This window comes from Natronolimnohabitans innermongolicus JCM 12255 (assembly GCF_000337215.1).
GTDB classification, from domain to species: domain Archaea; phylum Halobacteriota; class Halobacteria; order Halobacteriales; family Natrialbaceae; genus Natronolimnohabitans; species Natronolimnohabitans innermongolicus.
Map to the genome: position 1 here is coordinate 1 of NZ_AOHZ01000015.1, position 88,948 is coordinate 88,948.

General features: G+C 62.4%; 88 protein-coding genes, 1 tRNA gene and 6 pseudogenes. 38 read left to right on the top strand and 57 right to left on the bottom strand.

Annotated elements, in window-relative coordinates:
* From C493_RS02940 to C493_RS02955, 4 genes and pseudogenes are all read right to left on the bottom strand, one after another.
* Positions 1–1,233 (bottom strand): annotated as a pseudogene (locus tag C493_RS02940) (transcriptional regulator); the annotation flags it as partial.
* 108 nt (positions 1,234–1,341) lie between these two features.
* The gene (locus tag C493_RS02945) at positions 1,342–1,620 is read right to left on the bottom strand and encodes a UPF0058 family protein (RefSeq protein ID WP_007257910.1); all 279 of its coding nucleotides are present in this window, start codon (positions 1,618–1,620) and stop codon (positions 1,342–1,344) included.
* A gap of 165 nt (positions 1,621–1,785) precedes the next feature.
* Positions 1,786–2,940, bottom strand: a complete 1,155-nt coding sequence (locus C493_RS02950) for an ABC transporter ATP-binding protein (RefSeq protein ID WP_007257911.1) — start codon at positions 2,938–2,940, stop codon at positions 1,786–1,788.
* Between the two features lie 115 nt (positions 2,941–3,055).
* The gene (locus tag C493_RS02955; RefSeq protein ID WP_007257912.1) at positions 3,056–3,526 is read right to left on the bottom strand and encodes a DUF5793 family protein; all 471 of its coding nucleotides are present in this window, start codon (positions 3,524–3,526) and stop codon (positions 3,056–3,058) included.
* A 172-nt stretch (positions 3,527–3,698) separates the two neighbouring features.
* On the opposite strand from C493_RS02955, the gene C493_RS02960 reads away from it, so the two are divergent.
* From C493_RS02960 to C493_RS02995, 10 genes and pseudogenes are all read left to right on the top strand, one after another.
* On the top strand, positions 3,699–5,534 hold the full coding sequence (locus C493_RS02960; RefSeq protein WP_007257913.1) for a type II/IV secretion system ATPase subunit: 1,836 nt from the start codon (positions 3,699–3,701) through the stop codon (positions 5,532–5,534).
* On the top strand, positions 5,531–7,672 hold the full coding sequence (locus C493_RS02965; RefSeq protein ID WP_007257914.1) for a type II secretion system F family protein: 2,142 nt from the start codon (positions 5,531–5,533) through the stop codon (positions 7,670–7,672). Before C493_RS02960 ends, C493_RS02965 begins: the two co-directional genes overlap by 4 nt.
* Positions 7,673–7,799: 127 nt before the next feature.
* Positions 7,800–8,522 carry a class I SAM-dependent methyltransferase gene (locus tag C493_RS02970; RefSeq protein ID WP_007257915.1) on the top strand — a complete coding sequence of 241 codons (723 nt, stop codon included), beginning with the start codon at positions 7,800–7,802 and terminating at the stop codon, positions 8,520–8,522.
* Positions 8,523–8,602: 80 nt separating this feature from the next.
* Positions 8,603–8,673, top strand: a tRNA-Gly gene (locus C493_RS02975).
* 425 nt (positions 8,674–9,098) lie between these two features.
* A pseudogene (locus C493_RS22010) lies at positions 9,099–9,431 on the top strand (zinc ribbon domain-containing protein); the annotation flags it as partial.
* A 228-nt stretch (positions 9,432–9,659) separates the two neighbouring features.
* Positions 9,660–10,238, top strand: a complete 579-nt coding sequence (locus C493_RS02980) for a DUF7342 family protein (RefSeq protein WP_007257916.1) — start codon at positions 9,660–9,662, stop codon at positions 10,236–10,238.
* Positions 10,239–10,745: a hypothetical protein gene (locus tag C493_RS02985; protein ID WP_007257917.1), complete on the top strand. Its 507-nt coding sequence runs from the start codon at positions 10,239–10,241 to the stop codon at positions 10,743–10,745.
* An 836-nt stretch (positions 10,746–11,581) separates the two neighbouring features.
* Entirely contained in the window at positions 11,582–11,956 is a 375-nt protein-coding gene (locus C493_RS22015) for a DUF7344 domain-containing protein (RefSeq protein WP_083912359.1), read from the top strand.
* Positions 11,957–12,310: 354 nt separating this feature from the next.
* On the top strand, positions 12,311–12,859 hold the full coding sequence (locus tag C493_RS23715) for a rubrerythrin-like domain-containing protein (protein WP_007257919.1): 549 nt from the start codon (positions 12,311–12,313) through the stop codon (positions 12,857–12,859).
* A 157-nt stretch (positions 12,860–13,016) separates the two neighbouring features.
* Positions 13,017–13,508, top strand: a complete 492-nt coding sequence (locus C493_RS02995; RefSeq protein ID WP_007257920.1) for a hypothetical protein — start codon at positions 13,017–13,019, stop codon at positions 13,506–13,508.
* 3 nt (positions 13,509–13,511) lie between these two features.
* On the opposite strand, the gene C493_RS03000 is transcribed toward C493_RS02995, so the two are convergent.
* Positions 13,512–14,072: a hypothetical protein gene (locus C493_RS03000; protein ID WP_007257921.1), complete on the bottom strand. Its 561-nt coding sequence runs from the start codon at positions 14,070–14,072 to the stop codon at positions 13,512–13,514.
* A gap of 277 nt (positions 14,073–14,349) precedes the next feature.
* On the opposite strand from C493_RS03000, the gene C493_RS22455 reads away from it, so the two are divergent.
* Together C493_RS22455 and fen are read left to right on the top strand one after the other, a co-directional pair.
* Positions 14,350–15,048 carry a GNAT family N-acetyltransferase gene (locus C493_RS22455; RefSeq protein WP_007257922.1) on the top strand — a complete coding sequence of 233 codons (699 nt, stop codon included), beginning with the start codon at positions 14,350–14,352 and terminating at the stop codon, positions 15,046–15,048.
* Between the two features lie 611 nt (positions 15,049–15,659).
* Complete coding sequence (gene fen / locus C493_RS03010; protein ID WP_007257923.1) at positions 15,660–16,637, top strand: flap endonuclease-1; 978 nt, start codon at positions 15,660–15,662, stop codon at positions 16,635–16,637.
* A gap of 211 nt (positions 16,638–16,848) precedes the next feature.
* On the opposite strand, the gene C493_RS03015 is transcribed toward fen, so the two are convergent.
* The 3 genes from C493_RS03015 to C493_RS03025 form a co-directional block, all read right to left on the bottom strand.
* Positions 16,849–17,997, bottom strand: a complete 1,149-nt coding sequence (locus C493_RS03015; RefSeq protein WP_007257924.1) for an NAD(P)/FAD-dependent oxidoreductase — start codon at positions 17,995–17,997, stop codon at positions 16,849–16,851.
* A gap of 93 nt (positions 17,998–18,090) precedes the next feature.
* Positions 18,091–19,068: a phosphomevalonate decarboxylase MvaD gene (gene mvaD / locus C493_RS03020; protein WP_007257925.1), complete on the bottom strand. Its 978-nt coding sequence runs from the start codon at positions 19,066–19,068 to the stop codon at positions 18,091–18,093.
* A gap of 162 nt (positions 19,069–19,230) precedes the next feature.
* A complete protein-coding gene (locus C493_RS03025; RefSeq protein WP_007257926.1) occupies positions 19,231–20,010 on the bottom strand; it encodes a hypothetical protein in 780 nt (259 codons plus the stop codon).
* Between the two features lie 289 nt (positions 20,011–20,299).
* Here C493_RS03025 and nth point away from each other — a divergent pair, with 289 nt between their 5' ends.
* Together nth and C493_RS03035 are read left to right on the top strand one after the other, a co-directional pair.
* Positions 20,300–20,983, top strand: a complete 684-nt coding sequence (nth, locus tag C493_RS03030; RefSeq protein ID WP_007257927.1) for an endonuclease III — start codon at positions 20,300–20,302, stop codon at positions 20,981–20,983.
* A 124-nt stretch (positions 20,984–21,107) separates the two neighbouring features.
* The gene (locus C493_RS03035; protein ID WP_007257928.1) at positions 21,108–21,353 is read left to right on the top strand and encodes a hypothetical protein; all 246 of its coding nucleotides are present in this window, start codon (positions 21,108–21,110) and stop codon (positions 21,351–21,353) included.
* A gap of 178 nt (positions 21,354–21,531) precedes the next feature.
* Here the strand turns inward: C493_RS03035 and C493_RS03040 are convergent, their stop codons facing one another.
* On the bottom strand, positions 21,532–22,371 hold the full coding sequence (locus C493_RS03040) for an NAD(+)/NADH kinase (RefSeq protein ID WP_007257929.1): 840 nt from the start codon (positions 22,369–22,371) through the stop codon (positions 21,532–21,534).
* Between the two features lie 77 nt (positions 22,372–22,448).
* The gene (locus tag C493_RS03045; RefSeq protein ID WP_007257930.1) at positions 22,449–23,810 is read right to left on the bottom strand and encodes a M28 family peptidase; all 1,362 of its coding nucleotides are present in this window, start codon (positions 23,808–23,810) and stop codon (positions 22,449–22,451) included.
* Positions 23,811–23,955: 145 nt separating this feature from the next.
* On the opposite strand from C493_RS03045, the gene C493_RS03050 reads away from it, so the two are divergent.
* Entirely contained in the window at positions 23,956–25,020 is a 1,065-nt protein-coding gene (locus C493_RS03050; RefSeq protein ID WP_007257931.1) for a polyprenyl synthetase family protein, read from the top strand.
* Between the two features lie 428 nt (positions 25,021–25,448).
* Entirely contained in the window at positions 25,449–25,730 is a 282-nt protein-coding gene (locus tag C493_RS03055) for a DUF7520 family protein (RefSeq protein WP_007257932.1), read from the top strand.
* Between the two features lie 51 nt (positions 25,731–25,781).
* On the opposite strand, the gene C493_RS03060 is transcribed toward C493_RS03055, so the two are convergent.
* Complete coding sequence (locus tag C493_RS03060) at positions 25,782–28,043, bottom strand: acetate--CoA ligase (protein ID WP_007257933.1); 2,262 nt, start codon at positions 28,041–28,043, stop codon at positions 25,782–25,784.
* A 167-nt stretch (positions 28,044–28,210) separates the two neighbouring features.
* Here C493_RS03060 and C493_RS03065 point away from each other — a divergent pair, with 167 nt between their 5' ends.
* Together C493_RS03065 and C493_RS03070 are read left to right on the top strand one after the other, a co-directional pair.
* The gene (locus C493_RS03065) at positions 28,211–28,996 is read left to right on the top strand and encodes a hypothetical protein (protein WP_007257934.1); all 786 of its coding nucleotides are present in this window, start codon (positions 28,211–28,213) and stop codon (positions 28,994–28,996) included.
* A 108-nt stretch (positions 28,997–29,104) separates the two neighbouring features.
* Positions 29,105–30,301 carry an MFS transporter gene (locus tag C493_RS03070; RefSeq protein ID WP_007257935.1) on the top strand — a complete coding sequence of 399 codons (1,197 nt, stop codon included), beginning with the start codon at positions 29,105–29,107 and terminating at the stop codon, positions 30,299–30,301.
* 104 nt (positions 30,302–30,405) lie between these two features.
* Here the strand turns inward: C493_RS03070 and C493_RS03075 are convergent, their stop codons facing one another.
* On the bottom strand, positions 30,406–31,527 hold the full coding sequence (locus tag C493_RS03075; RefSeq protein WP_007257936.1) for a glycosyltransferase family protein: 1,122 nt from the start codon (positions 31,525–31,527) through the stop codon (positions 30,406–30,408).
* Positions 31,528–31,683: 156 nt separating this feature from the next.
* On the opposite strand from C493_RS03075, the gene C493_RS23330 reads away from it, so the two are divergent.
* Positions 31,684–31,854 carry an HVO_0758 family zinc finger protein gene (locus C493_RS23330; protein ID WP_007257937.1) on the top strand — a complete coding sequence of 57 codons (171 nt, stop codon included), beginning with the start codon at positions 31,684–31,686 and terminating at the stop codon, positions 31,852–31,854.
* A 14-nt stretch (positions 31,855–31,868) separates the two neighbouring features.
* On the opposite strand, the gene C493_RS03080 is transcribed toward C493_RS23330, so the two are convergent.
* On the bottom strand, positions 31,869–32,429 hold the full coding sequence (locus C493_RS03080) for a metal-dependent hydrolase (RefSeq protein WP_007257938.1): 561 nt from the start codon (positions 32,427–32,429) through the stop codon (positions 31,869–31,871).
* A 489-nt stretch (positions 32,430–32,918) separates the two neighbouring features.
* Here C493_RS03080 and aglF point away from each other — a divergent pair, with 489 nt between their 5' ends.
* Entirely contained in the window at positions 32,919–33,665 is a 747-nt protein-coding gene (aglF, locus tag C493_RS03085; protein ID WP_007257939.1) for a UTP--glucose-1-phosphate uridylyltransferase AglF, read from the top strand.
* Positions 33,666–33,835: 170 nt separating this feature from the next.
* Positions 33,836–34,822 carry an SDR family oxidoreductase gene (locus C493_RS03090; RefSeq protein ID WP_007257940.1) on the top strand — a complete coding sequence of 329 codons (987 nt, stop codon included), beginning with the start codon at positions 33,836–33,838 and terminating at the stop codon, positions 34,820–34,822.
* Positions 34,823–34,846: 24 nt separating this feature from the next.
* On the opposite strand, the gene C493_RS03095 is transcribed toward C493_RS03090, so the two are convergent.
* Entirely contained in the window at positions 34,847–35,383 is a 537-nt protein-coding gene (locus C493_RS03095) for a metal-dependent hydrolase (RefSeq protein ID WP_007257941.1), read from the bottom strand.
* A gap of 33 nt (positions 35,384–35,416) precedes the next feature.
* Entirely contained in the window at positions 35,417–35,893 is a 477-nt protein-coding gene (locus tag C493_RS03100; RefSeq protein WP_007257942.1) for a hypothetical protein, read from the bottom strand.
* Between the two features lie 359 nt (positions 35,894–36,252).
* On the opposite strand from C493_RS03100, the gene C493_RS03105 reads away from it, so the two are divergent.
* Entirely contained in the window at positions 36,253–36,993 is a 741-nt protein-coding gene (locus C493_RS03105) for a phosphatase PAP2 family protein (RefSeq protein ID WP_007257943.1), read from the top strand.
* Positions 36,994–37,132: 139 nt separating this feature from the next.
* Here the strand turns inward: C493_RS03105 and C493_RS03110 are convergent, their stop codons facing one another.
* From C493_RS03110 to C493_RS03120, 3 genes are all read right to left on the bottom strand, one after another.
* Entirely contained in the window at positions 37,133–38,308 is a 1,176-nt protein-coding gene (locus tag C493_RS03110) for a winged helix-turn-helix domain-containing protein (protein ID WP_007257944.1), read from the bottom strand.
* Between the two features lie 304 nt (positions 38,309–38,612).
* Entirely contained in the window at positions 38,613–39,464 is an 852-nt protein-coding gene (locus C493_RS03115) for a hypothetical protein (RefSeq protein ID WP_007257945.1), read from the bottom strand.
* Positions 39,465–39,554: 90 nt separating this feature from the next.
* A complete protein-coding gene (locus C493_RS03120) occupies positions 39,555–39,908 on the bottom strand; it encodes a VanZ family protein (protein ID WP_152421082.1) in 354 nt (117 codons plus the stop codon).
* A 292-nt stretch (positions 39,909–40,200) separates the two neighbouring features.
* Here C493_RS03120 and C493_RS24020 point away from each other — a divergent pair, with 292 nt between their 5' ends.
* The gene (locus tag C493_RS24020; RefSeq protein ID WP_275039827.1) at positions 40,201–40,335 is read left to right on the top strand and encodes a hypothetical protein; all 135 of its coding nucleotides are present in this window, start codon (positions 40,201–40,203) and stop codon (positions 40,333–40,335) included.
* Between the two features lie 11 nt (positions 40,336–40,346).
* Here the strand turns inward: C493_RS24020 and C493_RS23335 are convergent, their stop codons facing one another.
* Positions 40,347–40,499: a DUF7563 family protein gene (locus C493_RS23335; protein WP_162832287.1), complete on the bottom strand. Its 153-nt coding sequence runs from the start codon at positions 40,497–40,499 to the stop codon at positions 40,347–40,349.
* 331 nt (positions 40,500–40,830) lie between these two features.
* Between C493_RS23335 and C493_RS03130 the strand changes: the two genes are divergently transcribed.
* The 4 genes from C493_RS03130 to C493_RS03145 all read left to right on the top strand — a co-directional run bounded on the left by C493_RS03130 (position 40,831) and on the right by C493_RS03145 (position 44,410).
* Complete coding sequence (locus C493_RS03130) at positions 40,831–41,415, top strand: FxLYD domain-containing protein (RefSeq protein ID WP_086009949.1); 585 nt, start codon at positions 40,831–40,833, stop codon at positions 41,413–41,415.
* Positions 41,416–41,853: 438 nt separating this feature from the next.
* Positions 41,854–42,183: a DUF5789 family protein gene (locus tag C493_RS03135; RefSeq protein WP_007257949.1), complete on the top strand. Its 330-nt coding sequence runs from the start codon at positions 41,854–41,856 to the stop codon at positions 42,181–42,183.
* A 483-nt stretch (positions 42,184–42,666) separates the two neighbouring features.
* The gene (locus C493_RS03140; protein WP_083912360.1) at positions 42,667–43,917 is read left to right on the top strand and encodes an RNA-guided endonuclease InsQ/TnpB family protein; all 1,251 of its coding nucleotides are present in this window, start codon (positions 42,667–42,669) and stop codon (positions 43,915–43,917) included.
* A 127-nt stretch (positions 43,918–44,044) separates the two neighbouring features.
* Entirely contained in the window at positions 44,045–44,410 is a 366-nt protein-coding gene (locus C493_RS03145; RefSeq protein WP_007257951.1) for a hypothetical protein, read from the top strand.
* 186 nt (positions 44,411–44,596) lie between these two features.
* On the opposite strand, the gene C493_RS03150 is transcribed toward C493_RS03145, so the two are convergent.
* The 3 genes from C493_RS03150 to C493_RS22025 all read right to left on the bottom strand — a co-directional run bounded on the left by C493_RS03150 (position 44,597) and on the right by C493_RS22025 (position 46,928).
* Positions 44,597–45,772, bottom strand: a complete 1,176-nt coding sequence (locus tag C493_RS03150; protein ID WP_007257952.1) for an MFS transporter — start codon at positions 45,770–45,772, stop codon at positions 44,597–44,599.
* A gap of 14 nt (positions 45,773–45,786) precedes the next feature.
* Positions 45,787–45,960, bottom strand: coding sequence for a hypothetical protein (locus C493_RS22955; protein WP_161606877.1), 174 nt, complete (start codon positions 45,958–45,960; stop codon positions 45,787–45,789).
* 548 nt (positions 45,961–46,508) lie between these two features.
* Positions 46,509–46,928, bottom strand: a complete 420-nt coding sequence (locus C493_RS22025) for a universal stress protein (protein ID WP_007257954.1) — start codon at positions 46,926–46,928, stop codon at positions 46,509–46,511.
* A gap of 265 nt (positions 46,929–47,193) precedes the next feature.
* Here C493_RS22025 and C493_RS03165 point away from each other — a divergent pair, with 265 nt between their 5' ends.
* The 3 genes from C493_RS03165 (at position 47,194) to C493_RS03175 (ending at position 50,205) form a co-directional block, all read left to right on the top strand.
* Positions 47,194–48,306, top strand: a complete 1,113-nt coding sequence (locus tag C493_RS03165) for an SPFH domain-containing protein (protein ID WP_007257955.1) — start codon at positions 47,194–47,196, stop codon at positions 48,304–48,306.
* A gap of 459 nt (positions 48,307–48,765) precedes the next feature.
* The gene (locus tag C493_RS03170) at positions 48,766–49,176 is read left to right on the top strand and encodes an ester cyclase (protein WP_083912361.1); all 411 of its coding nucleotides are present in this window, start codon (positions 48,766–48,768) and stop codon (positions 49,174–49,176) included.
* Positions 49,177–49,302: 126 nt separating this feature from the next.
* A complete protein-coding gene (locus C493_RS03175; protein ID WP_007257957.1) occupies positions 49,303–50,205 on the top strand; it encodes an oxygenase MpaB family protein in 903 nt (300 codons plus the stop codon).
* A gap of 214 nt (positions 50,206–50,419) precedes the next feature.
* Here the strand turns inward: C493_RS03175 and C493_RS03180 are convergent, their stop codons facing one another.
* The 15 genes and pseudogenes from C493_RS03180 to C493_RS22035 form a co-directional block, all read right to left on the bottom strand.
* Entirely contained in the window at positions 50,420–50,932 is a 513-nt protein-coding gene (locus tag C493_RS03180; protein ID WP_049889102.1) for a metal-dependent hydrolase, read from the bottom strand.
* Positions 50,925–51,500: a hypothetical protein gene (locus tag C493_RS03185; protein ID WP_007257959.1), complete on the bottom strand. Its 576-nt coding sequence runs from the start codon at positions 51,498–51,500 to the stop codon at positions 50,925–50,927. The genes C493_RS03180 and C493_RS03185 overlap by 8 nt, the downstream gene beginning before the upstream one ends.
* A 542-nt stretch (positions 51,501–52,042) precedes the next feature.
* Positions 52,043–52,276, bottom strand: coding sequence for an antitoxin VapB family protein (locus tag C493_RS03190; protein ID WP_007257960.1), 234 nt, complete (start codon positions 52,274–52,276; stop codon positions 52,043–52,045).
* A 650-nt stretch (positions 52,277–52,926) separates the two neighbouring features.
* Positions 52,927–53,358 (bottom strand): type II toxin-antitoxin system VapC family toxin, encoded by a 432-nt coding sequence (locus C493_RS03195; RefSeq protein ID WP_007257961.1) that lies wholly within the window; start codon positions 53,356–53,358, stop codon positions 52,927–52,929.
* Positions 53,355–53,630, bottom strand: a complete 276-nt coding sequence (locus tag C493_RS03200; RefSeq protein WP_007257962.1) for a hypothetical protein — start codon at positions 53,628–53,630, stop codon at positions 53,355–53,357. Before C493_RS03200 ends, C493_RS03195 begins: the two co-directional genes overlap by 4 nt.
* 35 nt (positions 53,631–53,665) lie before the next feature.
* A complete protein-coding gene (locus C493_RS22960) occupies positions 53,666–53,812 on the bottom strand; it encodes a hypothetical protein (protein WP_161606878.1) in 147 nt (48 codons plus the stop codon).
* Between the two features lie 353 nt (positions 53,813–54,165).
* Positions 54,166–54,351, bottom strand: coding sequence for a hypothetical protein (locus C493_RS03205; RefSeq protein WP_007257963.1), 186 nt, complete (start codon positions 54,349–54,351; stop codon positions 54,166–54,168).
* A gap of 17 nt (positions 54,352–54,368) precedes the next feature.
* The gene (locus C493_RS03210) at positions 54,369–54,620 is read right to left on the bottom strand and encodes a UPF0175 family protein (RefSeq protein WP_007257964.1); all 252 of its coding nucleotides are present in this window, start codon (positions 54,618–54,620) and stop codon (positions 54,369–54,371) included.
* A 286-nt stretch (positions 54,621–54,906) separates the two neighbouring features.
* A pseudogene (locus C493_RS23725) lies at positions 54,907–55,493 on the bottom strand (hypothetical protein); the annotation flags it as partial.
* A gap of 225 nt (positions 55,494–55,718) precedes the next feature.
* The gene (gene hepT, locus C493_RS03220; protein ID WP_007257966.1) at positions 55,719–56,141 is read right to left on the bottom strand and encodes a type VII toxin-antitoxin system HepT family RNase toxin; all 423 of its coding nucleotides are present in this window, start codon (positions 56,139–56,141) and stop codon (positions 55,719–55,721) included.
* Positions 56,141–56,587, bottom strand: a complete 447-nt coding sequence (mntA, locus tag C493_RS03225; protein ID WP_007257967.1) for a type VII toxin-antitoxin system MntA family adenylyltransferase antitoxin — start codon at positions 56,585–56,587, stop codon at positions 56,141–56,143. The genes hepT and mntA overlap by 1 nt, the downstream gene beginning before the upstream one ends.
* Positions 56,588–56,710: 123 nt before the next feature.
* Entirely contained in the window at positions 56,711–56,920 is a 210-nt protein-coding gene (locus tag C493_RS03230; RefSeq protein WP_007257968.1) for a UPF0175 family protein, read from the bottom strand.
* A 432-nt stretch (positions 56,921–57,352) separates the two neighbouring features.
* Positions 57,353–57,733 carry a putative toxin-antitoxin system toxin component, PIN family gene (locus C493_RS03235; RefSeq protein ID WP_007257969.1) on the bottom strand — a complete coding sequence of 127 codons (381 nt, stop codon included), beginning with the start codon at positions 57,731–57,733 and terminating at the stop codon, positions 57,353–57,355.
* A gap of 14 nt (positions 57,734–57,747) precedes the next feature.
* Positions 57,748–58,011, bottom strand: a complete 264-nt coding sequence (locus C493_RS03240) for a hypothetical protein (protein ID WP_007257970.1) — start codon at positions 58,009–58,011, stop codon at positions 57,748–57,750.
* Between the two features lie 271 nt (positions 58,012–58,282).
* Positions 58,283–59,080, bottom strand: a pseudogene (locus C493_RS22035) (hypothetical protein); the annotation flags it as partial.
* Between the two features lie 71 nt (positions 59,081–59,151).
* On the opposite strand from C493_RS22035, the gene C493_RS03255 reads away from it, so the two are divergent.
* A complete protein-coding gene (locus C493_RS03255; RefSeq protein ID WP_007257973.1) occupies positions 59,152–60,078 on the top strand; it encodes a MarR family transcriptional regulator in 927 nt (308 codons plus the stop codon).
* Positions 60,075–60,878: a DUF6036 family nucleotidyltransferase gene (locus tag C493_RS03260; protein ID WP_007257974.1), complete on the top strand. Its 804-nt coding sequence runs from the start codon at positions 60,075–60,077 to the stop codon at positions 60,876–60,878. The genes C493_RS03255 and C493_RS03260 overlap by 4 nt, the downstream gene beginning before the upstream one ends.
* A 23-nt stretch (positions 60,879–60,901) precedes the next feature.
* On the opposite strand, the pseudogene C493_RS22040 reads toward C493_RS03260, so the two are convergent.
* The 3 genes and pseudogenes from C493_RS22040 to C493_RS23595 all read right to left on the bottom strand — a co-directional run.
* Positions 60,902–61,108: pseudogene (locus tag C493_RS22040) on the bottom strand (hypothetical protein); the annotation flags it as partial.
* 231 nt (positions 61,109–61,339) lie between these two features.
* Positions 61,340–62,506, bottom strand: a complete 1,167-nt coding sequence (locus C493_RS03265) for a coiled-coil domain-containing protein (RefSeq protein ID WP_007257975.1) — start codon at positions 62,504–62,506, stop codon at positions 61,340–61,342.
* A complete protein-coding gene (locus C493_RS23595) occupies positions 62,499–63,050 on the bottom strand; it encodes a hypothetical protein (protein WP_007257976.1) in 552 nt (183 codons plus the stop codon). Before C493_RS23595 ends, C493_RS03265 begins: the two co-directional genes overlap by 8 nt.
* A gap of 233 nt (positions 63,051–63,283) precedes the next feature.
* Here C493_RS23595 and C493_RS03275 point away from each other — a divergent pair, with 233 nt between their 5' ends.
* The 3 genes from C493_RS03275 to C493_RS22050 all read left to right on the top strand — a co-directional run bounded on the left by C493_RS03275 (position 63,284) and on the right by C493_RS22050 (position 67,098).
* Entirely contained in the window at positions 63,284–63,544 is a 261-nt protein-coding gene (locus tag C493_RS03275; protein WP_007257977.1) for a MarR family transcriptional regulator, read from the top strand.
* A gap of 208 nt (positions 63,545–63,752) precedes the next feature.
* Entirely contained in the window at positions 63,753–65,657 is a 1,905-nt protein-coding gene (locus C493_RS22045) for an asparagine synthase-related protein (protein ID WP_083912363.1), read from the top strand.
* A gap of 4 nt (positions 65,658–65,661) precedes the next feature.
* Positions 65,662–67,098: an oligosaccharide flippase family protein gene (locus C493_RS22050; protein WP_083912364.1), complete on the top strand. Its 1,437-nt coding sequence runs from the start codon at positions 65,662–65,664 to the stop codon at positions 67,096–67,098.
* A gap of 66 nt (positions 67,099–67,164) precedes the next feature.
* Here C493_RS22050 and C493_RS22510 read toward each other — a convergent pair whose 3' ends face one another.
* The 11 genes from C493_RS22510 to C493_RS03320 all read right to left on the bottom strand — a co-directional run bounded on the left by C493_RS22510 (position 67,165) and on the right by C493_RS03320 (position 79,259).
* Complete coding sequence (locus C493_RS22510) at positions 67,165–67,560, bottom strand: hypothetical protein (RefSeq protein ID WP_152421084.1); 396 nt, start codon at positions 67,558–67,560, stop codon at positions 67,165–67,167.
* Between the two features lie 64 nt (positions 67,561–67,624).
* Positions 67,625–69,160 carry an O-antigen polymerase gene (locus tag C493_RS22055; RefSeq protein WP_083912365.1) on the bottom strand — a complete coding sequence of 512 codons (1,536 nt, stop codon included), beginning with the start codon at positions 69,158–69,160 and terminating at the stop codon, positions 67,625–67,627.
* Between the two features lie 3 nt (positions 69,161–69,163).
* Positions 69,164–70,627 carry a sulfatase gene (locus C493_RS03280; protein ID WP_007257979.1) on the bottom strand — a complete coding sequence of 488 codons (1,464 nt, stop codon included), beginning with the start codon at positions 70,625–70,627 and terminating at the stop codon, positions 69,164–69,166.
* Positions 70,628–70,706: 79 nt separating this feature from the next.
* Positions 70,707–71,918 carry a glycosyltransferase family 4 protein gene (locus tag C493_RS03285; RefSeq protein ID WP_007257980.1) on the bottom strand — a complete coding sequence of 404 codons (1,212 nt, stop codon included), beginning with the start codon at positions 71,916–71,918 and terminating at the stop codon, positions 70,707–70,709.
* A complete protein-coding gene (locus C493_RS03290) occupies positions 71,911–72,570 on the bottom strand; it encodes a dTMP kinase (RefSeq protein WP_007257981.1) in 660 nt (219 codons plus the stop codon). The genes C493_RS03285 and C493_RS03290 overlap by 8 nt, the downstream gene beginning before the upstream one ends.
* On the bottom strand, positions 72,567–73,448 hold the full coding sequence (locus C493_RS03295) for a hypothetical protein (RefSeq protein ID WP_007257982.1): 882 nt from the start codon (positions 73,446–73,448) through the stop codon (positions 72,567–72,569). Before C493_RS03295 ends, C493_RS03290 begins: the two co-directional genes overlap by 4 nt.
* Positions 73,445–74,608, bottom strand: a complete 1,164-nt coding sequence (locus C493_RS03300; protein ID WP_007257983.1) for a glycosyltransferase family 4 protein — start codon at positions 74,606–74,608, stop codon at positions 73,445–73,447. Before C493_RS03300 ends, C493_RS03295 begins: the two co-directional genes overlap by 4 nt.
* Positions 74,605–75,729 carry a glycosyltransferase family 4 protein gene (locus C493_RS03305; protein WP_007257984.1) on the bottom strand — a complete coding sequence of 375 codons (1,125 nt, stop codon included), beginning with the start codon at positions 75,727–75,729 and terminating at the stop codon, positions 74,605–74,607. The genes C493_RS03300 and C493_RS03305 overlap by 4 nt, the downstream gene beginning before the upstream one ends.
* Before the next feature lie 32 nt (positions 75,730–75,761).
* Positions 75,762–76,712, bottom strand: a complete 951-nt coding sequence (locus C493_RS03310; protein ID WP_007257985.1) for an NAD-dependent epimerase/dehydratase family protein — start codon at positions 76,710–76,712, stop codon at positions 75,762–75,764.
* Positions 76,705–78,081 carry a sugar transferase gene (locus C493_RS03315; protein ID WP_241430869.1) on the bottom strand — a complete coding sequence of 459 codons (1,377 nt, stop codon included), beginning with the start codon at positions 78,079–78,081 and terminating at the stop codon, positions 76,705–76,707. The genes C493_RS03310 and C493_RS03315 overlap by 8 nt, the downstream gene beginning before the upstream one ends.
* 593 nt (positions 78,082–78,674) lie before the next feature.
* The gene (locus tag C493_RS03320; protein ID WP_007257987.1) at positions 78,675–79,259 is read right to left on the bottom strand and encodes a DUF7504 family protein; all 585 of its coding nucleotides are present in this window, start codon (positions 79,257–79,259) and stop codon (positions 78,675–78,677) included.
* 327 nt (positions 79,260–79,586) lie between these two features.
* Between C493_RS03320 and C493_RS03325 the strand changes: the two genes are divergently transcribed.
* The gene (locus C493_RS03325) at positions 79,587–79,988 is read left to right on the top strand and encodes a carboxymuconolactone decarboxylase family protein (protein ID WP_049889100.1); all 402 of its coding nucleotides are present in this window, start codon (positions 79,587–79,589) and stop codon (positions 79,986–79,988) included.
* 309 nt (positions 79,989–80,297) lie between these two features.
* On the opposite strand, the gene C493_RS03330 is transcribed toward C493_RS03325, so the two are convergent.
* The 6 genes from C493_RS03330 to C493_RS03360 form a co-directional block, all read right to left on the bottom strand.
* Complete coding sequence (locus C493_RS03330; protein ID WP_007257989.1) at positions 80,298–80,504, bottom strand: hypothetical protein; 207 nt, start codon at positions 80,502–80,504, stop codon at positions 80,298–80,300.
* A gap of 337 nt (positions 80,505–80,841) precedes the next feature.
* Positions 80,842–81,606, bottom strand: a complete 765-nt coding sequence (locus tag C493_RS03335; RefSeq protein WP_007257990.1) for a GIDE domain-containing protein — start codon at positions 81,604–81,606, stop codon at positions 80,842–80,844.
* A gap of 392 nt (positions 81,607–81,998) precedes the next feature.
* On the bottom strand, positions 81,999–84,425 hold the full coding sequence (locus C493_RS03345) for a bacterio-opsin activator domain-containing protein (protein WP_007257991.1): 2,427 nt from the start codon (positions 84,423–84,425) through the stop codon (positions 81,999–82,001).
* Positions 84,426–84,733: 308 nt separating this feature from the next.
* Complete coding sequence (locus C493_RS22965) at positions 84,734–85,132, bottom strand: trypsin-like serine peptidase (RefSeq protein WP_007257992.1); 399 nt, start codon at positions 85,130–85,132, stop codon at positions 84,734–84,736.
* A gap of 336 nt (positions 85,133–85,468) precedes the next feature.
* Positions 85,469–86,737, bottom strand: coding sequence for an RNA-guided endonuclease InsQ/TnpB family protein (locus C493_RS03355; protein ID WP_007257993.1), 1,269 nt, complete (start codon positions 86,735–86,737; stop codon positions 85,469–85,471).
* Between the two features lie 336 nt (positions 86,738–87,073).
* Positions 87,074–87,568 (bottom strand): hypothetical protein, encoded by a 495-nt coding sequence (locus tag C493_RS03360; protein WP_007257994.1) that lies wholly within the window; start codon positions 87,566–87,568, stop codon positions 87,074–87,076.
* 165 nt (positions 87,569–87,733) lie between these two features.
* Between C493_RS03360 and C493_RS03365 the strand changes: the two genes are divergently transcribed.
* Entirely contained in the window at positions 87,734–88,459 is a 726-nt protein-coding gene (locus tag C493_RS03365; RefSeq protein ID WP_007257995.1) for an ABC transporter ATP-binding protein, read from the top strand.
* Positions 88,449–88,948, top strand: a pseudogene (locus C493_RS03370) (ABC transporter permease); the annotation flags it as partial. The gene C493_RS03365 and the pseudogene C493_RS03370, both read left to right, overlap by 11 nt.

Here is an 88,948-nt window from a genome sequence, read left to right on the forward strand (position 1 = left end):
TGGCTCGATCCGTCCGCCGGTATCGCCGGCGTTGGATTCGGCGCGCGCGTCGCGGGTCGACGCCGGCGAGCTACCGTTGGTAGCGTCGTCCGCGGACGGTGTCGACTCCGTCGTCCCCGCGTTCGAGACGTCTGTCGTCGCGTCCGTGATCCCGCTCGAGGCGGGCTCTCGCTCGACCGACGTCTCGTCGGGAGCGGTGATGCCCGACGGGGCGTCCGTCGAGTCGGTCCCGTCGGTCAACTCGGCGTCGTCCATCGGCTCTGACGACTCCGCGGCGTCGGCTCCGTCGGTGACGGTCTCGACGGCGTTGCTGACGATGTCGCCGCTGGTTCCGGTAGGAGCGGTGTCGGAATCAGTCTCGGTGGCGCCGTCAGCGTCGACAGTCGCGGCGTCCGTGGACCCTGCGGTATCGGCGTCTGCGTCGGTATCTGCGGTCGCGGCGGCCTCGTCGAACGAGACGTTCTCGATCGTCGATTCGGCGGTCCGTTCGTCGGTCGCCGCGTCGACCGGTTCCGTATCCGAAATATCGATCGAACCGACGGCTGATTCGGTCGGATCGGTGCTCGGCTCCGACCCCGTGGACGCATCCGTCGGCGACTCGAGGTCATTCCCTGCGCCAGCACCCGTGGCTCCGGGTTCGGAACCGAGTCCGGAACCAGCGGCGGCGTCGACGGCGGACGACCCGTCAGTCCCGGTCTCCGGAACGTCAGTTACGTCGATATCGACGTCGACGACCTCGTAAATGCCGACTTCGTCGGCGGCGCGGTCGAACGCGTCGTCGCCGGTAAAGAGCCGTTCGGCGTTGCCGACGTAGGCGGCGGCCATTCGGCGACCGCCGTAGTAGACGGCATAGTAATCGCCGCTGAGGACGTTCTCGCTCAGTTCGACGTAGCCCGTAAAGGAGCCGTCCTGCAGCGTTTCGTCGACCTCCTCGAGGGGCGTCTCGTTCGTGTAGTACTTCGCTCGCGTGTCGCCGCCGCGTTCTTCCATGGTACAGAGAAGCGGCAGTGCGGGATCCGGCGCCTCGTAGGCGGTTCCGGTGGCGCTTTCGAAGGTGTCGATCGCGCCGTCGATAACGCCCACGACGCGGCCGTTCAGCATGAACAGCCACGTCCCAGCAGCGGTGACGGCGCCGGAGAAGTCGGCGTCAGCGAGATCGGAGAGACCGTCGTAGCCGCCGTTGAACGGGCGAGAATCCCATTGCTCGACGCGCTCTTGCGTGCGCGGGTCCATACGTCAACAAGCGGGAACCGGACCAAATACGTTTCGCCTAGATACTGTCTGCTTTTAGTTACTGTTCGTCTGCGTTCGAAAACCGCGACCGACGGTCCGAAGAGGTCCTCAGATCTTCGACTCGGCGTCCTCGGCAAGCTCTTTCATGCGCTTGCCGATTCGACCGGCACTCGAGAACTCGTCTTCGCTCATCCCTTTCGCCAGCGCGTTGCCAAGGACGAATACGGCGTGTTTGTGCTCGCTTTTGGACTTGTGGACGTGGGAGGGGTCGACGTCGAGCTGACGGTAGGGCTCGAACAACTCCTCGTCGACGTCCTCCCGGTCGGCGAAGTACTCCATGATGACGACGAGTTCTTCGTGGAGCTCGAGGAGTTCGTCTTTATGCATGCTCACGTGTAGGAACGGTCTCGGCTTAAGCGTTGTGTGCGAAATAGGCGCAAAAGCCAACTGTACGGGCCAGCGGCGCGGTTCACAGCGAGTAGAGAGCCGAACTGGGTTTGTTCGGGATTCCCAACACTGGGCGACGATCGAGCAGCCTCGAGCGGGCGCAGGTTAGTCGGCGGCGACCGCGGTGGCGCTCTCGCGCTGGCCGACGGGGAACCAGGCGAGGTCGTGGTCGGCGGTGACGCGGACGGCGACGCGGGAGTCGAGATTGATCCGGTCGGAGTGGTTGTGCATGCACTCGATGGTCTCGCCGGAGTCGAGTTCGACGCGGTAGAGAACGGTGGGGCCGAGATAGCGCCGGTAGACGACGGTTCCGTTGGCTTCCTCGCCGTCGGCCGGGAACGCCGTCACGTCGTCGGGTCGAACCAGAAGGTCGATGCCGGTCCCGTCGTACTGCTCGGCGAGGCCGTTGACGTCGTCCCGAAGGACGCGACCGAGCGCGGTGTCGACGCTGTCGCCGTGGACCTCGCCCGAGAGGAAGCTAGCGTGGCCGAGGAAGCCGGCGACGAAGCGCGATTTGGGCTGCTGGAAGACTCGCTGGGGCGTATCGATCTGTTCGATGTCGCCGTCGTTCATCACGGCGACGCGGTCGGAGATCGACAGGGCCTCTTCCTGGTCGTGGGTCACGGAGACGGCGGTGACGCCGGCTTCCTTGATGATCCGTCGGACCTCCTCGCGCATCTCGACGCGCAGGTCGACGTCCAGGTTCGAGAACGGCTCGTCGAGCAACAGCATCTCCGGTTCGGGCGCGAGCGAGCGAGCCAGCGCGATCCGCTGTTGCTGGCCGCCGGAGAGCTCCTCGGGATAGCTGCTGCCCTGGGACTCGAGACCGACGAGGTCGAGCAGTTCGGAGACGCGCGCCTCGGTTTCTTCGTCGGACCACTCCTGGAGCCCGAACGCGACGTTCTCGCGGGCGGTCAGGTGCGGAAAGAGCGCGAACTCCTGAAAGACGACGCCGACGCCGCGTTCTTCGGGCGGAACGAACCGACCGTTGCCGGCGACGTCAGTCTCGCGGAGGCGAATGCGACCCTCGTTTGGCTTCTCGAGGCCGGCGATGAGGCGGAGCGTCGTCGTCTTGCCACAGCCGGACGGACCGAGCAGCGTGAGAATTTCGCCGTCGCGGACGGACAGCGAGAGTTCTGGGATGACGTCTTCGGCCCCGTAGGACTTGGCGACGCCCGATAACTCGAGGACGACGTCGTCGCTGCTGGGATCCGGTCGTTGTGCCTCGGCCGCCGACGTAAGCAGTTGTCCGTTCGCCATGTATCGACCCTCCGGCGTCCGCCGGTGTCTATTATTGTTTAGGCAGGCCTAAAACACTTATAGATATCGGTCCGTTCCAGCCAGTCGGGAAGACGAACAACGGTACCGGATACGATTAGAGTTCGACGCCGCTGGGGATCAGACTGTGCTGGCGAAGCAGGTTACCGTCGTCGTCGTAGACGAGAAAGGTTCGCTTGTCGTAGGTGACGTACTGGTCGCCCTCGAGGAGGATTTCGACGTCGTAGCGTCCCTCGTCTTCGGTTGCACCCTCACCGTAGCCCCGGGCAGCGCTGATGAACTGGAGGACGTTGTCGGCGGACTCGTTGAGTTCCAGAATAAACTCGCCGGTGACGCGGTTCGTTACGCTGACGACGCCGGCCGTTTCGTCACCGAGTGGACCCTGCAGTCGGAGGGCGACGTCGGTCTCTTCGGCTGCGAGAACGTCTCCGTCGGGGCCGGTAAGGCGCTCGCGAAGCATCGTTTCCGGGCCGGTAAAATCGATCGATACCGAGGGTTTGCTCGGTTCGCTGTCGGTCTCGACCCAGTCGATATTGCTGACATCTAACGTGAAGTGCTCGCGCCTCATTCCGTACCCGAACGTTCGACCTCACACCGTATCAACGTAACGCACGATCGGTCAGCGATCGGGACGGTTTCTCCGATACCGTCCACCGTCTGCCCGACGAAAACGGCCGTCTCACTTATGGGAGTCGGCACGCGACATGCCACGGAACGGACCTTCCGGACCGATCTTACAGATGGGAGACCACACCGATCCGAACGGAACCGAGCAGTTTGACGCGGACTCCGACGCCGGGAGTGACGAGTCACGGTTCCGTCTCGCGCCGCGTCGCGTCGGCGCCGGCCTCGAGTCGACGCTCGAGCGCGCCCGTCGGACGATCCGGCGGCTGAGCGAGACGCTTCGCGGCTCGGAAATCGAGATCGAAGCCTACGACCCCGCGACGGACGATCCCCTGGTCGAGTTCGACGGCGTCGCCGGCCTCGAGGAAGTCGACCGCTACTGGGTCGACGCGCCGTTTTCGTTCGTCACGATCGGGCACGATCCCGACGCCAACCAGTACCGCTACCGCACCGTCGAGCCGACGCTTCGCGAGGACGAGGCGGCGCTGCTCGAGACGCTGCTCGAGGACGTTCGCGATCCGCTGCTTTACCGCGAGGACGACCGAGGGGGCGACGATACCGACGTCGAGACGCTCCTCCGGGAGACGATCCGCGATTACCTCGGGCGCTACGGCGCCGAGATCGACGCGGCGACGTTCTACCGACTGTTCTACTACGTCCACCGCGATTTCCGGGGCTACGGGCGACTCGAGCCGATCATGCGCGACCCCCACGTCGAGGACGTCTCCTGTGACGGCTACGACCTGCCGATCTTCGTCTATCACGACGAGTACACCGACGTCGAGACCGACGTTTCGTTCGGGCCAGACGCTCTCGATAGCTTCGTCGTCCGGCTGGCCCAGCACTCGGGACGACACATCTCGGTCGGCGAACCGATGGTCGAGACGACCCTCCCCGACGGCTCCCGCGCGGAGCTGGCTCTCGGAGACGAAGTGACACCGCGGGGCTCCGCGTTCACCGTCCGCAAGTACGCCGAGGAGCCGTTCACGCCGATCGACCTCCTCGAGTACGGCACGTTCAACGTCGAGCAGTTGGCCTACCTCTGGCTGGCGATCGAGCACAACAAGAGCCTCGTCTTCGCCGGCGGGACGGCCTCGGGGAAGACGACGAGCATGAACGCCGTCTCGATGTTCATCCCGCCGCGGGCGAAGGTGGTGACGATCGAGGACACCCGCGAACTCCAGTTGTATCACGACAACTGGCTCTCGTCGGTCACGCGCGAACGGCTCCACGACGGGACGGACGTCACGATGTACGATCTTCTTCGGTCGTCGCTCAGACACCGGCCCGAGTACATCGTCGTCGGCGAGGTCCGCGGCGAGGAGGCGATCACGCTCTTTCAGGCGATGAACACCGGCCACACGACCTACTCGACGATGCACGCCGACTCGATCCGGACGGCGATCAACCGCCTGGAGAACGATCCGATCGACGTCCCCCGACCGATGGTCCAGAGCCTGGATATCCTTTCCGTACAGACGCTGACTCGACTCGATGACGGTCGCGCCCGCCGAAACAAGGTGCTGGCCGAAATCGACGGCATCGACCAGCGCACGGGCGAACTCGACTACTCGACGGCGTTCACCTGGGACGGCGAGACCGACAGCTTCCGCTCGAGCGGGAGCCGCGTTCTCGAGGAGATCCGCGACGAACGCGGCTGGTCCCGCGGCGACCTGCTCGCCGAACTCGAGCGCCGCGAACGCTTCCTCGAGTACCTGCAGGCGACCGGCACGACCGACTACCGCCGGTTTACCGCGCTGGTCAACGAGTACGACGCCGATCGAGACCGCGTCCTCGAGCGGATCGATGCGACCGACGTCGGCGACGAGAACGACCGGCGCGACGCCGGCGACGGTGATCGGCCCGGAGCCGATTCCGACGATTGCCCCTCGAGTGACGCCAGCGACGATGTACTCGAGCCCGATTCCCGACAGCCGATCGATCACGCATGACGCTCGCGAACGCCCTGCCGCTGCTGGTCGCAGTGTGTTGTTGCGTGCCGATCGGTCTCGCACGAGTTCACCAGGGGGTCGATCGCCGGCTGACGCGGACCGCGATCGTGCTGTTCGGCGGCTACGTCGACGAGTTTCGCGACCAGCACCCGAACAGGCGGGCTGCGCTCCGGGCCGCGCGGGTGCCGGTGACCTACCGCGAGTACGGCGCGAAAACCGTCCTGTACGCGACCCTCGCTGCGATCCTGGGATCCGTTCTCGGGATCTACGTCGTCTGGGGGCTGTTGCTCGTGCTCTCGATCGATCCCGAAACGCTCCGGGACGCGCTGCCGAGCGTCCTCTCGTTTCTCGCCAACCTCGGCGGCGTTCCCGCGCTGTCGCCGACCGAACTCTTCGCGTTGCTGGTCGCGTCCTGTCTCACGCTCGGCGCGCTCGCCGGCGGCGCCACCTACTGGCTTCGCTGGTGGTACCCCGCCTCCGTCGCCGATACCCGCGCGCGAGCGATCGCGGCCGGCCTCCCCTCGACCGTCGCCTTCGTCTACGCCCTCTCGAAGAGCGGGATGGCCGTCCCCGAAGTGATCCGCATCGTCGCCGCACAGCGAGACACCTACGGCGAGGCCGCCGCCGAATTCGAGGTCGCCGTCCGCGAAATGGACACCTTCGGCGTCGACGTCGTCACCGCGCTCCAGACGATGGGGCGACGGTCGCCGAGCCCGCAGTTTCGCGAGTTCACCGAGAACTTCGTCAGCGTCCTCCGGAGCGGCCACAGCCGCTCTGCGTTCCTCGAGCGCCAGTACCGCGAGTACCAGGAGGAGGCCGAATCCCAGCAGGAGCGAACCCTCGACCTGCTCTCGACGCTCGCGGAGGCCTACGTCACCGTTCTCGTCGCCGGTCCGCTGTTCTTGCTCACGGTGCTGGTCGTCATCGGCATCTCCGTCGGCGACACGCTCGAGCCGTTGCGGGCGCTCGTCTACGTGATCCTCCCGCTTGGCAACCTCGCGTTCGTGGTCTACCTGAGCGTCGTCACCGAGAAGATCACGCCCGGCGACTCGAGCGGCGGGGCCGACTCGAGCGTCGACGGCAGTCCGTTCGCGACCGGCGCCGTCCGGCGGCCGCGGGCGGACGGTGGGGCGACCGTCGGTACCGGGGTAACCGATTCCGACGCCGAAACCGCGGCCGCGGATCCGAACTCGAGCGTCAGCGCGAACCTCGAACGACTGCGGTACTATCGTCGGCTTCGCGGGCTTCGCGAGCGATTCGGCGATCCGCTGCGGACGCTTCGGGATCGACCCGCGCTGTCGCTTCTGGTAACCGTTCCGATCGCCCTCGCGGGCGTCCTCTGGCAGCTTCGGGGCGCACTCGAGGGCGGGTTCGACGTCGCGGCGGTCGACGACGCCGTGGCCGTGGGTCTACTGTTCGTCCTCGCCGTCTTCGCGGTCTGCTACGAGTCCCATCGGCGGCGAATCGAGGCGATCGAAGCGGCGATTCCCGACTTCCTCGATCGGCTGGCCGGCGTCAACGAGGCCGGCACATCGGTCGTCTCGGCGATCGACCACGTCCGCGGCTCCGAACTGGGGCCGCTCGGGGCGGAACTCGATCGCGTCCGGGCTGACGTACAGCTAGGTGCGTCCCTCCAGACGGCGCTCGCCCGCCTCGAGAGCCGCGTTCGGACGCGGTCGACGTCCCGCGTCGTCACGCTGTTGACCCAGGCGATGAACGCGAGCGGCAATCTGGGCACGGTCCTCCGGATCGCCGCCAGACAGGCCGCCGCCGATCGACGACTCGAGCGCGAGCGCGCCCAGGCGATGGTCGAGTACCTGCTCGTCGTTTACGTCTCCTTTCTCGTCTTCCTGTTTATCATCGCCGTGCTCGCGGGCTCCCTCCTGCCGAACCTTCCCGCGGAGGGGGCTGACGCGGCGGGCGACGCCGCCGCCGGCACCGCCGTCGACGGCCTCGGCGGCTTCTCGGCGGCCGACCGCGCAACCTACGACGCGCTGTTCTACCACGCGACGCTCGTCCAGGGGCTGCTGTCGGGGCTGATCGCCGGCCAACTCTCGAGCGGGGACGTCCGGGCCGGCGCGAAACACGCCGCCGCGATGATCGCGCTGTCGATCGTGACGTTTGCCGTGGTGATCTGAGGGCCGAACGACCGCCCGCGGGCGTCGTTCGACTCCGACGGGACGGGGGTCGCGTTTCTGGTGCCGGAGGGGAGCCCGAGCGCCGCAGTGCGAACGGCTTTTGCGCGTTCCGCGAGGAGTTCGGCGCATGGCCGACCAGCAGGACCGCGAGGACGAGCGCGCGTCGCAGCCAACCGACGCGGCGCGGCGGGCCGCCGTCCGCGACACCTACGATCGGATCGCCTCCCACTTCGCCTCGACGCGAGAGTACCCCTGGCCCGAAGTCGAAGCGTTCGTCGACGACCACGCCCGCGGGGCTTCCCCCGGGGACGCCGACACCCCCCGCGTCGGCCTCGACCTCGGCTGCGGAAACTGCCGCCACGCCGAACTGCTGGCCCCGCACTGCGAGACCGTCGTCGGCCTCGACGCTAGCCGCGGCCTGCTCGAGACCGGCCGCGAGCGCGCTACCGAACGGGCGTTCGCGGTCGCGCTCTGTCAGGGCGACGCCGCCGCGTTGCCGCTCGCGACCGACAGCGTCGACCTCGCCGTCTACGTCGCCACGCTCCACCACCTGCCGACGGCCCGCGCCCGCCGGAAGAGCCTCGACGAACTTGCGCGGGTGCTCGCCCCCGACGGCCGCGCGCTCGTCAGCGCCTGGTCGACCGCCCACGACCGATTCGACGAAACCGAAGGCTTCGACACGACGGTCGAGTGGACCCTCCCCGGCGGCGAGACGATCGACCGCTTCTATCACATCTACGCCCCAGCGGAGTTCGACGCGGCACTCGAGGCCAGCGCCCTCGAAGTGCGATCGTGGGAACTCTCGAGCGGGAACTGCTACGCGACGGTCGCCGGTGGGGCAGACGGGTGACGGCGGTCGGAACCGGCTGACTCGAGCGGGTTGATCGAAAACGGAAGGGCCTTAAACTCGGAACCAGAATCGAAGACTGCGCGCGGATGGTCTAGTGGTAGGACCTGAGCCTTCCAAGCTCATGGCCCGGGTTCAAATCCCGGTCCGCGCATTGCTGTCGCGAACAAATTCGTGAGCGACAGCAATCGGAAAAGGGATTTGAAGCACGCGAGTCGCAGCGCGAACGGAGTGAGCGACCGTCTCGCATCGGGTTCAAATCCCGGTCCGCGCACTTTTCGACGAACGAACGTGAGGAGAAAATGCGCGATTGAGGGAACACTGCTGTCAGAAAGCGGTGCAGACGTTGTTCAAGTGGAAGCGACACGAGTTCGATAGCGCGGTCGAATGGGAGCCGAAACTATCGTTTGCATCGCGATCGCTCCACGGTCCGCGCGATTTTTCTCACGCGTGACGAACGAAAGCGCGTTCGGGAGGCCGTGCTCGAATATCGTGAGATTCCCGATTACAACACCGTTACACCGAATGAGCGTGAACACTGGTGGCGGTATCTCGCACAGCGATTGGGAAAGTCGAAGGACGCGGATGAACCGACGCTTGCACCACCTCCCGTTCCGCGCCCTTCAGTTCTATACGTCCTACAAGGCGTCGTTCGAGGGAATCCCGATTGGATGGATTGACCCGTGCAAGACGAGTCAACGGTGTCCGCTGTGCGGGCACGCCGAACGAGCAAACCGCAACAAGAAGCGGTTCAACTGTCGGTCGTGCGGACATCAAGAGCACAGTGACCGTGGTGCAAGCGTCAACATCGCCGTCAAAGGCATCGAGAAGCATCAGGACTGGAATGTGCCTGCTCTCAACAGCCTTCCCACTGTTCGGAAGGTGTCGTTCGAAAGACGGAGTCTTTCGTGATCAAGCGAAGCCTTCGGCTTCGCGGACCTCGCGGGATCAGAGATCCCGCTTAGTGACGAGACGCTTCGCGTCTCGAACCACTTGATCCCGAGGCGGTTCACGGTGCGGTACGATCGAGCGCCGATCGAGGAACGAAAGGCGACACTCGAGCAGATGGGGTACTTCCCCTTCAAATAATTAGTGTACGCACAAGGTTATTGTTCTCGAGGTCAAATAATCGGTCAGCATATGGCTGACGACGAATCTCTGGCACCACCCGAAGCGATCGAGATCGGGGACGAGGCAGAACATACCGACGAATGGACGGAGGAGATGCCGGGAGTCGACCGCGTGATTTCGGTCGCGTTGACGATCGAGCAACCACGGACGGCGGACTGGATCGCGAAGCAAGCGGAGGTATCACCGACGACGGCACGGAACCACCTCGAGCGGTTGGTCGATCTGCATATCCTGAGTGCAGTCGAACAGCGAGGTGCGAAGACGTACTACCCCGATGCCGCGTACCAGCGGTTCAAAGAAGTATCACAGCTGATCGAGGAACACACTCGAAGCGAGATCGAGACGATAGCGGTCACCGCAAAGGAGGACATCGAGGAGCTCAGGGAAACGTACGGTGTCGAGAGCGCGGATGAACTACGGAAACTCGCGACGGCCGAAGGCACCTCCTCGACGGAGGCGCGGGAGTACTTCAAAAAGGCTTCTGAGTGGGACTCGCACATGCACATGGTCTCGATAGCAGAGGAAGCGCTCGAGCGATACGAGAAATTCGGCGAACACTACCGACCGTCGGTGGATTCTGCTGCATAAATGTATCTCGACGATTTGCTGGCAGATGGCGGATTCGACCCGATCGGTCTCTCCGGTCGTCGGGGTCGGATCTTCGAGCAGTTACGGGTCAATCTGAACCACCATCCCGCGACCGAAACGGTAGTCGTCAGACCGACACGCGACCAGAAAGATCGGAAACTCATCGCTCAGTTCGATACGCAGATCCTGGTCGATGGGCTCGTCGACGCGGACGAAGCCAGACTCGAGATCAACTGGTGGACGCACCCGGCCGGAATCGACGACCAGTTCAAATTTCACTACGTCGAGTCGACGGGCTACGATTGTGGCTGGCACCGACAACCGCATCCGGAGGAGTCGGACATCCCGTTCGACCACTTTCAGCAGCGGGCCTCGCCGGAGAGCGACTATCAGTACCAGGGCATCGACTTTCTGGAAGACACTCCCATCGGACTACTGTGGGAAGTGACGCGAACGCGACTTCCAAGGATCATCCGGGCTCGGTACGATCCTGATACGGAGTTTTAGGATTCGTCGGCTACCGCATCGTAATCCCCTGGTGACGGTCCATGTCGCGTCGTCCGATGAACCGCAGCAATCGCTCACAAACCGGATCAGGTGTCATGTCCTCGAGCCGTCGTCGGTCGAGAAATCAGAATCAGTGATTACGTCGTCTGCCTTCACATTCGGGTAATCGTTCGGACCGATCACTGAGATCCCCCGTAGCGATGAGAGATCGTGGTCGACTGAAAACAGCGGTAGACTGGATGGTACGTGTTACAGATGTAAGCCCCGAAGCTCACGATACGGGCCTTTGTACTATCCTAGATAGTATTGCGAGTCGAGGAAACCAGGAACGCTGACGAGGGAAAATCCAACACGGAGGCGGGGTGACCGTCGAAACAGTCGTTGAGTCTGTGTCCTTCAACGTCGATTTGGTCCCTGTTTGATGGGTGATATCACACGGATTGTGACAGACCCCTTCCAAGCTCATGGCCCGGGTTCAAATCCCGGTCCGCGCATTGCTGCTGCGAACAAATCCGTGAGCAGCAGCAATCGTATTAGGGATTTGAAGCACGCGAGTCGCAGCGCGAACGGAATGAGCGACCGTCTCGCATCGGGTTCAAATCCCGGTCCGCCAAAACCGAACCCCCACAAGCCCGAGCTCTTCGTTCGATTCAGGTGCGAAACGAATGCACACTCGGTGTGAAACGAGTAATTTCGAAAGTCCAGCCGAATGCACTCTCTCTATCGGTCGGACAGTCACTCGTCTCGGAGGTAGCAACGATATCGGAGACCCATATTGTCACAGCTTCCCATGGCATGGAGAGTTGCTTTTTGCCCGGGAGAGGTCCACACAGATAATGAAACAGACGGAAGCGTTCCGAGTGCTTGCCAGCGCAGACCGTCAGCTTATTCTCCACGAACTTTGCAAAAATGGCGGCAAAGCTACTGTAGACGAACTGGCAGAACAGGTTGCCGTATGGAGACATCGAATTTCGCCGGACGAGATTACCGACGACAAAATCCCACGCGCCCACGTTCGATTACACCATACCCATCTTCCTCAGTTAGTGGAAAACGGGGTCATCAGCCACGATCCGAACGAGGAAACGGTCGTTCTACACGACAACGAGTCCGTAGAGCAACTGTTTGCGGCTGCTGAAGAAATCGAGGGATGGCCGCCAGACGACTTTCTCGAGCGGTCATCCAGTGGTACGCACCATCGTAGCCACTGAACGAGTGTCCCTCCGTCGTCACTGAACGAATTGTCAAGCACTCTAGCGATCAGGTGTACAGACGTTCAAAAGGAAACCAAGGCGGAGTCCCCACACCACCGTGTGCGGGGTGGTTGACCGGGGACTGCATCACTTCCATAGCGTCGATGGGCCACTCGAGTTGTCGACCAACAGGAGAGATAGTAGCCACTGAACGTTACTGCCCATCTGATCGCAGTACGGCGTTACGATCAGTGTGTGAATCGTTTCAGTGGCTACTCTAGTGTGGCTGTCGACAGACAGCGCCGAGCACCGGTTTTCGGACACTGACCCCTAGAGATATAGACGCCTCGCACGTACATTCGAACCACGATCATGACCACTACACGCGACATTATCGACGAGAGTGTACCGGCCTTCGAATCGACGACGACGGTCGACGACGTGATCGACACCATCCGAACGTCGGCGGACGGATCGGAACGAACCGTCTATTATGCGTACGTCGTCGACGAAGACGGGGTTCTCGAGGGCGTCATCTCGCTGCGCGAACTCCTGAACGCCGGCGGGGAGACGTCGGTCGATGAGGTCGCGACGAACGACGTCGTCTTCGTCCAGCGAAGCGACTCCATCGACCGCGTGGCGACGGCGTTCTCCCGACACAAGTTCATGGCGCTGCCGGTCGTCGACGAGTCGCAGGAACTGGTCGGAACCGTCACGGCCGGCGACGTCATCGAGGCGCTCGACGAGGAGACCTCGAAGAAGGTCCTCCGGACGACGATCCGCGACATCGAGTACGATCCGGCCGACGAAAGCGCCTACGAGTGTTTCAACTGCGGAACGATCGTTCAGGCGACGACCAATCCGGGCACGTGTCCGAACTGCGGCAGCGACATGCGCCACCGACAGACGTCGATCGAGTGACCTCTCCCACGACTCGAGTCGTGGGCTTTCTCCTCGAGTTTCTGTACCCTCGTCGACACACGCTGTAGCGACGGCGTCTCGAGTCGCCGACGAAGTCATCCAAAGCACTTGCGAATCCCGGCACTGCTCCTACGATCCCGAGCGGATAACCTCGCCTATGAGCGACGCAGCGACCAGATACGCCGAAGGTGACGAGGTAGCGACCTCCGACGGCCGCGGCGTCGTGGCGGCCGTGCTGACCGGCGACGTCGAGTTTCCCCAGGGCGGCGGCGAGGACGACTACGCCGACGTCTCCGCGAGCGACGACCAACCGGCGTACGTCGTCGGCCTCGAGGCCGTCGGCTCGGCGATCTACCGTGCGTCGGCCCTCGAGTCGAGCGACCTCAAGGACGACGACGCGACTCGGGAGACCGATGGCGAGGCCGAGACCGAGGTCGTCGACGAAGACGTCGACGGACTCGACGGGCTGCCGGAGGGGTGGGATCGGGACAGCGTCCTCGAGTACTGGTCGTCGATCGGCGGCACCTGGGAGGCGTGCGTCGACGATCTGGCCGACGACGAGGAGTTCAGCGAGGAGCGCGCGAAAGAGCACTGTTCGGCGATGAAAGACGAAGTGGTTCGGACCGAGCGCTGGCGGAATCGGTTCTGAGAGCTATTCTCCCGTCTCGAGCGGGCGGGCGTCGGTTCGCCCCTCGAGGTCGACCGTCAGCGCGAAGACGATCCCGAGGACGAGTCCGAAGACGAGGTGTCCGAGGAGGCTCTCGATGGCAGCCGTCGGGAAGTCGCCCACCTGCGCGCCGGCGCCGCCGACGTCCGTCCAGACGGGAAGGACGAGCAGCGGCAGGATCGCGAAGACCGCGAGTCCGAAGACGAACCCCGCGCCGACGACCCGGAGGACGATTCCGGCGCCGGAGAGCGCCTCCGTCTCGGTATCCGTCCGAAGGACGCCGAGAACGGCCTCGCGAGTGACGAGGACCCCGAAAATGAGCCCGAGCAGGACGCCGTGTGCGATATGAATTCCCCAGCCGATCACGCCCTCCGTCTCGAGGCCGTAGACCGACGGAATCGCGGCCTCGACGATCACCGGATCGAACAGCCACAGGACGAGGCCGAACGCGGCCGCACCGAGCGCGCCGCCGACTGCACCGCCGACGACCCAGCCAGTGGTACCGCTGAGGCCGAACGCCGACGCGGTTTCGGTTGTTGTACTCATAGCTTCCGTATACGTACCGTCGCCAAAAGGATTCGACTGGCAACACCAACGTCGGTGACTCGAGTTGCTGGCTCCCAACTCAAGCGATGGAGTTCCCCGTTCGTCGACTCGAGCGAACCGACGGCCGAGCCACCGACGCATATACTGTCGGACAGCAGTCAGTGCGCAGTCGGTCGCGAATTCGCGGTCGGCTCCGTAGGCGACGACCGCAGTCGCGCGACCGATCGTCGAGTAGTGCTGTCCGGCAGTATTAGTTGCTCGCGGCCGAACGGCGACCGTGGAGTACGACCTGCTCGGCTGGCCGCCCGACGGACCGCGACTGCGCCTCGACTACGAGCGGTTCAGCTACGCCGGCAAGTTCGTCATGAGCACCACCGGGAAAGCCGTCGCTCGAGACGTCTCCGAGGAGGGCGGCGGTCTCGGGGCTGACGCCCACGAAACCGACGGACTCGAGCGCACGGACGAACGCGACGGCAGCGAGAGCGCGTCCGACTCCGAACTCGACGCTGCTTCTGGATCCGGGCCCGAGCCCGAGTCCGAACCCGAGTCCGGTCTCCCGCCCGCCGATCCGTCGATCGTCGCCGCCGTCGCGTTCAACGAGGACCGTACCGACCCCGACGCGCTCTGGCTGCGCTACGTCACCGTTGCGCGCGACCGCCGCGGCGAGGGGATCGGCCCCGACCTCTGTGCGTTCGTCCGCGACCGCGCCAGAGAGCGCGGCTACGATCGGCTACGGATCGCCGTCAACAATCCTTTCGCCTACGAGGCGCTGTATCGCGCCGGCTTCGCCTACACGGGCGAGACGACCGGCATCGCCGAACTCGTCCTCGAGTTTCCGACGCCGGTCGACGAGAGCGCCGCCACCGACCGATACCACAGCGGCCTCGAGAAGTTCCGCGAGCGCGACCGCTCCGCGGCGGAAACGCAGTTCCTCGAGTCGAGACGCGACAGCGAGCCGCCGGGGCTCGAGTTCTGAGCCTCGAGCCGTGGATCGGGAGATCGGGGGGTCGGGAGATCGGTGGTCTCAAAACGCTGGCGCGCGGTGGTGCGGCGAGCGCCGGCAGCGCGAGACACAGCACGAACCGCGAGGGGCGAGCGAGCGCCGGCGGCGCGAGCGAGTCGGCTGGGGTGGGTGAGGAACTCCTCGGTGCCACGATACTGGTTCCGCCCGCTCGAGTCCTTGCCGAGTGACTCCGACCGTAGTCGGTCGACTACTGCAACGATCCGACCGTAGACACGAGGGATTTCCACGTCCTCCCCAGCCGACTCGCTCACTCCTTTCAGTCGCTCGCTCGTCCCTCGCACGATTTCGAACCGCGTCTCGCGCTCGCTCGCCGCGGTTCAGCGCGCGCCACCGCACGTGGTTGCAGTAGTCGGTACGCGAGAGGTCGGTACGAGGGGGTTGGTCGATCCGAGGGAGTGGTCAGTACGAGGGCAGTAACGGCGATCTCTACTGCTGTACTGAGCGATGAGAACTCGAGTCGGAGCACGCGGGCCGGTTACCGGCTCCGAAACACCGACGCACGATACGCTCTCGACCGACGGGAAGCCAATGATACAAATCCCGGTCCGCCTAACGAAGCGGTAATGGGAAACGCAGCACTCCGTGACATCGCGGTCATCGAGGAGGTCCCCTTCGACGAGATCGAAGGGGTCGTCGCCGTCGACGCGCACAACTGGCTCTACCGCTATCTGACGACGACCGTCAAGTGGACCGATAGCTCGAAGTACACCACGGCCGACGGCACCGAGGTCGCCAACCTGATCGGGATCGTCCAGGGGCTCCCGAAGTTCTTCGAGAACGACATCACGCCTGTGATGGTCTTCGACGGCGGCCCCTCCGAACTGAAAGACGACGAGATCGAATCCCGCCGCGAGCAACGGCGCAGCTACGAAGCGCAACTCGAGACGGCCCGCGAGGAAGGCGACGCGGTCGCAATCGCCCAGCTCGAGTCCCGAACGCAGCGGCTGACGCCGACGATCCAGGAGACCAGTCGCGAACTCCTTCGGCTGCTCGACGTCCCGATCGTCGAGGCGCCCGCCGAGGGCGAGGCGCAGGCCGCCCACATGGTCCGCCGGGGTGACGCCGACTACGTGGGCTCGGAAGACTACGACGCCCTGCTGTTCGGCGCTCCGCTAACTCTCCGCCAGCTGACGAGCAAGGGCGACCCCGAACTGATGGACCTCGAGGCGACCCTCGAACGCCACGAGCTCACCCTGGAACAGCTGATCGACGCCGCGATCCTCATCGGGACGGACTTCAACGAGGGCGTCTCCGGCATCGGGCCGAAGACCGCACTGACGGCGATCACCGACCACGGCGACCTCTGGAGCGTCCTCGAGGCTCGGGGCGCCCACGTCGAGCACGGCGACCGCGTCCGCCAGCTGTTCCGGGAGCCGAACGTCACCGACGAGTACGAGTTCGAGACGGCGCTCGATCCCGACCTCGAGGCCGCTCGAGAGTTCGTCTGCGAGGAGTGGGCGGTCGACGACGACGAAGTCGCCCGCGGCTTCGAGCGGATCGACGAGAGCGTCACCCAGACGGGGCTGGACCGCTGGACCTGAGACGAACCGCCGTCCGCCCGACTCCCGTCAAATCCAACCGAGATAAGCGCTCCATACCGACGATTGGTCGTTCGTCTGCGCGTGGAGGCACCCAGTTCCTGCGTTTTTTGGCCGCGATGACCGTCGACGATGACGTAGGGATGGTCTCGAGACGACCGTCTCGGCTCCCGAGTCGACCCGTTTCACTCCCAGAACGGCCGACGGACGGCCCTCAATCCGACCGGTCCGGCCAGAGGCGCCTGGAGACGCGGTCGGTTACGTTACCGACGGCGCCGACCGACGAGAGGTAGCCGACGCCGACCGTCGACTTCAGCGCCTTGGCAGCGCGGCCCGTCACCACCGTCGAACCGACGCGCGCGACCGCGTCGTCGCCGACGCTAACCAGCCAGCCCGGGGAATCGAACGAAAACGACTCGAGTTGCGGGTCCTCGCCGCTACCTGCCGTTCCGTCGGCCTCGACGAGTCGCTCGACGTTCGCCGCGACCGCCTCCGCCTCGCGAACCGCGGCCTGTGCGCTCGCCGGCACCGGCTTTCCGTCGGCGTCGACGACCCGCGCGGCGTCGCCCAGGACGAACGTTCGCTCGTCGATTCGCAGGTCGGCCTCGACCGTCGGCCGTTCCCCCTCGAACGCGTCCGGGCCGCGGATGCCGCCCGTCCAGACGAACGCGTCGGACTCGAGGCACTCCCCCGACTCGAGGGAAACGGCGTCCGCGTCGGCCCCGACGACGCCGGTTCCCGTTCGCACCTCGACGCCGGCGTCCGCGAGGGTGCGGTCGACCGCCCGCTGAAAATCAGGCGAGAACCCCGGCGCGACGGCGTCGGCTTGCTCGAGCAGGGTGACCGTCGCCGACCCGTACTCGTCGTCGGCGAGGGCCGCGAGCTCGCCCGCGACCTGGACGCCCGAGAGGCCGGCGCCGCCGACCACGAGCCGTCCGTCGTCGTCGCCGCGGATCGCCTCGAGCGCCCGCCGTCGGATCCGGCGGGCGTGGGCGAGTCGTTTCAACGGCAGGCCGTGTTCGGACACTCCCTCGAGGCCGTAGTACGCCGTCCGCGCGCCCAGACAGAGCGCCGCGATATCGTACTCGAGTTCGCCGTCGGAAAGCGAGATGACGCGCGCTTCGCGGTCGATCGCCTCGACGCGGGCGACGCGGACCGCCGCGCGCTCGCAGACGGCGGGTAACGGGACGCGAATCTCGTCGGCCAGTTCGGGTCGCCGGATCACCCGGTGGAGTTCGTGCTGGACGAGGTGGTCCGGCGACTCGTCGACCAGCGTCAGGTCGACGGAGTCGGGGAGGGTCGACTCGAGCGTCCGCGTCAGGGTCAGCCCCGCGTAGCCGGCGCCACAGACGACGACGTGCATAGCGGATATACGGGCTCGAGGGGGAAATCGTAGTCGTCGGAGAACGTCGCTGCAGGTCCGATCGCCGAACAGCGCCGCGAACAGCGCGTTCCCTCAGAACAGGTGGTCGTCGAGCAGTTTGGCGGGACCGCCGACGTCCCAGACGGTCGTGGAGACGCCGCAGTCGGCGACCGCCTCCTCGACTCGTTCGGCGTACTCCTCGGTCGTGTTGACGTAGACGCTCGCGCCGGTGTCGGTCGAGAAGTAGACGGGGATATCCTCCTCCTCGCGGAGTTCGCGAACGGCGTTGAAGATCTTCAGGGTGGCCGGCTGCCAGTAGACCCACGCCGAGGGGCCGGTCATCGTCGTCGCGGCCAGCGACAGCGAGTCGTGTTCGGCGAGTTCGAACGCGCGGTCGAAGTCGTTGTTCCGGAGGGCGTCGCGCATCTCGGCGATCTGCTCGTGGATGTGGGCGTTTCGCGCCTGGAACATGTGGCTGTCGGCGGCCTCGCGGTGGGCGTCTTCGGTCTCCTTGTGGTAGGGGACGAGGCCGACGATAATCTTCAGGTCCTCGTGGAGATCCGTCGGGATGCGCCGCGAGCGACAGTCCTCGTCGTTGAGCCCGGTGTAGAGCTGCGAGAAGGCGCCGGTGACGGCGCGAGCCGCGGAGGCCGAGCCGACGCGGGCGATCGTCGACACCTCCTGGCGCGAGGCGTCGAGTTCGGCGGCTTCGGCGAGGGCCATCGCTGCGGCCGCGAAGCCGGACGACGAGGAGCCAAGCCCCACGTTCGAGGGGAAGCTGTTCTCGCTCTCGAGTCGAACCGGGTACACCGTGTGAGCGGCGACGGACTTCGACCGCGCTTTCTCGACGACGGCTTCGACGCGCTCTGCGGCCCGCCCCTCGAGTTCCTCGCCGTCGACGACGAACGTGTCCTCGTCGTAGTCCATCGAGAACTCGACGGTGGTGCGGGTGTGACTCGGCGCGGTACAGAGGCTGATGCTGTCGTGGTAGGGAAGTCGCTGAATCTCGTCGCGCATCCCGTGATACTTGACCAGCCCCTGAATCGGGTGGGCCATCGCGGTCGCTTTCATACCCGGATACGCGGATGATGACCGCTTAAAGGTCACGGCATTCGATCGAACGGGTGGAATCGGCGCCGTCGGCCGCCGGATCAAACCGTCTCCTGGAGTAGCCACTGAAAGTCAGTGCACACCCAATCGCACGAGCGCTGTGCGATTGGTGTGTAAACAGTTTCAGTTGTTACTATAGAGCGACCGGCGCCACTCCCGAAGCGCCTCGAGGTCGGCTTCGATCGCGGCCAGTCGCCGGTCGTGGGCTTCGAGGTCGTCGTCGAGGCGGTCGACGTGTCGGGAGAGCGCCGACCGAAGCAGGACGGTCTCGCGCTCGAGACGCTCTCCGAGATCGTCGACGCGGTCGTCGACGACCAGGTCGTCCGTGCGAGGGTCGCGGTTGGACGACGGGTCACCGGAATCCTCGAGTCGCGACTCGAGGCTTGCGACGCGTTCCTCCAGGTCGTCGACGCGGTGGGAAAGCGAACTCCGAAGCGCCTCGAGGTCGGTCTGGAGCCGTCTGGTCTCGGCCCGGCGTTCGGACAGGCGGTCGTCGACGTCCGAGATCGCTCGGGAGACGTCGTCGAGTCGCGGTTCGATCGACTCCTCGAGGCGCGCCCGGAGGTCGTCGTCGATCGCCTCGAGGGCGTCGATCTCGGACCGGATCGACTCGCGTTCGTCGGCGGCCGGGACGAGGTCGGCTCGGCGTTCCGGAGGGAGGGGCGTCGCCGGTGGCGCCCCCGATTCTCCGTCAGCGTCGTCGACAGCCTGTCGCTCCGCGTCGCCCTCGAGGGAGAGCGCCTCGCGAAGCGCCGCCGTCCGGCGGCCGGACCGATCGCTCCGGAGGTCGAGAAGCAGCGCCTCGAGTACGTCGGTTTCGGGGCGAGCCGTCGACTCGTTGGATACGTCGGGCTCGTCGGGCTCGCGGCCGTCCGAATCGGTGGAGTCGCGTTTCGGTGCCATTGCGTTCGCGCGTTTCGATGAATCTCGGGGCGGGTCGTTCGCGCCTGACGGCGCCGATCGGTTCGCCGTCGGCGGGTTCGAAACCGACGGCCGACCGACAGCGCGTCGGCAGTTGGTGTACGAAACACTATCCGAATATATAATATCTTTGTTTATGAAAGAAATGTTTGTTTAGTGGTCTCGACCGACGCGAACTGCCACCGTCCGCCGGCACCGTCCGTCGGCGGCGACTCCACCCGATCGGCGCGAACCGAACGGCTCAAATGCGCGCTCTCGCAATGAGTTCGCCATGGGAACACCGCTCGAGAGCCGCGAGACGCAGGCCGAAACAGTCATCGAGCGCCTCGAGGAGGCGTATCCGGACTCGACGATTTCGCTTCGCTACTCGAACCGTCTGGAACTGCTGATCGCCGTGATCCTCTCGGCGCAGTGTACCGACGAGCGCGTCAACACGGAGACGGAACACCTCTTCGAGAAGTACGGCGGGGCCGAAGACTACGCGAACGCTCCCGAGGAGGAGCTCGCGGAGGATCTGAACTCGATCACCTACTACAACAGCAAGGCGGGCTACATCAAGAGCTCCTGTGAGACCATCCTCGAGGAACACGACGGCGAGGTTCCCGATACGATGGACGAACTGACGGAACTCTCGGGCGTCGGCCGGAAGACGGCCAACGTCGTCCTCCAGCACGGCCACGACGTCGTCGAAGGCATCGTCGTCGACACCCACGTCCAGCGGCTCACTCGCCGGCTCGGCCTGACGGAGGAGCAGCGTCCGGAAGCGATCGAACAGGAACTGATGGAGATCGTCCCCGAGGGCTACTGGCAGCAGTTCACCCACCTCTGTATCGATCACGGTCGCGCAACCTGTACGGCCCGTAATCCCGACTGCAGCGACTGCGTGCTGGCCGATATCTGTCCGTCGGCGAAAGGCGACAGCGAGGTCGATCTGGCGTCGGGCGAGCCCTGGTGAGCGCGCCGACGGTGGCCCGGGTCCTACCCGTCCTCGAACCCGATCTCGGCCCGGTGTTCGAACGCCGACCTCTGCAAGCCCAACGCCTTTTCAGAGCTCGATGGTAGCATCGACCGGGATCAGTATGTCCGATAGCACCGACGAGACCGGCAAAGACGAACACGGGCGCGACGTCGAACTGGCACACGAAGACACCGAGGCCGACGACGACGAAGAGGAGCTGACCGAGGAGGAAAAGGAGGCTCGAGAGCGCCAGGACGAAGAACAGCGCCGACAGGACATCGAGCACAAGTCCGACGACCGCGTCGACGACGCCCTAGAACAGGAAAACCCCGATAACCACCGGGACGAAGAGCCCTACAACAGCTAGCGCGAACGCGCTTTGCGCCCTGTGACCCGGTCGACGCCGGCGCTCGTATCGTCGCATTCATCTCATCCTTTTCGCACCGAGTCTCCGACGCGAACTCATACGGGTTACTGTCCGTCAGTTCCGGCGCAACAGCGACCCGCATGGCGGTTGCGCCGGTACACCGGTAGAGTAGTCCGTATCAGTCGTCCGAAGCCGACGGTACGACCGTCGAGAGCGTCCCGTCGACGTCGAGCGAGACCCGCGACCCGAGACCGACCGTCTCGAGGAGCCGATCGTCGGCGACGACCGCGATTTCGCACTCGTCGCGCTCGACCGACAGCGAGAGCGACTCGTCGGGCAGGACCCAGCGAGACGCGTTGGTGACGAACGGCGCGATCGGCGCGACGACGACGGCGTCGACCGCCGTCGAGAGCTGGGGGCCGGAAATCGCGCTGGCGTAGCCGTGACTGCCCGCCGGCGTGGCGGCGACGATACCATCAGCCCGGACGGTTTCGACCGGCTCGCCTCGGCTCGCCACGGCGAACTCCGAGATTCGCGCCGGCTGGTCGGTGACGAGGGTGACGTCGAACAGGGCGCGGTAGGCGTCGTCGCTGTCGCCCCGCTCCGGGTTCGAATCACCGGCGTCGGACCCGCCGCCGCGCTCGATCTCGAGGCCGAGTATCGGGTGCCGGACGAAATTGCAGTCCGACCGGCCTTCGATCGCGAGGAGCGACTCGAGGGCGGCCGGCGCGCGGTCCGCCCTCACGGTTTCGATGCCGTCGACGTCGCCGACCGGGAGGACTGGAGCGTCGGGACCGGCGCGGGCGAGCGCCGAGAGCGCGGGCTCGCCGCCGGCGACCAGCAGCGACGGGTCGGCCGCGAGAACGTCGGAACGGGAGCCGCGGACGCTCCGCGCGTCGTGGGCGCGTAGCGTCGATTCGAGGGCGTCGGCCTCGCGGGTTGTGATCGTTGGCGACGACTCGTCGTCCGTAACGATACCGACGAGCGGCTCCTCGGCGTCCGACCACGCGGCGTCCATACCGGTTCGTTGGCACGGATCGAGGAAAAAGCGTGCGGGTATAAAGCGGGGCGTCGCTCGGGGGTCGACGGTCCGTCTCAGTCGTCGTACGGCCAGTCACCCGTCCGGCGAATGCCCTCGGCCAGCCCCTGGTCCTCGAGGTCGGCCGCGATCGACTCGGGGTCGCGGTGCTCGACGGTCACGTCCTCGCGCGCGAGGTGGACGACGAGATCGGTCAGGAGGATCGACTGCTCCCGGAGGGTGCGCACCTCGAGTTTCTCGAGCGTGTCCGCGAAGGTGTGGGCCCAGCCGCGGCCGACGTCGTCGGACGTGGATTTGGCGTGGATGCCGGGGACGCCCCACTGGACGAACGGCCAGTGGTCGCTGTGGGGACCGAGTTTCGGCACCGTCTCGATCGGGTGGTCGTAGCGGGACGCGATCTCGGCGGCGGCCGACTCGAGGCCGTCGAAGCCGTGGGTCGTCAGCGAGAGCGTGCGGTCGCTGACCACGCCGTCGAGGTTGACGATCGCCGCGATCGTCTCGCGGTCGGTCGCGTCGGCGTACGTCGAGGAGCCGACCAGGCCGACCTCCTCGGCGCCGTAGGCGACGAACTCGACGCGCGTCTCGAGGTCGTCCTCGCGGTCGGCGAGCGCGGTCGCGATTTCGACGAGGACGGCCGTCCCAGCGCCGTTGTCCGCGGCGCCCTCCGCGATGTCGTGGGCGTCGACGTGACTGCTCACGAGGACGCGTTCGTCGGTGTCGGGGCCGAGTTCGGCGTGGACGTTCTGGCTCTTCGTCGGGTCGGTCTTCGTCCGTCCGCCCGACGAGCGCCGTTCGTCACCGTCGACGGGGTGGCTCTCGGCCTCGACGGTTAGCTCGATCTCCTCGCCGTCGAAGCGCCGCGCCAGTCGCGCGCCGACCTCGCTCGAGACGCCGACAGCGGGTATTTCGCCGATCGGTTGCTCGTCGGTTCCGACGCTGCCGGTCGGCGGCAGACACCCCTGTACGTGGTTTCGGTAGACGAAGCCGACGGCGCCCTGTTCGACGGCGTGGGAGTACTTCTCCCGGCGGTGGAGGTAGCGATCGGAGTAGTCCGGAACGTCGCTGCGAACCATGACGATGGCGCCCTCGAGGTCGGTCGCCTCGAAGTCGTCGGGCAGGCCGTAGCCGAGATCGACCAGCGGCGCCGCGACGCGCTCGGCGGGGCTGCGCGGCAGCGCGATACACTCCTGGGTCGTCTCGCGGGCCGTGATCGAACTGTCGACCCGGGTCCAGCCGTGGACGTCGAACGGCTCGAGACGGACGGTTCGCGCGCCGGCGTCGACCAGGGCGTCGCGGGTCAGTTCGGCCGCCTCGCGCTCGCCGTCGCTGCCGGCCATTCGGTTGCCGACGTCGACGAGTCGCTCGAGGTGCGTCCAGCCGACGTCGCTCGTGAACACGTCGCCGATCCAGTCGCTCATGTGGGCCACGTCGGCGTACGTCCGGGTAACTGTACCGCTCGAGCGGCGTGAAACTCTCTCGGCAGAGACTGTCACGCAGATGTACTCTCGAAATTGACAGGACAAACTGAGAACCTTTTTTAGCCGTCTTCCTCTCGAGTCGAGTATGCGGGAGACGCTTGCCGAATGGCGGCCGGCCATCGACGAGGCGATCGCCGACCTGGTCCCACGCGAAATCGACGCCGACTACCTCGAGGAGTTCTTCGGCGCCCCCACCTACGAGTACGATCCCACCGGCATTCAACGGTCGCTCGCGACCCCGACGTGGGACCTGCTCGACCGCGGCGGTAAACGCTGGCGCGCGGTGCTCTTTCTGGTCTTCGTCGAGGGGTTCGGCGAGGATCCCGCCGAGTACCTCCGGTACGCCTGTATCCCGGAAATCCTCCACACCGGGACGCTCATCGTCGACGACGTCGAGGACGGCGCAACCGTCCGACGCGGCGAACGAGCCCTGCATCACCTCTACGGGCGGGACATCGCCCTCAACGCGGGCAACGCGCTGTACTTCCTGCCGTTGAAGGTGCTAACCGACGACCAGTCCGACCTCCCGGCCGGGCGACGACTGGCCGCGTTCGATATGCTGATGGACGAACTCAACCGCACGCACCTCGGCCAGGGGATGGACATCGCCTGGCACAACGAACGCGAGGTGCGGATCAGCACCGACCAGTACCTCGAGATGTGCGCCTGCAAGACCGGCTGTCTGGCCCGGATCGTCGCCAGACTGGCCGCGATCGTCACCGACCAGCCCGCCGCGGTCGAACGGGCCGTCGCGACCTACGCGGAACTGATCGCGATCGCCTTCCAGATCGGCGACGACATCCTCGACGTCGAGCACTCGCTCGGCCGCGCCGGCGAGTTCGGCAAGGCGTTCGGCAACGACATCCGCGAAGGAAAGACGACGCTGTTGGCGATTCACGCGATTCGCGAGAGCGATCCCGATCGCGCCGAGCGACTTCGGGAGGTTCTCGCCGCCGAGTCGAACACCGACGACGAGATCGCCGAGGCGCTGGCGATCATCGAAGCCGCCGGCAGCCTCGAGTACGCCCGCGAACACGCCCTCGAGTTGGCCGCCGAGGCGCGCGCGGAGATCGATCGCCTCGAGTTCGACGCGGAGACGACGCGAAAGCTCCACGAGTTTACGGAGTTCGTCATCGAGCGGGACGTCTAGTCGCGCTCTCAGTAGGTATCGTTCTCAGTCAGTAGTCCGCGAAAAGCGACGCCGGCGAGCGCCGAGCCACAGCCAGAAACTCGAGCGCTCGCCGAGTGCTGCGATAGCAGGAGCCACGGCGATGTGTGGCACGCGATGGGTGGGTGGGTGGGTGGGTGGGAGTGGGATGGGGAGCGGGTGGGATGGTGGTGGGGATGCGACGGCAGGTCGGTACGCGGCACGGTCCATGCCGACGTCCCTGCCGTACTCGAACAAACGGGTGCATCATCCAAACCAGTACTGCCAAACGAATTTGGTGTGCGTGTGACCGACGCACCGGGAGGACGCTCACTGCCGCGGACCGGTCGATTCCTCGACTCGCTCGTTTCCGCCCCGCGCTCGCGGCGAAAAACGAAACAGCCTCGGTCACGCAGTCCGGACAGTCACTCGTGTCTGATGCAGTCGTCTCCGACGAGTCAGCCTCAAGCGGTCGGCGAACGGTCGTCGGCATCGTCCTCGCGTCGACCGCCGCGGCGGCCGCCGTCGGCGCCCTCATCGGGTACGCGCTCCCGGCGTTCGCCGGCCTCGAGGAGCTCACCGTCTTCGAGCTAGCGATCCCGATTTCGCCGACCGCGGTCGCCCTCTACGCCGGCGTGACGGTCGGCGTCTTTCTGGTGACGTTCCTGCTCGTCGTCGTCGTTATCTCGATGTTCGACGAGGAAGCGCTCTGAGCGGGGCGGATCGCCGCCCGCGGAGCGAAAGCGGGTACGAACGAACGGCGGTTACGCCGAGTCGTCCTCGTCCTCGGCTCCGGCTTCGGCCTCGTCGTCAGCACTCTCGTCGATATCGCTCTCAGCAGCCTCGGCCTCGTCGCTCGAGTCGGCCGACGCATCCTCCGCATCCGAGCCCTCGGCGCCGGCACCCGCACCCGCGCTCGCGTCGACCTGCTCGGCGATCTCCTCGACGACCTCGGGGTTGCGAAGCGTCGACGTATTGCCGAGTTCGTTCCCGCTGGCGACGTCCTCGAGCAGGCGGCGCATGATCTTGCCCGAGCGCGTTTTCGGGAGTTCGGGCGTGAAGACCACTTCTTCGGGACGGGCGATCGGACCGATGCCGTCCTCGATACCGGCGACGATTCGCTCGCGGACGTCCTCGTTCGGTTCCGTCTCGTCTTCCGTGATGACGTAAGCGTAGACGGCCTCGCCCTTGACGTCGTGGTCGCCGCCGACGACGGCGGCCTCGGCGACGCCGGGAACGCCGACGATGGCCGATTCGATCTCCATCGTTCCCAGCCGGTGTCCGGAGACGTTGATCACGTCGTCGACGCGCCCGAGGACGGTGATGTACCCGTCCTCGTCGATCTTCGCGCCGTCCTCGGGGAANGAGACGTTGATCACGTCGTCGACGCGCCCGAGGACGGTGATGTACCCGTCCTCGTCGATCTTCGCGCCGTCCTCGGGGAAGTAGACCCAGTCGTCGGCGTCCTCGGACTCGCTCGAGTGCGGATCCCGCAACTGTCTGTCGACGGCGTCGGGGTCGGAGTACTCGGTCCAGTACTCGTCGACGAACCGGTCGTCGTTGTCGTACAGCGTTCGCAACATCCCGGGCCAGGGGTTGTTGATCGTCAGGTAGCCCGCGTTGCCGGGGTCGACGCGCTCGCCCTCGGCGTCGACGATTCTGGCGTCGATGCCCGGCAGCGCCGGCCCCGCGGCGCCGGGTTTCGCGTCGTTGATCGCCGGCAGCGTCGTGACCATCATGCCGCCGGTTTCGGTCTGCCACCAGGTGTCGACGATCGGGCAGTTCTCGTCGCCGATGTGCTTGTAGTACCACTTCCACGCGCGCGGGTTGATCGGCTCGCCGACCGTGCCGAGCAAGCGCAGCGAGGAGAGATCGCGTCGGTCCGGATACTGCTCGCCCCACTTCATGAACGATCGGATGGCCGTCGGCGCCGTGTAGAAGATGTCGACGCGATTCCGCTCGACGAGTTCCCAGAGCCGGTCGCGCTCGGGGTAGTCCGGCGTCCCCTCGTACATCATCGTCGTCGTGCCCAGCGCGAGTGGGCCGTAGACGATGTAGGAGTGGCCCGTAATCCAGCCGATGTCCGCCGCACACCAGTAGGTGTCCTCGGGCTCGACATCCAGGACGGCGTGGGAGGTCCAGGCCGTGTACGCGAGGTAGCCGCCCGTCGTGTGTTTGACGCCCTTCGGCTGGCCCGTCGTCCCGGAGGTGTACATCAAGAATAGCATGTCCTCGGCGTCCCTCGAGACCGGGTCGACGGACGCCCCCTCGTGTTCGTCGACGAGGTCGTCGTAGTCGTGGGCGTCGTTCCCGAGGAAGTGGGTCAGTTCGTCGCCGAGGCGGTCGACGACGACGGTCTGGACGTCGTGGTCGACGCCGCGAAGGCCCTCGTCGGCTTTCCGCTTGTGGTTCAGCGCGTCGCCGCGGCGGTAGTAGCCGTCACAGGTGACCAGATACTCGCTGTCGGCCGAGTTCATCCGGGTCGCGAGCGCGTCCGCGGAGAAGCCGGCGAAGACGACCGAGTGGGGCGCGCCGATCCGCGCGCAGGCGAGCATCGCGATCGGCAACTCCGGAATCATCGGCAGGTAGAGCGTGACCACGTCGTCCTCCTCGACGCCCAGGTCGCGCAGGGCCGCCGCGAAGGACTCGACCTCGTTCAGCAGGTCGCCGTAGGTGTAGGTGCGCGTCTCGCCGAGTTCGCCCTCCCACTTGATCGCCGCGCGGTTTTTCCCGCCGTCCTCGACGTGGCGGTCGAGGCAGTTGTACGAGGCGTTCAACGAGCCGCCGGTAAACCACTCGTAGAACGGGGCGTCGCCGTCCTCGAGGACGCTATCGTACGCCTCGTCCCACGAAAGGAGGTCTGCCGCCCGCTCCCAGCAGTCAGGCCAGTTCTCCGCGAACGTCTCGTGGATGTCCTCGTCGGTGACGTTCGCCTGCTCGACGAACGATTCGGGCGGCTCGAACCGTTCTTGCTCCTCGAGGCGCGCCTCGAGTTCGACCGCAGACTCGTCGGTCTCGTCGCTCATGATCGTTGGTATCATCGGCCATGACTGAGATAAACGTTCTCCCTGGCCGACGTTCCGTCGGGCGATTTCTGCCAATTCGATCGGCGAAGTGATCGTGGTAAAACGAACCAGCCGCTCGCCCGCCGTCACTCGAGGGAATTAACCTTCCCGGCGCGCAAGCGGCCGCTATGCCGACGCAAGCGATCGCGATGGGTGGGTTGTTGCTGTTCGGGCTCGCGTTGCTCGGGGCCAGCGGCTACGTCGCGGCCGTCGGCCTCGATCGCGTCCGGACCGCGCGGGCGCTTCGCGAGGCCGGGCCGACGCCGATCGCGGACGTCGCCGACGCCGACGGACCCGTCGAGTTCGTCGGAACCGCGCGGACGGACCCGAGCGACGGGGCGGATAATTCCCTCGAGGCCCCGCTCTCGAGCGAACCGTGTCTCGCCTACACGGTTCAGTCGCGGGTCCGCGACCGGCCGGACGAGGACGCGACCTGGAATTTCGACGGGCAGACGTCGGCCAGCGTCCCCTTCGCGGTCGAGGACGGACCCGACCGCGCGACCGTCGATCCGTCCGAGGCCGTCCTCTCGCTCGACGCGCTGGCGACCGACGAGTCGGGCTGGGTCGATCGCGCGGATCTCTCGAAGGCGGAGCGCGACCGGCTGGCCGCGACCGGTTTGCCCGGCACCGACGGCGACGCGGACCAGCGGGAGCCGACGTTTCGCCAGTACCGCGAGCACCGCCTCGAGCCCGGCGACGAGGTTCGAATCTTCGGCGGACGAGTCGTCGACTCGAGCCCCAGCGTCGGCGGCGGCGACTGGTTCGAAATTTCCGTCGGCGAGCGCTCCTCGGTGTTCTCGGATCACCGACGGTCGGGATCGCTGTACGTGATCTTCGGTGCGCTCGTCGCCGTTCCCGGCCTCGGGTTCACGCTGGCCGGTATCGCGGGCCTCGCCTCGGTGTTCGTACTGTAACGGCGGCGTGTCAGCGAAAAATCACCATAATCGTTCGAGAGCGGGATCGTCGTTCAACAGTGTTGAGTAGGGCGGTTGAAAACTCGCACGTAAGGTGGCTTCGGCGCCGTGGAATACGTTGCATCCGTCCGACGTGCGATCGCCGATCTCTCGAGCGACGGCCGCGGCAGAATCTTGCTCGCCGTCGCCTTCGGCTGGTTCCTGTCGATCAGCGTGCGAATGATCTACCCGGCGTTGCTCCCGCACATCCGGGAGACGTACGGCCTCACGCTCACGACGTCGGGACTGTTGCTGACGGTCCTCTGGATCGCCTACGCGTCGGGACAACTGCCCGGCGGAATCCTCGCCGACTGGGCCGGAGAGCGGCCGCTGTTGATCGCCAGTTCGCTGCTCGCGGCGACGATGCTCGCGCTCGTCGTCCTCGCGGATTCGGCGGTCGTGTTGTTCCTGGCGACGGCGCTGTTCGGCCTCGGGACGGCGCTGTACGGCGTCTCGAGGTTTACGATTCTGAACAAGATCTACCCCGACCAGCTCGGCACGGCGACCGGCGCGACGATGGCCGCCGGCGACGTCGGAAACGCGGTGATGCCCCCCGCCGCCGGGTTCGTCGCGGTCACGGTCGGCTGGCAGTACGGCTTCGGCGCCACCGTCCCGCTGTTTCTGGTCGCCGCGGTCGGCCTCTGGGCGACGCTCCCGAGTCGCTCGGCGGATCGAACGCCGCTTCGCGAGCAACTCGAGCTCGGCGATATCGTCTCGACGCTGTCGCATCCGGTCGTCCGTCGTGGGACCGCGTTGCTCGTGCTGTGGGCGGTGATCGTCCAGGCCTTCATGGGGTTTTATCCGACGTATCTGATGGACGAGAAGGGCGTCTCGGCGCAGGTTGCGACCGGCCTGTTCGGCTTCTTTTTCGCCCTCGGTATCGCGATGAAGCCGATCGCCGGCCGCGCCTACGACAGGATCGGCGTTCGGGTGCCGCTACTGGTGATCGCGAGCACGGCCGGGGTGGCCCTCGTCGCGCTCCCGTTCGTCGACGCGGCGTGGCTGTTCGTCCTCGTGACCGTGCTCGCGAGCGCCCTCCTCGGGTTCGAGACGATCGTGATCTCCGATCTCACCAGCCGACTGCCGAGCGGGACCCAGGGGACGAACCTGGGCGCCCTCCGGACGGTCTACATCTCGCTCGGCGCGTTGAGCCCGGTCGTTTTCGGGGCGATCGCCGACTACGGCTACTTCGACGAGGCGTTTCTCGGCATCGGCGTCCTCGCCGGCGCGATCTTCCTGGTCGCCCTCGTCTCGATCGAGTACTGATCCCGGCTCGGCAGGGACCCGTCGTACGGATTGCTGTCCCGATGTCCCGGCGCAACCGCGACCCAGGCGGCGGTTGCGCCGGACCTGACGGACAGTAACCCGTATCAGACGTTGTGAACCGACAGCGCTGCCGAGACGACGGCTTCGGGATCGATCGGCGCGTCCGCCCACGCCGGCAGCCGCCGATCCGTCACCGGCGACTCGAGCGCGTCCGCGTACCGCGCGAGCTGGTCGCGTTCGTTCGCGGCGTCGTACTCGAGGCCGTTGAACGCCGCGTCGGCGCGGTACTGTTCGACGAGGCGGTCGCCGGCGGCGAGATAACGGTCTCTGAGCGTCTCGTAGTCGGGGTCGACGCCGCCGTCCTCGACGACTCGCAGGAGGGTGGCCGCGACCTCGCGGCTCATCCCCTCGAGGCCGGTCTCGCCGGCGACCGCGCGGTGGTCGTGTTCGTGGCGGCCGAGATCGACCTGCGCGGAGCCGTCGAAGCCGGCGTGAGCGAAGGCGTCGCCGAGCGTGCCGACCTCGAGTCCCCAGGTTCGGGGCGGTCGCAGTCGGCGGGCGAGGTCGGCGGTGACGGCGAACTCGCCGGCCAGCGCGTAGCGGAACGCGCCCAGATAGTCGAGGATCGGCGCGTCGTTGTCGGCGGCCAGCGTCCGGACGAGCGGTTCGTAGAACAGTCGGAAGAGCCGCCCGTAGAGGCGGCCGTCCTCGACGCGGGCGTAGTACCCCTTCGAGAACGCAAACTCCATCACGAGGGGCGCGAGCAGCCGACGGACGTGTTCGCCCTCGTAGCTCCGGGCGTCCGCGTCGTGGACGACGACGTACTCGCCGGCCTCGGCCGCGGGCCCGAGCGCGAGCCAGACGTCCCGCCCCTTCCCGGCGTCGCCGTCCAGCCCGGCCGACTCGAGGAGCCCGTCGATCGCCGGCGCGTTACACCAGAGCACGCGCGTCGGGAGGGGAACGGACTCGAGCCAGCGCCGGACCGGCCCGATCTCGTCGGGGGCAGCGCGGACGGGGACGAAGACGGCCGCGGGTCCGGGCTCGAGCGACGCGAGCTCCTCGAGGACGCGCTCGGCCGCGGGGTTGCCGTGCTCGCGGGCGGCCATCGGAACGACGACTGCCGTCTCGGCGACCGCCGCCGCGGCCGCGTCAGCGAGGTCGCGGTCGCGACCGGCGGTCCCGCCGAACTCGTGGAGCGTCGCGATCCGCTCCTGTACGTACTCCATTGGGTGGGTGTTCGAGCGAATCGGTAAAACGGCCACGACTCCGGCGAACCGAACGGTTGTGATCGGAGACTGTCACGATAGCGTCTCTGTCTGCCCGAGAATCAATTCTCGAAAAAGCACCGGTCTTTTTCTCCCCTACCTTCGTAGGGGGCCACCATGCAATCAGTCCGGAAGGCACTCCGCGAAGGCGACCTCGATAAGGACACGTACGATCGACTCGTCTGTGGCGAGTGCGAGAAGGCCCTGAAGACCGAAAACGACCCGGACTCGATCAAGACGGTCCGGATCTGTCCCGAGTGTGACGCCGAGTGGAAGGAGATCCGCTGAACGCCATCCGCCCGTCAGTTCGCGGCCGGCCGAACCCGCTCGAGTGCGGTCCGAACCGCGCCGAGGCCGGGGTAGCCGTGGCGTCGCCAGAGGACGAACGCGACCGCGGCGAAGACGAACTCCGAGAGGAAGTACGGGTCGGTCAGCGAGTCCTGTAACAACCCGAGGACGGTCGGCGGCCCCTGTTCGTACTCCTCGACGGACGTGATCGGCCAGAGGAGGTGCGTCGCGCTCTCCGTCACCCCCCAGAGCGCGGGGACGGCGTCGACGATCGAGTGTGAAAGCGCGCCGATCGCGAACGCGATCCCGCACTCGCGGCGGTCGTAACGGGTCGCTACGAAGTAAACGGCGACCGAGAGCGGGACCAACAGAAGCAGCGAGTGCGCGAGCGTCCGCCCCGTCGGGATGACGCCGAGGTACCACGCCAGCGGTTTATCCACGAGATCCGGGAACTGACTGCCGACGACGAGGAAGAGAACCGGGATCGGAAAGTGCGCCGGCGAGGCGTCGAAACGTGCTCGAGTCGCGACGACGTAACAGAGGTACGCGATCGCGACGTGTCCGAGTGGCCACATACTGGCGAGATGAAGGCGAGACGAGGTATATCTGGTTCGGTCCGTATCACGGGTGTGTTTAGATAGCGTGTCTCGTACTACCTATGCACAGGAACTCGTCCGGAGCGCTCGCCGTCAGTCGTCACTCGAGGCCTCCTCCTGCTCAGTCGGAGACTGATTAGTGGCCGTAGAGAGACGATCACAGTTGGGACACCACAAAGAACCGTCGAGACGAGCAAACTTCCGTTCACCACAATCGCTACAGCGTCCATCCGGATAACGAACCATACCTGACCCTTGAGCGCGAGGACTATGAACGTTCGTATTTTATTATATATTTTTTCTATGATTATAGGGATATTGAAAATTCTAGTGTAGTAGTCAGAAAACTCGTTTGGATGTTCGCCTACACAAATAGTTGGAAAAAATACTTGTTTGTTTTGTTAGTGTTACCTCGAACCAGCCAACAATCCACTGAAATTTAAATAGGGGGTTGTTGTGCTCCAAAATATGAAAGCAGTCGTCCTCGCGGCCGGAGAAGGTACCCGTCTCCGCCCGCTGACCGAAGACAAGCCGAAAGGAATGGTGAACATCGACGGCGAACCGATCCTCACCCACTGTTTCGACCAGCTGGTGTCGCTCGGCGCCGACGAACTGGTCGTCGTGGTCGGCTACCTGAAAGAGAAGATCATCGACCACTACGGCGACGAGTACGAGGGCGTCCCGATCACCTACGCCCACCAGCGCGAACAGAAGGGACTCGCTCACGCCCTGTTGACCGTCGAAGAACACATCGACGACGACTTCATGCTCATCCTCGGGGACAACGTCTTCGAGGCCAACCTCGAGGACGTCGTCCGTCGCCAGCAGGAAGACCGCGCCGACGCGGCGTTCCTGGTCGAGGAGGTTCCCTGGGACGAAGCCTCGCGTTACGGCGTCTGCGACACCAACAAGTACGGCGAGATCACGGACGTGATCGAGAAACCCGACGATCCGCCGTCCAATCTGGTGATGACCGGCTTCTATACGTTCACGCCGGCGATCTTCCACGCCTGTCACCTCGTCCAGCCCTCCAACCGCGGCGAGTACGAGATCAGCGAGGCGATCGACCTCCTCATCCAGTCCGGCCGCACCATCGACGCGATCGGCCTCGAGGGGTGGCGGATCGACGTCGGCTACCCCGAGGATCGAGAAGAAGCCGAAGCGCGACTGCAGGACGTCCCCGAAGCGGACGACGTCGCGGCGACGTCCGACTGACGAGTCGAGGCGCTCGCGTCCGAAACCACCAGCGCCCGGTCGTCCCACTAGCCGGATACTAGGGTCGCCCTAGTATCCCCCAAGTGGTCTCGATCCGACGACGTCGCGATCGATCTCGCCGAGAGCGACTGTCGGTAGCTTTTTGAGCATCGCTGGTACCGTTTCACCCAATGCAAATTCTAGTGACAGGTGGTGCCGGGTTTATCGGCGGCCACATCGCTCAGTCGGTCGTCGAAGACGGGCACGACGTGACGGTTCTGGACAATCTCGACCCCTACTACGACGTCGGTATCAAGCGACACACGATCGACATTTGCCGGGAGGCCGCGCAAGCGAGCGACGGCAGCTACGAGTTCGTCGAGGGCGACGTTCGGGACGCCGACCTCGTCGACCGACTGGTCGCCGAGGCGGACGTCGTCTACCACCAGGCCGCCCAGGCCGGCGTGCGAACGAGCGTCGACGAGCCGCGCAAGCCCAACGAGATCAACGTCGACGGGACGCTGAACGTCCTGGACGCGGCGCGGGACGGAGAGATCGAGCGCGTCGTCCTCGCGAGTTCCTCGTCGGTCTACGGCAAGCCCGAGTACCTCCCCTACGACGAGGACCACCCGACGACGCCGGTCAGCCCCTACGGCGTCTCGAAACTGGCCGGCGAGCAGTACGCCCGCGTCTACAACGAGGTGTACGGGCTCCCGACGGTCTCGCTGCGGTACTTCACGGTATACGGCCCGCGAATGCGCCCGAACATGGCGATCTCGAACTTCGTCTCGCGATGTACGAACGGGAAGCCGCCGGTCGTTTACGGCGACGGCTCGCAGACCCGCGACTTCACCTTCATCGAGGACATCGTCGACGTGAACCGGACGCTCATGACCGACGACAGCGCCGACGGCGAGATTCTGAACGTCGGCTCGACCGGCAACATCGACATCCACACGCTCGCGGAGGTCATCCGCGACGAAATCGATCCGTCGCTCGAACTGGAGTACGGCGAACAGCCCACGGGCGACGCCCAGCACACTCACGCCGACGTCTCGAAGGCGACGGAGCTGCTGGGGTACGAACCCTCGACGGAGATTCGCGAGGGCGTCTCGCAGTTCATCGACTGGTATCAGGACAACCGCGACTGGTACGAGCCGCTGGTGTTGCAGTCCTAGACCGCCTCGAGTCCGGTCCGAGGCTCACTCCGTTCGGTCGGGAACGCCACGGTGAGCGCGCTCGAGTCCGTCGGCGTCTCGGAGCCGCCGCCGGCGCGTCTCGAGCCAGACGAGCACGGCGGCGAGTCCGGAGACGAGTGCGGGCCAGCGTTCGTGGCTTCGGTAGAGTCCGCCCGCGGGTAGCCCCTGGTCGGTCAGCGGCCAGAGGAACGGCCGCGTCGTCCCCGTCGCGCTGTAGACGTCGAGGACGAAGTGCGAGGCGACGCCGAGGACGAGCGCGGCGGCGACCCGACGGCGGTAGCGCGGCGGCGCAACGACGATGCAGATGGCGACGACGACCGCGGCGCCCCCGAGGCGGTGGAGGGGTTGCCAGGAGAACGGGACGCCGAGGACAGCGGTAACGGCGTCGGCGGGGACGAGCAGTTCGATTCGCTTGAGATCCGGGATAACGGCGCCGATCATCGCGACGGTGACGAACGCCGGCGTCAGCCGCTCGAAGCGCCAGGTACAGACCGTCGCGAGAACGTACGCGACGAAGACGTGTGTGAGGAGGTCGGCCATCGGTGCAGTGGTGAAATCGTATCGGTGGTCGTTTCAGTCGTGGTCCAGCGATCCGCGCTCGGTCCCGGACGGGCGGGCGCGTCGATCGGAACTCAAGCGCGTCGCAAGCGGGACGTCGTCCCGGAGTCGCCGCGCGGCCGTCGAGCTGGCGACCCGACTCGAGAGCGTGGCCCGCCGCGGTTCGGCGACGAACCGACGCACCGAGAGGCGCCAGTGGTTCGCCGTTCTGGCGACGACCCAGCCGAGTCCGACCGCCGAAATCGCGTACTTGTACCGTTCGGTCGCCGCCGTCTGCTCCGGCGGCGTTCGCTCGAGCGAGAGCGTGCCGGTCGTTCCCTCGAGCGACGCGGTCGACGACGCGTCGACGGCCGTCACGGTCACGCCCGTCACGAGATCGTCGAGCCCGAACCCGGACCAGCCGGCACCGTACAGTACGAACAGGGCGAACAGGACGGTCGTGAGCGCCGTGGCCGCCGAAAGCCGAGCGACCGGGCCGGTCAGCAAGCGCATACGAGAAGTGTCGTCGCGTATCCGCGTTAAATATCAGTTTCAAAATACGTCTCGAAACGGCCGTCGAGACGGTTCTCGATACGGTTCTCGAGGCGAATTGCGAAACGAGCGCCGAAACGAGCGGTGAGTTTCCCGCCGGGTTCGAATCGTCCCGGTGGCAGACCGCGTTCGACGGTGGAAGCCGCGGCGTTCGTGGCGTCGACGAATCGGATAGATTAACGGTCTCTCGAACGACTATCGGGTCGAATGCGAGCGATCGACACCGCAGCGGCCGTCGACGTCCCGGTGGTCGACGACCTCGAGGTGACCGCACGGTCGCCCTCGAGTGGACAGCCACGAACGGACGGGGTGGGTGGCCGATGAGCCGCGGTCTCGGCGTCACCGAGGCCATCGTCGGGTCGGTTCCCGAGTGGCTCGTCGACCTGTTCGCGTCCGTCTCGTATCTCGGCGACCTCGCGGTGATCGTCCCGGCACTGGGGCTGTTGTACCTCGTCGACGTCCGACGAGGGCTCCGAGGCGGCGGGACCGAAACGACGGACGGGGCCGACGGCTCGCGGTCGCTGTGTTCGGATCGGACGGCGTTTCTCGTGGCGGCGGTCTTCGGCGGCCTCGCCCTCGTCGTCGCGCTCAAGGGGCTCTTTACGCTCCCGCGGCCGCCCGCGGCGTGGCACGCGGTGTCGCCCAGCGAGTACGGCTTTCCGAGCGGTCACACGATGGCTGCAACGGTCTTCTGGGGATCGCTGGCGCTCTGGACGACGATCGGCCGTCGGCCGACGCGACTCGCCGTCGCGGCGGCGGTCGTCTCGCTGGTCGCCCTCTCCCGGCTCGTCCTCGGCGTCCACTTCTTCGTCGACGTGGTCGCGTCGGTCGCGTTCGGCGCGGTATACCTGCTGGCGATCGCGCGACTCGCCCGCGGCCGGCCCGAGCGTGCGTTCGCTGCGGCGATCGCGCTCGCGCTGGGTGCGATGATCGTCACCGGCGGCGAGAGTCGCGCCGTACTGGCGCTGGTCGGAACGGTCGGCGGCGCCGCCGGCTGGTGGCTCACCGAGCGACCGATCGTCAGAGAACGGGTCCGGAACGCGCTGCAGCGTGCGGGGTAGAGTCGTCGGTGTCAGGTGCGATCGCGACGACTGAAACTGTTTGTACACCGATCGCACGACGGCTGTGCGATCCGGTACGCACCGAATCGGGTTCGCACTGACGTTCAGTGGCGACGACGTCGCCCCCGAGCGGGTCGTCCTACTCGTCCGTCTCCCGCTCGCTCGGCCGGAAGTCCGATCCGGCGACCGTAATCTCCCGGAGCAGTCGCAGTTCCTCCGTTTCCGAGAGTCGGTCCGACTCGAGACAGGCGTAGACGATCTTGGGGGCCAGTTCGGGATCAGCGAGCACCGACGGCGCCTGCCCCGGATCGCCCGACGACCGGTCCTCGAGCGTCGCCGTGAGTTCGGTGACGCACTCGGTGAGCGTCGCGAGTCCGTCCCGGAGTTCGTCCTGTCGGCCGTCGTCGGTCTCGGCGTTGTCGTCGCTCGCGGCGCGGTCCGTCGGCCGGTCTGCAGCGCGGTCCGGATCGGCGTCGACGCTCGAGGGCGGTTCCGCGTCGTGGCGGTCGTCGACGCCGTCGGACTCGGCATCGGCGAACAGTCCCTCGACGATCTCGGCTCGGTCCGCCCAGTCGAACCCCTCGATCGAATTGACGCGCTGGTTGATCGTCGGCCCGCTCACGCCGAGGTCGTCCGCAAGTTCGGCCTGCGTCGCCTCGGGATCGTCGTAGACCGCCCGCAGCGTCTCGTACTGTTTCTCGGTCAGCGCCGATCGCTCGAGGGACGGAGACGACGCGTCGTTCGTGCCGTCGGCCGCATCGTCTGCGCCGTCGGTGTGCGCCTCGCTTGCGTCAGCGTCGTCGCGGTCGGCGTCGCCATCGACCTCGTCGCGTCCCTCGAGGTCAGCGTCGGTGTCGGCCTCGGCGTCGGTGTCGGTGGCGTCACCGGCCTCAGTATCGGCGTCGGCCTCGAGCGCCACCTCTCGAGTGGCCGACGGCGACGACCCGCCGGCGGTCGCTCCGTTCGCCCCCGCCGTTGTTCGTGGGCCCGTCCCGCCGTCGGTCGCTCGCTGCTCGCTCGGCTCGTCGTCGGTCACCGTTTGCGCCTCGTCCCCCTCCCCCCGGTCGTCGGTCGTCACCACCGGCGTCTCGTCCCCGCCGTTCTCGGCTGACTCGAGGGCCGGATCGCCGTACTCCTCGAGTACGCGTTCGACCGTCGAGACCGTCGCCCCGCTGACTCGATCCGCGATCGTTTCCATCGAAATATCGGGCTCTGCGCCCGCGAGATCGAGAATCTGTTTGTGCAGGATCGCCCGCGGTGCGTTTCCATCGCTGCCCGTCCGCCGATCGCCGTTCGTTCGGGCTGTGTTCGTCATAACCGCTTTTGTGGGAGTTGATTCGAGTCGGTCCGTGCGCAAAACGTCTCGTTTCCGACGCACATACTGAGGTGCCACACCAAACTTATGTTTATGTATTTCGTTCCGAATCAAAATTGGTTAGCTATGTGATATAAGTAGTGGACAATCGACGATGAAAGAGCGATAGTAATCATTAGGATAGGGAGGTATCGATAAACTGGGGTTGGAGGGCGAGTGTACAACGACCGCCGGTGACCGCCTGTTATGGCCGCCTCTTCGATCATCATAGTCACCCCCCGAGGGCTCCGTTCGACCGCGTCGGCTACCGGACCGGAATCGACGTCCAGGTCGGCTCCGAACACACCAGCGCTCGAGTGGCCCGTCGGGCCAGTGCATAACAGATGCCGAAGACGAGCGCGAAGCCGACCAGTCCCACCAGACTCTGCCAGTGGAGGTACGGAATCGGCCGCGAGGTATCGAAGACGAACCGCATCCACAGCGGCAGCGCGAACACGATGCCGACGACCCACCCGGGCAACACGAGCAGGAGTCCGGCGACGACGCCCGCGACCGGATCCGTCGGCTTCATCGTCTCGTCGGTCCCCTCGAGGATCCCCGCGACGACCGCACCCGTCAAGGCGGCCCAGGCGAGAAGCGCCGCCGCGCCGGCTCGAGCGCTCTCGCGGCCGAAGAGCGCTGCGATCGACTCGAGGCGGTCGGTCAGGTGGAGCCCGGCGCCGAGAAGCGCGCCGGCGATCAGCGCCGCGAATCCGAGGCAACTCGCCACCGCGAGCAGTTGCAGCCGTCGCGAGCCGGGATCGCGGGTACGATCGACCGTCGGATCCGTGCCGGCGGCCGTAAAGACCGTCGTCGCGACCAGAAAGGCCAGGACCGACAGGAAGACCAGCTCCACGGTCAACTCGGCGAGGGGCGGCTGGTCGAGCGTGTAGTGGAGCGCGAAGAGATCGGCCCACCGGGAGTCGTGAAACGCCTCCATCTGGTCGGCGAACGCGGGAGCGACGGCGTAGCCATCCGGTGCGAGTCCCCACAGCCCACCGACGGCGACGATCAGCAGCCGCCCTCGACGAACGGCCTCGTAGCGGCGTGCCAGCGGCGCCGCGAGCAACAGCAGGATGGACGCGCCGACGAGGAAGTGAACCAGAGCAGGTGCCATTACGGATCGGAGATACGTTCCCGGTACGCGACGTTCGGTCTTTAGTAGCCGCGCCGTACTCGGCGACAGCAGGACCTTACCAATCGGCGGTTACCGGTCCGTGGCCGAGAGTTCGACGAACCGAGCGCGCGACTCGAGCGCGTACCAGGCGAGGCTCAGCGTCGCGGCGAGGCCGTTTATCACGACGTCGGCGAGCGAGGCGTGGCGCTCGGGGACGAACGCCTGTCCGACTTCGATCGCGGCGCCGTAGCCGGTCGCGACCGCGACGACGAGAATCATCTTTCGCCGGCGCGAGAGCGGCCGGTCCGACAGGGCGTAGGCGAGGGACAGTCCGAGCCCGAAGTACGCGAGGACGTGGCGCCACGTCGGGAGGGAGACGCCGTCCGGCGCCGGCGTCTCGGGCGGGATCGCAAAAATCGAGTAGTAGCAGATAACTCCCGCCACGAGTACGACACCACCCCAGCGAAGAGCGCGCGGGAGCAGCGGAATCGGGATCGTCACGCGCGTCAGTTTCCGCGGCGATCCTAAAAAGTCGTCGAGTAGCCCGTTCGCCGGCCGTCCCATCCGGTGGGATCGACGCGGTAGACCGGCCGGCGCTTCGGTAGAACGGCCGCGGCGAACGGACCGCCGTCGCGGTGGCGCCGGCGGACGATCGTGGCCGCCGGGAGCGTGCGTCACTTGAACGGTCCACTGAGACACCCGAACACGGATCCTGACTCGGCCACCGAGTACGGCTATGCGCACTCGAGTACTCCCGTGGCTCGCCGGAGTCGGCGTCGCTGTCGCGGTCTTCGTCGGCAGTCTCCTCACCACAGTGACGGCCGCCGGCATCGCGTTCGATCGATCGGTCACCCCGCCAGACACGGATTGAGGCGGTCCGTCTCACGAGTCGTCGCTACGGTGTTCCACTCCCGTCCCGTTTTGCAACTCTCGGTAGGTCGCACAGTTGGGACAACCCGAAACCTCCCCGTTGACGCCGAACACCCGAACGAAATCGGCGGTCACGTACGCATCACACTCACCACAGGTTGGCATGTGTAACCGACTAGAGTAAACGAGTATAAACGCACTGGTTATTGGGAATTATCACCCGTAACCGGTACAGACCCATCTCTCGCTCGAGTGTGACCGGTCGAGACGGGCCCGCCGACGTGCAGCCTCTCTGCATCCTCTCGGCCGGTCTCGGCTCCCGGTTCGTCGTCAGAACGATCCCGCCGCTGGCGGCGTGTTCGACGGCAGCGCCGCGACCCAGTGTGATCGCTCGAGGACCGACGGTCGCGTTCGAACACCGGCGGTTCTCGTATCGGTCGTGTACACCGACCTAAGTAGCCCATACCTAAGATCGCCAACAATATCTATCGTTCCCATGCGTAGACGCCACGTGTTACTCGGAACGGGTGTGACGATATCGGCCGCCGTCGCCGGCTGCGCCGGTGATGAAGGCGACGACGGGACCACCAACGGGGCCGACGACGCGGCGACCGACGACTCCGCGACGGATCCGAACGGCGACGACGAGGGCGATCAGGAGACAGACGACGGAGACGGTGCAAACGGGGAGGACGACGGAGACAGTGGGGACGAAGACGAGGAGACCGACGCGGATGCCGAAACGGACGACGAGGAAGAACCACCCGAGATCGACCCCGATCGCGAGCCGCCCGTCGACGGCCTCGTCATCAGCGACGCCGATCTCTTCGAGGGCGACTACTCGACGACCGTTGCCATTACCCTCACTAACGAGTCGGGCGAGGACCTCACCGACGTCGAGGTAGGCGTCGCGTTCTACGACGCGGACGGCGAGCGAATCGACGAGGAACGGACGGCCGTCGGCGACATCGACGCGGACGCAGAACTCCAGTTCGAGGTCATGACGCTCGAAGACGACGTCGCCGAGTACGACGTCGTGATCACCAACGGGGTGCCGGCCACGCGAGGGCCCGGGAGCTAGCTACTGACCGGCCGTCGGTGGGTGCTACGCCCGTGCGCTCACTGATTTCGACCACCGCATTCGCGATGAATCGGTTCCGACGATCCGTCGCTCGCGGCAGCGGACGCGTTCCAGCGACTGTGTGATAGGCAGCGGAGCGAGTCGTCATCGCGCTTCCGCGGGCGGGACCAGCGAGGCGCAGCCTCATCCTGGTAGCGAGAGCCGCGCTCGAGCAGGCAGACGACCGCGCGTTCGGCAGGCGCTCGTTCGAGTCTTCCGTTTCATACTATCGGACAGAACGACGTGACGCCGATCGTTCTATTCGGGTCGTCATTGCGGGCGACGACCCCGGGTTCGCGAGCAGCCTCGTAGTGACCGCTGTCCGACAGTAGCAGCGCCACGCAGAAGCGCCACTCCGCGCGCAAGTTTATAATGGTAGATGATGAAGTATTGAGCGTAATGTCCGATCCAACCGATAGCGGACGAATCAGAGAACTCGGGATCGAATTCGGCGCGCTCGCCCGCCAACTCGAGCGACACGAGTATCCGGCGACGGGCGCGGAACTGGTCGCGACCTACGGTGACGCCGTTCTCCAGTTCCAAAACGGCGAGCAGACGCTCGCGGAGGTGCTACAGCCGGTGTCCGAAGAGCGGTTCGATTCGGCCGCAGACGCCCGGACGGCGATCTTCAGCAACGTCACCGAAGACGCCATCGGTCGGAAAGGCTACAGCGACCGCACGCCACCAGCACTCGGTGAACGAACCGATACCCCGACCGAATCGTTCTGAGACGACTCGCGGGCTCGTCGGGACTGGGGTTCGACGTCCCCTGTCATCCACGATCGAACTCTACAGGCGGAGCAGGCCAAGTGCCTCGGGGTCGTACGGAAGACGTTGTCTTCCGTGATCAAGCGACCCCTTCGGGTTCGCGGACCTCGCGGGATCAGAGATCCCGCTGAGTGACGAGACGCTTCGCGTCTCGAACCACTTGACCCCGAGGCGGTTCACGCACCTCGAGCACTCGAGCAGGGTCCGAGTGGCGTACGCCTTGCCTCGGTTTGGATCCGACCGGCCGTCTCCGGCGATCCGGTCGGTACCGCTGATCACTCGCTGGTATCAAACAGTGATTCTATCTTTAACCAGCGAGAGAATCCCGCTGTTCACGGCGGGCGTGAATCGCGTCACTCAACTACGGAATCCTCCGCTCGATAACAGACCGGATATTCAACGCTAATCTGAATGATTAAGTAGGTTCGTCTACATAGGCTATGTATTGCGGTCGAGGCCACTCGAACCTATGTTGGTTCCATCCAGAACCAGCAACAGGTCTGCGATGGCCTCGATTCGCTCGGTGATTCCGCCTCGAAAATCTGGAACGTCGCACGCTGGACAGCAGACCGCATCTGGGATGAAGTTGGCGAAATACCAGACGAAGGAACGCTCAAAGCGTACATGAAGAACCAGTCGTGCTGGAAAGATTTGAACGCACAATCCAGTCAGAAAGTCATCGAAGAACTTTCCGACGCTTTCCAGTCATGGTTCGACCTGCGACACAAGTTTGACGAGGCGAATCCTCCCGGCTACCGTAAACACGGCGACACTCGACCCAAGAGTACGGTCACGTTCAAAGCAGACGGCTTCAAACACGACCCCGAACACGACCGCGTCCGACTCTCAAAGGGCAAGAACCTGAAAGAACACTGGTCGGACTTCCTGCTCTGCGAGTACCAGACCCGCCCCGACGTTGACCTTTCAGAAGTCAACAAGGTGCAGAACGTTCGAGCCGTCTGGAATGGCGACGAGTGGGAACTGCACTTCGTCTGCAAAGTCGAACTCGAGACCAACGACTCAGCAGGCAATGAAGTGGCCGGTATCGATCTCGGTATCAAGAACATCGCCACAGTCGCATTCCCCGACGAGTACATCCTACACCCCGGCAACTCGCTCAAACAAGACAAGCACTACTTCACCCGAGCAGAGTACGACACTGAGGGTGAGAACGGCCCTTCGGAGAAGTCGATGCGGGCACGCAGGAAACTCACAGACCGTGAAACACACTTCTACCACACGCTGACGGACACAATCATCACGGAGTGTGTCGAACGCGGTGTTGGCACGCTCGCGGTGAGCTGGCCTGAAGACGTGCGCGAGTCCGACTGGGGCAAGACGGGGAACAAAAAGTTGCACTCGTGGGCGTTTGACCGTATCTACCAGTACCTCGCGTACAAGGGGGAGATGCGTGGCGTTGAGGTGCTGAAAGAGAACGAGTGGGACACCTCGAAGACCTGTTCACGGTGTGGTGATGACACGCGATCAAACCGCGTGGAACGGGGCCTGTACGTCTGTTCATCGTGTGGGTTGGTCGGGAACGCCGATTGTAACGGGGCGGAGAATATGCGCCAGAAGATAACTCCGAGTCCTCACGGTGAGAATAGGAGTAACGGCTGTGTGGCACAGCCATCGGTACACCTGTTCGACCGCGAGAGCGGGACGTTCCGCACGAGAGAACAGGTCGTGTCGTAGACCAGCAAATATCCCACCTGGGGTACGGGAAGCCTCACCGTTTACGGCGAGGAGGATGTCACTTGAGATCCGACGCCAGAATGTAATCGTGACAATATTTACGTGCCAGCGGCGACTCCGTCACGGCATGGATCGTGAGGAGCCTGTTCCGTACGCCGACCCCACAGCGTCGGTCGCCCCTGACTCGGTGGCCGCCGACCTCCCGATCGCGTTCAGTGATCTACTACAGTTGCTCGCCAACGATCGCACGCGAGCGCTGCTCTACTATCTCACCACCCGCGGTGGAACGGTGTTTCTCGACGAGCTCGCGGCAGCCCTCGACGGCGATGACATCCTCACCGCGCTTCATCACGTCCAGCTCCCTCGGTTGGTCGATTTCCATATCATCGACTACGACGAGGCGGCCGGTGCGGTCACGCTCACGTCGATCGGTGACGAGCTCCGTCCAGCCCTCGAAGCGATCGAGGCGCTCGAGACCGCTCCCCCAGCGTGAGCAAGACCGGGTCGGGTATCGTAGATACCGAGGGACACGCTTCGGTCTCGGTTTCGCCCACGCCAGGAATCGGGACGTACCTTCCACTCGTTGGGCTTGACTGCCCCGGGTCGCCGACTACTCGTCATCCGGTCGGAACGCGCCGGACGCATCCACGCAGGAGTGCGGAGCGCCGTTTCGTTATTTTCAATACCCGAGTCCGAAAACGCGATTCGCCGTAACGATGGCGAACGAGGCGGCGAACAACACGGCGAGGATCAGGAACGTCTGCGACCAGCCGAGGGCGTCCGCGAACGCGCCGACGCCGATGGAGCCGGTCGAGCCGCCGACGATGTAGGTCGTGCGGAAGACGCCAAAGCCAGCGTTGCGTTCGGCCTCGGACAGTCCGTCGAGAACTTTGGGCTCGAGGGCGGCGAAGAAACTCGTCGCGGTCCCGAACAGGACGGTCGCCAGAATGATCGTCGGCAAACCGGGATCGGTGAGGAACACTCCCATCGACGCGACCCCCAGGAACAGACAGCCGGCGACGACGGTATCCCGATTGAACCGGTCCGAGACCTCCCCGACACCGATCTGAGCGCCGCCGCGAACGACGAAGTACGCCGAGAAGACGACGCCGGCCAGGGTGGGCGTGTAGTCGTGGAACTCGACGAGAAACGTCGGGAGAAACGAGATCAGACCGTTGATCCCGAACATGGCGAGGATCGCGACGACGGTCGCGTACGCGATCGGTGGGCGGGCAAGTAGGGAGAGAAAGGCGCCGTCGGCCCCGTCGTCGTCAGCTCGATCGTCGGCGTCTTTGGCCGGTTCGGTCGGCCGAACGCGCCACAGGAACAACACGAAGACCGGGAGCGCGGAGCAGACGACCAGCGCGATGGCGGGTCGCCAGCCGTACCGGGCGCCGATCCAGGCCGTGGCGACCGGGGCGAGCAAGCCGGCGGCCGGTGCGCCCAGCGAGTGAAGACCGATCGCTCGTCCGATGTCGTCGTACGTCCGCGAGAGCAGCGTCGACGCGACGGTGTAGTGGAGCCCCGCGGCCGCGCCGATGCCGACGACGCCCAGGAAGAACAGGGCGAAGACGGGAGAAGCGGCGGCGAGCGCGCTCAGGACTCCCGTCCCGCCGACGGAGAGCAGGATGACGCGTTTCTCTCCGTACCTGTCGGCGAGGACCCCGCTCGGATACTGCGAGAGGCCGTAGGCGATCCACATTCCCGACAGGGCGATCCCGATCTGGGTGTTCGAGACGGCGAAGTCGTCCGTGATGAACGGGACGACCGGACTGACCGCGACCCGCGCGAAGTACGTGACGAAAAACGCCAGCGCACAGAGGACGAGGACGGTGTCGCGATACTGCCAGTTCATTATGGGTTGACTGGTCAGTGGGTTTCCCGCCAGGGTATTTGGGTATAGTGGAACGCGTGCCAGGAGACGGCGGGGGCGTCCCGTTCGCATCCGAAGGTGTCGGACTCGTCTTCGTCTTCGCCGCCGGCCGCGATCATCTCGGTATCGTTTGCGAGAACGGTCAGTAATCGTTTGTACGGGCGACTCACAACTGAACGTCGAGAGCGGCCGCCGAGGTCGAGTATATATTCTGACGGAGTGGTGGGCGTTGTTCAGCGCCGCCAACCGACACCGACACCATCAACTCGCCGACTGGGCGCGTGGTGACGGGAATACCACTCGGGAACGCAAGATTCGCGAAGAGATCACCCGCTCGGCCAACTTCGAACGGCGACTGTCGACGCAGCTCTCGACACGAAACCCGCGCTCGGAGGCGGAGTCGAGCACCTAATATAAGACGAGAATCCGAGCGAGATGGACGAGGCAGTCGCCCTCCGCACCCGTGTGGCCGCGCTCTACGGCCCGTCCGGAGACAGCCCGCCGCGTCGCGGTCGATCTCGACGCGTTGCGCACCCTATCCGAAGAGACGTCCCGGGTCGACCACCTCCCACACACGCTCGAGGCAGCCGCCGACGAGACGACTCAAATCGCACGGGTGCTCGAGATCTGTCTACTCGCGTGTCTCGGGGCCACCACCTCAGAAAATCCCTGGAAAGAACTGTCGGAGACGTTCACGAACGGCTATACGAAAAGAGGGTTATCGAAGGATCGTCACGGGAACGGACGACCGTCGAACAACCCTCTCGGCAACACTGCCGAGGAGGATGCGGCCAACACCGGAGCGGCCGTGGCTGCCCATCACGACGTGGTCAACGTCGTGAGAGTGCGCGTACGTGTTGACTACCCGAGCGGGCGCTCCAGTCTCGAGTTCCGTCTCGATATCGACACCCCGATCGCGTGCGAGTTCGTGCGCTCGCTCGAGTAACTCCTCGCCTCGTTTCTGCTTCCGTTCGAAAATTGCCTCGTTGGCGACACTATCTCCGTACATGTATCTGTTCGTCGGGTCAACGACGTGCAAGGCAGTGATCTCTCCGTGGGGGAAGGTTTCGATTGCGTATTCGAGCGCTTTTCTCGAGTGCGGCGAGTCATCGAACGGGACGACGATCTGCCGTGGCATGCCACAAGTACGCACCCAGGGGCAAAATTCACACCGGTCAGCGTCTGGACTGTCGCTATTCCTCTCGGAACGCTCTCTCGAACGCCTCGGCCGAGAGGGTCGTGACCGACTCGGCGTCTTCACTCTGCTATTCACGACGCAGACTACGCTCGTGTGGCGACCCCGTTTCGCTCCGCTCGATTGAGTCCGAGCGGCGGTCAGTCGTAGCCGGCCGGATAATTGTCATATGTTAACAGCTACCGTTGAAGATCGCATAGTAGTACATATGGATCTCGCAGCCACACTTCAAGCGACGCCCGCCGGAGAACCGATCGCCATCATCGGTGTCCTCGCCCTACTGCTGGTGCTTGTCACCATCTGGTCGATGGTCGAAATCGTCGATGCCTACGAACGGGAGGCACTCACGGTGTTCGGTGAGTACCGTACCATTCTCGAACCCGGGATCAACTTCATTCCGCCGTTCGTGAACAAGACGTACCCGTTCGATATGCGCACGCAGACGATCGACGTCCCCCGACAGGAGGCGATCACGCGCGATAACTCGCCCGTCACGGCCGACGCGGTCGTCTACATCCGCGTCATGGATGCCAAACGCGCGTTTCTCGAGGTCGATGACTACACAAAAGCCGTCTCGAACCTCGCCCAGACCACACTGCGTGCCGTACTGGGCGACATGGAACTCGACGAGACACTCAACAAACGCCAACAGATCAACGCGAAGATCCGGCAGGAACTGGACGAACCGACCGACGAGTGGGGAATTCGCGTCGAGAGCGTCGAAGTTCGAGAGGTCAATCCGTCCGCGGACGTCCAGCGCGCGATGGAACAGCAGACCGCCGCCGAGCGCAAACGCCGCGCGATGATCCTCGAAGCCCAGGGCGAGCGCCGGTCCGCGATCGAACGCGCCGACGGCGACAAGCAAAGCCGGATCATCCGCGCCCAGGGCGAAAAACGGAGCCAGATTCTCGAAGCCCAGGGCGGCGCGATCTCGACCGTGCTTCGTGCGCGCGCCGCCGACGCGATGGGGGAGCGCGCCGTGATCGAGAAAGGGTTGGGTACGCTCGCGGAGATCGGGCGAAGCGAGTCGACGACGTTCGTCCTGCCGCAGGAACTCACGTCGCTGGTCGGCCGCTACAGCACCCATCTCACCGGAAGCGACGTGAGCGCGGCCGAGCACCACCTCGAGGGGCTGGAATTCGACGCGGAAACCCGGGAACTGCTCGGCCTGGACGACATCGCCGAGATCATCGGTGACCTCGAGGAGACGGAGATGGAGATGGATATCGCAGCGATGGAAGGCGAGGCACGGGCGATCGCGGACGACACCGATCCCACGGCAGTATCGGAATCCGCTCCAGGGGACGAGACGCTCGGTTAGGAGTCGGGGAGGCCGTCGTGACATCCTCCCCGCCGTAAACGGAGGGGATTCTCTCCTCGTAGAAAGATAGTTCCCGTCATACCTGCCGACCATACCCGTGGGTGTCAGTGTGACGTGCATCGTGATTCGGTCCCGGAAACGGACGGTATGAGTCATACGTCGCTGAGCCACGGCGCCGGCGCTAGACGGGTGGAAACGACGGCGACAGCGACGATTTGGACCCAGACGGGAGGTGTTTTCCACGGTCCATACGGCCGTGCTGGTGAATCCAGGTTCGCGAATTCCAGCCATTGTGACGTGGTTTGTCTCATTAAGTGTCGGCTTCCTCCCCAACCTCAAGGGTCGGGGCATCCGCCTCGTACCGCCTGTGAAATTACTGATCAAAAACGCGTCTTCTGGGCCGGCGAGACGAAGGTACTTCGTCCTCGACGTGGTAGTTCTTTCGTGTGGTGTTAGCATATGGCATTATCGATGGAACACAACAAAGAGCGGGTGAGGGCGTATTTCGATGTGCTCGAACAGCACACCGACGGTGCGGTCGCGGACCTGGAGGAGTACGTGGCCGACGACGTCGTGAACCACAATCCAGTCTCGAGCGATGACGTCGAGATCGGGGACACCCACGGTATCGCGGCGTTCAGACGGCACCTGGAGGCGCTTACCACGGCGTTTCCCGACCTCCGGATCGACGTGCAGGACATGCTCGGGGAGGACGATCGCGTCGCAGTCCGCTTCGTCCTTCGGGGCACCCACGAGGGGACGCTCATGGGAATCGAACCCACCGGCCGAGAAATTACGCTCTCGGTGATCGCGATCTACCGCTTCGACGACGGCAAAATCGCCGAGCGATGGGGTGAGGCGTCACGCTAATGAGCCGGACGAACGGGTACTGGATGGCGGCGAGGCTGCCGTGATGCGGTGTCCGTCGTCCGCTACTCGTCGTGCTCCGACCGTCCGCGAGCTACCGACACTCACCGCGAACCGTACGAGAGGCTGATGGACCGATTCGAACCCGATGACACCGCTCTCGCAGGGCCGAACGCGATTCCACCCGACATCGCGGCCCTCGTCGACGAAACGGACGCGCCCGCCCGCGGATTTTTCGGTCCCGACTCGGTCATGTGGACGGTCAGCCGCGAGCGAGCGCTCCTGTTCAACGGCGTCGCCACTATCCTGCTCCAGCTCGCGCATCCGCAGGTCGCCGCCGGCGTCGCCGAGCACAGCGACTTCGAAGCGGACCCCCTCGGGCGCTTTCGCCGCACCTTCGAGCTCGTCCACGCGGTCATATTCGGCGATATCCAGACCGCCGTCGAGGCCGCACTCACGGTCCGCGCGATACACGCGGGGGTCACCGGAACGCGGGACGAAACCGTCGGCTCGTTCGCGGTCGGTGACCGATACGCGGCGGTCGATCCCGAGCTCCTCCTGTGGGTGCACGCGACGCTGATCGCGCAGTCGCTGGCGGCCTACGAGACCTACGTCACCACCCTGTCCGAGACCGCCCGTGAGGCGTACTACCGAGACTGCACGGTCTTCGGACAGCTGTTCGGCGTGTCGGCCGCGCAGTATCCCGAGACGCTCGCTGACTTCACCGATTACTTCGAGCGGACGGTCACCGAGGACCTCGCGGTCGGGACTCGAGGCGACGACCTCCGCCGGGCGTTGTTCCGCCAGGGGCGCGTGTTGAAGCCGCTTTATGCGATTCTCGGCGTCGGCCCGCTTCCGGACCCGGTGCGAACGGCGTACGGACTCCCGTGGACGGCCCGACGACAGCGAGCGTTCGACGCGTGGACCGCGCTCGCAGGGACTGTCGTGCCATCGCTTCCCGGTCGACTCCGCTACGTCCCCGCGTACCGCCGCGCTTGCGCCCGCATCCAGCGTCGCGAACGCGATGCGTGAGGCGCCGCCTGCCGAATACTCCCTCGGCGCCGGGCCGCCGGCGACGGCCTCGGACGACGACGTCTTCGATCAGTGCACGAGCGGCACACCACCGAGCGAGAACTTGCCGCGGAGGTCCGATCCCGACGGGCGGTTCGACGGCGGTGACAGTGGCGACGACCGCACCCTCTCGCGACGACCGATCACCGTCCGGCCGTCGCGGGGACGCGGCGTCTCACTCGCGCGCCGGGGCCCCAGCGGGCTCGTCGCGGCGACGGTCGATCAGCCAGACGACCAGCGCACAGCAGCCGGCGACGACCGCCGGCCAGCGGTCGCTACTCAGGTACAGGTCCCCCGCCGGCGGCCGGTACTCGAGTAACGGCCAGAAGACGGCGTAGGCCTCGCCCGTCGGCGTCACCAGCAGGACGTCGAGGACGTGATGGGAGAGCGCTCCGACCGCGAGCAGCGCGACCGCCAGCAGTCGGTTGGCCGGCGCCACCACCAGGGCGATGAGGCCGATCACGAGCGCGGAGCCGACGAGCGTGTGCACCGGCCCCCAGGCAAACGGCACGCCGAGCAGGGCCGCGACGGCGCCGTCCGGCACGACGTGCTGTATCTTCACGACGTCCGGCGACAGCGCGCCGAGCATGACCAGCGTGACGTGTGCCGGCCCGATGCGCTCCACCCTGAACGACAGGAGCATCCCGATGACGTAGCCGACGAGGACGTGCGTGAGGACGTCAGCCACGCCGCTCACCTCCCGCGCGGGCCCGGGACTGGGTCCGGCGATCCGTCTCGTCGGTCGGCGTGTCGCCGCGGTCGCCCGTTCGCGGCACGATCGCGAGCGCGGTTCGGTCGAACCGCCAGTGTCGGACGACCCGCCCGACGACCCAGAGGCCACCGAGCGCCGAAACGACGAGCATGTACCCCGTCTCGGACGACTCCCGCGTAACCGTGCGTTCGACGAGGAGCGTCGAGTCGTCCGCGAGGGTGCCGAAAGCGGTCACGCGATCGCCCTCCTCGAGGGGGCCAGTACCGGCCCGCAGTTGGTCGTCGGCGTCGACGAGCGTGAACTGCCCGTAGCCGCTCGCGCGCGTCGCGATCACGACGGGCTCCGTGTCGACGACGAACCCCCCGAGGATGACCTGGTCGCCCACGTAGCTCTCCGCGTCCGGCGTCACCTCGACCTCGGTCGGGTAGTCGCTCTCCAGGGGCCCACCGGGCGTCGCCCCCGCCAGGACGACACAGCCGACCAGCAGGCCGGCGAGGGCGAGTCCGGCGAGGACGCGACCGAGCTGACCGTACGGTTCCGACATCGTCTTCCTCGAGATGGGGGACAGCGTCGGCAAATGTCTTCCGTTCCGGCGCACCGTCACCGTCGACCGGCGCGCCCGCTTGCGCCCCTGCGGATCGGCGTGAGCGTCCGCTGCCGTTCGGTGGGTCACGCGACAGCGACCCCGAATCCATGTTCAGCTCCGGTTGACGGCACGGTCCCTGTCGCAGTGAACTACCCCACTCCACCCTACTCGCTCGCCACAACCGCAGTGGCTCGCTCCTCGAGCGTGGGAACTCTCGCCTCCTTCCTGCTGAAATCGATCGGGAGTACGACTGCCTGCTGTTACCGTCGCGAAGACACTGCGACTGCGGCTGGTCTATAGTAGCCAGTGAAAGTCAATGCACACCCGATCGCAGGACAGCGTCGCGATCGGTGTGTAAATCGTTTCACTGGCTACTATAGTNTCTATAGTAGCCAGTGAAAGTCAATGCACACCCGATCGCAGGACAGCGTCGCGATCGGTGTGTAAATCGTTTCACTGGCTACTATAGTACGAGAAACGCATCGATATTCTTGCCCCTACTATCCGCTGCCCCCGTCAAACGTGGACTCCCGATCGTCGGCCTCGAGAAACCCGGCGATATCCTCTTTGACAGCGGTATGGGTCTCCCGGTCGAGGACGCCCGCGCCAGTGACGTCGGCGAGCTGGCGACGCTCCTCGAGGTGGTCGCTGATGACGTCACTGAAACTTCGATCTCCTTTCTCCCGTTTGAGTTCACGATGGACCTCGTCGGAGATCGAGATGTTCTTGCTCATACCGTGCTATGGGTACTCATACGCAAAACGTTCTGTCGCGCTCGAGGCACGGTTGCATCCCACTCGCAGGATACGATCGGTCGATGAGGAGAGAATCCCCACCCGTCCCGTGAACCGACGGTCGAGCCCCAGTGGATCCGCGGAACTTCGAGTCGGACGCCAGCGAGACCGACGGACTGACCGGAGACAGCTGTCGTCTCCGGCCACGCACACCAGCACCGTCTCCAGCAGGGACCACCGACAACCACTCGAGGACCTAGCCACGACTACCCAGCCCACGAACCAACCGCGATCGCGTGTAAATGGGCGGTGTGCGAGCGCGTGGTGGCCCCTCTCGAGGCGTGTCAGGCGGGGGCGTTCACGGTCACCCGAGGACGTCAGCTGTCTCCGGGGGTCCGTCGGTCGTGCTCGAGTCCGAACTCGAGGCCGGGTTCGTCGACTCGCTCAAGGTCGGCACTAGTGACAACTGCAGCATCAAACACTGTATATCGGGTATGGTGTCAGCTTCCGAAACGAGTCACTCGTGCTCGAGTGCCGCGTAGATCTCGGCGTGACGACGTCCGTCGAGTTTTCCCATCTCGAGGGCGATCTCGTGACGTTCATCGTCAGTCTCGGTCGATTGATACCGCTCGTATAACCGGCAGACCCCTTTATACCGTTGCAGGATCCACTCGATTCACGATGCCATCGAAGTCATCGTCGAAACTCACGATAGAATCGATGTCGTGACGCTGGCACAGCGCGACAGATGCTGCATCGGTGAAACTCAGCGCTTGATCGTCATATCGCTCGAAGATATCGACGGTATCGGCGAACACCGCCGCCGAAACGCGGAGCATCTCGTACGCCTTCGGATACGACCCGGCGCCCCGAAGCTTTTCGCCGAGTTGCTTTGCCGGTTCGAACGAGCCACTCCGCCGAAGCGTGAGCGTAACCGCTTCGTCGTAGATGTAGTCACTTACGTACGGCTGGCCGAATTCGCCGTCGTAGATGACATTGAGCACAGTACTGGCGGCGTCGTGTCTAGACGCATCGAAATCGTGATCCGCGTACAACACGCCCGTGTCGACGAGAATCGTCATCCGTACAGGATCTCGTCGATGTCCGATTCGTCAGTTTCGACGCCAGACCGGAAGCGATCACGACGCATCGCCTCTTTATCGTCTTCCGAGAGCGGGACCGTCGACTCTCGGAACGAATCGATAACGTCGTCACGCGATTCGAACGCGTCGTCGATGAGACGTGTGAGGAGATCCTGTTGTGTGACGGTGGTCCCCGTCCGAAGCCGTATCTCCGCCTGGAGTTCCTCGAGTCGCGATTTCGCATCTTCGTCGACTTTGACGGCCGTTGCCATACGCACTGGTTACTTCCGTAACCGGGTAAACGTTTCTACGACAGGCTACTGAGGCTGCTCTCCAACGGAATCCCCGTACTATCTCGCTCGAGACGGTCGATTTGCTGGTTGCGTTCGAAGACGATGAACGGATTCGTATCGATGACGTGCGCGTCGACGGACGGAAACAGTCGATCACCCATTCGGACTCACTTCCGCGACGGATCGTCGACATCATGTCGTCGTGCAACGTCTCGGACGACTCGGCGAAGCTTTCGATCGCCCGTTACTAGCCGAACCGGTTCGTCCCGGGCCAGTCCACAGACGAGTGCCGGGATGTACTGATCGTCTTTCACGTCGTGTTCCGGAAGCGAGTCGTCTGCTATTTATCGTCGCGATTCGTCGATTACGGCCCCATACCGTTCGAAATCCGGAGTCCGCTCGATCAGTAGTCCCTCTTCGACCAACTGCTGGATATTTCGGGCAGATGCCCGGTGGTTCTCCGGGGCGTTCTCGGCGGTCAACTGAAGTTCGGACTGGGTCGGTGAAACGACGTTCAGCCAGCCATCATTATAGACTTGACCGTGTCGATACGGGACACGAACTCGTATCCAGCAGCATCAGCACGGTCGAGTTCAGCGACGACTGCCGTCGGTGTACCGACGACCTCGAAAACGGTCGGAAACAACGACAGTCGTTCTATCTTCGCTACTGCACTCAAAACGCTGTCGACGATCGTCATCGATCTTCTCACTTCTGCTATCCGCTGAACCCGTCCAACGTGGACTCCCGGTCGTCAGCCTCGAGAAAACCGGCGTCGCGCTCGATTCCGCGGTCGGACAGTTCGTCCGTGAACTCCTCGGTCGACGTTCCCGCCAGTTCGGCGGCCCGATTGAGACTTCCATCGCCCGCTCGGTACTTCTCGACGGCGAGCGACGTCCGGAGTTGCGGGCGGCGACGCAGCAGTTCGCGAAGCGTCCTCGAGGACGTCGTCCTCGTCCTCGTACCCACCGACGGCCGCAATCGTCTCGATATCGTTCGCGAGGCCGGTCAGTAGTCGTCCGTACGGTCGAATTACAGATAAACGCTGGGACGCGGTCGACGGCACCCGTCCGTGGACAGCCGTCGTCTCCGGACGGCGACTCGAGGCCGTCCCCGCTCTATACTGCCGAGACTGTTCGAGAAGGGACACCCACGACTACCGACACCAACGAACAGCGGGTCGCGACGGGTGGGTTACGGCGTGGTGAGAGCGTGGTGACCGCTCTCGAGGCGCGTCAGGCGGGGGCGTCCACGGTCAGCCGAGGACGTCAGCTGTCTCCGGGCGGTCGGTGTCTGACTGGCGCTCGCTCGTACTCTCGCTCTCACTCGAGCGTGCGCCCGAGCGGGACCCTGTTCTCTCGCCCGGAATCTCGGCGTCCGCCGGGAGGTGCAGCCGGCGTTCGGTGTACTCGAGGCCGTTCTTTCGCTGACTGTGTTTCCGGACCGCCAGGCGGTGCTTGGAGAGCTCGAGGATGGCGTCATCGGCGGCTTCGCCGCCTTCTCGAGACTCCTGCGGAGTCTCGCCGTGCGGGAGACGAGCTTTTTCGCGTAGGCGTCGCTCGTCCCGGGTTCCTGTCTGCGGATCCAGTGTTTGAGTTCGGAGGCGGTGACGGACTCACGGACGGACGCACAGCCTTCGGTCCAGGGATCGTCGCCTACGGTAGGGTCGGTGCGGGCTTCCCAGAGTTTCGCGGCGAGCCCGGTCGGCAGGGCGTCCGTACTCGAGCGCCGGAGATCCTCGTCCATCCGGGCCAGTTGCTGGATCGGGAGGAGATCCCCGTGGGCCAGCCGGGTGTCAGTGCGTTCTAATGGGTCCTCGGAACCCGGGACGCGGTAGTAAGTACCCCTTGACGAACGAAGCTCAAAATCCCGTGGTTGATTTTGTGATATGATCTGTCGAATGTAGTTACTGTTCTGAACGCATCGGTTGTCGCCAGCCGTAATCGTCTCGGTATCTTTTGCGAGGCCGGGTAATAGTCGTCCGTACGGTCGACTCTCAGATACCCACTGGGAAAAGAACAGCGAGCGCGATGAATCGTTTCCCAGCGGTAACGTACTCCGATCCGATCATCGAGCTCGGAACCACGTCGCAATTTCCTGCTGAAATCGATCAATCCACTCGAGGTCGTCCTGTAGGACATCGTATACGAGGTCGTGATCGACATCCCCGTATCGGTGAGCGAGATGATTACGAAATCCGACCGCCTCCGCGAGTTTTGCACCGGTCTCAGTTGCGATGATATCGGCTTCGACGAGGGCCTCGATTTCCTCGCGCGAGGTTTCAGCAGTTCCGAGGTTCTCGTTGGCACGAATATGGCTCGCCAGATCGATACACGACTGAATCGCGTTCATCAACGACCGTTCGACGGCGCGCTGGAGAACGATATCCTCGAGGTACTCGTCTCTGGAGACGTTCCGCATCTTTTTACATTCGTTCGAATACTGGTTGATCAGTTCGAGTCGATCTACGACGACATCTTCGTCGACCATTAGACGTCTCCCTCGGCCAGTCGATCGATGAACTCCTGGCGCTGCCGTTCGCGTCGGTCACTCGAGGCCTCGACGCGTCGCTCGAGGCGTCGCTCGTCCGCCGCTCTCGTCTCGGTATCACCGTAAATACAGATTCCGTTTCGAAGCGCGTTCAACGCGACCGTCTCGGGAAGCGCTTCGATGTCACTGACGTCCACGAACGGGGCGGCGTACGACTGGCTTTCGGCGTCGATTCGATTTCGTTGCCGGAACCGCTCGCGTCGCGAACAGCCCTCGGCGAACCGCACACCGAGATCGATATCCGAAGTCGGTGATTCCGTTCCCGCGGCATGCGACCCGAAGACAACGGCGTACCGGACGTCGGCGTCAGCGAACAGCGATCGCAGTCCCTCGAGGTCGATACTCGCAGCGATCTCCGCGGCCGACTCGTGCGGATCCTCCCGCATGGCGTCACATACGTCCGGATTCCTCTTATACTATCGGTGTCTCGGGCCAGTTCTCGTTAGTACAAACGCTGCGTCGGCGACTGCTGAACGATTATCACGGGGACCTACTCCTCTTCAATTCAACTACCCACAGAACCCGTCCAACGTGGACTCTCGATCGTCGGTCTCGAGAAAGCCGGCGTCGCGCTCGATGCCGCGGTCGGCCAGTTCCGTTTTGAACTCCTTGGCCTCGGTCGACGTTCCCGCCAGTTCGGCGGCCCGATTGAGACTTCCGTCGCCCGCCCGGTACGTCTCGACGGCGAGCGACGTCCGGAGTTGCGGGCGGCGACGCAACAGTTCGCGAAGCGTCCTCGAGGACGTCGTCCTCGTCCTCGTCCTCGTACCCGCCGACGGCCGCAATCGTCTCGATATCGTTCGCGAGGCCGGTCAGTAGTCGTCCGTCCGGTCGACTCACGGATACCCGCTGGGACGCGTTCGATACGAGCGTCCGTAGACAGCCGTCGTCTCCCGACGGCGACTCGAGGGCGTCCGTCTTCTAGACTACCGAGAGACCCTTCGGTCTCTCGTCGTTTCGTTCGCGTCGCTCACGAAACTACCGAGACTGCTCGAGCAGGATACTCACGACTACCGTATCCAACGAACAGTGTATACTCGAGGAGGCTCCAACCGAGACTAGTACTTCGTGATGCGTCGACGTGCGAGTCGCATATCGGTCAACCGGTGTTCGGCACGGACGGCCTTCCCGAGGACGTGCAGCTGCAGTGACTACGCTTCTTCGACCATCCTCACGAACTCGTCGGGTGTAACGATGTCCACCCCGTCGTACGAGTGGAGATCGAGGAGATCTTCGTCACCGGAAACGAGGACGTCCGCATCACCTTCGACCGCACACTCGAGGAATTTATCGTCATCAGCGTCCCGCACTCGCGTAATCGAGTTCTCGGTCTGGACGATCTCGGCTTCGAGTCGGAGCAATGTGAGATACTGGGTCCGTTCGGCACCCGTAAACGGAAGACGGTCATACTCCATCACTCGCTCGAGTTCTCTGAGCGGTTCTTCAGATGCGACCAGCTGTCTCTCTTCGTCGAACGTCCGAAGCAACGCTTCGAGCGGTCGTCCACCGAATCCGAGCGCCGAGACACTCACGTTCGTATCGACGACTACTCGGAGCGAGCCAATGCGATCGCGTCCTCGAGATCGTCTTCAGTCACGCCTTCCGCTTCGAATCGCTGGCGAGTCCGTTCGGTGAGCGCTCGGAATTCTGCCTTTCGGTCGGCGTTCGCCAGATCCTCTTCGGCACCAAGCCGAGCTGCGAGCACTGCGAGGGCTGTCGCCCGGGTGCTTCCGGTTCCAGTCGTCCCTGTGTCGCGGTCTCGAGCCGTATATTCGCCGTCCTCCTCAGTGATCTCGACTGTTGCACCCATTGAACGTCTGTCCGTACATACGTGACCAGCTTGGTAAATCGTTACGGTGGCCCCAGACGAACTCGTGCCGTCTCCGTCCGAAGTGACCGTGGACAGCTGTCGTCTCCGGACGACCGCTCGAGGGCGTCTCCTTTGTTGACTGCCGAGACTGCTCGAGGAGGGAGACCCACAGCTATCGACACCTGCTAGCGAGGGGGGCGCGGCGGTTCGGTCGGGGTGGTTGAGAGGCGTGTGGGCTCTCTCGAGGCGCGTCAGGCGGGGGCGTCCACGGTCAGCCGAGGACGTCAGCTGTCTCCGGGCGGTCGGTGTCTGACTGGCGCTCGCTCTCACTCTCGCTCGAGTCGTTGGCGTTGGTCGTGTCTCGGTCGTCACTCGAGTCGTCTGTGTCTGGGTCGTCGCTCGAGTCGTCCGTGTCGGGGTCGTCGCTCGAGTCGGTCATCTCGTCTGGAGTCGTGGCGGTCGTCTTATCCGAGGTCGAGCGGTTCGTCTCCCCCGGAATCTCGGCGTCGGCCGGGAGGATCAGCCGGCGTTCGGTGTACTCGAGGCCGTTCTTTCGCTGACTGTGTTTACGGACCACCAGCCGGTTCTTGGAGAGCTCGAGGATCGCGTCATCGGCGGCTTCGCCGCCTTCTCGAGACTCCTGCGGAGTCTCGCCGTCCGCGAGACGAGCTTCTTGGCGTCGGTCTCGCTGATGCCGCTTTCTTGGCGTTCACAAAATCGAAGCTTTTGTGCAGCCCATCAGAAGTCGAAGATTTCTGGGACGGCGGATCCAGTGTTTGAGATCGGAGGCGGTGACGTACTCCGCGACGGACTTGCAGCCGTCCGTTCAGGGATCGTCGCCGACGGTGGGATCAGCTCTGGCCTCCCAGAGCTTCGCCGCGAGTCTGGTCGGGAGGACGTCCGTCGTGGATCGGCGCATCTCCTCGTCGAGGCGGGCGAGTTGCTGGACCGGGAGCAGGTCCGCGTGGGCGAGTGCGACGTCGTCGTCCCGGTTCAGGGGATCGCCCCGCTCCGGGAGGCGGTCGTATCGGGTCCCGTTCGCCTTCGTGATCCGTTCGAACGATCGATCGGCGCTCGCCTCCACTATCTGTAACATCACTCGAAGCTTCTTTATATTCAGATTTCGTACTATGTTACAACGTGCTGCGACGCATCGAACTCAAGGTCCTTGCCACTGTCACACGCGGCGACACAATCTCTGAACTCGCGACAAAGCTCGACCACAGCGAGAGCTATCTCTCCCGTGCCGTCGCGGACCTCGTCGGGAAGGGCCTCCTCTACACGGAACGCGACGGTCACCGGAAGCGGATCGTTCCCTCAGATGCCCGAGCCGTCGAAGTCTTCCAGGATCTCGTCCGCCAGCATTCCCACATCGATTTCGCCGAGTTGTTGACTGGGAAGGCCCTCGAGGTACTCTACTACCTCGATCAGCCACGAACCGTGTCCGAAATCGCCGAGCGGAGCGACAACTACCGCAACACCGTCAACCGAGTCCTGAAGCGGCTTCGCGACCGTGGCCTCGTCGGCACGGACGACGGGCGCTACGACTTCAATGGTGACTTCGACCGACTACACGAGTTCGCACGGGAACTCGCCCATCATCTTCACCGACACCGTCTCCGATCAGTCGCTTCGAACGGCACGATTCTCTGGGAGGACCACGATGAGTTTCTCGCACAGGCCGAGACGGCAATCGATGCGGAGCACTTCCACGAAACCGGTCTCGCTCGGTTCGCGACGTTTGACCTCCAGTTTCTGCTGACCCGCCATCGCTACTACCTCTACTCCGAGGACCTGGAAACAGTCTCGCCGGCGGAACTCTGCTGTCATACGTTGCTGATCGACGACGACGCCCGCTACCGCTCGTACTGTCTTCTGTTGCTCAGTCACGTCGACGTCGACGAGAGCGATCTTCGAGACCGAGCGGCGAACTACGGCCTCGAAGACGAGATCGATGCGCTGCTCCGGTACCTCGAGACGCAGGGAGCAATCGACGATGACCGCCTCCCCGAGTGGGACGAGTTCCAGGAGCTGGCGGCTGACTACGAGGTGGATCTACCAGAATGAGACCGACATTCGGACGCGAATACATCGAGAACGAGTTCCAGCGAATCGCAGATGGGCTGTCCGACCCGCTCACGCTCTTCCTGATCGGTGGCGGCGCGATGTCGCTGCGCGACCTCAAGGAGGCGACGAAGGATATCGATCTCGTCGTCGCGGACGGCGACACGTACGGCCAGTTGTGGGCCGTCCTGATGGACCTCGAGTATGCGGAGGTACAATCACTGGCTGCTGACTACCGAGCACTGGGCGCGACCAGCTGCGTCGAGAACGACGACGGGTGCCGGCTCGATATCTTCAACCAGCAGGTGGCGAACAAGCTCGTGCTGACCGAGGGGATGCGCGACCGGAGCGAGCCGTTCCTCGACACGGGTCGATTAACGGTCCGGCTGGTCAGCAACGCGGATATCTTCTTATTCAAGCTGATCGCGGGACGCGACGACGATATCGAGGACATGAACGTGCTCGTGCAGGCTGGCGTCGACTACGACATCGTCCGAGATGAACTCGAAACACAGATCGACCGACTCGGAGACGACCAGTTCGTCACCTTCGCGAACGAGGCCCTGGTCGAACTCGAGGAGCGATACGGAGTGACCACCCCGATCGAGGACCGCGTTCGAGAGCTGACGAATCGGTACTATCGGGGACTCGAGGTCCTCCACGCACTCGACGAACCGATGCCCGTCGACGAACTGGCCGCCGATCTCGGACTGGATCTCGAGGAAGTCCGAGACCGGGTCGCGTATCTTGTCGACTTCGACCGGGTACGCCACGCAGGCGACACAGTCAGTCCGGTGGAGTAGTCCGGTCGTCACGCCTGCTGTCAGTCGGGACAGGTACACGACTCGCCGATGCCATCGGTTTCATATCGGCTTCCGGATGCAGACTACAACGCGTACCGACCACCGTTCGAGAGGCACAAGACATCCATCGCTTCGTCGGCGGCGTGCTGGGCCCGTGGCTCGAGGTCGTCCTGTGGGTACGGGGTGTCGTCAACGACCAGCCGGTCGCGGACGTCGCCAGTTTGTCCTCCTACAGTCGTCAAATTCCATCGTCACGTCTCGGCATCTCTCGATCCTCCGTGGACAGCCGTCGTCTCCGGACAGCGACTCGAGGGCGTCTCCTTTGTTGACTGCCGAGACTGCTCGAGAAGGGACACCCACGACTACCGACTCCAACGAACGACGGCTCGTGGCGGGTCGATCACGGCGTGGTGAGAGCGTGGTGACCTCTCTCGAGGGACATTAGGCTAGGCCGTCCACGGTCAGCCGAGGACGTCAGCTGTCTCCGGGCGGTCGGTGTCTGACTGGCGCTCGCTCGTACTCTCGCTCGAGGTCGCGCGACCGGGTTTGCCTAGGTTCGCGCTGGTGGGATCGCCCTCGTGGTCGCGGTCGTGCTCACGCTCGTGTTCGCTCTCACTCGAGCGGGACCCTGTTCTCTCGCCCGGGATCTCCGCGTCCGCCGGGAGGATCAGCCGGCGTTCGGTGTACTCGAGGCCGTTCTTGCGCTGACTGTGCTTGCGGACCGCGAGGCGATGCTTGGAGAGCTCGAGGATGGCGTCGATGGTTCGGGAGACGAGCTTCTTGGCGTAGGTCTCGCTGATGCCTTGCTCCTGTCTGCGGATCCAGTGTTTGAGGTCGGAGGCGGTGACGGACTCGCGGACGGACGCACAGCCCTCGGTCCAGGGATCGTCGCCCACGGTGGGGTCGGCTCTCGCCTTCCAGAGTTTCGCGGCGAGTCTGGTCGGCAGGGCGTCCGTCGCGGAGCGGCGCAGCTCCTCGTCCATCCGGGCCAGTTGCTGGATCGGGAGGAGATCCCCGTGGGCCAGCCGGGTGTCGGTGCGCTCGAGCGGGTCCGCGGCGTCGGGGACGCGGTAGTAGGCGCGGCCGTCGTCCGCGGTGAATCGCTCGAGGTGGTCGCACTCGAGGTCGATCTCGGCGGGGTCGACGGTGGTCTCGCGGAGGTGGGCGCCCTTCTCGAGTTCGCGGGCCTGGAGCTCCCTGATGCGGCGCTTGTTGGCGTTGGCCTTGTTCAGGGCCGCCTCGAGTCTGGTGGTCGTGGGGATCGTCTCGAGGAGGGTGGCGTGGGACTCGAGGCGTTGGGTATGGGTCTCGAGGCGTTGGGTATGGGACTCGAGGGTGTCCGCGTGGGCCTCGAGGCGTTTGGTATGGGTCTCGAGAGTTTCCGTGTGAGACTCGAGTTCGTCAGCGTGAGCCTCGAGTCGACGCGCCCGTTCCGCGCACCGCTCGTCCTGGGTCTCGAGTCGCGACTCGAGTTCGGCCACGGTGGTCTCGAGCTCGTCGAGGCGACGCTCCCGTCGCTCGAGTTTCGTTTCCAGTTCGTCGATCCGGTCGTCCCTGGTCTCGAGTGCGCGTTCGACAGCCTCGAGTCGGTCCGTGAGGGACTCGAGGGTGGGCTGTGGGTCACGCATCGTCGTCGCCCTCCGCGGCGTCGTGGTCGTCCGTGTGGTGGTCGTCGGTGGTGTCGTGGTCGTCGGTGTTCTGGTGGGTGTCGTGCTCGAGGTCGTCGGTGTCCGGGTCGCGTTCACGATCGTCAGTCTCGTCCGAACTCGAGTCGGCGTCACGATCGCGTCGCCGCTGGTGGTATTCGAACGTCCGCGAATCCGGGCCGGAGTAGACCGTGGTTCCCGATCTATCGCCGTCGGCGTCGTCTGCGTCTCGCCCCTGCTCCCAGTCCGGCCGGTACGGGATCAGCGCCTCCGGCCCGTAGCACAACAGGCCGAGCTGGCCCACCTCCGCTCTGATCTCTCGGCAGCGACGGCGCGCCTCGCGGCGCTGCTCGTCGGTGAGTCGTTGGTTCTGGATTTCGGTGGCCGGATCGTGGAAGTGCTCGAGGAGTCGGCGGGTGAGATAGTCGATCGACTCGAGGTGCGTGCGGATCGTCTGCGTGGCAGTTTCGGTCTGTTCGTCCCGTCGGTCGGAGCTTTCATTGCCCCGGGAATCGTCGTTTGACATGCTTCCGTACTCGGGTTACGGGAGCTTCTCGCGGACTCGGTGGCCCTAACACCGAGTCGCGATTTTGCGACTCAGTCGTTTGGTGAGTCACATTTGCTTCCGTACTGAGAAGAACATACTCCATTGACATAAATCTTGACAACGACTGTCGACTGTAGAAAACAACGTTCGTATACAAACACGCAACGGATAGTGCTACTTTTTCTGCATTGCTGGCAGGTACTCACGGACAGATGGTAGAGCGGGTCCCGTGGATGGCGCCTGTCGATTACGAAATTATGCTCTTCTTCGACGAGCACCCGATTCTGGTCTCTCCGAAGGTGCTTGCAGTGAATATCGAGTACGATCGGCAATACGTGAGTCGGCGTTGCAGTGCGCTTGTGGACGCAGGATTATTGGAGTCTGTTGACACTGGACTCTATGCACTTACCGAAATTGGTGAAGCGTACCTCGAGGGGAATATCGACGCGAAAGAGCTCGAACCTAGCGAATAAGACGGACACTAGATGAGTTGAAACGAATACTCCGTAACAAGGTATCAAGTAGAGGATGTCTTGTCAGGCTGATTTGTGTTTGTGGTCGCCTCGTTGGTGTTATCAGCTGTTTAAACTGATATCCGTTACAATACAAATCAAGATACAGTCGGTAGGATAATACACTGATCAAAGATGGTTTATACTCAGACCTTGATGTTATAGAAATATGGTTGGCATCTTCGGAGCTACAACTGCTGACTCTGTCGGCACCCATTCTTTTGGAGAAATGCTACAATGGTGGGGAGATGAAGACACACAATGGTATGAAGACGACACTATCTCCATCGTGCTTTCACAACACGAAATTTTCGGCGAAAACCAACCAGTTGAAGTAGACGATATTCGACTCTGGGTCTGGGGAACCATAGTTGGATGTGACGCACCCGATGGGTATTCATCGCGCCACGATACGCACCCAAACTGCACCGATGCAGAATATTGTGCACACTTATATCAAGAATACGGACAGGATTTTGTCAAGTATCTAAACAGTGAGTTCGTCGTCATTCTTTACGACCCGGATGGTGGCGAAATAACGATTTGTACCGATCGACTGGGGACTCGTCCTGTATTTTATACAATAACAGACGAGAGGGAGTTGGTGTTCTCGACCCAACTACAAACGCTACCGGAGTACCCCTCCGTCAAACCGTCGTTCGAAGATCGGTATTTATACGAGTTCTTTTCGTTCGAACGAGCGATAGGAACACGCACCCCGATTTCTAACGTTGAAAAGTTACCGCCGGCATCAATAACAACGGTAGACATAGAGTCCGGTGACTATCAAACAAACGTTTATTGGAGACCGGAATATCAACCAGTAGATCGGCCATATTCGTACTTCGTTCAAGAGTTTGCGGATATATTCAAGCAAGCAGTTATCGACCGCACGCAAGATGATGCAAACTATGGTGTTCTGTTAAGTGGTGGAATTGATTCTCGAATCATATTAGCCGCAATGGATTCATCCGTCACTGGACATCATATGAACGAATGGATGAATCAAGAGGCAGAGCTAGCTAAAAAAATATCGAATAAAACAGGCAACGAGTTCGATTTCTTACAGAGAGACGTAGATTATCAAGAGAAAGCGCTTGGTGAAAACCCGGCCCAGATGAATTTTGTGAGTTCGTTCGATCAAGGCCAAGCGACGAACTTTCGAGACGAGATCAGCGAAAAGTCTGATGTCATAATGAGTGGGCTGTACAGTGACGTCTTATATCAACACCAATACACACCCACGAAATCGTTCGAGATACCCGTCTTAGGGGAGCAAATCACACTGCCGATGGTGAGAAACGTCGATAGTATTGACGATTATCGCCAGTTGCTCATGGACGGGCAATACACGCGGCCGAAGAAATCTATTCCGGCAGAATTCTTTGAAGCGGAAGAACCGCTTGCGCACGTTTTGAAAGACGAAATATTCCGTGATGGGAATGGGATCGTAAGTCACGGGGTGAAGTATCCGAGTGCCACAGAACTCATACGGTGTAGTTACTACTACCCAATAACCAATTCGTGGTCGTACTTCTTCCATCAAAGCCTGATTCAGATGCAACCGTTCCGCAATCCATTCTTAGACATACGTCTACTAGATTTGCAGCATAAATTGCCCATAAAATACCATGCACGGACAAACATTGTGAATGATGCGTTGTGTGAATTGAGTTCTGAACTTGCAAATATTCCACATGCGAACAACGGTATATCTCCATCTTCCCCATTTCTTGTTCGCCATTTTGGAAGTTATGCCTATAAGTTCAATCAAAGGTACCTCGGCCGAAGAAAGGATCCATCAGAACCACATCATACGAATGGGTCGTGGACAGACGACAATGAACTAATTCGACTAACTAATTTCATTCCACAAACGATTAATCAGAATGAGAATCTAATTCAAAACTGCGACCAATTGCAACTGAACGAGGTGTGGAATATATATGAAGAACATATGGACGGGGAAGATCGTCGAACTGAGTTATATCCATTAGCAACATTTTTGCAAATGCCGATAACTAAGCGTATATTGGAATCATCAAACGAAGCTAAGAATACCCAATCGAGTTAAATTTATGGGAATCTCACAGAAGATTTCGACGGATGTTCTTGTAACTACATTAGTGAAACTTTCGTTAAAAGTTCGTGGATTAATCGTCATTCCAATACTAACCATATACCTTGGCGCCGCTGACTACGGTGCATACGTTCAGATACTCGCAATTACAACACTTGTTGGACAAGTTGCCATATTGGGTTTAGATACAGGAATTGTTCAATATATACAGCAGTATAACGACGATGAAGCAGTTGTATATTGGTCAATTATGAGTCTAATAATGGTTACTAGTGTGGTTTCTATACTAGTTGTGATAACTACGTCGTCATTGCTGTCACAGTATACACTTGGAACCACCGACTTCACCACTGCTTTTGTAATTGGAGCAGGGCTTGTGCCCCTGACTATCGGATTTCGTCTTGGACAAGGATATTTGCGTGCTACTCGGCGAATCAAGATTTATTCATATTCTGATGCAGCCGAAGTATACCTTCATGTAGGGTCAATCACAGCAGTAGTCCTCTTAACTGAATGGGGGATTGTCGGTGTTATGGCAGCGGTCGTTGCCACTCGCTGTCTTGTAGTCCTTATAATGCACGCTGCAATCATATTTGAAGTGGGTTTTTCAAAACCTTCGTTAGCTCGTCTTCAAGCTTACTTGAACTACTCACTTCCAACAATGGGTACAGATGTAGCACGTTCAACCTTAACACGTGCTGATCGTGTGCTTGTTGGGTTCTTCTTGGGAGCAAGTGCAGTTGGGGTCTACTCCGTGGCTTACCAACTTGCCCAAGTAATGATGATTTACATTAGACCACTTTCTATCTCCCTCTTTCCTGAATTTTCCCGCCTTTGGTCCAACGACCCTACACAAATTCAAATGATTACTATACCGGGCCTACGATACTTTTTAGCCCTAGCAATTCCTTCAATTGGTGGTCTGTGGCTAGTCGGCCAAGACGTACTGAACCTTCTAACAACATCAGAGATCGCTAGTTCTGCAGTTCCATTATTGATACTTCTCAGTGCTGGAATTCTCTTTCAGGGCTTAACTGAGATTTATACTCAACTGTTCTATGCAGCAGACAAAACGCGAATCCCGCTGATTATACAGGCATCATCTGCTATCATAAATGTTGTAGCGAATATTATTCTACTTCCTACTGTTGGTCTTGCTGGAGCCGCACTTGCAACACTCTTAGCGTATGGATTTGCAGCAACTACCACTGCTATTGGTTTTCAAGAATATCTTAAGATAATACCACCCCTCCAGACAGTTCTAGCACCAATTACAGGGACCACAGTGATGATAGTAGTATTCGCATCCCTGACTCTCAACTGGATTCTCACGATTGCTCTCGCACCCTTCCTCTATGGACTTGTATTCTATGCAGCAGGTGGTATAGAGTATATAGAAATCAAGCGTCTGATGGACCATATTCGAACGATTTGATGAAAACTTGGGAGCTAGGACCTACCAATAGATTAATTGAATTACTCAATAATCGATTCCAAGCGGTTAAATCAACCAGTGTGCCACAGCAGTTTCGATACTATCTGTAGCTTCGATCGGAATATTAATACACTCATCAAACATATGATCGGTTTCGGGAGGGATCTCACCGAGCTCGACCCATGAATACTGTGTTGAACCTTGATCCTGAATACGCAGCGCAACACTTACAGATTGAGTGGTACTACTACTCCGATTACGAACTGTCCCAGAAACCATAGTACACGACTCTTCTCGATCTTCTTGAGTTGCATCAATTTCGAGTAATTCTAATGATCCTCGCAAGTCGCCACGGTCTTCAAACTCAAATGCGCGTTGTGCAGCACGGCGTTCAATTACCTGTTGTTCATTCCTCGAGTGCCTTCCACTAACTATGACAGAACCAGTAGTTGCGACACTCACTGATCCTACTCCACCAACTGCGTACAGTAATGAACGACGATTTAATTCAGGAGACATAATTGTATCAAGGGACGCTATTTACTCGTTTATTTGTGGCGAGAACCAAGATGCTACTGATTACTATCAAAATTGGAAGGAGTTCGATCAAAAGTGGAGCTAACAAATTATTTTCCAGTCCCCGCCTACCAATAGAGACGAGAAGCATAGAATAGATGACTAACGCGAAGCCCGATGAATTTTCACGCCGAATTGAATAGTACATGAGTGCGAATATGACGCCAAGTAGAACACCCATTAGTATGATTCCAAGGTATCCTCCGTTAATGTAGTAATTTCCAACCGCTCCAGGTGGCGATCCACCTGATCGTTCTGGATTTACGAGTCGTCGCAATAGGCCACCAACAGTTAGAACAGGCTTATCTTCCCACAATGATCGTGGAATGTAGTTAGTAAGCACTCGAAGATAATAGGAACCATAATAATAATTCAGTTCAGATGGCACAACTTCGGTTAGAGCCAAAAAATTGTCTATCTCGCTATTGTGTATCCCTGCAGTAAGAATGGATACAACATCGATATCATTGAATGCTGAACTAGGTGGTTGATTCTGCCGAAGCGCAGCAAGCACTGGGAGGATCAAGCCACTAAACAATAGACCTAGCCCTACAAAAATCGGATATGCCTTAGTAGGGATTTTATTCAGCATTCTTGGCATAAGTGCCGATCCCTGCGTCTTATTGAATGACCAACAATAATAGCAAAATACGAATACGACAATAGCGATGCTTAGTGAAACGCCTCTTTGACCAAGTATAAGAAAGAAGCTCATGACTAATGGAAGAGCCCCTATCTGGAATAGTGAAGGGAATTTTCCAGAAATAACTGACGAAGCTAGCCATAAGAAGTAACCAACATATATAAGTCGGGCAATCATGGTGAAAATATAATATCCAGAGAAAAGCTGACTGCGAGGCGTAGTTTCAGTATATAATATGAAAGGGTCCTGTGCAAGTGGGCCACGTATGAAAAGATATGCAAACGCCAATAGACCAACTCCGATAAATAAGAAAGCAAACCGTTGAGTGATTATGGCTGTGGATCCAGTGCCTCCATCAACTAAATTTAGAATTCGGTAAATCCCGGATCGAGGTGTTTTGAAATTGTTGGGTGTTCTATTTAACATTTGGAAAGATACATTCTGAAGATACGGTTTTCCCCATTTCAGTGTCCCATAATATCCGACAATAGTACTAGAGAATACAAGTAATAATGCACCTCCATAGAGGAGAAAACCTTCTGTATACCCATATGATATTATTTCATATCTCCATTCCCACTCCTGCAAATACACACGATCAAACAGTGCAACTGCCAACATTGCAGTAAATATGGAGTGAAAAATGATCGGTTCGAAGATATCAAATCGTCCACTGCGAATTGAAAGGTACCATGGCAGACAAATCACCACAAAGAGAGAGCCAAGGAGTAGCGGCAACAGTGATTGTTGTTCTACCGATAGAAATCCGACTAACACAGCTATTGAGATAAGAACACCAATGAAGAGGTGATCAATATACTTCGGAGACTTAAATTCAATCATCTTTCAGAGATAACCCAGATCCTCAAGTCGCTGCTTGGTTCCTTGTTCGACATCAGCGTCTGTATTTGAATCACTACTAGATGGTAGCATACAATCTCCAAGCTGATTTTTAATTTGACTAGCTAACTCGCCATGTATTTCAGGATGCTCGGCTGCAATATTCTGGTTTTCATTTGGATCCTCACAAATATTGTATAATTCATTACCGCCGTCCGTTCCTTTAATAAATTTCCATTCTTTTGTGCGAATTGCTCTCAATCCTCGGTCGTACTGCCGAACGGATTCAGAAAGTCCATCGATGCGTTCCTCAAGGGAAGTCATAGACGGCTGTGGAACCATATACTCAGCGAAAGCCGCCTCACGATCAGTTTCCTTGATAAGACTCTGTGAACCGTTCGTACTATGCTCACTAACTGTTTCACCTGCGAGATCCATGAAAGTAGCATACAAGTCTTTGACTTCAACGAGATCAGTTCGATTACTACCTGAATCAAACGTCTCTGGATATCGCGCGATCAGTGGAACGTGTAGAAGCGTATCATAGAGGCAGTACTGGTGGTCCATTAGTCCGTGTTCGCCGATATTCTCACCGTGGTCACCGACGACGAACAGCGCAGTATTCTCTAGTTCCCCTCGCTCATCGAGCCAATCGTACAACTTTCCAATTCGATGATCGAGATAGCGGAGCTCACTGCGATAGAGTGATTTCAGGGCTTCAAAATCACGCTCATCCATTTCTTCGTTTCCAGCAATATACGCCCACGGGTCCTGATTAACGGACGTAGCGAATTCGTAGTCGGCATCCGAATCGAAAAACTCTGATCGATATCCTCGAGGCGGTCGATACTCGAGATGTGGCTCGAGATAATTAGCGAAGAGGAAAAACGGCCGATCGGCATCACGCTGTTTTTTAAACCACCGTTTGATCCGATAATTAGTCAAGTACGCACCATCATCGTACCGTTTTCGAAATAGCTGTGTGTACAGCGCATTACAGAACGTTTTGTATCCATCACGGCTGAACAACTCTTTTCCGACCGCCAGTGCCTGGCTAACTGTTCCTCGGTTTTCTTTTGCGATCGTCGCTAGATCAGCACCACCCTCGAATAATTGCCAGCTCGTAATAAAGTCCTCAAACCCACGATCGAATCCAAACTCTGGATTCACCCACATATTATTCGAGAAGGCCACTGTCTGATATCCCTGTTCCTGGACTCGTTCTGCGACAGTTGGAACGTCAGGGTCGAAATATCTCGAGTCTGCATACGTCCCGTGATCGGACGTGTACTGACCCGTAAACATTGATGCGTGAGATGGAAGCGTCCACGGTCCTGTGGTAAAGGCGTTCGTGAACGTAACACCGTCATCAGCTATTTGATGAAGGTTAGGCATCACGTCCCTATTTTCGAGGACAGTACTCGCACGGGCCGTATCCATCACTATTAGAACGATGTTCGGTTTGCTCATTTGCTATGGGGAGGTAGCGACGGTGATTGATTCGAAGGTTATTGTTTCCATTTCCGATCAATTATATGAATTTGGCTATTCACGAGGTTTTCATTGCGGCTTCGACGAGTTCCGATTTCGTCCGTCTCATGCGATCAATAACGTCGTCCGGATTGAACTCCTGACACCGTTTTCTACTTTTATGTTTCGCTCGCTCGAGTGCTTTTGGATTGTTCATGTATGCATTGATCGCATTACCTATTTCCGAGGCACTCCGAGGTGGGACCACCTTTCCGACGTCACCGATTGCCCACGCAGACCCACCAGTATCAGTGACGATTAGCGCACAGCCGGACTGCATCCCCTCGAGGATTGTTCGGCTAAACGGTTCTGGCCAACTCGCTGGGTGGACAAAAATATCGGCCGAGTCGTAGTAGTCTCGCAGTTCGTGATTCTCTACAAATCCGTGGAATTGGACGGTTGAGTCGCCCGAAACACGTTTGGTTATTTCTTCTAGTCGTTCTTTTTCGTCACCTTCTCCGACAACATCGAGAATTACCGGTGAATCCACGTAAGAGAGTGATTCAATGAGTGAATCTATCCCTTTCTCGGCACTAAGACGGCCCACATATAGAACTCGTAGTTGGTTATTGGAGGTATCTATCGACGGCTCATCGTCCATGAAATCTGGATTGTAGAAGTTCGGAATTACCGTGATTCTATCGCCGTCGATTCCGTATTCAGAGTAAATCTCTTTGACGCGTGGACTCACTGCATAGTATTTATCGACGCAGTTTCCCCACTTCGAAAAAACGTTTGACTGCATCACGAACAGTGGTGACTTCAGCGCTCGAGTGGTCAGATCATCTGATGAGTGTTGAAGTCGATCGATCACCGAGCAGTTCTTATGACACTCCCCATCCATCTCCGAAACGTTTGAACAGAACATACTGTACTGGTTCAACCGACAGAGAACGGGCGTCGAGCCCCCGTCTCGACGGTATTTACCAGCGTACGGAGCGATCAGCGGACTGAAGACGTGATAGACGTCGGACGTCGACTCCCACTCGTCGAAGACGTCCACGATCGGTCGAGCAGTCAGTAACGACTGCTTCGAGACGCTGCGCTCGTACACGTCGTATTCTCGGTCGGGGAACGGATCGTTGTCCGAGGAGAGATTTAACGTCACGACGTTGACCTCGTGGCCGCGCTCGACGAGCGTCCGAGCGATGAGGTCGAGGCTGAAGTTGGAGCCACCCTGGGACTTGTTGACCTTGTTCGCGACGATCGTGACAGTGAAATCTTCAGTCATGGGTACTAGTGTGAGCCGCTAGTGTCTCGGTGAGAACTTCGGAGTGAACGTCCTCGATAGATTGTTCGCTAGTATCGATCGGAACGGTGGTACTGTTCGAGAGGACGCGACGACAGATCGCGTCGACACACGCTTTCTTTCGTTCGTGTTGCTCGAGCGTCGTTCGACCGTCGGATTCGCGTTCCCACGCAACATCCGGTCGCGTATCGAGCCAGAAGACGAGATCTGGATCCGGGACGAGCCGTCTGAGTTTGGCCAGCCAGTCGGCGTTGTACCGGTACTTCCAGTTGACCCTGACGAGGTCGTCGTACAGGTACCGATCCAGAATGATAACGTCGGCATCTCTGTTCGCGACGACGTTGTACCAGCTCTGCCAGGTGCCTCGGTAGAGAAAGAACAGCCCCATCGGCTGGAACGTCTTCGAGCCACCAGATTTGCTCGACTCACGACCGCCGTCGGACAGCTGTACCTCGTCCTCTCGATCGAGGAACGCCTCGCCAACTCGATCTTTGAGCTTTCGCGTCACGCTGAGGTTGGGTCCCGTCAGATGCTCGTATCTCGCGTCGATGCCGCGCTCGCGGAGTGCATCACGGAGACGCTCCGCTTGCGTCGTCTTTCCGGATCCGTCGACGCCCGTAAACACGACGATCATTTGACCACCTGCAATCCGTACTGCGCGTAGTGTGAGAGTAATTCCGGTCCGCCGGTCACGCCACTCGCGTGCGACCGCCACACCCGAAACAGGTCTCGGTGAGAGTACTCGACGGGAAGCTCAACACGGCTCTCCTCGGTACAGATACCGTCAGCAGTCTCGGTAACGAGTTCGACCGCCTCGAGCAGTCGCAGCGCTTCCAACAAGTCGCGGTCGCGAACCTCGCTGAACGTCTCGAGCAAGTACGCCTCGCCCAGCGTTAGCTCGTAGTTCTCGAACGCCGAGTGGGCACAGTGAATCAACCAATCCAACTGCTCGATCGGATACTGAACGCCGTCGATCCGACGGGTATGCTCGAGCACGAGCGAGGCCGGCACGTACGTAAAGCCGTTCCACGAGACCGAATCGTGAACGTGAATCGGGTGCCGATCCGCGTGCTCGAGCATGAACTTCCCCGGTTCGGTTCGCGCGATCGGATGCTCCCGAAGCGTCGTTCGGTACCAGCCGTCCTCCAAAAACGCCGAAATTGCCTCACCACGCGACTTGGGGTTGACGAGGAGGTTGAGATCCCAGCTGCGATACTCGAAGGGGAACCGCGTCTTGATGATCGCGTAGTCGATCCCCAACTCGGACAGCCGCGAGTCGACGAACCCCAGATCGCGCTCGAAGGCGTCGAACTGTCTGTCCTCGGCCCACAGTTCTTCCCTGACCGACTCGGTTCCGAACCCCTCGGACTCGAGGTACTTGAGGTACGGATAGCCGATCTTGTTTGCCCGTGCTGCGGGTAGATACTGGACCGGATCCGACGCCTCTCCATCCGCAACGATGTTCAGGAACAACTCGACGACGTCTCGATTGTGTTGATGTTGTGAACTCACTGACCCACCACCTCGGTGAACACTGCTTCGTACTGATCGACAACGGACGTGGTTGAAAAGTCTCGCTCTATGCGCTCGCGTGCCGACTGCCCGAGTTCACGCCGGAGCTCTGCATCGTCGAGCAGCGTCGCCAACGACTCCGCTAACAGCTCGGAATCCGGGCGATCGATCAGAAGCCCGTCCTCCTGGTGTGCGATCATATCCGGAAGGCCACCGATTCGCGTCGCGACCGGCGGCGTCGCACACGACATGGCCTCGAGCGCCGCCACCGGATAGTCGGCGGGGCCGACGGTCGTTCGGAACGGAACGGCGAAGACGTCCGAGCGAGCGAGAAACGCCGGCACGTCCTGGACGATCCCGAACGCGTGGATATCCGGGTCCCGTTCGATCCGTTTCCAGAGTTCAGACTCGGATCGTTCCGACCGCACCTCGAGACCGAGCGCGAGTGTCGCGTCCCGCTCCTCCGGTAACGACTGGAACGCGTCGACGAGGATGTCGAGCCCCTTCTGATCGTTGAGGCTCCCCAGGTAGCCGATAACTGGAGAGTCGGTCTCGAAGAGGTCGAATCGAGAGTCGGCCTCGGGTGCGTACTCATCGACGTCGAGTCCGTTGTGGATCACGTCCACGCGGTCGCGCGTCGCACTCGAGAGCGACCGCGCGACGTTGTCGGTGACGCCGACGAACCGATCGTTCCCGCGCAACCACAGCTTCGAGAGGTGCACCGACTGGATCAGATCGTAGACCGTGCTACCCGAAGATTGGCCGATTGGACAGTACTGAACGTGGACTGACGGACAGCCCAGGACGCTACTGAGCGAACCGATGATGCCCCAGATCGTAAAGCCCGTATGAACGGACACCACGTCGAGTTCGCCATCGTTCGCTAACTGCCGAATCCGCTGGACGGCGTACCTCGAGAAGGTGGTCAGATACCGCGGTGAGCCGTGTTCGTGCGGGCAGTCGATACTGTACACGTCGGCCCAGGTGAGCGGCCCGAGGTAGTCTTCGGCCGCATCACGCGGCTTCGTCGTGATGATCGTGATCTCGTGGCCGCGCTCCGCGAGGGCCTTGGAGACGGTGACGACGTTGTTTACGTTTCCGCCCATGAACGCGCCGCCCTCCTGGTGGCCGATCTCGGTTGCGACGAATCCGATCTTCATGGACGACCCTCCGTCACGAGTCGACTGAGAGCCGCGGTCGTTTCGGTGGCCGTCTGGTGCCACGAGTGTTCCTCGAGTATCGTTTCGCGATTCGTCAGTTGTCCTGTATCTGCTTGTTGTGTGTCGAACACGTTCGTTAGACCTGTCGTGAATCCGTCGACATCTCCGATCTCGACCGTCTCGTTACCGTCGGGCAGTAGCTGCACTAGCTGTGGCAGCCGGGATGAGACCACCGGAGTCTCCGTCGACATCGCCTCGAGAACGGTCCGTGGCATCCCCTCGGACCGGCTCGGAAGCAACAGCGCGTCGCCGCTCCGGTAGACGTCCGGCATCCGATCGTACGGAACGGAGCCCACGAATTCGACCGCGTCCTCGAGGTTGTTCTCTCGTGTATACGATTCCAGCTCTGAGCGGAGGCTTCCGTCGCCGAACAGATACAGCGTCGCGTCCGGGTAGTGCTCCAGCAGCCCCTCCATTGCCTCGAGCGCGGTCCGTGGACGCTTCCCTTCGACTAGCCGACCAACAAACAACACGGCCGGCCCATCCGAGTCAACTAGATCACTGGTCGGCCCGTCCGGAGCGAACCGCTCCGTATCGATTCCGTTCGAAACGACCTCGATCTCGGATTTCACGCCGAACTCCCGAAGTCGCTCTCGGTCTACGTCGGTATAACAGAACACGACGTCCGCCTGGTTGAACGTCCACCGTCCCGCGGTCTTCAGATACCAGTCGAAGACCCACTCGGGGGCCGTCTGGGAGTACAGTCCGTGGTTCGTGATCGCCAGCGGCACGTCCCCGAGGAACGACTTCAGCGCCGCCAGGTTCGTCGAGAAGTACAGGTGCGAATGCGCGTGGATCACGTCGAAGTCGTCGGCCTCGAGCAGGTACTGCGCCACACCGCTCGAGAGATCGTTCCCGAGCAGGGTTATCGTCGGATCGTACCGAACCACGGTGTAGCCGTCTCGCTCCTCGAGCCACGGCTGTTCGGGGTCGGTACGGACCGTCAGCACGGTCACGTCGTGGCCCATCGCCGCCTGGTCGCGACTCATCGCGTGGACGTGGTAGGCGCCGCCGCCTTTGACGTCGGGGTAGGCCTTCTGTGCAACTCGCAAAATCCGCATCGAATCGTCTGAATGCGTACTATCGCCTGGCATCAATTGTTCGACGTCGCTTCGACGAGCGTCTGCAATCCGTCTGCGAGCGTCACCGTCGGCTCGTAGCCGAGCGCCGACCGAATTGCCGACAGTTCCGCCTGACTCTGCTCGATGTCGCCCGGCCGCGGATCGCGATGCACGATCTCGGAGTCCGAGCCCACGACCGACCGAATCGTCTCGGCCAGTTCTCGAATCGTTACGGTCTCGCCGGTACCGACGTTGAACGCCGCCCCGACTGATTCGGTCTGCGCAGCCAGCAGGTTCGCCTGCACCACGTCGGAGATGTGGACGAAATCCCGCGTCTGCGTTCCGTCTCCGTTCACGGTGATCGGCTCCCCGTTGCGAGCCTGCTCGAGGAAGATGCTGATCACACCGCTGTAATCGCCGCCCGCTTGCCGCGGGCCGTACACGTTGAAGTACCGTAACGCAACCGTCTCGAGTCCGTACAGCTCGTGGTACAGCCGCGCGTACCGATCGATGGTCAGCTTCTCGAGGCCGTACGGTGAGCTCGGTTCGGTCGGATGGCCTTCGTCGATGGGCGTGTACTCCGGCTGCCCGTAAATCGCCGCCGACGACGCCAATACGACGCGGGCGTCTTCCCGCCGGGCGCACTCGAGCAACGAAAGCGTCGCCTCGAGGTTCACGGAGTGGCTTCGCTTCGGCTCCTCGACCGACGCCTGGACGCTGACGAGCGCCGCCTCGTGAAAGACGAGGTCGACGCCGTCCATCGCTCGCGACAGCGTCGCATCGTCCCGAATATCACCCTCGAAGACGGTCGCGTCGGGGTGGACCCGATCGGGCGTCCCGCTCGAGAAGTTATCCAGGATGCGAACCGCGTTGTCCTCGACGAGCGCGTCGACGAGGTGGCTGCCGATGAAGCCGGCGCCGCCGGTGACGAGCACCGTCCGTCCCGACGGGGGCTCGACGGCAATCGACTGCGGCTCAGTCATCGTTTGCGCTCGCCTCCGCGGCCGGCGGCTTCTCGGTCATTTCGACGACGTCTCCGTCCTGCTCCGCCCCGTCGCTACGACCGGCCGACTCGGGGTCGTCCGCAGGCGTCCCGAACACCATTCCGTAGGCGTCTTCGATCACCGTCAGGACCTGCATCACGACGAGTTTCGTATCCAGCCAGAGCGACTGCCGGCGGGCGTACTCGAGGTCGTACGCGAGCTTCTGGTCGGGATCGAAGCCGGTGACCCCGTTGACCTGCGAGATGCCCGTCAGTCCGGGCTTGACGAACCAGCGCTTGGGCCAGTCGACGCCCTCGCTCTGGATTTCTCGGTCGAGTTCCGGCCGCTCCGGCCGCGGCCCGACGGCGCTCATGTCGCCTCTGAGGACCGCGACGAGCTGTGGGATCTCGTCCATGTGCGTCTTGCGGAGAATGCGGCCGACGCGCGTCACGCGCGGATCGACGTCGCCCGCGTCCTCGTCGCTCAGCGTCGCCCCCGTTTCGGCCTCCGCGTCGGTGACCATACTCCGGAACTTCGAGACAGTAAACTCGTTTCCGAGCTCCGACGTGCGCGTCTGACTGTAGAGGATCGGGCCGGGCGAGTCCAGTCGGATGGCGATCGAGATGAGTGCGATCAGCGGTGCTAGTACTACTAGTCCGACGATCGCGAACACGATATCGAACGCCCGCTTCGCCACGCGACTGTACCACGGAATCGGCTCGAGGTCGACCCGAACCAACGACTGCCCATAGTCCTCACCAGCAAGCACGCGATCCGAAAGCGACTCGTGGACGAGCACCTCGAGACCCTGATCGTGACACGTGTCCAGAACCCCGAAGAACTCCTCGCGGTCGCCGTCGCCGAAGGCCAACACGACGCGGTCGACGTCGTAGCGGTCGATCACGGACTCGAGTCGCGAAATCCCGCCGATCCGATCGATGCCGTTGATCGTCTGGCCCGTCGTCACGGTCCCGCCGTCGGTGACGACTTCGCTGTCCGACGTCGAGCGCTCGACGTACTGCTCGCCGTCGGTGCCGACGGCGGCGACCTGCTCCGCTGCATCCTCCTCGGGCGTCCACGAGACCAGCGACGGCGAGACGATGCCGACGGGTTGCTCGGGGACCGAGGCGATGCTCGAGGCGAGCAGCGACGGATCGTCGCCGACGACGAGCGTGCGCCCCGGGCCGCGCGAGCCGAGCCAGAAGAGCCCGGAGAGGCCGACGCCGGTCGACAGACCGATTCCGACGACGAGCATCGGGCCGAGCCCCTCGAGGAGGCCGACGAACGCCACGGAAGCGAGGGCCAGACAGACGACGCCGACCCGCGTCCAGGTGCGTTCGAGGACCGTCGTGACGCGTCGCGATCGCACGACGGTGGTTGGACGGCACACCACTGCGGTGAGCATTGCGGTGACGAAACTGACCAGTACGACTGACCGCGCACCGATACCGTCGGTTCGGACGGCACCGAACGCGTACGCGGTCCCCCCTGCCGCAAGCGCCGAAACGGCGACAGCCCCCACGAGTAATGTTCCCCGACTATTCCACCGATTAGACATGTTGTCGTCTATTTGTCAATGGCCCATATAAGCCTTGTTGATTGAGTAAACACGGCGCTGAACTCTCGTACCCACAAATATATGTTGCGTTTTGTTTGAGATTTGATTACACTACTGACCGACAGCATCTCACTAGTTAATATTGATCCTATTCGACACTAGTGTGAATTAATCGCCGCTCGAGTAACCGAACCGAACCGCGAGATGAACCAAACCTGCGCCGTCGCACAGACCCACAAACCGAACCGACGCAGCCGCCGGTCTCGCCCGGTCGACTCGAATCTGCGAGGTCACGTTCGTCCACGGCGACCGCTCACAATACAGCGAGTCGCCACACCCTGACGGCGATCGCGGACAGCCACCGGCTTCGACTCCCCGACTCCGCCCCGAACCCGCGACGGTGCTCACCCCTCGAGCAACTCGTCGCAGAGCTGGGCGAGCGTGGTGACGGCGACATCGGTGTGTTCGCCCTCGACGGCGGTGTAGTAGCCGATGGCGCCGGTCGCTCGAACCCGGACGGTGATGACGTGGAGGAACCGAAAGGCCGTCTGCAGGCCGTGATGGACCACCAGATCCGTGACCCCGTCGAGCCAGAGCCAGGGTGGCTCCTGGTCGTCCCATCGGTCGAGCGCCGTGGTAATCGCCGTCTGGAGCCCGGGCAGGTCGTCGTCCGCGACGACCGACACCGTCGCGCCACAGAGCTGGTGTGTCGACGGCTCTCGAGCGGCCGCGGCCGATCGGATCGTCTCGCCGACGTCGATCACGTGTAACTGCGGCGGGATGGAACCGGTCTCGGCCTGCCACGCCTCGAGGATCGACTCGACCGAGTGTCGAACGGTGACGACGACGAGTGGCGCCGCGGCCCGCGTGTTCGCTCGCGCCTGTTCGACGCGCGTGACGAGGTCACGAGCGCTCGGTCGGGGACCCAGCACTAGCGTGTTCGAGCCCGGGGTCGGCTCGTCGTCCCCCGTTTCGACACTGAATGTCATGCACGATTAGTTATCGAAGCGACGTTATAAGCGCCGCGATTAACGTCGGAGGACGAACAGATCGGGAGTGGGAGGCAACGATTCACGCTGTGGGCCGGAGACGGAGGGATGTGAGGTGAGATGGTGACACGCTGTGGAGGGGTGATTTCGACGGAACGCCACCGATCGAGCCGACCGCTCCGCTCGGCTACCGCCCCCTCCCACTCTCGTGACCCGCCTGCCGTCGCCGGTTTGCAGCGGCTGCATCGACGGCAGTCGGTGCCGAAATGTCACGAGGTGCCTTTGTGACCCCTCGCAACCATTCTCTGTTTGCGGGGTGTCCCCAAAATGGCATCGGAGCAAACAGTCAAGGAGATGGAAGAAACGTTCGGACAGGTACCGGGCTATATGCAACTCCTCGCGGAGCCGGCGAGCGACCACAGCTGGGGGATCTTTCGGGACCTTCTCCTCGGGGAAACTGAGCTGTCCCCGCGCGAAAAGGCGCTCATGGGTGTAAGTGCGGCTGCCGCGATACAGTGTCCCTACTGCACCTACTTCCACAAGGAAGAAGCACGGTTCGCGGACGTCTCGGAGGACGAACTCGAGGAAGCGGTCACCCTCGCGAGTACTACCAGGTACTTCTCGACGCTGCTGCACGGAAACGAGTACGAGCACGACGCTTTCGACGCCGAGACCGACGAGATCTTCGAGCATCTCAGAGAGCAACAAGAGGCCGCGGCGGACGACTGAGCCGGTCGCACGAGAGCAGCCGCTCTCGTATCGATTCGCGTTGCCGAACGTACCCGCCGAGTCGGTCGCGTCGGTTCTGACAGGAATTGCGGAATCGGGTCAGTATTCGCTGAATTCATAGCGCGAATGTGGTACTCGGTGGAGGCGAGTTGTGAGCGGGTGGTGATCGGTCAGTAAAGAGCGCGTAGCTACGGGACGGTTCTGGGGAGAAGTTATTACACAGTCGTTCGATGGTGGGGTTCGTCTCACACACCCGGTGGAAAATGGGGCTGGTGGATCTGTAGCTGGGATCAGGTTCAGCATTCGGCCTCAGTCGGCTGTCGCGTCAGCGGTTGGTGATCTCCGTGACTGAAACAAGATTTTCACTGCTAATAGGATGAATATCCACGCCAGCAGCAACTCCGTATCGAACGATCCGTCCATCACCGATAGTACTGTGAATACCGCCAAGATGAGGACGAGAACCGTGAGAAAGAGCGTTACCGTCACCCAGACGAGGGTGCGTCTGATCGTCATCGGTCACCTCCCGTACCCGGGGGTAGGTATTCGCCTTGCGTGCCACTGGGTTCTACGAACGGACTACTCATGGGAACGGACTCACCGGGCCGGTAATCTAGACGTCAGATTGGTCAATGCGTGATCAACAGTTGTGCGATACCATCTCGAGCGACATATACCAGCAGATAGTATTCCCTGTACTGTCTCTCTAACGAGACTGAGTGGCTCTCTGATTCGAGCGATCGGAAGGTCGTGGCTATCTTCGTTGGCCCACCACTCTGGCACCAACCACGGGATTCGGTCGCGGCCGGGAAGCTGGTTAGTCACTGAACGGGCGGGACTGTCGTGTTTCGGCTCAGATCGCGTACACCAGCAGGATCACGGCGATGACGCCGCCGATTCCGACGCGCAAGAGTCCCGTGCGTGCGAACCGCCACGCCGTGGTGCGCTCGTTGGTGTCGGAGATGACGAACGTCGGAACTGCGTCGTCAGCGCCAACGACAGCGTCGACCGCATCGCTTTCCCACCCGGCCGACGGTCCGCGGCGTGCCTGACCGTACACGTAGACCGTTTCGTCGACGTCGAGGCGCCGCTCCGTGAACCGCTGTCTGTGCCCGACGTGTAGATCGGTTATCCGGAGGTCCATCGTTCGATCCTGTTTCTCGACGGCATCGGTTTCCTCGATGTACTGGTCTAGTTCAGCCGGCAGTTCCTCTCCCGGCGCCACCGTCATCACGTGCTCCTCGAAACTCAGGGTTGCGCCGACGGGATCGACGCGAACCGCTCCAGTATCGTCGCTGACGAGGAACATGACGGCCTCTCGGCCTTGGGCAAGCGTTTTCCAGCTCGTGTCGTCGCTCGTCGTGTACTCCTGCTCGACTACGTACGTGTACACGAGACACGCTGTGCCGCTGAACGGAGCCGTAACGGTCCCGTGGTCACCGTCAGGTCGAGCGATACCCGCTATCTCCACCGGGCCGTCGTACCCGTGAAGGGAGCCAACGTCGATGGTATCGCTCCTGAGCATGTGCGTCACTGACCGCAAATCGCGTCCGCCGATTAGCAGGAAGATAGCCGCAACGACGGCAAAGCCGAGCCAGAGGAGCGTTTCGACGGTCACTGGTGAGTAACGCCCGGTACCGATCAAAGGTGTTTTGCCAGCGATAGGAAGGGAGTCAACCCTAGGGTGGAAGAAGGCGCACTCGAGCAAGCTGCTATAGTAGCCACTGAACTTGTCATCTGCACTTCCCGTTTGGCGGGGAATCACGAGACGCGATGCGAACTGTTCGAGGACGGCGACGAGGGGCAGACCTGGGAGCCGGCGAATCGCTCGTCGATCGGAGTGTACAGAGGAGCCGCCGTCTCCCGTCGGTAGTCGTCGACGGCGTCGCCGCTCTGGCGCTCGATCCGATGGACTTCGAGGCCGGACGCCTCGTGATCGAGGAGACGGGCGAGTCGATACTGGCCGATGCGGCTCCGTCGAAGCCCGCCGCAGCTGAGGTGTGCCGAAACTCACTGTGCCGAGTCATCGAAGAACGCCGATAACAAGCACCGGCCCCCCTTCCGAAGATGTTGGTGCAGCGTCGCCGACGAGATCTCCATCGAGTCGGCGAGTTCCTCGGCGGTGATCTTCCGCGGCCAGTCGTAGTAGCCGGTGAGATACGCCGCCTCGAGCGCCGTCCGTTGTTTTTCCGTGAGTTGCTCAGCGACGGAGTCGCGGAACTCGGGTGCGGTCATCACCGAGCGTTCGCGCTCGCGCTTTGCAGTCAGGTCGAACGCCGGGAACGCGCGCTCGAATGAGGCCACAATCTGGCGGACGTCCGCGGTCTGCGGTGCCTCGATGACGATCGTCCCCGCCCCGTCTTCTGCGACTGCTGATCGGACCGTCGTCCCCGCCTCGAGTGCAGATTGTACCAACGAGTGTGACGTGACGGATTGAAGGATGAAGCTGTCTTCGCCTTCCGAGACGACGCGAGCCTGTTCGATCGTGGGCGCGTTCTCTGCCAGTTCGAGAACGGATTCGGGCTCGGTGCCGGTGATGGTATCGTAGGTGATGATCCGTCCGTTCTCGGTCGGCACGGCGCGTTCGAACTCACAGCGGCAGTCGAGCTCTTCCGTCAGCTGCGTATAAAAGACGGCAGGGTCGCGCACCGTAAACTCGAGTTCGACGACCGCGTCGCTGAGAAGTAACTCCCGACTTTTGAGCGCGTTCTTCGCGAAGCCGATGAGCTTCCCAAGCGTCTCGAAGCCACCGATTGCGTCCGCAGAGAAGACGTCTTCGCGGCCGCTATTGATAACGAGTACACCGACGACCCGATCGCCGTACAACAGTGGAACTGCCGCGATCGCCTCGATCTTGCTGTCGGACTCGCTCTCGCTCACCCCGTCGATCCCGGCGATTTTGTACTGGCGGGTGACTTGCATTTTCTTCGTTTCGATCGCCCGCTCGACGGTTCCGTCGGCGATTCCCGAAAGTGATCGGTTTGTGATCGTGGTGAGATAGTTCGCTTCGACGCCGGCGCCGACGGCCTTCCCGATCCGATCCGTCGGCCCATCGATGAGGCCGATCCACGCACTTCGGTAGAGCTCTGATTCGACGAGTTCGTCACAGACCATTCGGTCGAGTTCCTCGCGGGTCGTCGCCGCGACGAGTCCGGCGTGAATCGCGGTGTTGATGGCAGTGATTCGAGTCAACGTCTCCAGCTGGTGGTGGTGGTGGCGTAACTCTCGGTCCTGCGTGCGAAGCAGGCGCGTGCGGTCCGCGCGTGCGAGCGCCGCTTCGAGATCCGTTGCTACCATCTCCGTGAGGTAGATATCACTGTCGTCGACCGGGTCATCGCTGTGGACGAAGAGACTGAGGACGCCGTACGAGCCGATCGGGACGTGAACGCTCGACTGCCCCAGAATCGACGCAGATTCGGACGAATCGGCCTCCGAAACCACGTTCGTCAGTATCTCTTCGCGTCTGAACGCGTGGCCGGCGAGCGTCGCGTCCAGGTCGTATGCAACCTGTGTCTCGAGGAGGTCCTGCGCACCGTCGGTCAGGGCGACACAGTCGAGTCGGTTAGCGTCGCGGTCGAGAAGGCGGACGCACGCAAATTCAAAGTCGAGGACGTTTTCGACCGCGTCGATGCCGATCTGGGTGATCTCCTCGGGCAGCTCTACGCGCATCAATTCGTGGACGACGCCGTTGAGCGCTTCGAGTTGGTGTTCCCGCGTTTTTTGTGCGGTGATGTCACGGACGAGACACACGATCCCATCGCCGAGGGCGGTGAGCGAGTGATCCTGATGGAAGCGCGATCCGTCCGCTCGTTTCCCAACGGCCTCACCGCGCCAGTAGCCTCGATCGAGGACGGTCGGCAGGGCTTCCTCCTCGAGGCGTCTGACTTCATCCGGCGGGAAGAGAACGTGCCACGTGCTTCCGATGAGAGCGTCGGGAGTGTCGTAGCCGTAGAGATCAGCGAGTGCGGAGTTTACGTAGCGGAGCTGGCCGGTTTCGTCGGAGAACCCTATGCCGTCCATCGCCGACTCCACCATCGCGGACCGCCGCTTGAGTTCTCGCTCGCGCTCGAGGCGACCGGAGATGTCGCGGACGACGCCGACAGTGCCCGCGAATCCGCCGTCAGACAGGAGTACGCACAGCCGCAACTCGCACGGAATCGTGTCGTCGGTCGCCGTTCGGACCTCGAGTTCGAGCGTCGCCGACTCGTCGCCCGTGCGCAACAGATCGCGGATTCGCCGCTCGATCCGGTCGATCGTGGCGTCGTCGAGAAGAAGCGAGACGTGGGTTCCGAGTAATCGACTCCGATCGTAGCCAGTTACCTCGACGACCCGATCGTTGACCGCGACGAATCTTCCCGCGCTGTCGAGTCGATAGATCCCGTCCTCGACGGTGTTCGCGATCGATTCCAGCGTTTGGGCGGGTTGTATCTCGTCCAATTGACTTTCCACTGACATGATTTGGGCGCTGTTTCACGGCTGCCGCAAACGGCGTGTCGACCGATCCGTGCAAGTTGGCTTCGGGCGTGGGCCGAGCGTTATCTTATCCCTAGAGGGTTCAGGTAATGTAACCATCTAGTGAACTTTGTTCAGTTTCTGCTCCTTCTGCAGACGATGAACGAACAGCGGTACCTGAACGCGGACAACCGGTCTCACTTGCGGATATTCTTCGACCGCACGAGTTGCATCAACGGTCCCTGTTGTGACCGCGTATCGGTGAAACGGTTACCGGAGGGGCGATCCGTGTCTCATGTGAGAACCGCGATGTCGTACTGAGGGTTCTGACTTCCCTCCCAGTCGGGATGGAGTTCCGCGTCAACCACGTCGGCGTAGTGGCGGGGACGAACCCCTCCACCGCGGTCGGCGTCGTAAAAGAAACCGGGTTCGACACACAGAGTCCCCGACTCGACCGCCGACCGCCAGCCGCCGAACTCGTTGGCATCGTGGAGGCAGTGAGCGGCCGTCAACACGTGTGATTCGTCGATCAACGTTCCGGAACGGAGTCCGGTGGTACCGCCGGTCCAGCTCTCCTCATCGGTTCCGGTTCCGAACGTTCGTTTCTCGGCGATTCGGACGATCGCGGTGTAGGGGAGCTCGGACTCGGCCGTATCCACGATCTCTTCGCGGTCGTCCTCCGCTCCGACCACGTATATTTCACACCTGTCGGTCGATGGTATCGAACCCCGTTCGCTCCTCCGGTCGCCCTCGCCCTCGATCGCTGCCACCGTCAGACCTCCGCTCAATGCCAGTAATCGCCTTCGGCTGAGTGTCATGGTCTCACACCTGGTGCTGTTGAATAGTCGGAGCACGCAACGCGAATCCGCTTCGCCTGTGATCCGCGCTTGTAAACCCTGTCCGTGTGCGCTTTTCAGTTCGCCTGTGGCCGACCGCGGCCGCAACCCGCTCTCCGTTGGCCAGGGAACTGCGCCCCCGCTTGACATCCTCCCCGCCCTGAAGGGCGAGGATTCCCAAGCGTTGGGATATTAAGGTTTGCAACCAGCCTGTTCGCTCGGTGCGAAACGCCCCGAGGTTTGATTGAACAGGTAGGCTACTGGCCGTGCCAAACGACCGTTACTCATATCCCCAGTTGGAGGATTCTGAGTTATCTTTCTCCGAATATTCACCGCACCATTCACGTCCGCGTTCATCGTCACACCGCACGAGTCACAGACGTACAACCCACGCTCCATACGATTCGCATCACGCTTCCGACCACAACACGAACACGTCTTACTCGTGTCCCGCTCGCTCGTGCGGTCAACGAGTATGCCGTGTTCCTCGGCCTTGTATTCGAGCAGTCTCGTGAAACGGTCGAACTCCCAACCGTGGAGTTTCTTGTTGCCACGCTTGCCCCAGTTTCGAGCGTCACCGTTCTCGTCCTCACGAATCTTGCTTAAGTCACCGATAGCGATACGGCCAACCTCGTGGTCGATACACTTCTCAACTACGTGTTTAGCGAGAGCGTGCAAGAAGTGGTCTTTCCGCCGAGACAACTTCTGTCGAGCGCGAAGCGCACGACGTGACGGGCCATTCTCGCCTTCCGTATCGTACTCGTCTCGCGTGAAGTAGTGCTTGTCTTGCTTCAACACGTTCCCCGGATACAACTCGGCGTCACCATCATCGTAAGCGATGGCGAGGTAGTTCTTGATTCCGAGGTCGATTCCGGCGGTGTTGTCACCGGGTGCGTTCTCGACGGGGATTTCGACGTTGCAGACGAGGTGGAGTTCCCAGCGGTCGCCGTTCCAGACGGCTCGCACTTGTTGGATGTTCTTCACGGTCACGTCTGGTCGTGTCTCGTACTCTGCAAGGATGAAGTCCGAGCGGTGCTGTTTGAGGTTGAAGCCCTTGCTAAGGCGGAGTTTGTTGTGTTTGGAGTCGTGTTTGATGCCGTTTTGCTTCCATGTCACGGTGGAGCGTGGGTGGTTGTCGCCGCGCTTTCGGTAGCCGGGTGGATTCGCGTCTGTGTCGCCGTTCTTGCGCTTTTTGAACCAGCCGTTGAACGACTCAGCCAGCTCTTCTAGAACTCGCTGACTTGACTGAGAATGTAGGTCACTGTATCGTTCGTGGTCTTTTAATTCGCGCTTGAGGTCGGCTTCAGACGGTATCTCTCCGGTTTCGTCCCATTCTTGTTGGGTGTGGTAGCGGGCGACGTTCCACAGTTTGGATGCTGAGTGTCCGCAGTCATCGAGGTCGTCACTCACTTGGGAGTGGTTGACGATTTTCGCTCGATAGGTGCGGGTTGTTTCGAGCATCGTACTGTGTTCATAAGTCCTTATGAAGTAGTCAGTATTAAAGGTAGTGGTTGAGCGTGGAATATCCAGCCGTGCAGTAATCGGTGGTCAGTGTCATCTCGTGACGGCGCGTATCCCCGCCCTGAAGGGCGAGGTTTTGCGCCTGCTCATCCCATAATCGAACCTCACGGGTGCAAATTACATAGTATGCGTTCACAGTCAGACGGACTACCACTATCAACGTAGCATGTTAACAATGAACAATAGAAGGCCGCCGACGAGTATATCGGCTCCGAGGCCACGAAGAACCGGGTTCCCGACGAGTTCTGCGAACGCAACGCGATCCCGTCGTCGGCGTTACCGGTCCGACTCGAGCGCTTCGCGCACCAGCGGATACCCGCCGCCGACCGCGCCGCCGAACGCCAGTAACGCGCCCAGGCTCGGCCAGTGCGTGTAGGGCAGCGGCCGGCTCGAGCCGACGACCGCCTCGAGCCAGAGCGGCACCGCCAGCGCGACGACGACCGCCCAGAGCGCGAGCCCGAAGAACAGCCCCAGGACGAGCCCGCTGTAGGGGTCGTGCAGGTCGTAGGCCAGGTCCGCGAGCGACTCGCGCCGACCCGTAGCGACGACGAGGCCGGCGAACAACGCACCGGCCACCAGGCTGTGCACCAGGTGGAGCGCCCAGGCAACGACGACGCCGTCCAGTCCGTACAGGCCGGCGACCGATCCCATTCGTCCCGTCGCCATCAACACCGCGCCGGCTGCGATCCCGCCGCCGAGTGCGGCGACGGCCGCGCTCGGCCCGACGCTCTCGAGATCGATCCGCCCCAGCCGCGATCGATGAACGCTCATAGATCGTGAAACTCATTCGAACCGTAAATACCTATTTCTCATCGTGTTGGACCAGAATGGAGGGTGAAACCGCCCGATTTCAATCTGTACAACTATCGGCAACATCGGTAATTAAGAAGTACAAAACAATATCATCCCCTCTGGAAACGGTACCCAATCAGCCGAATGACCGACGCCCGACACGCACCGGACGACCCCGACGCGGCGACCGTCGCGGTCCGGTGTTCGAAGCTCACCCACGACTACGGCGCAACCGCCGGTTCGGATCGGTCGGTCACCGCCCTGCGAAACGTCTCCCTGGAGATCCGCGCAAACGAGATCACGGCGCTCACGGGGCCGAGCGGCAGCGGAAAATCAACCCTTCTCCACGCGCTCGCGGGGCTTCTCACCCCGACCGAGGGAACGATCGAATTCGACGACACCGATCTCACCGACCTCTCCGACGCCGAGCGAACGCGCCTCCGACGGCGGGAGATCGGCTTCGTCTTCCAGAGTTTCCACCTGCTCCCGGCGCTTACCGCCAGAGCGAACGTCGCCCTCCCGCTGGTTCCGCTCGGCTACGCCAAGGCTGACCGCCGAGACCGGGCCACGAAACTCCTCGCGCAGGTCGACCTCGGCGACCGAGCGACGCACAAGCCGGCCGAACTCAGCGGCGGCGAGCGCCAGCGGGTCGCGATCGCCCGCGCCCTCGCGACCGAACCCGAACTCGTCCTCGCCGACGAACCGACGGGCGAACTAGACACCGAGACCGGACAACAGATACTGAACCGCCTCGCGGCCGTCGCCGACGATCGAACGGTCGTCCTCGCGACCCACGACGAGCGCGCCCTCGAGGTCGCCGACAGGGTCGTCCGGCTCGTCGACGGGACGGTGACCGACGATGGACGATAACCCCGACTCGAGGCTGGCGCGGTGGGCCGCCCTCTGTGGCTTCGCCGCAAAGCGTCTTCTCACGCGCGCGAGGACGGCCCCCCGACAGACGGCTGCGCTCGTCTCGATCGTCGCGCTGACGGTCGCCCTCCTCCTCGTCGTCACCGGAATCGGCGTCGCGCTGGCGGACGACCCGTCGGGGACCACCGACGCCGATTTCCGCGTCGCGCCGGCCGAGGGCGGCTCGCTGTCGTCCGTCGTCGAGGTCGAGGGGCCGCGACTCGACGACGTCCACGACCGAACCGCCGACGTCCGCCAGCACGACGACGTCGAGTACGCGACGCCCGTTCTCGCCGAGCCCGTCGAGATGCGGACCACCGACGGCGACGACACCGTCGTCGTGCTCGCGCTGGGCGTCGTCGCCGACGACCCCGCACCGACGGTCGCCGGGATCTCGACGGACGCCCTCGGCTCCGACGACGCCGACGACCCCGACGGCGGCGAAACCGG

What these genes read in the sequence shown, in the direction of transcription:
- C493_RS02945 (WP_007257910.1), bottom strand. Translation starts at nt 1,620, where the DNA reads ATGCATAAAGACGAACTCCTCGAGCTCCACGAAGAACTCGTCGTCATC.
- C493_RS02950 (WP_007257911.1), bottom strand. Translation starts at nt 2,940, where the DNA reads ATGGCGAACGGACAACTGCTTACGTCGGCGGCCGAGGCACAACGACCG.
- C493_RS02955 (WP_007257912.1), bottom strand. Translation starts at nt 3,526, where the DNA reads ATGAGGCGCGAGCACTTCACGTTAGATGTCAGCAATATCGACTGGGTC.
- C493_RS02960 (WP_007257913.1), top strand. Translation starts at nt 3,699, where the DNA reads ATGGGAGACCACACCGATCCGAACGGAACCGAGCAGTTTGACGCGGAC.
- C493_RS02965 (WP_007257914.1), top strand. Translation starts at nt 5,531, where the DNA reads ATGACGCTCGCGAACGCCCTGCCGCTGCTGGTCGCAGTGTGTTGTTGC.
- C493_RS02970 (WP_007257915.1), top strand. Translation starts at nt 7,800, where the DNA reads ATGGCCGACCAGCAGGACCGCGAGGACGAGCGCGCGTCGCAGCCAACC.
- C493_RS02980 (WP_007257916.1), top strand. Translation starts at nt 9,660, where the DNA reads ATGGCTGACGACGAATCTCTGGCACCACCCGAAGCGATCGAGATCGGG.
- C493_RS02985 (WP_007257917.1), top strand. Translation starts at nt 10,239, where the DNA reads ATGTATCTCGACGATTTGCTGGCAGATGGCGGATTCGACCCGATCGGT.
- C493_RS22015 (WP_083912359.1), top strand. Translation starts at nt 11,582, where the DNA reads ATGAAACAGACGGAAGCGTTCCGAGTGCTTGCCAGCGCAGACCGTCAG.
- C493_RS23715 (WP_007257919.1), top strand. Translation starts at nt 12,311, where the DNA reads ATGACCACTACACGCGACATTATCGACGAGAGTGTACCGGCCTTCGAA.
- C493_RS02995 (WP_007257920.1), top strand. Translation starts at nt 13,017, where the DNA reads ATGAGCGACGCAGCGACCAGATACGCCGAAGGTGACGAGGTAGCGACC.
- C493_RS03000 (WP_007257921.1), bottom strand. Translation starts at nt 14,072, where the DNA reads ATGAGTACAACAACCGAAACCGCGTCGGCGTTCGGCCTCAGCGGTACC.
- fen (WP_007257923.1), top strand. Translation starts at nt 15,660, where the DNA reads ATGGGAAACGCAGCACTCCGTGACATCGCGGTCATCGAGGAGGTCCCC.
- C493_RS03015 (WP_007257924.1), bottom strand. Translation starts at nt 17,997, where the DNA reads ATGCACGTCGTCGTCTGTGGCGCCGGCTACGCGGGGCTGACCCTGACG.
- mvaD (WP_007257925.1), bottom strand. Translation starts at nt 19,068, where the DNA reads ATGAAAGCGACCGCGATGGCCCACCCGATTCAGGGGCTGGTCAAGTAT.
- C493_RS03025 (WP_007257926.1), bottom strand. Translation starts at nt 20,010, where the DNA reads ATGGCACCGAAACGCGACTCCACCGATTCGGACGGCCGCGAGCCCGAC.
- nth (WP_007257927.1), top strand. Translation starts at nt 20,300, where the DNA reads ATGGGAACACCGCTCGAGAGCCGCGAGACGCAGGCCGAAACAGTCATC.
- C493_RS03035 (WP_007257928.1), top strand. Translation starts at nt 21,108, where the DNA reads ATGTCCGATAGCACCGACGAGACCGGCAAAGACGAACACGGGCGCGAC.
- C493_RS03040 (WP_007257929.1), bottom strand. Translation starts at nt 22,371, where the DNA reads ATGGACGCCGCGTGGTCGGACGCCGAGGAGCCGCTCGTCGGTATCGTT.
- C493_RS03045 (WP_007257930.1), bottom strand. Translation starts at nt 23,810, where the DNA reads ATGAGCGACTGGATCGGCGACGTGTTCACGAGCGACGTCGGCTGGACG.
- C493_RS03050 (WP_007257931.1), top strand. Translation starts at nt 23,956, where the DNA reads ATGCGGGAGACGCTTGCCGAATGGCGGCCGGCCATCGACGAGGCGATC.
- C493_RS03065 (WP_007257934.1), top strand. Translation starts at nt 28,211, where the DNA reads ATGCCGACGCAAGCGATCGCGATGGGTGGGTTGTTGCTGTTCGGGCTC.
- C493_RS03075 (WP_007257936.1), bottom strand. Translation starts at nt 31,527, where the DNA reads ATGGAGTACGTACAGGAGCGGATCGCGACGCTCCACGAGTTCGGCGGG.
- C493_RS23330 (WP_007257937.1), top strand. Translation starts at nt 31,684, where the DNA reads ATGCAATCAGTCCGGAAGGCACTCCGCGAAGGCGACCTCGATAAGGAC.
- C493_RS03080 (WP_007257938.1), bottom strand. Translation starts at nt 32,429, where the DNA reads ATGTGGCCACTCGGACACGTCGCGATCGCGTACCTCTGTTACGTCGTC.
- aglF (WP_007257939.1), top strand. Translation starts at nt 32,919, where the DNA reads ATGAAAGCAGTCGTCCTCGCGGCCGGAGAAGGTACCCGTCTCCGCCCG.
- C493_RS03090 (WP_007257940.1), top strand. Translation starts at nt 33,836, where the DNA reads ATGCAAATTCTAGTGACAGGTGGTGCCGGGTTTATCGGCGGCCACATC.
- C493_RS03095 (WP_007257941.1), bottom strand. Translation starts at nt 35,383, where the DNA reads ATGGCCGACCTCCTCACACACGTCTTCGTCGCGTACGTTCTCGCGACG.
- C493_RS03100 (WP_007257942.1), bottom strand. Translation starts at nt 35,893, where the DNA reads ATGCGCTTGCTGACCGGCCCGGTCGCTCGGCTTTCGGCGGCCACGGCG.
- C493_RS03105 (WP_007257943.1), top strand. Translation starts at nt 36,253, where the DNA reads ATGAGCCGCGGTCTCGGCGTCACCGAGGCCATCGTCGGGTCGGTTCCC.
- C493_RS03110 (WP_007257944.1), bottom strand. Translation starts at nt 38,308, where the DNA reads ATGACGAACACAGCCCGAACGAACGGCGATCGGCGGACGGGCAGCGAT.
- C493_RS03115 (WP_007257945.1), bottom strand. Translation starts at nt 39,464, where the DNA reads ATGGCACCTGCTCTGGTTCACTTCCTCGTCGGCGCGTCCATCCTGCTG.
- C493_RS24020 (WP_275039827.1), top strand. Translation starts at nt 40,201, where the DNA reads ATGCGCACTCGAGTACTCCCGTGGCTCGCCGGAGTCGGCGTCGCTGTC.
- C493_RS23335 (WP_162832287.1), bottom strand. Translation starts at nt 40,499, where the DNA reads ATGCCAACCTGTGGTGAGTGTGATGCGTACGTGACCGCCGATTTCGTT.
- C493_RS03130 (WP_086009949.1), top strand. Translation starts at nt 40,831, where the DNA reads ATGCGTAGACGCCACGTGTTACTCGGAACGGGTGTGACGATATCGGCC.
- C493_RS03135 (WP_007257949.1), top strand. Translation starts at nt 41,854, where the DNA reads ATGTCCGATCCAACCGATAGCGGACGAATCAGAGAACTCGGGATCGAA.
- C493_RS03145 (WP_007257951.1), top strand. Translation starts at nt 44,045, where the DNA reads ATGGATCGTGAGGAGCCTGTTCCGTACGCCGACCCCACAGCGTCGGTC.
- C493_RS03150 (WP_007257952.1), bottom strand. Translation starts at nt 45,772, where the DNA reads ATGAACTGGCAGTATCGCGACACCGTCCTCGTCCTCTGTGCGCTGGCG.
- C493_RS22025 (WP_007257954.1), bottom strand. Translation starts at nt 46,928, where the DNA reads ATGCCACGGCAGATCGTCGTCCCGTTCGATGACTCGCCGCACTCGAGA.
- C493_RS03165 (WP_007257955.1), top strand. Translation starts at nt 47,194, where the DNA reads ATGGATCTCGCAGCCACACTTCAAGCGACGCCCGCCGGAGAACCGATC.
- C493_RS03170 (WP_083912361.1), top strand. Translation starts at nt 48,766, where the DNA reads ATGGCATTATCGATGGAACACAACAAAGAGCGGGTGAGGGCGTATTTC.
- C493_RS03175 (WP_007257957.1), top strand. Translation starts at nt 49,303, where the DNA reads ATGGACCGATTCGAACCCGATGACACCGCTCTCGCAGGGCCGAACGCG.
- C493_RS03185 (WP_007257959.1), bottom strand. Translation starts at nt 51,500, where the DNA reads ATGTCGGAACCGTACGGTCAGCTCGGTCGCGTCCTCGCCGGACTCGCC.
- C493_RS03190 (WP_007257960.1), bottom strand. Translation starts at nt 52,276, where the DNA reads ATGAGCAAGAACATCTCGATCTCCGACGAGGTCCATCGTGAACTCAAA.
- C493_RS03195 (WP_007257961.1), bottom strand. Translation starts at nt 53,358, where the DNA reads ATGACGATTCTCGTCGACACGGGCGTGTTGTACGCGGATCACGATTTC.
- C493_RS03200 (WP_007257962.1), bottom strand. Translation starts at nt 53,630, where the DNA reads ATGGCAACGGCCGTCAAAGTCGACGAAGATGCGAAATCGCGACTCGAG.
- C493_RS22960 (WP_161606878.1), bottom strand. Translation starts at nt 53,812, where the DNA reads ATGGGTGATCGACTGTTTCCGTCCGTCGACGCGCACGTCATCGATACG.
- C493_RS03205 (WP_007257963.1), bottom strand. Translation starts at nt 54,351, where the DNA reads ATGACGATCGTCGACAGCGTTTTGAGTGCAGTAGCGAAGATAGAACGA.
- hepT (WP_007257966.1), bottom strand. Translation starts at nt 56,141, where the DNA reads ATGGTCGACGAAGATGTCGTCGTAGATCGACTCGAACTGATCAACCAG.
- mntA (WP_007257967.1), bottom strand. Translation starts at nt 56,587, where the DNA reads ATGCGGGAGGATCCGCACGAGTCGGCCGCGGAGATCGCTGCGAGTATC.
- C493_RS03240 (WP_007257970.1), bottom strand. Translation starts at nt 58,011, where the DNA reads ATGGGTGCAACAGTCGAGATCACTGAGGAGGACGGCGAATATACGGCT.
- C493_RS03260 (WP_007257974.1), top strand. Translation starts at nt 60,075, where the DNA reads ATGAGACCGACATTCGGACGCGAATACATCGAGAACGAGTTCCAGCGA.
- C493_RS03265 (WP_007257975.1), bottom strand. Translation starts at nt 62,506, where the DNA reads ATGCGTGACCCACAGCCCACCCTCGAGTCCCTCACGGACCGACTCGAG.
- C493_RS23595 (WP_007257976.1), bottom strand. Translation starts at nt 63,050, where the DNA reads ATGTCAAACGACGATTCCCGGGGCAATGAAAGCTCCGACCGACGGGAC.
- C493_RS03275 (WP_007257977.1), top strand. Translation starts at nt 63,284, where the DNA reads ATGGTAGAGCGGGTCCCGTGGATGGCGCCTGTCGATTACGAAATTATG.
- C493_RS22045 (WP_083912363.1), top strand. Translation starts at nt 63,753, where the DNA reads ATGGTTGGCATCTTCGGAGCTACAACTGCTGACTCTGTCGGCACCCAT.
- C493_RS22050 (WP_083912364.1), top strand. Translation starts at nt 65,662, where the DNA reads ATGGGAATCTCACAGAAGATTTCGACGGATGTTCTTGTAACTACATTA.
- C493_RS22055 (WP_083912365.1), bottom strand. Translation starts at nt 69,160, where the DNA reads ATGATTGAATTTAAGTCTCCGAAGTATATTGATCACCTCTTCATTGGT.
- C493_RS03280 (WP_007257979.1), bottom strand. Translation starts at nt 70,627, where the DNA reads ATGAGCAAACCGAACATCGTTCTAATAGTGATGGATACGGCCCGTGCG.
- C493_RS03285 (WP_007257980.1), bottom strand. Translation starts at nt 71,918, where the DNA reads ATGACTGAAGATTTCACTGTCACGATCGTCGCGAACAAGGTCAACAAG.
- C493_RS03290 (WP_007257981.1), bottom strand. Translation starts at nt 72,570, where the DNA reads ATGATCGTCGTGTTTACGGGCGTCGACGGATCCGGAAAGACGACGCAA.
- C493_RS03300 (WP_007257983.1), bottom strand. Translation starts at nt 74,608, where the DNA reads ATGAAGATCGGATTCGTCGCAACCGAGATCGGCCACCAGGAGGGCGGC.
- C493_RS03305 (WP_007257984.1), bottom strand. Translation starts at nt 75,729, where the DNA reads ATGCGGATTTTGCGAGTTGCACAGAAGGCCTACCCCGACGTCAAAGGC.
- C493_RS03310 (WP_007257985.1), bottom strand. Translation starts at nt 76,712, where the DNA reads ATGACTGAGCCGCAGTCGATTGCCGTCGAGCCCCCGTCGGGACGGACG.
- C493_RS03320 (WP_007257987.1), bottom strand. Translation starts at nt 79,259, where the DNA reads ATGACATTCAGTGTCGAAACGGGGGACGACGAGCCGACCCCGGGCTCG.
- C493_RS03325 (WP_049889100.1), top strand. Translation starts at nt 79,587, where the DNA reads ATGGCATCGGAGCAAACAGTCAAGGAGATGGAAGAAACGTTCGGACAG.
- C493_RS03330 (WP_007257989.1), bottom strand. Translation starts at nt 80,504, where the DNA reads ATGACGATCAGACGCACCCTCGTCTGGGTGACGGTAACGCTCTTTCTC.
- C493_RS03355 (WP_007257993.1), bottom strand. Translation starts at nt 86,737, where the DNA reads ATGCTCGAAACAACCCGCACCTATCGAGCGAAAATCGTCAACCACTCC.
- C493_RS03360 (WP_007257994.1), bottom strand. Translation starts at nt 87,568, where the DNA reads ATGAGCGTTCATCGATCGCGGCTGGGGCGGATCGATCTCGAGAGCGTC.
- C493_RS03365 (WP_007257995.1), top strand. Translation starts at nt 87,734, where the DNA reads ATGACCGACGCCCGACACGCACCGGACGACCCCGACGCGGCGACCGTC.